The sequence below is a fragment of the Paenibacillus macquariensis genome, assembly GCF_900156375.1.
GTDB classification, from domain to species: domain Bacteria; phylum Bacillota; class Bacilli; order Paenibacillales; family Paenibacillaceae; genus Paenibacillus_AQ; species Paenibacillus_AQ macquariensis.
Window position 1 is genome coordinate 173,015 of the sequence record NZ_FTNK01000007.1, and the last position, 115,343, is coordinate 288,357.

At 41.4% G+C, this 115,343-nt stretch carries 96 protein-coding genes and 1 pseudogene (2 of these 97 running past the window's edge); 24 read left to right on the top strand and 73 right to left on the bottom strand.

Features of this window, described 5'->3' with window-relative positions; all coding sequences use genetic code 11:
- A protein-coding gene (gene gnd / locus BW961_RS14720; RefSeq protein ID WP_068587843.1) for a decarboxylating NADP(+)-dependent phosphogluconate dehydrogenase crosses the window boundary here: on the top strand, nt 1-890 show its 3' portion. Its footprint begins 514 nt before the window's first position; 890 of the gene's 1,404 nt are visible here — the last part of the coding sequence; the start codon falls outside the window, past its left edge; its stop codon occupies nt 888-890.
- 296 nt (nt 891-1,186) lie between these two features.
- Nucleotides 1,187-1,906 (top strand): DUF4386 domain-containing protein, encoded by a 720-nt coding sequence (locus BW961_RS14725; RefSeq protein ID WP_068587845.1) that lies wholly within the window; start codon nt 1,187-1,189, stop codon nt 1,904-1,906.
- A gap of 7 nt (nt 1,907-1,913) precedes the next feature.
- On the opposite strand, the gene BW961_RS14730 is transcribed toward BW961_RS14725, so the two are convergent.
- From BW961_RS14730 to BW961_RS14740, 3 genes are all read right to left on the bottom strand, one after another.
- Nucleotides 1,914-2,498: a Crp/Fnr family transcriptional regulator gene (locus BW961_RS14730; protein ID WP_068587847.1), complete on the bottom strand. Its 585-nt coding sequence runs from the start codon at nt 2,496-2,498 to the stop codon at nt 1,914-1,916.
- Nucleotides 2,499-2,545: 47 nt separating this feature from the next.
- Entirely contained in the window at nt 2,546-2,716 is a 171-nt protein-coding gene (locus BW961_RS14735; RefSeq protein WP_082867559.1) for a helix-turn-helix transcriptional regulator, read from the bottom strand.
- Between the two features lie 69 nt (nt 2,717-2,785).
- Nucleotides 2,786-3,220, bottom strand: coding sequence for an Lrp/AsnC family transcriptional regulator (locus BW961_RS14740; protein ID WP_068587850.1), 435 nt, complete (start codon nt 3,218-3,220; stop codon nt 2,786-2,788).
- 156 nt (nt 3,221-3,376) lie between these two features.
- Between BW961_RS14740 and BW961_RS14745 the strand changes: the two genes are divergently transcribed.
- A complete protein-coding gene (locus BW961_RS14745) occupies nt 3,377-3,835 on the top strand; it encodes a VOC family protein (RefSeq protein WP_068587852.1) in 459 nt (152 codons plus the stop codon).
- A gap of 105 nt (nt 3,836-3,940) precedes the next feature.
- Here the strand turns inward: BW961_RS14745 and BW961_RS14750 are convergent, their stop codons facing one another.
- Nucleotides 3,941-4,927 carry a cation diffusion facilitator family transporter gene (locus BW961_RS14750; RefSeq protein WP_068587854.1) on the bottom strand — a complete coding sequence of 329 codons (987 nt, stop codon included), beginning with the start codon at nt 4,925-4,927 and terminating at the stop codon, nt 3,941-3,943.
- A 354-nt stretch (nt 4,928-5,281) separates the two neighbouring features.
- Nucleotides 5,282-8,875, bottom strand: coding sequence for an S-layer homology domain-containing protein (locus BW961_RS29515; protein ID WP_083714058.1), 3,594 nt, complete (start codon nt 8,873-8,875; stop codon nt 5,282-5,284).
- Between the two features lie 350 nt (nt 8,876-9,225).
- Between BW961_RS29515 and BW961_RS30920 the strand changes: the two are divergent.
- Both BW961_RS30920 and BW961_RS31745 read left to right on the top strand, forming a co-directional pair.
- Nucleotides 9,226-9,952 (top strand): annotated as a pseudogene (locus tag BW961_RS30920) (ABC transporter ATP-binding protein); the annotation flags it as partial.
- 30 nt (nt 9,953-9,982) lie between these two features.
- Nucleotides 9,983-10,201, top strand: a complete 219-nt coding sequence (locus tag BW961_RS31745; RefSeq protein WP_342190411.1) for a hypothetical protein — start codon at nt 9,983-9,985, stop codon at nt 10,199-10,201.
- A 102-nt stretch (nt 10,202-10,303) separates the two neighbouring features.
- Here the strand turns inward: BW961_RS31745 and BW961_RS14790 are convergent, their stop codons facing one another.
- From BW961_RS14790 to BW961_RS14880, 19 genes are all read right to left on the bottom strand, one after another.
- Nucleotides 10,304-11,287 carry a potassium channel family protein gene (locus BW961_RS14790; RefSeq protein WP_326111528.1) on the bottom strand — a complete coding sequence of 328 codons (984 nt, stop codon included), beginning with the start codon at nt 11,285-11,287 and terminating at the stop codon, nt 10,304-10,306.
- A gap of 131 nt (nt 11,288-11,418) precedes the next feature.
- Nucleotides 11,419-11,808, bottom strand: a complete 390-nt coding sequence (locus BW961_RS14795; protein ID WP_394327631.1) for a DUF350 domain-containing protein — start codon at nt 11,806-11,808, stop codon at nt 11,419-11,421.
- A complete protein-coding gene (locus BW961_RS14800) occupies nt 11,808-12,473 on the bottom strand; it encodes a signal peptide protein (protein WP_394327633.1) in 666 nt (221 codons plus the stop codon). The genes BW961_RS14795 and BW961_RS14800 overlap by 1 nt, the downstream gene beginning before the upstream one ends.
- A gap of 6 nt (nt 12,474-12,479) precedes the next feature.
- Nucleotides 12,480-13,688, bottom strand: a complete 1,209-nt coding sequence (locus BW961_RS14805; protein WP_068587863.1) for a glutathionylspermidine synthase family protein — start codon at nt 13,686-13,688, stop codon at nt 12,480-12,482.
- Nucleotides 13,685-14,374 (bottom strand): hypothetical protein, encoded by a 690-nt coding sequence (locus BW961_RS14810; protein WP_068587865.1) that lies wholly within the window; start codon nt 14,372-14,374, stop codon nt 13,685-13,687. Before BW961_RS14810 ends, BW961_RS14805 begins: the two co-directional genes overlap by 4 nt.
- 27 nt (nt 14,375-14,401) lie before the next feature.
- A complete protein-coding gene (locus BW961_RS14815) occupies nt 14,402-14,617 on the bottom strand; it encodes a hypothetical protein (protein ID WP_068651504.1) in 216 nt (71 codons plus the stop codon).
- A gap of 391 nt (nt 14,618-15,008) precedes the next feature.
- Nucleotides 15,009-16,085, bottom strand: coding sequence for an FAD:protein FMN transferase (locus BW961_RS14820; protein WP_068587868.1), 1,077 nt, complete (start codon nt 16,083-16,085; stop codon nt 15,009-15,011).
- Between the two features lie 220 nt (nt 16,086-16,305).
- Nucleotides 16,306-17,628 carry a 6-phospho-beta-glucosidase gene (locus tag BW961_RS14825; protein ID WP_068587871.1) on the bottom strand — a complete coding sequence of 441 codons (1,323 nt, stop codon included), beginning with the start codon at nt 17,626-17,628 and terminating at the stop codon, nt 16,306-16,308.
- A 24-nt stretch (nt 17,629-17,652) separates the two neighbouring features.
- On the bottom strand, nt 17,653-18,630 hold the full coding sequence (locus BW961_RS14830) for an N-acetylglucosamine kinase (RefSeq protein WP_068587873.1): 978 nt from the start codon (nt 18,628-18,630) through the stop codon (nt 17,653-17,655).
- Nucleotides 18,631-18,683: 53 nt separating this feature from the next.
- Entirely contained in the window at nt 18,684-19,691 is a 1,008-nt protein-coding gene (locus tag BW961_RS14835; protein WP_068587876.1) for a LacI family DNA-binding transcriptional regulator, read from the bottom strand.
- 118 nt (nt 19,692-19,809) lie between these two features.
- Nucleotides 19,810-21,180, bottom strand: coding sequence for an ABC transporter substrate-binding protein (locus BW961_RS14840; RefSeq protein ID WP_068587879.1), 1,371 nt, complete (start codon nt 21,178-21,180; stop codon nt 19,810-19,812).
- Between the two features lie 55 nt (nt 21,181-21,235).
- A complete protein-coding gene (locus BW961_RS14845; protein WP_068587882.1) occupies nt 21,236-22,120 on the bottom strand; it encodes a carbohydrate ABC transporter permease in 885 nt (294 codons plus the stop codon).
- Nucleotides 22,117-23,010, bottom strand: a complete 894-nt coding sequence (locus BW961_RS14850) for a carbohydrate ABC transporter permease (RefSeq protein ID WP_068587884.1) — start codon at nt 23,008-23,010, stop codon at nt 22,117-22,119. Before BW961_RS14850 ends, BW961_RS14845 begins: the two co-directional genes overlap by 4 nt.
- A 312-nt stretch (nt 23,011-23,322) precedes the next feature.
- On the bottom strand, nt 23,323-23,751 hold the full coding sequence (locus BW961_RS14855; RefSeq protein WP_068587886.1) for a PaaI family thioesterase: 429 nt from the start codon (nt 23,749-23,751) through the stop codon (nt 23,323-23,325).
- Nucleotides 23,752-23,890: 139 nt separating this feature from the next.
- A complete protein-coding gene (locus BW961_RS14860; protein ID WP_068587888.1) occupies nt 23,891-25,561 on the bottom strand; it encodes an AMP-binding protein in 1,671 nt (556 codons plus the stop codon).
- A gap of 52 nt (nt 25,562-25,613) precedes the next feature.
- On the bottom strand, nt 25,614-27,383 hold the full coding sequence (locus BW961_RS14865) for an acyl-CoA dehydrogenase family protein (protein ID WP_068587890.1): 1,770 nt from the start codon (nt 27,381-27,383) through the stop codon (nt 25,614-25,616).
- 32 nt (nt 27,384-27,415) lie between these two features.
- The gene (locus BW961_RS14870; RefSeq protein ID WP_068587892.1) at nt 27,416-28,600 is read right to left on the bottom strand and encodes an acetyl-CoA C-acyltransferase; all 1,185 of its coding nucleotides are present in this window, start codon (nt 28,598-28,600) and stop codon (nt 27,416-27,418) included.
- 30 nt (nt 28,601-28,630) lie between these two features.
- Complete coding sequence (locus BW961_RS14875; protein WP_068587894.1) at nt 28,631-31,027, bottom strand: 3-hydroxyacyl-CoA dehydrogenase/enoyl-CoA hydratase family protein; 2,397 nt, start codon at nt 31,025-31,027, stop codon at nt 28,631-28,633.
- A gap of 33 nt (nt 31,028-31,060) precedes the next feature.
- Nucleotides 31,061-33,211, bottom strand: a complete 2,151-nt coding sequence (locus tag BW961_RS14880) for a heterodisulfide reductase-related iron-sulfur binding cluster (protein WP_068587896.1) — start codon at nt 33,209-33,211, stop codon at nt 31,061-31,063.
- Nucleotides 33,212-33,412: 201 nt separating this feature from the next.
- On the opposite strand from BW961_RS14880, the gene BW961_RS14885 reads away from it, so the two are divergent.
- From BW961_RS14885 to BW961_RS14900, 4 genes are all read left to right on the top strand, one after another.
- Complete coding sequence (locus tag BW961_RS14885) at nt 33,413-33,994, top strand: fatty acid metabolism transcriptional regulator FadR (RefSeq protein ID WP_068587899.1); 582 nt, start codon at nt 33,413-33,415, stop codon at nt 33,992-33,994.
- A 22-nt stretch (nt 33,995-34,016) separates the two neighbouring features.
- Nucleotides 34,017-34,790 (top strand): electron transfer flavoprotein subunit beta/FixA family protein, encoded by a 774-nt coding sequence (locus BW961_RS14890; RefSeq protein WP_068587901.1) that lies wholly within the window; start codon nt 34,017-34,019, stop codon nt 34,788-34,790.
- A gap of 22 nt (nt 34,791-34,812) precedes the next feature.
- Nucleotides 34,813-35,787: an electron transfer flavoprotein subunit alpha/FixB family protein gene (locus BW961_RS14895; RefSeq protein WP_068587903.1), complete on the top strand. Its 975-nt coding sequence runs from the start codon at nt 34,813-34,815 to the stop codon at nt 35,785-35,787.
- Nucleotides 35,788-35,917: 130 nt separating this feature from the next.
- A complete protein-coding gene (locus BW961_RS14900) occupies nt 35,918-36,607 on the top strand; it encodes a 3'-5' exonuclease (protein ID WP_280175209.1) in 690 nt (229 codons plus the stop codon).
- A 116-nt stretch (nt 36,608-36,723) separates the two neighbouring features.
- On the opposite strand, the gene BW961_RS14905 is transcribed toward BW961_RS14900, so the two are convergent.
- Nucleotides 36,724-37,932, bottom strand: coding sequence for an MFS transporter (locus BW961_RS14905; protein WP_068587907.1), 1,209 nt, complete (start codon nt 37,930-37,932; stop codon nt 36,724-36,726).
- Nucleotides 37,933-38,202: 270 nt separating this feature from the next.
- On the opposite strand from BW961_RS14905, the gene efeO reads away from it, so the two are divergent.
- Genes efeO through BW961_RS14920 form a run of 3 tightly spaced genes read left to right on the top strand, consistent with a single transcriptional unit; the run spans nt 38,203 to nt 42,231 of the window.
- On the top strand, nt 38,203-39,090 hold the full coding sequence (gene efeO, locus BW961_RS14910; protein WP_068587909.1) for an iron uptake system protein EfeO: 888 nt from the start codon (nt 38,203-38,205) through the stop codon (nt 39,088-39,090).
- 6 nt (nt 39,091-39,096) lie between these two features.
- A complete protein-coding gene (gene efeB, locus BW961_RS14915) occupies nt 39,097-40,398 on the top strand; it encodes an iron uptake transporter deferrochelatase/peroxidase subunit (RefSeq protein ID WP_068587911.1) in 1,302 nt (433 codons plus the stop codon).
- Nucleotides 40,399-40,449: 51 nt separating this feature from the next.
- Nucleotides 40,450-42,231 (top strand): FTR1 family iron permease, encoded by a 1,782-nt coding sequence (locus BW961_RS14920; RefSeq protein WP_068587913.1) that lies wholly within the window; start codon nt 40,450-40,452, stop codon nt 42,229-42,231.
- A 92-nt stretch (nt 42,232-42,323) separates the two neighbouring features.
- Here the strand turns inward: BW961_RS14920 and BW961_RS14925 are convergent, their stop codons facing one another.
- Complete coding sequence (locus BW961_RS14925) at nt 42,324-42,701, bottom strand: PH domain-containing protein (protein WP_068587915.1); 378 nt, start codon at nt 42,699-42,701, stop codon at nt 42,324-42,326.
- A gap of 58 nt (nt 42,702-42,759) precedes the next feature.
- Nucleotides 42,760-44,796, bottom strand: coding sequence for a Na+/H+ antiporter (locus BW961_RS14930; protein WP_068587917.1), 2,037 nt, complete (start codon nt 44,794-44,796; stop codon nt 42,760-42,762).
- Between the two features lie 121 nt (nt 44,797-44,917).
- Here BW961_RS14930 and trhO point away from each other — a divergent pair, with 121 nt between their 5' ends.
- The 4 genes from trhO to BW961_RS14950 all read left to right on the top strand — a co-directional run bounded on the left by trhO (nt 44,918) and on the right by BW961_RS14950 (nt 48,164).
- Nucleotides 44,918-45,832, top strand: a complete 915-nt coding sequence (trhO, locus tag BW961_RS14935) for an oxygen-dependent tRNA uridine(34) hydroxylase TrhO (RefSeq protein ID WP_068587919.1) — start codon at nt 44,918-44,920, stop codon at nt 45,830-45,832.
- A gap of 15 nt (nt 45,833-45,847) precedes the next feature.
- On the top strand, nt 45,848-46,483 hold the full coding sequence (locus BW961_RS14940) for a helix-turn-helix transcriptional regulator (RefSeq protein WP_068587922.1): 636 nt from the start codon (nt 45,848-45,850) through the stop codon (nt 46,481-46,483).
- 147 nt (nt 46,484-46,630) lie between these two features.
- Complete coding sequence (locus BW961_RS14945) at nt 46,631-46,972, top strand: PadR family transcriptional regulator (protein WP_068587924.1); 342 nt, start codon at nt 46,631-46,633, stop codon at nt 46,970-46,972.
- Nucleotides 46,953-48,164 carry a DUF2812 domain-containing protein gene (locus BW961_RS14950; protein WP_068587927.1) on the top strand — a complete coding sequence of 404 codons (1,212 nt, stop codon included), beginning with the start codon at nt 46,953-46,955 and terminating at the stop codon, nt 48,162-48,164. Before BW961_RS14945 ends, BW961_RS14950 begins: the two co-directional genes overlap by 20 nt.
- Before the next feature lie 98 nt (nt 48,165-48,262).
- Here BW961_RS14950 and BW961_RS14955 read toward each other — a convergent pair whose 3' ends face one another.
- The gene (locus BW961_RS14955; protein WP_068587929.1) at nt 48,263-49,237 is read right to left on the bottom strand and encodes a diaminopimelate dehydrogenase; all 975 of its coding nucleotides are present in this window, start codon (nt 49,235-49,237) and stop codon (nt 48,263-48,265) included.
- A 492-nt stretch (nt 49,238-49,729) separates the two neighbouring features.
- On the opposite strand from BW961_RS14955, the gene abc-f reads away from it, so the two are divergent.
- Nucleotides 49,730-51,688: a ribosomal protection-like ABC-F family protein gene (abc-f, locus tag BW961_RS14960; protein ID WP_068587931.1), complete on the top strand. Its 1,959-nt coding sequence runs from the start codon at nt 49,730-49,732 to the stop codon at nt 51,686-51,688.
- 131 nt (nt 51,689-51,819) lie between these two features.
- Here the strand turns inward: abc-f and BW961_RS14965 are convergent, their stop codons facing one another.
- Nucleotides 51,820-52,440 carry a 50S ribosomal protein L25 gene (locus BW961_RS14965; RefSeq protein ID WP_068587933.1) on the bottom strand — a complete coding sequence of 207 codons (621 nt, stop codon included), beginning with the start codon at nt 52,438-52,440 and terminating at the stop codon, nt 51,820-51,822.
- Nucleotides 52,441-52,676: 236 nt separating this feature from the next.
- On the opposite strand from BW961_RS14965, the gene BW961_RS14970 reads away from it, so the two are divergent.
- Nucleotides 52,677-53,294, top strand: a complete 618-nt coding sequence (locus BW961_RS14970) for an acetate uptake transporter (RefSeq protein WP_068587935.1) — start codon at nt 52,677-52,679, stop codon at nt 53,292-53,294.
- 106 nt (nt 53,295-53,400) lie between these two features.
- Here BW961_RS14970 and pulA read toward each other — a convergent pair whose 3' ends face one another.
- From pulA to BW961_RS15020, 10 genes are all read right to left on the bottom strand, one after another.
- Nucleotides 53,401-55,740, bottom strand: coding sequence for a type I pullulanase (gene pulA, locus BW961_RS14975; RefSeq protein ID WP_068587937.1), 2,340 nt, complete (start codon nt 55,738-55,740; stop codon nt 53,401-53,403).
- 403 nt (nt 55,741-56,143) lie between these two features.
- Nucleotides 56,144-57,859, bottom strand: coding sequence for a phosphoenolpyruvate--protein phosphotransferase (gene ptsP / locus BW961_RS14980; RefSeq protein WP_068587939.1), 1,716 nt, complete (start codon nt 57,857-57,859; stop codon nt 56,144-56,146).
- Nucleotides 57,852-58,127, bottom strand: coding sequence for an HPr family phosphocarrier protein (locus tag BW961_RS14985; protein WP_068587942.1), 276 nt, complete (start codon nt 58,125-58,127; stop codon nt 57,852-57,854). The genes ptsP and BW961_RS14985 overlap by 8 nt, the downstream gene beginning before the upstream one ends.
- 403 nt (nt 58,128-58,530) lie before the next feature.
- On the bottom strand, nt 58,531-59,397 hold the full coding sequence (gene glcT, locus BW961_RS14990; protein WP_068587944.1) for a glucose PTS transporter transcription antiterminator GlcT: 867 nt from the start codon (nt 59,395-59,397) through the stop codon (nt 58,531-58,533).
- A 151-nt stretch (nt 59,398-59,548) separates the two neighbouring features.
- Nucleotides 59,549-61,054, bottom strand: a complete 1,506-nt coding sequence (locus BW961_RS14995; RefSeq protein ID WP_170878570.1) for a flotillin lipid rafts scaffold protein FloT — start codon at nt 61,052-61,054, stop codon at nt 59,549-59,551.
- Nucleotides 61,054-61,590 carry an NfeD family membrane protein gene (locus BW961_RS15000; protein ID WP_068587946.1) on the bottom strand — a complete coding sequence of 179 codons (537 nt, stop codon included), beginning with the start codon at nt 61,588-61,590 and terminating at the stop codon, nt 61,054-61,056. Before BW961_RS15000 ends, BW961_RS14995 begins: the two co-directional genes overlap by 1 nt.
- 215 nt (nt 61,591-61,805) lie before the next feature.
- Nucleotides 61,806-62,969, bottom strand: coding sequence for an iron-containing alcohol dehydrogenase (locus BW961_RS15005; RefSeq protein WP_068587949.1), 1,164 nt, complete (start codon nt 62,967-62,969; stop codon nt 61,806-61,808).
- A 163-nt stretch (nt 62,970-63,132) separates the two neighbouring features.
- On the bottom strand, nt 63,133-64,722 hold the full coding sequence (locus BW961_RS15010; protein WP_068587951.1) for a UDP-glucose--hexose-1-phosphate uridylyltransferase: 1,590 nt from the start codon (nt 64,720-64,722) through the stop codon (nt 63,133-63,135).
- Nucleotides 64,723-64,733: 11 nt separating this feature from the next.
- On the bottom strand, nt 64,734-65,720 hold the full coding sequence (gene galE, locus BW961_RS15015; protein ID WP_068587954.1) for a UDP-glucose 4-epimerase GalE: 987 nt from the start codon (nt 65,718-65,720) through the stop codon (nt 64,734-64,736).
- Nucleotide 65,721: 1 nt separating this feature from the next.
- On the bottom strand, nt 65,722-66,906 hold the full coding sequence (locus BW961_RS15020) for a galactokinase (RefSeq protein WP_068587956.1): 1,185 nt from the start codon (nt 66,904-66,906) through the stop codon (nt 65,722-65,724).
- A gap of 176 nt (nt 66,907-67,082) precedes the next feature.
- Between BW961_RS15020 and BW961_RS15025 the strand changes: the two genes are divergently transcribed.
- A complete protein-coding gene (locus tag BW961_RS15025) occupies nt 67,083-67,961 on the top strand; it encodes an AraC family transcriptional regulator (RefSeq protein ID WP_068587958.1) in 879 nt (292 codons plus the stop codon).
- Between the two features lie 103 nt (nt 67,962-68,064).
- Here BW961_RS15025 and BW961_RS15030 read toward each other — a convergent pair whose 3' ends face one another.
- Together BW961_RS15030 and BW961_RS15035 are read right to left on the bottom strand one after the other, a co-directional pair.
- Entirely contained in the window at nt 68,065-68,802 is a 738-nt protein-coding gene (locus BW961_RS15030; protein ID WP_068587960.1) for an NAD-dependent protein deacylase, read from the bottom strand.
- Between the two features lie 56 nt (nt 68,803-68,858).
- Complete coding sequence (locus tag BW961_RS15035) at nt 68,859-69,626, bottom strand: HAD family hydrolase (protein WP_244555963.1); 768 nt, start codon at nt 69,624-69,626, stop codon at nt 68,859-68,861.
- 247 nt (nt 69,627-69,873) lie between these two features.
- Here BW961_RS15035 and BW961_RS15040 point away from each other — a divergent pair, with 247 nt between their 5' ends.
- The gene (locus BW961_RS15040) at nt 69,874-70,908 is read left to right on the top strand and encodes an acyltransferase family protein (RefSeq protein ID WP_068587964.1); all 1,035 of its coding nucleotides are present in this window, start codon (nt 69,874-69,876) and stop codon (nt 70,906-70,908) included.
- A 214-nt stretch (nt 70,909-71,122) separates the two neighbouring features.
- On the top strand, nt 71,123-72,808 hold the full coding sequence (gene ilvD / locus BW961_RS15045) for a dihydroxy-acid dehydratase (protein ID WP_068587966.1): 1,686 nt from the start codon (nt 71,123-71,125) through the stop codon (nt 72,806-72,808).
- A gap of 182 nt (nt 72,809-72,990) precedes the next feature.
- On the opposite strand, the gene BW961_RS15050 is transcribed toward ilvD, so the two are convergent.
- Nucleotides 72,991-74,346 (bottom strand): polysaccharide deacetylase family protein, encoded by a 1,356-nt coding sequence (locus tag BW961_RS15050; protein ID WP_068587968.1) that lies wholly within the window; start codon nt 74,344-74,346, stop codon nt 72,991-72,993.
- Nucleotides 74,347-74,526: 180 nt separating this feature from the next.
- Between BW961_RS15050 and BW961_RS15055 the strand changes: the two genes are divergently transcribed.
- Nucleotides 74,527-75,696 (top strand): AI-2E family transporter, encoded by a 1,170-nt coding sequence (locus BW961_RS15055; protein WP_068587970.1) that lies wholly within the window; start codon nt 74,527-74,529, stop codon nt 75,694-75,696.
- Here BW961_RS15055 and BW961_RS15060 read toward each other — a convergent pair.
- From BW961_RS15060 to cymR, 15 genes are all read right to left on the bottom strand, one after another.
- On the bottom strand, nt 75,633-77,444 hold the full coding sequence (locus BW961_RS15060; RefSeq protein WP_068587972.1) for a peptidoglycan D,D-transpeptidase FtsI family protein: 1,812 nt from the start codon (nt 77,442-77,444) through the stop codon (nt 75,633-75,635). The two genes, BW961_RS15055 and BW961_RS15060, sit on opposite strands and share 64 nt — an antisense overlap.
- A 120-nt stretch (nt 77,445-77,564) precedes the next feature.
- A complete protein-coding gene (locus BW961_RS15065) occupies nt 77,565-79,721 on the bottom strand; it encodes a methyl-accepting chemotaxis protein (RefSeq protein WP_068587974.1) in 2,157 nt (718 codons plus the stop codon).
- A 201-nt stretch (nt 79,722-79,922) separates the two neighbouring features.
- Entirely contained in the window at nt 79,923-81,221 is a 1,299-nt protein-coding gene (locus BW961_RS15070) for a peptidase U32 family protein (RefSeq protein WP_068587976.1), read from the bottom strand.
- Nucleotides 81,222-81,249: 28 nt separating this feature from the next.
- Nucleotides 81,250-82,182 (bottom strand): peptidase U32 family protein, encoded by a 933-nt coding sequence (locus BW961_RS15075; RefSeq protein ID WP_068587979.1) that lies wholly within the window; start codon nt 82,180-82,182, stop codon nt 81,250-81,252.
- A 13-nt stretch (nt 82,183-82,195) separates the two neighbouring features.
- Nucleotides 82,196-83,245: an endolytic transglycosylase MltG gene (gene mltG, locus BW961_RS15080; RefSeq protein ID WP_170878571.1), complete on the bottom strand. Its 1,050-nt coding sequence runs from the start codon at nt 83,243-83,245 to the stop codon at nt 82,196-82,198.
- 105 nt (nt 83,246-83,350) lie between these two features.
- Nucleotides 83,351-83,662: a DUF1292 domain-containing protein gene (locus tag BW961_RS15085; protein WP_068587981.1), complete on the bottom strand. Its 312-nt coding sequence runs from the start codon at nt 83,660-83,662 to the stop codon at nt 83,351-83,353.
- On the bottom strand, nt 83,655-83,969 hold the full coding sequence (locus tag BW961_RS15090) for a DUF1292 domain-containing protein (protein ID WP_068587983.1): 315 nt from the start codon (nt 83,967-83,969) through the stop codon (nt 83,655-83,657). The genes BW961_RS15085 and BW961_RS15090 overlap by 8 nt, the downstream gene beginning before the upstream one ends.
- 5 nt (nt 83,970-83,974) lie before the next feature.
- Complete coding sequence (gene ruvX / locus BW961_RS15095) at nt 83,975-84,397, bottom strand: Holliday junction resolvase RuvX (RefSeq protein WP_068587986.1); 423 nt, start codon at nt 84,395-84,397, stop codon at nt 83,975-83,977.
- Nucleotides 84,398-84,406: 9 nt separating this feature from the next.
- Complete coding sequence (locus BW961_RS15100) at nt 84,407-84,667, bottom strand: IreB family regulatory phosphoprotein (protein ID WP_068587989.1); 261 nt, start codon at nt 84,665-84,667, stop codon at nt 84,407-84,409.
- A gap of 144 nt (nt 84,668-84,811) precedes the next feature.
- Complete coding sequence (alaS, locus tag BW961_RS15105; protein ID WP_068587991.1) at nt 84,812-87,445, bottom strand: alanine--tRNA ligase; 2,634 nt, start codon at nt 87,443-87,445, stop codon at nt 84,812-84,814.
- 378 nt (nt 87,446-87,823) lie between these two features.
- Nucleotides 87,824-88,882, bottom strand: coding sequence for an AI-2E family transporter (locus BW961_RS15110; protein ID WP_394327634.1), 1,059 nt, complete (start codon nt 88,880-88,882; stop codon nt 87,824-87,826).
- Nucleotides 88,883-89,158: 276 nt separating this feature from the next.
- Entirely contained in the window at nt 89,159-89,368 is a 210-nt protein-coding gene (locus BW961_RS15115; RefSeq protein ID WP_068587995.1) for a hypothetical protein, read from the bottom strand.
- 6 nt (nt 89,369-89,374) lie between these two features.
- Nucleotides 89,375-89,899, bottom strand: a complete 525-nt coding sequence (locus BW961_RS15120; protein ID WP_068587997.1) for a PRC-barrel domain-containing protein — start codon at nt 89,897-89,899, stop codon at nt 89,375-89,377.
- A gap of 134 nt (nt 89,900-90,033) precedes the next feature.
- Entirely contained in the window at nt 90,034-91,191 is a 1,158-nt protein-coding gene (locus BW961_RS15125) for a cysteine desulfurase family protein (protein ID WP_068587999.1), read from the bottom strand.
- A 24-nt stretch (nt 91,192-91,215) separates the two neighbouring features.
- On the bottom strand, nt 91,216-91,635 hold the full coding sequence (cymR, locus tag BW961_RS15130) for a cysteine metabolism transcriptional regulator CymR (protein WP_068588001.1): 420 nt from the start codon (nt 91,633-91,635) through the stop codon (nt 91,216-91,218).
- A 289-nt stretch (nt 91,636-91,924) separates the two neighbouring features.
- On the opposite strand from cymR, the gene mnmA reads away from it, so the two are divergent.
- Nucleotides 91,925-93,061, top strand: a complete 1,137-nt coding sequence (gene mnmA / locus BW961_RS15135) for a tRNA 2-thiouridine(34) synthase MnmA (RefSeq protein ID WP_068588004.1) — start codon at nt 91,925-91,927, stop codon at nt 93,059-93,061.
- A 97-nt stretch (nt 93,062-93,158) separates the two neighbouring features.
- Here mnmA and BW961_RS15140 read toward each other — a convergent pair whose 3' ends face one another.
- The 10 genes from BW961_RS15140 to BW961_RS15185 form a co-directional block, all read right to left on the bottom strand.
- Nucleotides 93,159-94,466: a replication-associated recombination protein A gene (locus BW961_RS15140; protein WP_068588006.1), complete on the bottom strand. Its 1,308-nt coding sequence runs from the start codon at nt 94,464-94,466 to the stop codon at nt 93,159-93,161.
- 134 nt (nt 94,467-94,600) lie between these two features.
- Nucleotides 94,601-94,900: a CD3324 family protein gene (locus tag BW961_RS15145; RefSeq protein WP_068537984.1), complete on the bottom strand. Its 300-nt coding sequence runs from the start codon at nt 94,898-94,900 to the stop codon at nt 94,601-94,603.
- A gap of 357 nt (nt 94,901-95,257) precedes the next feature.
- The gene (locus tag BW961_RS15150) at nt 95,258-97,432 is read right to left on the bottom strand and encodes a HelD family protein (RefSeq protein WP_068588008.1); all 2,175 of its coding nucleotides are present in this window, start codon (nt 97,430-97,432) and stop codon (nt 95,258-95,260) included.
- Between the two features lie 254 nt (nt 97,433-97,686).
- The gene (locus tag BW961_RS15155; protein WP_068588145.1) at nt 97,687-98,985 is read right to left on the bottom strand and encodes an NCS2 family permease; all 1,299 of its coding nucleotides are present in this window, start codon (nt 98,983-98,985) and stop codon (nt 97,687-97,689) included.
- 118 nt (nt 98,986-99,103) lie between these two features.
- Complete coding sequence (locus BW961_RS15160) at nt 99,104-99,859, bottom strand: tRNA threonylcarbamoyladenosine dehydratase (protein ID WP_068588011.1); 756 nt, start codon at nt 99,857-99,859, stop codon at nt 99,104-99,106.
- A 15-nt stretch (nt 99,860-99,874) separates the two neighbouring features.
- Nucleotides 99,875-101,656 carry an aspartate--tRNA ligase gene (gene aspS / locus BW961_RS15165; RefSeq protein ID WP_068588013.1) on the bottom strand — a complete coding sequence of 594 codons (1,782 nt, stop codon included), beginning with the start codon at nt 101,654-101,656 and terminating at the stop codon, nt 99,875-99,877.
- 43 nt (nt 101,657-101,699) lie between these two features.
- Entirely contained in the window at nt 101,700-102,944 is a 1,245-nt protein-coding gene (gene hisS / locus BW961_RS15170; protein WP_068588015.1) for a histidine--tRNA ligase, read from the bottom strand.
- 570 nt (nt 102,945-103,514) lie between these two features.
- The gene (locus tag BW961_RS15175; RefSeq protein WP_068588017.1) at nt 103,515-103,958 is read right to left on the bottom strand and encodes a hypothetical protein; all 444 of its coding nucleotides are present in this window, start codon (nt 103,956-103,958) and stop codon (nt 103,515-103,517) included.
- Between the two features lie 423 nt (nt 103,959-104,381).
- On the bottom strand, nt 104,382-104,831 hold the full coding sequence (dtd, locus tag BW961_RS15180) for a D-aminoacyl-tRNA deacylase (RefSeq protein ID WP_068588020.1): 450 nt from the start codon (nt 104,829-104,831) through the stop codon (nt 104,382-104,384).
- Nucleotides 104,832-104,867: 36 nt separating this feature from the next.
- Nucleotides 104,868-107,048 carry a RelA/SpoT family protein gene (locus BW961_RS15185; RefSeq protein ID WP_068588023.1) on the bottom strand — a complete coding sequence of 727 codons (2,181 nt, stop codon included), beginning with the start codon at nt 107,046-107,048 and terminating at the stop codon, nt 104,868-104,870.
- Nucleotides 107,049-107,333: 285 nt separating this feature from the next.
- Here BW961_RS15185 and uraA point away from each other — a divergent pair, with 285 nt between their 5' ends.
- Nucleotides 107,334-108,638: a uracil permease gene (gene uraA, locus BW961_RS15190; RefSeq protein WP_068588026.1), complete on the top strand. Its 1,305-nt coding sequence runs from the start codon at nt 107,334-107,336 to the stop codon at nt 108,636-108,638.
- 99 nt (nt 108,639-108,737) lie between these two features.
- On the opposite strand, the gene BW961_RS15195 is transcribed toward uraA, so the two are convergent.
- The 6 genes from BW961_RS15195 to BW961_RS15220 form a co-directional block, all read right to left on the bottom strand.
- Entirely contained in the window at nt 108,738-109,256 is a 519-nt protein-coding gene (locus BW961_RS15195) for an adenine phosphoribosyltransferase (RefSeq protein WP_068588029.1), read from the bottom strand.
- Between the two features lie 102 nt (nt 109,257-109,358).
- Nucleotides 109,359-111,755 carry a single-stranded-DNA-specific exonuclease RecJ gene (gene recJ / locus BW961_RS15200; RefSeq protein ID WP_068588032.1) on the bottom strand — a complete coding sequence of 799 codons (2,397 nt, stop codon included), beginning with the start codon at nt 111,753-111,755 and terminating at the stop codon, nt 109,359-109,361.
- Between the two features lie 52 nt (nt 111,756-111,807).
- Complete coding sequence (locus BW961_RS15205) at nt 111,808-112,755, bottom strand: cation diffusion facilitator family transporter (protein WP_068588036.1); 948 nt, start codon at nt 112,753-112,755, stop codon at nt 111,808-111,810.
- A 176-nt stretch (nt 112,756-112,931) separates the two neighbouring features.
- The gene (secF, locus tag BW961_RS15210) at nt 112,932-113,828 is read right to left on the bottom strand and encodes a protein translocase subunit SecF (protein WP_068588039.1); all 897 of its coding nucleotides are present in this window, start codon (nt 113,826-113,828) and stop codon (nt 112,932-112,934) included.
- A complete protein-coding gene (gene secD / locus BW961_RS15215; RefSeq protein WP_068588041.1) occupies nt 113,818-115,071 on the bottom strand; it encodes a protein translocase subunit SecD in 1,254 nt (417 codons plus the stop codon). Before secD ends, secF begins: the two co-directional genes overlap by 11 nt.
- Nucleotides 115,072-115,218: 147 nt before the next feature.
- Nucleotides 115,219-115,343, bottom strand: the 3' portion of a protein-coding gene (locus BW961_RS15220; RefSeq protein WP_068588042.1) for a post-transcriptional regulator. The gene runs 133 nt beyond the window's last position; 125 of the gene's 258 nt are visible here — the last part of the coding sequence; its start codon lies beyond the right edge, outside the window; its stop codon occupies nt 115,219-115,221.

Here is a 115,343-nt window from a genome sequence, read left to right on the forward strand (position 1 = left end):
GTTCAAAAGGATCAGGTCACTTTGTGAAAATGGTCCATAACGGAATCGAGTATGCAGATATGCAATTAATTGCAGAAGCCTATACATTTTTAAGAAAAAGGTTAGATTTATCTGTTAACGAAATTGCTGACATCTTTGAATCATGGAATCAAGGTGAACTGAACAGTTATTTAATCCAAATCACCGCAGAGATTTTACGGAAAAAGGATGAAATAACAGGCTTACCGCTGATCGACGTGATTCTTGATAAAACAGGACAAAAAGGCACAGGTAAATGGACGAGCATTCAAGCAATAGAGACCGGGATCCCATCATCCATTATTACTGAGTCATTATTTGCCCGTTACATCTCTTCTTTAAAAGAGGAACGGGTTTATGCAGACAATATCCTATCCGGCCCAGAGATGGATCCTCAGGGTTTAGATAAGGATTTGTGGATTGAGTACATTCGACAAGCATTATATATGGGCAAAATTTGTGCCTACGCGCAAGGATTTACACAATATAAAATGACTTCTGAACTTTACGGATGGGATTTACCTTTAAAGGATATTGCCCTTATTTTCCGTGGTGGATGTATCATTCGTGCAGAATTTTTAAACGTCATAAGCGAAACCTATCAAGCACAGCCGAATCTCGCTAATCTATTAATCGCCCCTTATTTTGCTGAAAAGGTTAAAGAATATCAAATAGGATTGCGAAAAGTTGCCTGTGAGGGCATTAATTCTGGTATTTCGTTTCCATGTTTAAGTGCTTCACTTACGTATTACGATAGTTACCGGACAGGCATGTCAAATGCTAACCTTTTGCAAGCACAACGGGATTATTTTGGAGCTCATACTTATGAACGAAGTGATTTAGCAGGATTTTTCCACACAAACTGGCAGTGATCGATCGTGTTAGTAGAGGTTTCGTGATTTCGTGATTTGGCGTAATGCCCCGTAAATATCCAGAGCCCAAATGAAGTAGATCTTTCCCTTCATTTGGGCTTTCCTTTTGAATACATTTTCCCCACTCCTAAAAATACAGTACAAAAACCGCACCTATTTATGGTACGGTTCGGCGAATCTAATCTGTAAATAATGATGAACCCCAAAATGATTACGCACCATTGACTTAAGTCAATGAACGTCATAAACCTCCCTATTACAATGGAATCACGACTAATAATTAGGAGGAGTTATTGATGGTTACCTCAGGAAAAGTTCTATCGGATTTGCGAAAGTCTGCTCTGACTGCTGGCATATCACTTATTATCATGGCGCTTGCAGCATTTTTTTCGTATGGCTATGTCCATGAAAGCCTTCTGGTGCAAGGGGATGCCCGCGCTACACTTCAGAACATCATTTCACAAAATATGCTTTTCAAAGCTGAAATCTTTGGTTGGATCATTATCCTGATCTGTGACATTGTGGTCGCCTGGTCTTTCTATATATTCCTGAAGCCAATGAATAGAAATCTTTCATTGCTGGGTGCATGGCTCCGACTTACTTATGCGACTATATTGGGAATTGCGATAATGAATTTAATGTTTGTGTTGCTTCTCTCAAACAATACAGTCGATTTATCATTACTTACAACCGAACAACTTCAAGTACAAGTTATGTTGTATCTGAAAGCCTTTGATTCAATATGGTCCATTGGTTTAATTGTTTTTGGCGGGCATCTACTGATTGTAGGATGGGTGGCTCTCAAATCAGGCAGCGTACCTAAATTGATTAGCATCCTATTATTGATTGCTGCAACGGGTTATATTGTCATCCACCTGTGCAACACGATTCTTCCACAAGACCATTGGATCATTACGATACTTGAATTTGTATTTACTGTACCCATGATTGTAGGAGAATTAGGCTTTGGGTTATGGCTGCTGTTCAGAGGAGGGAAAGTCATTGCAAAGGCGTAACTTCTAGCTAATCTTTATCTTTATGAACTCTCTTCTTAATTCTGCTAAATGACTCTGGAGTCATACCGAGATAACTTGCCAATTGATGTTGGGGTACGCGATCGATTAAATAAGGGCGTTTCTTTAAAAATCCTTTGAAGCGGTCTTCTGGTGATGAAGCGATAAAAGCTGCGAATTCTTCTTGTACCTGACCAAAGTTCTCCTCGATTATCTTACGTGTCATAGACTCCAATTGAGCGTATTTGTTATACATGTCCTTTTCGATATCTAGTTTGCCAACGACCATCACAGAATCTTCAAGGCACGTAAAGGTGTATTCCGATGATTTATCTACTCTATGATGATTAAAAATTGAAATGGCTTGCTCTTCGGTGTAGAAATTCGATGTGACTTCTCTTCCCGCTTCATCTATCGAATACTGCCTTATGCATCCCTTCAAGACGAAATAACATTTCGTGGGAACATCTCCTTGTGTTAGAAGGGTGGTTCCCCTTTTATATTCTTCAATATGTAATTCATTAACGATTGCTTGTTGTTCTTCTTCGTTAAGGGATGTCAGTCCAGTCATATACTTAAATAATATGTCCTTCATTTTCGCTCTCCTTTCGTCTCATCTCACTCTCTATTGCGATTATAACTCTACATTAACAAATGGGTTCGAGAAAGAGGTATCCCCGCTTCACTCATTTTATCTATATCTCTATAAATTGTTCTCACGGATACCTCAAAGTGCTCAGCAAGCGCTTTACCCGTAAGCATGCCCTTACTTGAAAGAATAAGGAGAATAGAAAATAATCTGTCTGCCCTCATTGATCAACTGTCCTCTCAACTTCAATTTAACTACAATATTTTACACTCACTCATTCATAAATAAACCATTTAGAGCAAAACCCTGTTTTCCAATATATTTTTCAAACTGATATGAGACTTTGAAGGTCCGAATTTTATAATGGAATCTTGAAACTCTGCAAGTTCCTCAATAGATGCGGTTTGTACCTTAATGAGATAATTATATTCTCCACTAATGCGAAATAAATCAGTTACTTCCATAGCATGTTCACAAAAGTCAGTGAGCTCTTGGCAATGTTCTGTTTTTAATAGCATAAAAGTGGTCGTCCCACGATTTAGATCCCGTAAATTAAAAACGGTGTTATACCCAGAAATGATATTCTTTTCTTCCAACTTGATTATTCTTTCTTTAACGGATGGTTGCGACATCGAAACCTCTTTGCTAATTTGTGAAATGGACATTCGTGCATTGTACTGAAGTAATACCATGATCTTGCGATCAATGTCATCCAAAAGATGTTGCATATAAGCCCCCCTGACCCAATTTAATAAAATAAACCCATTCAACTAAAATACCTTAAATTCAATAACCATCTTAGTATAAAATACTTATCTTTTATATGTATCTCATATTTTAATGCAACTATAATAAATATATATTAAATATGGGAGCGATGATAGATGAGTGTAAAAGGCCTTTCACATGTAGCTATCCAAGCAAGAGATTATAAAGCAACGATTACATTTTATATTGAAGTTCTAGGATTCAAGTTAGGTCATCATTGGAGTCTACCATCTTTTCAAATTAAGGAAGCCTCCATGCTGATTTCACCTGACCAAAGAACCTGTATTGAGATCTTTGATAACGATGCAGTCATCCCCGCGCAAGGGAAGAAAGCATTATCTGAAGAAGATATAGCTCACGGAGCATTGTTGCATCTCGCATTCTATGTGGATAACGTAGATGAAATGTATCAAAAAGCCCTTACTCATGGAGCAAAGGCTTTTATAGAACCGGATTCCCTTTCTCTTGGCGAACCCGCTATCCTAGTAAGGAACGCTATCATTCACAGTCCTAATGGGGAAGTTATCGAATTTATAGAAGATGTTGATTTCGATATGTCTACCCACACGAAGTGATAATGGGTCACAATCAAAAAAAGGTGGTGTAGGAATGACTTCCTGCACCACTTCTTGTACATATTATGATATTTGTTTAAATCGCATCTACATTAAGTTGAAATGCTATTCGCTAACAATCCAACTTTGCTGATCATCATCCTCTATAATCCCGAACGTAACATCTACGATATCCGGATCTTGTAACACAAGATTTCGAATATCGAATTTAAAATCATCTGCCTCAGCAAGGGTAAGACCTTTTTCAAGCTCAATCAGGCCATCCACATGATAGTAACGGCCTTCTTGCATAATCCGCAAAGAATAAATATCTTTCACATGCGGTGCTTGAAGTATAATATTCGAAATTCTTGTTTCTATATCTTGTGGTGCTGCTACGCCAATCAGACCGACCATATTATCATAGCCCACTTTAAAAGCAACTCCGACCATTAGCACACCTATGAGAATTGTAGTTATTCCGTCCAAATAGGGCGAAGCTACAAACGAAGTGATAACGATGGTAATAAGTGCAAGAAGTGCTCCTGATACAGCTACAAGATCCTCATAGAATACCAGTCTCGTAGGGGGGGCTGAACGACTCACATTTTTAAATGCACCTGCTACTATCCCCATACCGTGTATCTCTACTCGAGCTTCATGGAGAATTTCTTTCATCGCTTTATACAGAATAGCCCCGTCAATCACAACGTTAATTACAAGTACAGCCACACTGAGCCAGAAGTATCCTCCGCTCTGCTGCGGATGCTGGATTAAATGTATCCCTTCGCGGATCGTTTCATATGCCATAACGGTAACAACGAGGACTGCAATCATACAAAAAATATTGATGACACGCCCGAAACCTGTTGGGAAACGTCGTGTAGCTTTTTTCTCCGAGAGTACACTTCCAACAAATACAAAACCTTGGTTAATCGCATCTGCAAGTGAATGCATAGCTGATGCAAACATTGTTCCACTACCGCTCAATGATGCAGCAACCGTCTTAATTCCAGCCAGTACTGCATTACCCGTCATAGCTATCGCAGACGATTTATTTCCTTTTTTTATTAACTGCCAAAGCGTTTCTTTGTCTGTGGATACAGGTCTCATTGTTCCTCCTAATGATTCGCAAGTGACGTTATTTAATTCTAGTCTTTCCTATTTTTTTGAAAATAGCAATGTTGACTCTTGATGTTCGTAACACAACCTATACCGCTGGCAATCGGCACTGAAAGCTCAAATGTATGTACGGAGTTTACCCTACTAAGTTTCACGATGCTTTCAAGAACGCTTGCTGTTTCCAATCCTGGACGACATGTGCGGCGTCCATGCGAATATAAGTTTATTTAAGTTACATCTCGCCTTCTATGCCCTCCTCTTCCCCCAAGTTCCAAATTAAGTCCACATACAAAAATACGGTAGGTACTGTTTAGCAGTACCTACCGTATGAGTGATAATTGTTTACTACTCTACATCTAGTGAATGACCAAGACTTGCATTCAACATCCGTAGAATCATAACTAATGACTCCGATCTCGTAGCATTCGCATTCGGTTTGAATGAACCATCCGCTGCACCCTTTACGATCCCCATGTCGGATAATGTAGCAATCTCAGCTTCTGCCCAGTTACCCGAAATATCATTGAACTTATCATTTTTCACTAATGTAGTGTTCATTACTTTTGCTAGCATAGCCACGATTTCCGCTCTTGTGATGGTCTGATTCGGCTTGAACGTTCCATCTACGTAGCCGTTGATAATACCACTAGCTTGTAACGTTGCAATTGTATCTGCCGCCCAATGACCCTTGGTGTCCTTAAAGCTAGAATCACCTTTAGACGTTAATCCAAGTGCTCTTACTAACATAGCCGCAAATTCTGCTCTACTTATCGTAGCATTACCCTGGAATGAGCCATTTGCATTTCCCTTAATGATCCCAAGCTTAGCTGCTAACTCGATGGCTTTAGCATTTGGAGCACTTGCAGGTACATCCTTAAATGTTACTGCTGGTGCGGTCTTTGCTTTTTCTACTAGCGCATTGATTACATCGATATTAACCTTATCGTTGTAGAATGGCTTCGGTGTTGTTGTTGTCGGTGGTGCTGTTGGTGGTGTTGATGGTGCTGTCGGTGGTGCTGTCGGTGGTGCTGTCGGTGGTGCTGTCGGTGGTGCTGTCGGTGGTGCTGTCGGTGGTGCTGTCGGTGGTGCTGTCGGTGTGGTTGGACCTTCTCCATTACGCGTCCACTTCGCATACAGCGTCTTATCCCCCGTGATCAGGAATGTCTCTGCAGCTGCAAAGCTTTTCCCTTGCCCGTTTGCTAACGTGTTCCAACCTGAGAAGGTGTAACCCTTCTTGATTAGATTGCCTGTATTACCTGAGACGCTAGCTGATTCACCCTTTGAATAAGCCATGCTGTCATCCGGCACGACTCCTTCGGTGTTGCCGTTGCCATCATAAGTTACATACATCTGTAGAGCCCTTAAATAAGGAAACCCATTATTCTTGAATGAATGAATTCCCCAAGTCGCTGTGAAGTTCCAATCAGCCTCGGGATAATTGCTTTGCAGCTTCATGTCTGCAGTGGAAAGACCGACACCTTTCCCTGTATCCGACTGCCCTGTTGTTTCGCTGTTATAGAAGCTGCTGGTGATGGTTCCATAATCATTGAATCTAGCTAAACCGCCTGTATCAGAGCTGCCATGCCCGCTTAATGTTGCGAAGCTTCTATCGTTGGTTCCATCGTCATTGAATCCGACTAAACCGCCTGTATTAGAATTTCCACTTACTTTTCCTGTTGCGTAGCTACTGGTGAGGGTTCCGTAGTTGTATCCTACCAAACCACCTATATAATAATCTCCACTTACACTTGCTGTTACATAGCTGTTGTTAATGGTTCCTTCATTGTATCCTACCAAACCGCCTATATAACCACTCTCTTCGTTATTTCCGCTTACCTTTCCTGTGACGTAGCTATTACTGATTGTTCCTTCATTAGTTCCTGCTAAACCGCCTACTTGATTCATACCACTAACATCAACATTCTCAAGTATGATGTTGGTCAATACTCCATCGGAATATATATCTCCGAATAATCCTGGTCCAGAATTGACCAACAAATTCTTGATTTTATATCCATTGCCGTCTAATGTTCCATTAAATTCACTGATAGGTGTCCACAATCCGTCGGAATAGGTACTCAAATCAATATTCGCTGCAAGTTTAAAATGTTTGTCATTCTCGTTATTATAATATCCAATCTTAGCAAACTGAGCAGCCGTTGCAATCTGATAAGGATCTTCTACCGTCCCTGAACCCACTTCAAAGACTTCAGAAGTTACAGGGAAAACCGCGGTAACGACTCCATCCCCAGCTAAATTCGTGGCTGCTGCACCCTCTACTTTAAAAAAGTTTGCTGGCAAATCTGTTAAGGTATAACCACTTTTCGGGGTGAGTGTAATCGTTGCTGTATACGCTACTCCTGCTTCGAATCCATCATTTGCAGGTGACCATACAACCGTACCTGTATATTCATCCGTTGAAGTAATCGAGTTTTCTGGATAATCGAATACAACGGGAGCAGTTACTCCTTCAATGGTCGATATGGAGACTGACCCTGTCTTGATATTGTTAGCATCCACACTCAAAATTTGAACAATAGACGCGGGTTGCGTAGCTGTTTTCTTCAATCGTACAGAGATCTGATCGCCTTGCGTAACGGCAATGTTATCTACGCTTGTACCCGTAATCGCAGCAAAGGGAGCTGAGTTGACTTTGTACTCCATTGCATCTGATACGTTAGTTAACTGAGTTGAGCCTATGACATCTGTTCCCACAACTAAAATGGCTGTCGGTGCAACTGCCGGCTTAAGGTTCGTGTCATTAACTCTTAATGTTATTGAGCTTGTTGAGTCTTCCGCTATTCGGACAGAGACCTCAGTCCCAAGACTCGCAGGAATATTATCCACATTAATATTATATACATCACCTGTAACCGAGAAATCACTTCCATTGTCAACCGTATATACCATACCCGGTGAAACATGATTCAATTTCGTAGTTCCGTTATCTGTTCCTGACGTCAAGGCTGTATGTCCCCATAACAAAGGATATTGTCCTGGGACGATATACCACTCCGAGTTGAAATCCCAATCACTAAATGTGGATTTATCCTTCATCTTTTCAGTTATTATTCCTTGACCTTTTCCTGTATCCGATTGATTTGTTGTTCCGATATCGTAGTAGCTATTATTGATTGTTCCACTGCTGTTTATTGCGACTAACCCCCCCACACTGGATTGCCCAGTTACTCTTCCTGTAGCATAACTATTGTTGATTGTTGGAGAGAAACCACTTCCGCCTTCAAGACCTACCAAACCACCCGCAACAGGTCCATTCACACTTCCTGTGGCGTAGCTGCTATTGATATCCCCTAGGTTATATCCCACTAAGCCGCCTGCCACGTTTGTAGTTGTATTTACACTTCCAGTCGAGAAACTATTGTTGATTGTGCCACTGCTAGACCCCACTAAGCCGCCCACAAAATTTTTTCCACTCATACTTCCTGAAGTTGAGCTATTGTGGATTCTCCCCTGATTAATACCGGTCAGGCCGCCCGTATAATGCCCACCAATAACATTTATATTTTCAAGACTAATATTACTTACCTCACCATTGGGATAAATGTATGCGAAGAGCCCTACCCCAGTATACTCAGATGCTGGTCGGTTAATCTTTAGATTCGTGATCTTATAACCATTGCCGTCCAAGCTTGCTGAAAAATCTGTTATAGGCATCCAGCCTTCACCACTTGCATAACTGCTTAAATCTATATCCGCAATCAGTTTATAATAAGTACTATATTTCTTATCTCTCACCTTATTCAGTTGATCAGCAGATGCAATCAGATAAGGATCACCTATAGATCCACTTCCACCTTCGAACTGTACAGAATCAGCGGCATACGCTTGTTTCCCTCCAACTAACACCCCATTGAATCCACCGAGCACCATCAACATCGCTAAGATGACGGTCATTGCTTTTTTTAACATGATACGCATTACATTTCCTCCTTAAAATCTATATATTACTCATATTCATGACTAGCATAACTCACTCCAATGACAGCAGAATGACAAACTACGACAATAGGCTTAAATAACATCAAAAAAAAGCCCTTCATGCAAAGGACTCTCCATCTTTTCCAACAGATATATATTGAATACTTGAATTATTTACTAGACCATCCACTCGCCAAATATATTATTTTTCGCTTTTGAAAATGATTTTAAATATAGGGTAGAATACGCAGAATGAAATCGTACCATTGATAGTCATTGTTTAAATATATCACTGTACTCATGTAACACTAACGTACATCTCAGTCCTACATAGAAAAGGAGGTAAGCATATGATTCAATTTCAAGGGATTAACAAGGTATATGAGAATGGTAATGTCGTGCTTAAGGATATTAATCTTACGATCAAAGAAGGCTAGATCACTGTATTAATCGGCCCCAGTGGCTGTGGCAAAACGACGACGATGAAAATGATAAATCGATTAATTAAACCCTCCAAAGGTCAATAACCCTCTATGGTGAGGATATTTCTACGATGGATCCCGTAACGCTTCGCAGGAAGATAGGTTATGTGATTCAAACTATTGGACTGTTTCCACATATGAATATTGCTAAAAACGTGGGTGTAGTTCCCCGCTTGCAGAAATGGGACAAGCAAAAAACAGATACAAAGGTAGACGAGCTTCTGAAGATGGTTAACTTAGATCCCGACTTATATCGAAATCGTTATCCCTCAGAATTAAGCGGAGGACAACAGCGGCGGATCGGTGTTATCCGTGCTCTACTGCGGATCCTAACGTTATCCTAATGGATGAGCCTTTCAGTGCGTTGGATCCCATTAGTCGCGAACAGTTACAGGAGGAGTTAATTCGTCTACAACAAGAGTTGCGAAAGACGATTGTCTTCGTCACCCATGATATGGATGAAGCTATCAAAATTGCCGACACCATCATATTAATGAAGGACGGTCAAGTTATCCAAACGGGACAACCTGAACATATATTGCGTCATCCGGCGAATGATTTTGTGAAGAACTTTTTTGGAACGAAAAGAATGCAAGTGCAACTTCCTCTAGCCCTACCGTTCTTAATGGCTGGACTTCGCATAGTGGCGGTTATTGCTATCGGTGTAGCCACACTCGCTCCACTCATTGGCGGTGAAGGATTAGGACGTGAAATTTATTCCGGCCTTAACCTTCATAATAATATCAAAATATATGTGGGTGCGATTCCCGCCTGTCTACTTGCTATTCTCGCTGATATTGTCCTCGGTATGCTTCAGAATAAGCTGAAGCGCCGTAATCAATAGCGAACCTGATTACATTAAGAAGAGGGAACGACTCCACATACGAGTCGTTCCCTCTTTGCGATGCTTATTATGAAGTTCTATCCCCAAAAGCCACTATAAACCCTATCCCTTAATACGCTTATAAGTCTCTTCATCCGATACAATATACAACCTGGCACCCTCAGGAATAAGTTGGTCAAGCTTACGATTAATGCTAAGATCGCTGCGGTCGGACAATAGCGTAGCTCCCTGACGGAGTAAGTCCTGAAACGCCTCTCCATACGTCTTCCAAGTACGATTAAGCGGTATTTCATATATATCGTCGCCATACTGACGACTCAACAATTGTGTAATAACCTCAGAGTTCCCCTCTTGCAAAGCTGATCGTACCGCTAATCTGGAGATCGCATCATGTGACAGCACGAATTCATTCACCTGAACATGCCGAAAGTTCTGAATGTTCTTCTCCTGCATAATTTCTACAGTCGTATGTACTTGTGGTGCAATCCGCTCAATACTAGAGGCAATCAGGAGCGATTTACCGTCGATCAATGACGCTTCATCAATACGTATGTCACCGAAGACGATCGCGGCCTTAGCCCCTGTAATATTAGCCTTGAGGAGAATCTCATCACTTGATGGATCACCGCTAATGAAGTGGACATGATCCATATGCTCCACCGGATGGTTGCCCGTCTCATCAATGATTACGATGTGGCATTTCGATGAATAACATAGAATTTCATCTACGGCTGCCTGTGCCTTCTTGCTCCAATTAATCAATATGACATGATCTCCGCCACGAAAGCTCAATGTACCAGCCCCTCTCCTTCTTTGCACCTCTGCGATAGAGTCAATCACCTTACCAATAACTAAGCTCAACAGCCCAATCCCAAAGATATATAGAAACATCGTAAAGACCTTACCGATGTCTGTTTTCGCAAAGTAATCACCATATCCGACTGTAGCCATCGTTGTCATCACCCAGTAAAATGCATTAAACCAGTTACCAAAGGTATCTGGCTCAAGTACAAACGCCATCGTTGCACTTATAACAATAAAGAGTAGGATAATCAACCCGATAGCCCTTTTTCTTAAGCGCATCATCTTTGTCGATATCCTGATAATAAAATGCACCTGTTCACCCCTTCTCGGTATCTAATAAGACAGCCTCTCAAGTGAATTCACTTGGGAGGCTATCCTTATCTTGTTTGAACATGCAATTTCTGAATTAATAATTAAATAATTAGACTACTCACGGCAAATGCCGTTCCGATAAACACCATACCTAACATCATACCTACCGCCACATTACCCTTCGCTAGATGCTCAGAAATCCTGAATCCAGGAGTTACTAATTCGAAGATCCAATAAGCGGCTATTAGACATACGTAACCTACAGCAAACCATAACATCATGAACCATATCGATGTATTCGTATAAGCAGCTACACCCAGAATAATTGCTGTCGACATGAACTTTCCACCCAAAGCCAGTGCTACAGCTACATTGCCCTTCTTCAACTCTTCCATGTCATTAAAAGGAGTCATCCAGATAAATATGGCCATACCTAACAATTGGAGAAAAATAATGACAAGAACACTTACTATCAAATTAACAACGATCATCAATTAGCCCACCCCCTAAATTTCGCATAGGCCGAATCATAATCGGCGAAATCGTGCACTTCCTCCAACACCACGGATACCGTCTTTTGTTTCTCCATGGCTGTAAACCGCTTATCGTCAATTGGCTGCTTAATTCGGTTACCAGAAGGTAGCTGAATTACAGCAAAGTTTCTCGTCTTATCTTTTAATTTGGTTTTGTATACACCTACAAGATCAACATCGGTTGTTATCGACACTTTGAGATTCGTCAGATCCGCTGCAGCCGTCTTCTGGTCTCCATAGGATTTGATAGCCTCCCACGAGGACAATCGGATGTCGTTACGCTTGTCGGCATCTGTTACCAACTCAGCATCCATGAACTGCAAGGTCCATATTTTATCACCTGTTGCATAGTTTCCATCATTGGGTAGAAGCTCGTTATCAGGCAAGACCGTCATATCACTGCCGATCAGATCCCCTACTGTGCCTTCTACAACCCTGTAATCCCATGGCACTCGCGATACGTTATCTGTGGTCTCTGCGGTAGAATCTGTATGGAATACACTATCCTGACTACCGGAGCATGCACTTAACAACAGCAGTGTTAAAAGTACACAACATACCGTTACGCTATTTCTAATGGTTCGCGCTACGCTATTGACTATCATTACTTGTTCCATCTTCATACGCAATTATCTCACTCCCAACGCAATAAATTGACTAGCATTGCCTGTAATCAATCCACCTGCCCGGCCGAGCAGACCACAAGGCTTCCCATTAATCATGAACATACCGGTCAACAGGTGAAATTCACCGTCTTTTGTAGTAATCTTCGCTAACTCCGCTCTTTTTTGATAGACAGAAGGAAATAACACACTGCTATCAAAGCCATCCTCATCCTGAAGTTCCAATGACCCGCCCTCATCAAAGATACGAACAGAACCACCTTCACGGCCAAATACTGATTTAGACACAAAGTTTCCGGAAAACACCGGTTTGTTATATGTAGGTAAGATGTAGCGTTCAATCGCTTTACGCTCTTCTTCATCAAAAAGTAGGCCAAGCTCATACATTCCCCACACTGCTGCCATAAGTCCCTTAGATTGCAATAGTATACTGTGTGGTGAATTAAATATCTCTAGTTTCCCTGTCTCAATTGCATAAGCCAACGCTTCGCCGCCTTCATCAATGGCCATCCATTCCTTAGGATACAGGGCAAACATCCGCTTAATAATACGCCCCTCACCATCTTTTACGATGCCATTATCAATCGATAAATCAAGGCAGTCCACACATTGAATTTCGAGGCCACTATGTCTTACAAGGGCTTCGATGGTACCCGAGTCCTCTTGATGAGATCCGTAAGAAACACAGGCCGCCGTATCCGGATGTTCTTCACCCCACGCTTGCGCAAGAAGATCCTTCATCACGATATTTGGGCTGTAAATCCCTTCCCCTGCTTGCTCACATATCCAAGGCGTCGCTATGGATGCTTCCACGTAACCCGTAGGTGTATCTGCATTCAATTCTAGCAACTTAATGGTACCGTCATCAGCCACGGCATAATCAAAGCGTGCGTAACGACTTATCAGCCCACGCTCTGGTAGAGGACATTGATCAATCATCTCCCACAAGATGGGAGGGATACCGATCAAATCATACAAATCATGCTTGAGATGAACGAAGCGAACGGCTTTGTCCAGTATATCCCAGATCTTACTTGAGGCCGCTTCTAGTTCCTTATAGGTCTCACTGTGCATAACTGCAATTGCATCTAGCCAGTATTCCTCACCCTCAAGGTCTGCCCATGTAAATCCAAGTTCATGTAACTGTTCTACCCGAGGTGCTCGCTCAAGAGCCGATTGATCCCGGAACTCGAATACACTCTGAGAATCGATCATCCGCCAAAACCACTCTTACCTGAGCTTGATTTCGAAGATGACACAGAACTAGAACTCGATTTAGAACTAGATGAGCTCAGACCACTGGATGTGCCCCCGATACCTCCGGCTTTGGAAGAAGTCGATCTTCTTGTAATAGAACCACTGGATGAAGTGGATGTTTTCGGTTTGACGACAGAGCCGGGAACATTCTTATTCTGGAACTTACCGCTGCTATAGGTGTTAGGCTTATAAGTATTCTTAGTCCCTGGATAATAGGTTGGACGGTCGTTGTACCATCCTCTTGAAGAGTAATTAGATCCACTGTTAAACAACATGTGATATAGTAACAAATCGTCCCAACCAAAGCCAGAATTATAACCGCTATAATTGTTCACTACAGTCGTCCCATTAGAGGTACTTACTCCCTGCTCCTGCTTCTCAACCTCTTTCGTATCCTCATCTGGATACGGGATATTCCAATCTACATTTTTGTCGAAATACGTCTTTACCTCTTCCGTAGACCAAGACACAAGTTGGGGATCATCTGCAGAAGTAGTACCACTCGCTCCTACAGCAGCCGGAACAAACAGCGCATTCGCCAAAAGGGCAATTCCAAGCGAGGTAGATAATACACGAATCGGCTTCCCTTCAGGGGTGAACAATTTCGAAATAGCTAGTTCTTTAGTATTCTCATCTTTAGTCACCACAACATCCTCCTTCCATGACATTATTTATTCGATACGCATCGGTACAAGCAGAAGCTCAAGCTTTCCTTCGTCCACATTCAAACGGCCTTCAACTGTCTCATATTCCTTCGTACCCACCACAAGATAATTGACATGCTCCAATGCTGCAATCATATTCATGCTCCACGTTCGCTCCTCAATGACACGTAGCTCACCTTCTGGCATTTTCTCAAACAAGATCACACTCATCCCATTATCCACAATTATCCACCCTTTCTCATAACTATTATATTTCTGATACGGCTTTCGAACGTATATGTTTCATTTCTTAACCCGTTGAAGAAATACAATAAGAATACTCCAACTCGATCTTAAATCTTAATGAATAACTTCTCTTACTACTAGATAATAGCTATTCTATTTAAAGTATCCGGAATAGATACTTTGGAAATAAAAGTATATACCACCATATTCATAATCTACCTTTATATTAGTTATTTAAATTTGTTTAAGATAGAGGTTTATTTTGTATGAATTTATCATTTATAGTCTTAATTTGTCGAATTATTGTTCACTTCGTCATATTACGTAATTTTCAATTAAAAAACCCAACATCTCTACCATTGAGAGAGTTGTTGGGTTCTTACACGAGCTATTCTACTAGGGTATACCTCGTATTCGTTAAATTAATCTTCCCTTTTAATCCAGAAGTCAAATAAATGCGATTATCCTCCGTGATAAACATCGCTTCCACATTCTGCTTCTGATTCATATACGCCATTCCTTCTTCTAAGTCCATAACGACTACGGCTGTCGAGAGGACATCCGCATCGGTTGCTGTCCCACCTACAATAGTTACACTTTTCAACCCATTTTGCGTAGGGAATCCCGTCTTCGGATCTAGAATATGATGATATCGTACACCATTCTCCATGAAGAAACGCTCATATACCCCCGATGAATCAATCGTCTCGTTATCGAGTTGAATAATTGCCAGTTGTTCCCCACGCTTACGATCTGGATCCTGAAGCCCAATTCGCCACTGCTCACCACTTGGCTTTCTACCGATGGCAATGATGCTACTGCCTCCAAGATCAATAATGGCGCTTTCGATCTGTTCTTTATGCAAATAGTCTGCTACCAAGTCAGCAGCGTATCCCTTTCCAATACCACCAAGATCAAGTGACATCCCTTCTTTGGCTAGCTTTATGGTCAGATTAGCTTCGTCCATTATGATATCCTGATAATTAACGAGCGACTTCGCTTGATCAATAAGCTTCGCGTCTGGGACATGCTCACCACCGTTTCCAATCTTCCAAAGACTAACGAGTGGTCCAATACTTGGATCAAATGCTCCTTGCGTATCTTTCGCATAATCAACGGATACTTTCATAAGATCAAATGTCTCTCGAGAAACTTTCACCGCTTGTTTTCCTGCTGCCTGATTAATGGCATGTATTTCACTATCTTTATTCGACATGTTTATCTGCTGATCAACATCATCTAGCATCTGCTCGATCTTCTTCAGATGTTTCGCACTCTCATCATCGCCGTATATTTTCAAATTGATTACCGTATCGAATTTGAAGAGTGTCTTTGTCGCCGGTTCATTTTCATTAGTAGGCGGATCACCCTTGCTTGAACTATTATGCCAATAGAATGCCCCAATCCCTGCAGCCATTAATAGAAGAATCACCAATCCCCAGATCTTAACTTTGCTACTTATCATCGTCTGTCCACCTGCCCATCAATAATCTTGATATCGTAATATTAAAATCAAGTATATTATCTCTGACCAGACCCACACCTGTATGTGATATCTATCACGCTTCTATTCAAATGATCATTGCGAAATCCGTTGCAACCGATAAACATACAACAAAGGTAGCCCCGAAGTCGTAACTTCCTGTTCGGGACTACCTTTGTTTATTTGGATATTAAAGTTTAGTTTATGACACTGAATTGGGAGCGAAGAAACGTGGTAAATATTCTTTGTTTGCTTCCAACATCTCATCCAACATTTTAATAGCGATTCCTACCGATGGTACTAGCGGATGATGAGCCATCGCTTGAATAGCTAAGCCTCGATCTCCTGTTACTGCAGCATCTATAGCAAGTTGCTCATAGGTCTTCACGGCATGAATAAGTCCTACAGCAGAAGGTGGGATCTTCGTTAACGGAAGCGGAAGCGGACCATTCTTCGTAACAACGCAGTTAACTTCGATGCTTGCGTTATCCGGCAGAAAGTCAAGAATACCATTGTTCGCCACATTGAGTGTTTGAATATCGTTCGTACCGTTATATAGCGATCTCATCAAGTTAACAGCTGCTTCAGAATAGAATGCTCCACCGCGTTGCTCCAATTGCTTAGGTTTATCCTGCAGATCAACATCACTGTAGAGCTCGAATAATTCTTCTTCAACTTTCTTCACAACTTCAGCACGATTGATACCCTTTTCATGTGATGCAAGCTGTTCTTTCAGCATTTCATCAGTCATGTAGAAATATTTCAGATAGTATGATGGCAAAGCTCTCAGGGACTGCAAGAATTCCGGATTCCACTCACATGCAGGAACATTCTTAGCGCTATATCCAGCCGTATCTGCCAGCATTTCGTCCAATTTGTCTTCCCCTTCAACATCAATACGGGTAATCCAGTGAAGATGGTTTAGACCTACAAATTCAGCATACACACGGTCAGGTGCAACCCCATACTTAGCTGAAGCTTGCTTAATCAAGCCGATTGGTGCGTTACATAATCCAATGCTTTTGACATTAGAATACTTAATAATAGCCTCAGTCACCATACCTGCTGGATTCGTGAAATTGAGTAACCATGCATTAGGAGCAAGCTCTTCGATATCTTTACACACGTCCAATAGAACTGGGATGGTACGTAGTGCCTTCATCATCCCACCAGGACCCGTTGTTTCTTGACCAATAACGCCATATTTTAATGGAATAGATTCATCCCGACCACGCGCAGCCAACATACCTACGCGCATCTGTGTACTAACAAAGTCAGCTCCAGCAATAGCCTCACGACGGTTTGTCGTCAAGTGAACCTCAATCGGAAGTCCTGATTTCTCGACCATACGTTTAGCTAAATTGCCTACAATGTTCAACTTACGTAATCCAGGTTCGATATCAACGAGCCACAACTCACGCACAGGAAGTTCATTATAATGAAGAATAAATCCCTCTACCAATTCTGGTGTATAAGAAGATCCCCCACCGATAACTGCTATTTTCAATCCTTGTTTTGTCTCCATTCTCGCCACATCCTATCGTCTAGTTTATTTTATAAGTTCAAAATCACTGTAAACCCGCATGTTCTCAAATATTTCTCGGCTAATTGTTAATCCATCTTCTTCCATGGCTAACCACAATGCACCCACAACTGGTTCAGTCGTTAATGTAACAACAGAAGCGTTAGGTGCAACCTTATGTAATGACTGTTCTATCGGGCCGCGAATCCATCCCTGATCGCCTCTAGTTAGCAAACTGCCTACAAGTACTACGTCAAATGTATCGTTAGCCATATTCAGTCTTTGCACGATAGCAGCTGCAGATTTACCTAAATCCACACCCTGACGATTTAATATTTCAATTGCTACTGCATCCTCTTCAGCTGCTGCTTTAAATAGCAATCTGGCAGCATCCACCGGTACATTTCTTCCGTTATCCTGAAAATCATTAAACATATCTTCAACAGTGTTGTAACCAAGAAGTACAAGTAGTAGCCCCGTCAGTAACGTTGGCTGCTCTCGGCCATCCCATGCACGAATGACAGAACGGAATACTTCAATATTCAAAGACCCTCCGCCGCCAAAATCGCCAAACATATAATTAAACCCACCACACTGATAATGTTCACCTTGTGGATTTCTCCCTGCAGAATTAGTTCCTGTACCGCAGATGAGAGAGATACCATAAGGTTGGTTCGTACCCGCCCGAAGTCCGATCATCGTGTCACAGTTAATGGTATAGTTCGTAAATCCAATGTTACGGATCAACGAATGTAGAATAGTGTAGTCCACTTCACGATCTGCTCCTGCAAGGCCCAAGTAAGCATGCCCGATATCTTCGAACTGAAGACCAGCCTCTGTGAGTGCATTTAGAGCTGCCTCTCGAATACTATTTTCTGCTATAGCAGCGTTAATCTGGTGGTTACCATTACCACTCTTGCCCTTACCGAGTACATTCCCACATTCGTCGGTCAGCAGGGCGTATGTCTTTGTTCCGCCCCCATCGATCCCCAAGTAGTAAGCCAATATTCGTCACTCCTATTATTGATGAAATATCAGAACCATTTTACTTTTTCAATCTATTCCTTTGAAGATGATTGACTCTTGATCGTGGATTCCCTAACAATCAGCTCCGGATCAATCTTTAGGCTTGAAGCCCGTTTCATCGTGCCGTCTATACGCTTGAGCAACATATCAGCCGCAGCGAGTCCAATCCGATCAGCCGGTTGGCGAACCGTTGTTAAGTGCGGACGAAGCTGTGATGCAATGTTTTGATCATCGAAACCAACGATCGCTACCTCATCCGGAATGCTGATTCTAGCCTCCATTAAGGCATTAATTACACCGAGCGCTATATTGTCATCCCCAGCGAACACGGCGGACGGGAGGTTACCATCTCTAATCCATTTCCAACAAGTCTCATAGCCGAATTCAATTTCGAAATCTCCGTGTACCGTCTCAAACGGCGTGAGACCTTTCTCTTGAAGGGCCCGTAGAAATCCATTTCGACGTTCACGCGTACTCCGAAACATTTCATTACCGCACAAATGGGCTATTGAGGTGTGACCTAGATCAAGCAGATGCTTGGTTGCTGCGTATCCGCCTTTGAAATTATCTATAGTCACCGAGAAGGCGTCGTTCTCAGGCTTCTGATTATCGATCAGAACATACGGAATATTCCGACGCTTTAATTCCATAATATAACTATCCTCTTCCAATGGCGAGAGCATAATAAGCCCATCGACCCGATCCTCCTGGATGAGATAGTGATTGCCATCCGAACCGCTACCTTCTGATATCGCGACCGCAAGGAAATAACCGTGGAGTGCGAGCACATCATTAAGTTCCTTGACGACTGCATCGAAGAATGCATCTTGCAAAGTTGTCACAATTAAGCCAATAATACCCGTTTTACCGCGGGCAAGGCTGCGAGCTGCCGCATTTGGTCGATAATCCAATTCTTTGATTGCATTGAGGACTTTTTGGCGGTTCTTTTCTCGTACCGATTCCGCACCATTTAACACACGAGAGACTGTCACAACAGACAATCCAGATCTTTTAGCTACATCAAAAATACTTACCTTCATTTTAAATTCTCCTTGCGACAGATTTTCCGTACATAGAAACATAATCTTAGTATACATGGACGGAAGACTGACCGCTAAACATTTGTACCGTCCCTTGCGGGACGGTATAGGAGCACTTTTAACGTTTGATAATTTCTGTTATTTTCTTTTGAATGATCGGCATAACTTCTTCAACCGTCTTGTGTCCAGTCTCGATTGGCTGCATTTCGTTAATGAACATGTCATTAATCTGCGAGTAATTCGTGACCAAGTGGTTATAGGATTCAAATCCGTATTTGACGCCACCTTCGTATACATTCTTAATATCTGCAGGATCGATACCATCAAAGTGCTTATAATATGTTTCTGCTGCCTTAGTACTTACTGGAGGTGTACCGCCACTCAGATCAATGGATTTCTCCTGTATGTCATTCTTTAACAGAAACTTAATCCATTCGAAAGCTTCCTTCGGATGTTTAGAACCTTTCAGGATCAATAGTGGATCAACGAACAGTGTACTACGCACTTTATTGTCACCATTCCAAGGCACGGCAGCTACACCGATTTTGAACGGAAAGTCATTAGCACCAGCAAGACTCCATGAACCTGTGACAGACATACCAATTTTACCTGCAACAAATGGATCTCCATTCTGTCCTGCTACACTCTTACTCCATTCTGTAGAAGGTGAAACCTTTTCAGTATTAATGAGTCCGAATAGTTTGTTGTACGCCGCTATCACTTCAGGTGAATCAAAGTGAGTAGCGGAAGGAACACCACCGTTCGTCCAAGTATCCTCGGAGTAAGGTTGAGCTCCAAAATACAGTGGTCGCATGTCACGCTCTGCCCATGTGAAGTCAACACCATACTGTGTCTTAGCCACATCATCAGATACAACGGTCATCTTCTTAGCAGCTTCAACCATCTTATCGAAAGTCCAACTCTTATCCTCGTAGTCACTAGGAGGGTAAGGAAGACCCGCTGCATCGAACATGTCTTTGTTATAAAGCATAAGTGTTACGTACATATTGACCGGTATGCCATAGGTATGATCTTTGACTGTGTAAATTTTCATTAAATCTTCAGATATACTATAATCCGCAGCCTTAAAGCCATCTTCTTTAATGATGTCTGTCAGATCAAGTAGCATGTCTTTGTTGTAGTACTCTGCGAATCCACCATATCCATAATGGCTTGTTACATCCGGTGATTTATCTCCTGCAATCAACGTTTGAAGTTTGCTGTCAAACTGCTCATAAGGTGCCTTTTCTATCTTTACCTTAATGTTTGGATGTTCTTTTTCAAAATCAGGGATAAGCTTTTCAATAAAAGTACGGTCTTCCGAATCGATGGTGTAGTGCGTGATCGTTACTTTCTCACCTTTGCCTGATCCACCATTACCTGTTTCGCCTGCTGATTTACCGCCGCTACATCCTGACAATGCAAGTACAATAAACATTACCGTAGCAAGCATAGGGACAAGTGTTTTTCTTTTCCTATTCTTATTCATGAGTCCATTCCTCCATTAGTTCAAGTGGTTTCTGCCGCCTGTTGCGGTAAGTAAGTTACTTGATGCCTGTGAGTACAATGCCCTCAACGAATCGCTTCTGTGCTATGGCGAATAATGTAACGATCGGAACCATAGCAAGCACCGATGCGACCATCAAGAGATGCCACGGCGGAATACGAAACCGCGATGATGTAAGAGAAGCCATACCGACTGGAAGCGTGAATTTCTCCGATGAACTTAAGTAAAGTACCGGAGTGAGTAGGTCATTCCAGCTGTAGATGAAAGCAAATATCGCTACAGTTGCAAGTGCTGGTCCGGAGAGTGGAAGGGCGATCTTAAGCCACATTCGGAACTCGCCACAACCATCAATGCGTCCCGCATCGAACAGTTCATCTGGCAGCGTAGTGAAAAACTGGCGGAGCAGAAAGATGTTATACGCTGAGCCGAAGAATGCAGGTACGATAAGCGGCAGGAACGTGTCGATCCAGTTCATTTTGGAAAAGAGAATGAACTGTGGAATCATGATAGCTGGATAAGGAAGCATCATCGTGCTGAGCAGAAGCATGAACCAGATATTCTTACCTTTCCCCCGGTATCTAGCAAATCCGTAGGCTGCAAGCGATGAAGAAATGAGTGTCCCTACTACGGTCAATCCCCCAATAAGTAAGCTATTACCGTATAAGGTGCCGAACTGTAACGTGTCGAAAATATCCTTATAGTTACTCCATTGCCACGTCTCTGGAAGAAACGTTGGGGGGAATTTGAGCATCTCTCGCTTTGATTTCAGCGAGGTTGAAACCATGAAGAACAGGGGTAACAACATAAGAAAGGTAATAATAACTAGTGAGATAAAACTCATGACTCTGACTGCATCGAATTTTCGTCTGCGTCTAACTTTGGAGGACGGAGAATGCGGCCCCGTAGACGGTATCGTACTCATTTGTTTCCGCCTCCTTCATAATGCACGTAACGGTTCGATAACTTCATAACTAGCGCTGTGAATAGCATGACGACGATCAGTAATACCCAGGCCAAGGCCGACGAGTAACCTGCACGATATTCTTTAAAGGCACTGGTATACAGGTTGTAGACATAAAACCAAGTAGAATAGTTCGGGCCACCTTGCGTCATAACAAAGGCTTGTGTGAACACTTGAAAAGAATCGATTGCCCCCATAATAAGTTGGAAGAGCAGTACGGGTGAAATCATAGGTAACGTTACGTTCAAGAAAGTTTTGAATCGTCCTGCCCCGTCCAATTCAGCAGCCTCAATTAAGCTTGCGGGAACTCCCTGAAGTCCTGCGAGAAAGAGGATCATTCCGGTACCAACCGTCCATAAGGACATAATGATCAGGGCATACAATGAAGTATCCGGATTCATGAGCCATGCAGGTCCTTTAATCCCGAACCAGGACAGCACGTAATTGAACAAACCAATCTGCGGATTGAATATCCAATACCACAGTAGCGACATCGCCACACCAGACACCATGCTCGGAAAATACATCGCCGTCCGGAAGAATCCGCGGAAGGGAATTTTCTGATGAAGCAGCAAAGCAAATCCAAGTCCAAGCACAAGCTGTATAGGTACACTGATAACGGTATACCTGAGTGTGACTATGACGGATTTCCAGAACAGTTCATTGTTGAACATCTCAGTGTAGTTCGCTAGTCCTACGAACACTGGCGGGTGGATAATGTCATAATCCGTGAAGCTTAGATACAATGATGATAAGATAGGATACAGAGCGAATACAAAGAAGCCGATGAGCCAAGGAGAGAGGAACAAGTACATGTAAAGCGTCTGTCGCCGGCCTTCACGGTGGGTCATTGAAACACCAACCTTTCTGCATTTGTAAAGTTAAAGCGCTTTAACTTTATTGAGTGATTGTCTCCATTAAATCTAGCGTACCAACCTTCTGTTTGTTTGAAAATTAAAGTGCTTTAATTTTCGATTCGTCCTGTTGACAATATCATAGAGTATGATTTACAAATAATCAATATTTTTTTATATCTTTTTTTAAAATAATGAATACGCTTACCCACAATAAATCATAAAGATGCACCAACTAGAATTTCTCTAGCTATTACCCACGGGTTGTCAAATATCCTCCTAGGCGGTGCACCTTATGATTGATTCACATTAGACTGGTTTATTAATCACACGGAAGGTTCCCGTTCCAAAAGCGCATAGATCCCCCTTCTCTGTCCGTGCAAAAGATTGTGTTGTAATCATTTTACGAGAACTGTGTATGAGTTCTGCTGTTACAATCACCCGTCCTGTTTCCGTTGGAGCCAAATAGTTTATCGATAGATTACTTGTAACTACATTGTCTTGAGGCCTCGCAATCATCGCTATTAAACCCATCGCTGAATCGATTAACGTCGCATGGACACCTCCATGAAGAATACCAATTAAATTAAGATGATGAGGCTTAATGTCAATGGAGACGACTACCTTCTTCTCGCTTAACGATTCAAGCTCACAGCCCAAGAATCCCCAGAACGTAGATTCAGCTATTTTCCCCCAATGTTCCATGTCAGGATGCGTACCATCTGAATCCGCTTTCATAATTTATCCCTCCTTACTTGTTGCACTTTCAATCTATCTATATAGATTGAACTAAAGTTTGCGCTCACAAGTTCAATCATTTCTAAAGTGAATCATGATTATGGGGGTTCGTCTTTAGCTCAATCTATCTATATGACCGTTACTTAGATATCTTGTCATTATCTTCATCAATCAGCTTTCGTCGAAGCACTTTACCAACCAACGTTTTTGGAAAAGTATCGCGGAACTCATATATTTTGGGAACTTTATATACAGCCAATTTCTCTTTACACCAACGATTGAAATCTTCCTCATTGGCTGTAGATCCCTCTTTTAGAATAATGTACGCTTTTACAGTCTCACCTCGATAAGAATCCACTACACCAGCTACAACCGCTTCTTCCACATCTGGATGCTCGAACAATACTTCTTCCACTTCTCGCGGATAAATATTATACCCTCCAGCGATAATCAAGTCTTTCCGGCGGTCCAGAATATAGAAAAAACCTTCGTCATCCATTCGTGCTAAGTCTCCCGTATATAGCCATCCATCACGGAGCGCCTTACCCGTTTCTTCAGGTTGTTGCCAATACCCCTTCATGACTTGCGGACCTCGGATTATCAATTCACCAATTTCACCTTGTGCCATGTCTTCTCCTGATTCTGGATGGACAATACGAGCGTCGGTATCTGGAAAAGGAATACCCACTGAACCAACTTTGCGTTTCTCCCAAAGATTGTTTGCATGGGTTACAGGTGAAGTCTCTGTCAAACCATAACCCTCGATCAATGTACCACCTGTGATACGCTCGAAACGTTCCTGCACCTCAACTGGTAAAGAAGCTGCACCACTAATGCATATTTTGACGGAGGACAGATCGAATTTGTGAACGTCAGGGTGATTGATCACTGCAATATACATGGTAGGTGCGCCAGGAAATACGGTTGGCTTCAACCTCCCCATCGTTTTCAGAATTTGATTAATATCAAATCGTGGCATTAATATCAACGTACCCGCCATATGAATGGATTGGTTAAGCAAGACCGTCATTCCAAAGACATGGAAAAAGGGCAGTGCTGCTAAATAACGTTCTTTCGCGATTTCAGCGCGGTAAAACCAGAGTTTTCCCTGAATCGTATTCGCGACCAGATTCATATGGGTAAGCATGACACCCTTAGCAAATCCCGTGGTCCCTCCCGTATATTGAATGAGTGCTAAATCTTCATCAGCTTCAACGGGAATTTGAATAGGCGTCCCTATCGACTGTTTTAGGAACGAACGGAACGATAAGACATTGTTATCATACGTGATGGGCGTCTCAGGTTTTTTAGTCTTCAAAGAATATAACCAATTCTTAGGGACCGGCAAGTAGTCCTTAATGCCAGTCACCAGAATATAATCTAACGGGTCTTTCTCTGTCGCTTTCTTCACCCGATCCACTAGGGCGTCAAGTGTTACAATCATTTGTACACTTGCATCCTTCAACTGGTACTCCAACTCACGTGGCATATACAGAGGGTTCGTCATCACTACGATACCGCCCATCAGTAACGTTCCATAATACGCAATCACGGCTTGTGGGCAATTCGGTAACATAACCGCCACTCGGTCTCCTTTACGAATACCCAGCTTAAGCAAAGCATTCGTGAAACGATAGACCGAGTCCATTAATGCTTTGTAAGACATTTTATACCCTAAGAAATCTAAGGCAATATGTTCTGGATATAACGCTGCCGACTCCACTAGAAACTGCGCCAAATTCTGCTTCGGATAAGTATATGTTATGGGTACTTCAACCGGATAATGTTCCAACCAAGGTTTATCTAACATGTTGGCCACCCCATTCTCAAGGATCCGTCATAGAGGTACTCTGAACTCTCAATTATAAAACATACTTTTCCGCTTCGATCACTTTGGCAGCAATTTTCCGTTTCAACCCTAACGTGTTCACCTGTGTTCTTCTGGTCATCTTTTTCAGTACTGAAAGCCCCGTACGAAGAGTGTCTCCCGATTCCATCGCTGCGAGTGTCTCTTTGGCCCAACATTCGATCCGATCGAATTCTTCGTGTATAAAGGCGACTGTCATATCAATCGCATTCGTGGCTTTCGCTTCTCCCACTTGATTGATCATCTTCAATGTACGGAGTAAAGCGCTCTCCATTGCGAACACGGTAATCATCATATCTGCTAGATGACTTAGTACTTCCTGTTCCTCTTCTAGCTTCAACTGGTACTTTTGCACAGCCTGCGCACCAACCATTAGGAATATTTTCTTTGTCATTGACAGCAAATGTGTCTCCTGCCCAAGCGTACCTTCGAATAACTGACCAGGAACTAGACTTAATAATTCGGATTGTAATGCTAATGCCTTTTGCATCAAAGGTAATTCACCCTTCATCGCTCGCTTGATCAACGTACCTGGGATGAGAAGGCGATTGATCTCATTCGTCCCTTCGAATATTCGATTTATGCGAGAATCCCGATAATTCCGTTCAACATGATATTCTTGAATGAATCCATATCCCCCATGAATCTGAACGCCTTCATCCACGATGAAATCGAGCGTTTCAGAACCGAACACTTTATTAATGGAACATTCTAACTGATACTCTGCAATAGCTTTGGCGGATTGATACCCGACATCGGGACTATCATAATCCACTTCAGCCAAACCGATATCAAATAGACCTGCCGTCCGGTACACCATACTTTCTAACACATATGTCCGCATGTTCATTTCCGCTAGTTTTTTACCAATGAGAGGAAATGAAGAGATTTTACGGCCAAATTGCGTACGTTCATTGGCATATTTCGCAGAATACTCTATAGAATCTTTCGAACCTCCAACACATCCAGCAGCTAATTTAAAGCGACCAATATTTAATATATTAAACGCAATCAAATGTCCTTTACCGACTTCCCACAATAGATTATCCACAGGAACTTTGACATCTTCCAGAATCAACGGGCGCGTTGAGGAACCTTTGATACCCATTTTCTTTTCCTCTGGACCGAAGCTAACTCCTTCCATTGTGCGTTCCACGATAAAGGTGCTGAAATCTTTTCCATTCACTTTGGCATATACGATGAAAATATCAGCAAAGCCTGCATTCGTAATGAATTGCTTACTTCCATTCAGAACGTAATGTTGACCATCGTCTGCCAATGTGGCCGTTGTTTTGGCACCGAGTGCATCCGATCCCGAAGAAGGTTCTGTCAGACAATAGGCGGCAATTTGTTCACCCGAAGCAAGCGCAGGCAAATACTTCTGCTTCTGCTCTTCTGTTCCGAAATAAACAATCGGCAGCGTACCAATCCCTACGTGTGCACCAAAGGATAACGCGAATGAGGAGGCTTTGGTCAGCTTCTCATTAATTAACGTTGAACTTACTTTATCCAGTCCTAGGCCTCCATAGTTCTCTGGAACTTCAGCACCTAGCAAGCCGATCTCACCGGCTTTTTGCAACAATTCTACTGTCAAACCATAGTTCAACTTCTCAATTTCTTCATCTCGAGGCGTAATCTCAGCGCTTACGAATTGTTCCGTTGTCTCCGCAATCATACGATGCTCTTCCGTAAAGTCCTCTGGCGTCACGATTTGCCAGAAATCGATATCCTCAATCATGAAACTTCCACCTAACACTTTGCTCATCGGTTCCCTCTCCTTTGCCCTTCTGAGTGAATTTATTGCGGATGAACTTCAAATACCCCAGCTGCGCCCATTCCACCTCCAATACACATGGAGACTACCCCATAACCACCACCACGTCTTCGCAGTTCCTGAATTAGTGTAGTGGTCAGTTTGGTACCCGTGCACCCTAGAGGATGCCCAAGTGCAATAGCCCCACCGTTCACGTTGACCTTATCCTCGTCGAGGCCAAGCTCGCGGATGACATGCACACATTGGGACGCAAAAGCTTCATTAATCTCAAATAGGCTCACATCATCAAGTGTAATTCCAGCCATCTGTAGCGCTTTGGGAATCGCCTTGACCGGCCCTACTCCCATCATTTCTGGTTCTACACCCGTTACTGCAAAAGACCGAAATGTCGCTAGCGGCGGCAAGCCGAGTTCGTCTGCCTTCTCTTTACTCATGATGACAATGGCAGCAGCACCATCACTCGTCTGGGATGTGTTACCTGCCGTAACCGTGCCTCCTAATTTAAATGCTGGTTTCAGCTTACTTAGTGTTTCAACGTTGGTATCTGCTCGAACGCCCTCATCCATATCGAAGATAAACGATTGTATCGATATTTGACCACTCTCATCTACACGTTTCAACTCCGCTTGTACCGGAGTAATCTCATCCCTAAATTTACCCTCAGCTATCGCCTGCGCTGCTTTCTCATGTGAGCGTGATGCGAATAGGTCCTGATCTTCACGAGAAATGTTGAATTTCTCTGCGACTCGCTCAGCCGTATGCCCCATTGCGATATATACTTCCGGCATTTCTTCAACAATCCTCAGATTAGGTGAAATCTTAAATCCCGTCATGGGTACCTGACTCATACTTTCTACTCCTCCAGCGATTAAGATATCCGCATGCCCTAACATGATCCGTTCGGCTGCGAAGGCGATGGACTGTAATCCTGAAGCACAGAAACGATTGATCGTCATCGCCGGTACGGTAACCGGAAACCCAGCATACAACGACATAATACGGGCAAAATTCAATCCCTGTGCACCTTCTGGCATGGCACATCCGATAATAATATCTTCTACGTCCCCTTTCGAAAGACCCGGTGTACGATCGATTACAGCTTCCAGAACGATTTTCCCTAACTCATCCGCACGTGTCTGCCCTAGACTCCCCTTCTTAGATTTGCCGATCGCGGTACGTGCCATGGATACGATTACAGCTTCTTTCATTGAATCCTCACACTCCCTTCCCCGGATAAGTTAATTGCGTAATGCCTTACCTTTCGTCAACATATGTTGCATCCGTTGTTGAGTCTTCAGCTCACCACACAAGCTAAGAAAGGCTTCTCGCTCCAAATCGAGCATGTACTGTTCACTCACAAGCGTCCCTGCTGGTATATTACCGCCAGCCAGTACATGAGCCAGTTTCTTCGCAATCAACAGATCGTGATCACTAATGTAACCACTTTCTCTCATCCCGATAGCCCCAAGTTGTAGTACTGCCTTCCCTTCTGAACCCGCTACCCTAATCTTCTCTTCAGGGATCGGTTCATAGCCTGCTTTGCTCATCCGAAGAACAGCCTGCTTGGCTTCATATATTAAATGATCCTGATTGGCAATAATACGATCTGTTGAACGTAGATAACCTAACTTTTGAGCATCATGACCACTGGTTGAGACTTTTGCCATCCCAACTGTTTCATAAATATGATTAATGTATGGCTGAATATCCGCTTCAGAATGCCCCACACGCTGACTTGCCCTCATAGCTAGTTCTTTACAGCCTCCACCCGCAGGAATGAGTCCTACGCCCACTTCAACTAAACCATAATATGTTTCAGCACCAGCAATAACTTGATCTGCAGGCATGCAAGCCTCTACGCCACCACCCAAGGTCATCCGATGAGGAGCGGCAACAACTGGCTTTTCAAACCTTTTCACTTTGTACATCGTGTTCTGGAATAAACGGATAATGCCATCAATTTCATCCCATTCTTCATCTTGTGCTTCCATCAACAACAACATAATATTGGCGCCTACGCAGAAATGCCGTCCCTGATTAGCGATGACCATTCCCTCAAAGTTATTTCGTACTTCCTCCATACTTTGCTGGATCATCATCAGAATATCAGCACCAATGGCATTGTTTGGTGAATGGAATTCAAGACATGCCACACCATCTCCAAGATCAATCAAGCTCGCACCGTCGTTTCCTTTCACAATCTTGTTCTGTTCCTTTAAGCTACTTAGTGTGATGATTTCTGGTGGCTGTTCTACCAGCTTGAAGTTCTGTTCAGATACATAATATAAGGTCCCTTCTTTCTTCTGGTAAAAGGATTGATTACCCGCTGCGATCCATTCCTTCACCCATGATGGAACATGCAACCCTTCCTTCTCCATACGCTCAACGGATCTGACCAGCCCCAACGCATCCCATGTCTCAAACGGACCCAACTCCCAGTTGAATCCCCATTTCATGGCTTCGTCGATTTCATGGATTGAATTCGCAATTTCACCGACTTTTTCAGCGGAATATAGGAGTACCTGCTTCAGAATGTTCCATGCCAATTCAGAATAGCGGTCCCCTGTAGCGATTAAAGCCTTTGTTTTCGCCCGAGCCCCTTTTGCCATTCTCGCCGCTTCAAGTGAACCCGAAGTTACCTTCTTCTGAGGATGATATTCCATGGATGATAGATCGAGCGACCATATTTCGCTACCGTTAGCCCCTTTTTTCTTCAAATAAAACCCCTGACCCGACTTCTCACCAAACCAACCTCTTGAGACCATGCTAGTCAGCGCGTCTGGAGCCGCAAACGCTGCTTTCTCCGTTTCAGATGTTATATTCGCGTACACATTGTCTGCCACATGGACGAATGTATCCAGTCCGACCATGTCTAGCGTCCGGAATGTAGCACTTTTGGGGCGTCCCATCGCAGGTCCAGTGACTGCATCTACTTCCTCTACAGAAAACCCACTGTTCAACATCTCTTGCAACGTTATAAGAAGTCCATACGTCCCGATTCGATTTGCGATGAAATTCGGAGTGTCCTTAGCTACAACGACTCCTTTGCCTAGTGTACTCTCGCAAAATGATTTCATTTGCTGGACAATCCCTGGATCCGTCTTTGTTCCCGGAATGATTTCTAACAACTTCATGTAGCGAGGTGGATTGAAGAAATGTGTTCCTAAGAAACTTTGTTGAAAGGGCTCACTACAATCAGCCACCATCTCTTGAATAGAGATCCCAGATGTATTCGAACTGACAATCGTTCCGGGCTTCCAATAACGTTCTACCTTGCTCAACAGCTCCTTCTTAACTTGAAGATTCTCGACAACTACCTCAATCACCCAGTCCACTTCCGATATTCGTTCAAGATGATCCGACAGATTCCCTGGGGTGATTCGTTTCGAGAATGTATTATCGTAAAGTGGCGATGGCGTGTTCTTGTGTAATTTCGCAATGGCTCCTGTAGCTAAGCGGTTTCTGACAGCAGGATGTTCGAGTGTATATCCTTTCTTGACCTCTTCTTCCGTTAAATCTTTCGGTACCATATCAAGCAATAAGCATGAGATTCCAACGTTAGCTAGATGAGCTGCAATGCCTGAACCCATAATTCCTGATCCGATAACAGCCGCTTTGCGAATGGATTTATTCATCTTCTAATTCCCTCCAATTCAGATCAGTTCTATTTAACGGATGGGATGATCCCCGAATACCGATTGTTCCAAGATCTCTGCGATGTCCTTTGCTTTGACAAGGTCCTCAACTTCCTTCATCTTCGTACCATCCTCCATCATTGTCAGACAGTAAGGGCAAGCACTACTAATGACCGTTGGATTCACTTCTAGCGCCTGCTCTGTTCGAGCTAGATTCACTCGCTTACCCGACGTCTCCTCTAACCACATCATGCCTCCACCAGCACCGCAACACATGCCATTCTCACGAGACCTCTTCATTTCAGCCATTTCCACCCCTGGTATCGCTTTCAGGATATTACGTGGTTCATCATAGACATTGTTGTAGCGACCAAGATAACAGGAATCGTGATACGTGATTCGTTCCTTCACTTCATGACGAGGATTTAATTTCCCTTCTTGAATGAGCTTATCGAGTAGTTGCGTGTGATGGGTTACTTCAACTCCCTGAAGTCCGAATTCAGGATACTCGTTCTTCAATGTGTTGAATGTATGTGGACAGGCGGTGACAATCTTCTGAACACCATATTTCTGAAAGATACCAATGTTATCCGTGCATAGTTGTTGAAACAGCATTTCATTTCCCATTCGTCGTGGTGTATCGCCTGAGTTCTTCTCCTCGTTCCCGAGAATGGCGAAGGAAATGCCAGATTCGTTCAATAAACGGGCAAAGGCTCTCGAAATCGATCGGCTTCGAAGATCATATGAGCCCATCGATCCTACAAAAAATAAGTACTCAAAATCTGGATTCTCCTTCACTGTAGGTACTTTAATCCCGCCGATATCTCCCGTCCAAGTGGCACGGTCATTGCGGTTTAATCCCCACGGATTACCTTGTCTCTCTATGTTCTGCATTGCACGTTGTCCCTCGTGAGGAACACTACCTTGCATCAACACCAAATGTCTGCGTAAATCTATAATTTTATCGACGTGTTCATTACTTACTGGACATTGATCTTCACAATTACGACAGGTCGTACAAGACCATATCTCGTCTTCCGTGATCACATCACCGATAAGCTCTAGGTCTACTAATTTCTTGTCCTGTTCGACCCATGTTGATTTATGCCAGTCGAGTGTTGGAACAATATTCGTAATTCCGCTTTCGTTCGCATTCCATGCCACATCAGACTTCTCTGTCACTAACGCATGAGTTCCACTAGAGGCAAACAGATAGTGGGGAACCCAAGGTGACTTTCCTGTTATCGCAGTTCCCTTCTCCACCATATGATCTCGTAGTTTCGTGATGAGGTGCATTGGCGATAACACCTTGCCGGTACTGCTCGCAGGACACACATCTGTACATCGTCCACATTCCACACAAGCATAGAAGTCGAGCATTTGTTTCTGTGAGAAATCCTCAATCTTGCCAACACCGAAGGTCTCCGCTTCTTCATCTTCCAAATCTAACTTTGTGAGACGACCTACTGGTGCGCTACGACGGAACCAAATGTTGATCGGGGCGGTTATGATATGAAAATGCTTCGACTGTGGAACATAGACCAGAAATGCCAAAAGAATCAGCAAATGCATCCACCAAAACACCATGAACCATCCATATGCCGTAGAACTTGAAATTCCGGTTAATGCTAATGCGATAAAGGAAGATATCGGAGAGTAGCCTGTAAACGATAGCTCCATCCATACCCGTTCGAAACTTAGAGTTAGCACGACAGAGACCATCAAGAAGAAGATGAACAAGATGACGAGGCTTGGCTTCCATCCCTTTTTCAAGCGGGTTAACTTCTCCCCATAACGACGATAAGCGGCGTATCCCATAGCAACTAAGATTAGAACGACCGTTACTTCCTGCATGAGCCCGAACACTTCATACCCTGGAATGGGCAAGTGTTTGCCACCTGTTAACCCTTTTACGATCAGATCTAACGCCCCGAACTGTAATATAATGAATCCGTAAAATATGATAATGTGCATCAATCCACTCTTAGGATCCTTCATTAACTTCTTCTGAGCGAAGACCTGTGATAGGAACTCCGCCCATCTTCCCTCGCCACGTTGTCTGAAATCTGCTGGACCTCCGAGCGTAAGATACAAATAACGATGATACACAGCTTTATAGAATAAATAGATGCCGTAGCCGGTTACCGCCAGGAACAACAAGAAGTTCGCAGTCTGCCAACCCATCTCAATCCATCCTTTCACTCCCCAATTTCACTTTATTACTTCTCTTTTTGCCTTTAGTTCAATCTATATAGATAGAATGAATTAAAGTTACTTTTGTCTTTAATTCAATCTATATAGATAATTCAGCGACTTCATGCATATGATCATAAAAAAATGAATGAGGATTCATTCATTTTCCAACCAAGAACACTGAGGTGCTCCATGATAAGTAAAAAACAAGAGAAATTTGAACTGATTTTGGAAGCCGCATTAAAAGTCATTGCTGAGAATGGATTTCATGGTTCTCAAGTATCCAAAATTGCGAAGGAGGCCGGTATAGCAGACGGTACAGTTTATCTTTATTTTAAAAACAAAGAAGATATTCTCATTTCCCTCTTGCAACAACGATTAGGTGATCTTGTCCTCATGTTTCACAGCAGTGTTCGTGAAACGACCTCGGCAGATGATGCCATACGTACAATTTGCCAGATCCATTTCACCGAATTAGAACAAAACGTAAACCTCGCCTATGTGACTCAGATTGAACTTCGCCAAAGTTCGCTTGAACTACGTAAAGCCATAGGTCATCTCTTAAAGCCCTATATCCAACTGATCGAAGTGGTTCTAGAACAAGGAATTCAGGAGAAATCATTCAGACCTGACCTAGATATAAAGTTAACGCGGTTGTTATTGTTTGGAGGAATGGACGAAGTCGTTACCTCATGGCTCATCTCGGAAAGAAAATATTCATTATCCGCCCAGGTAGACAAAACGGTTGAGTTTTTCCTAAGAGGCTTGAAATAATCGTTAAAAGGGAGATTATCACATGAATATCTATGTCATTCTCAAGCAAACGTTCGATACAGAGGAGAAAATTGTTATTCAGGATGGGGAGATTTCTGATGATGGTGTTAAATATGTCATTAATCCGTATGACGAATATGCCGTTGAGGAAGCGATACGCCAAAAGGAACAACATGGAGGTTCAATTACAGTCGTATCAATCGGGCCTATTCGCACAGCAGAAGCATTAAGAACCGCCCTTGCACTCGGAGCCGATGAAGCCGTACTCATCACAGATGATCGAATAGGCAGTGACGAATTCAGCATCTCCAAAGTACTTGCCGCGTATTTCGCCAACAATCAACCTTACGACCTCATTCTCGGGGGGAATTTCTCTATTGATAACGGAGGTGGTCAAGTGGCCATACGCCTCTCACAACTCCTCCAAATTCCTCATGTTTCTTCGATCATCAAGATTGATGTTTCTAGTGATCATGCCATCGTCCTTCGTGATTCCGAAGGGGATACCGAAACCGTAAAGGTTACTCTTCCTGCCCTTTTCACCGCCCAACAAGGGCTAAATGAGCCACGTTACCCCTCGTTACCCGGTATTATGAAAGCAAAGAAGAAACCCTTTCACCATTTGTCCCTCGACGATTTAGGTCTTACTTCATCTGAGATTATCGCCAAAACAGAACGTATCTCCCTTTTCCTACCGCCTTCACGCAATTCTGGCCAAATTTTACAAGGCAAACTGAACCAACAAGTATCCCAACTTGTTCATCTTCTTAAACAATCAGATGTGTTATCAATTTAATCCAAGTAAAGGGGATGACCTTATGAGTAAATCATACGTTGTCGTCGCAGAAGTACGCGATGGCAAGCTACGTCAGGTGACTTTGGAAGCACTCCAAGCTGTTTCTTTAGTTAAGGAAGATAGCGATTGCGTTACAGCCGTTATATTAGGCCATCAGATTACGGATATTGCCGAACAGTTATCCCAGTACCTGAACGGACAGGTCTATGTCTATGACCATATCGATTTGAAGACATACAACGCCGAGATTCACTTCACTATTATCAAGGATGTATTGAACACATTGAACCCTCACGCTATTTATCTAGGACATACCGCTGTGGGCCGCGAACTAGCCCCCATGATTGCTGCATATTTAGAGGCGGGTCAACTCTCTGACGTCATTTCTATCGAGAAGTCTGGTGCAGAGATTCTTTATACTCGCCCCCTTTATGCGGGTAAAGCTTTTGAGATCAAAAAATTCACAGACGCTCCCCAAGTTGTTACCATACGCCCCAACAATATCGCTGCCGCTGATACGGTCGAATTACATGCGCAAATCATTTCAATGGCATTCACGCAAGCTTCATCACTTCGCTCCGTTGTGCAAGATGTCATTCGCAAAACCTCAGGAAAAGTAGATTTAACCGAAGCCAAAATCGTCGTATCTGGTGGTAGAGGTGTTAAGAGCATCGATGGTTTCAAACCTCTTCAAGAACTAGCTGATGTATTAAATGGTGCGGTTGGTGCCTCACGGGGAGCTTGCGATGCTGGATATTGCGAATATGCCTTGCAGATCGGTCAGACCGGCAAAGTGGTTACTCCTGAAATTTATATCGCTTGTGGCATCAGCGGCGCAATCCAGCACTTAGCCGGTATGAGTCAATCCCGCATCATCATCGCCATTAATAAGGACCCAGAAGCACCTATATTTAAATTAGCCGATTATGGCATCGTCGGCGATTTATTCGTAGTCGTTCCACTCTTAACGGAAGAATTCAAGAAAGCATTAGCTTAACCATAGAACGACCCATGGCTACTCCATTGAGTGCTATGGGTCATTTTAAATATAGAGGTTGGAACGTTTTAGTAGATTGTAATTTCGAGTATGCCACGCTAGTATTAATAGAGTCACACACAATATAGCTATTCTTTTCTTACCTGATACGAATAATAAGGAGTTTTTACATATGGATTTTGTCGCCATTGACTTTGAAACAGCGAACGCGAACCGTTCAAGCGCCTGTTCTTTAGGACTTGTGGAAGTACGGGGAGGTATCATAACATCAGAACACGTCTGGTTAATTGATCCTGAGCAGCCTTTTGATTATCGAAATATACAGATTCACGGGATAACGCCAAGTATGGTTAGTGGGCAACCCACGTTTCATGAACTGTGGCCAACACTTGAACCACTCCTACAAGGACAACAAATTGTTGCCCATAATGCTTCATTTGATATGAGCGTTTTAAGATACTGTCTGGATAAGTCGTCAATAGATTACCCCTCATTTCAATATCACTGTACTTATTTGTTGAGCAAAGAGTTGTTGCAACACATGCCTGCTTTTAAATTAAATGTTATTGCTGACTATTATGGCATTCCACTCAACCATCATGAAGCATTGGATGATGCTCGTGCGTGTGCGAAGATCCTATTGAGATTACTAGAACAGGAACAGCAGTCTGATCCCATACAACTCTCCAAAGCGCACAGTTGCAAGATAGGGACCATGTTTGCTGGCGGGTATACTCCTTTCTCGGCTCCTTCGAAGAAAAATCCTAAGAAACCAGCTCCAAGAAGTTACCCGAGATTTAATACTAATGCTGGCATGTAAAAGGACAAGCGACTGAATTACCAGTTCGCTTGTCCTTCTTTTCTTTGCTTTTTATTAATAGACTTGTATCCACTAATTTAATCGAAAATATCCGATCACTACCCATATGATGATTCTCATTCAGAAGCTGCGCATCCCATATTCTTCTGGTACTTTCTCTCAAGCGTTCTACTCCAACCTGTAAGTATCACTGCTACAAAAACCATCAGGCCACCAATCCAAGGTGTGTGTATTAATCCGATGGAATCTGTGATGATACCACCTAGATACGCACCCAAAGCAATCCCAACATTGAACGCAGCAATATTGATCGCTGATGCCATTTCAATACCCCTTGGTACATAACGTTCGGCTAGAGTAACGACATAAAATTGTAGCCCTGGTACGTTCATGAAGGCAAATAGCCCCATCAACATAATCGTAATTAAACCAGCTATTTTAAATGGTGCCGTGAAGGTTAATATAATGAGTACAACAGACTGAATTAGAAACATATAAAATAATGCATTAATAGGGTTTCGATTCGCTAGCTTTCCACCTATTGTGTTCCCAATCGCAATTGAGATTCCATAGACGAGTAGAATAATTGCAACAGTCCCTGATTTAAACCCAGTGATCTGTTGAAGCAATGGAGATAAATACGTAAAGACTACAAATGTCCCACCATAACCTAGGGCTGTAATCACAAATACAAGTAATAGACGTCCGTTAGTAACTAGTTTAATTTGATCACGGAACAATGTACGCGTCCCTTTTCGTAAATCAGATGGAATAAGAATGCTATTAGCAATGAGGGCAACTACCCCAATAATCACGATAATAATAAAAGCAAATCTCCAACTCAATTGCTGACCTATAAAAGTACCAAAAGGGACACCCGTAACAGTCGCTACAGTGAGCCCTGTAAACATGATGGCTATAGCGCTAGCCTTACGGTCTGCAGGCACTAAATCAGCAGCTATCGTCGCACCAATGGCCATAAATACACCATGTGCTAATGCTGAAATGACACGAGCAACGAGTAATACCCCCATGCTTGTAGCACTAGCAGCAATACTATTTCCAATAATAAAAACAACCATAATCCATAAAAGTAACGATTTACGAGACATACTAGAAGTCATCGAAGTTAATACGGGCGCTCCGACTGTTACACCAATAGCATATAATGAGACGGTTAATCCTGCAGTCGTAATCGGTACATGTAGATCTTGAGATATGAGTGGTAATAACCCTACACTAATAAATTCTGTCGTTCCAATCGCAAATGCGCTCACTGCTAATGCCAATAGCGCCAATATACTTCGTTTGTTATCTATATTCATTAAAATACTCCTCATTTGTAATATCATTACCGGCCGGTGATTGCAATTATGAATCATATCATCCAAATAAAGAAGTACGCACTTTTAAGTTATATAGGCACCAAAAAGTACCCTTGATTACAGTCAAACGAAATCAAGTAATATAAGAGCCGATTCTTAAGAATTAGTAAAAAATGTATTGACATAGGAATAAACCCGTTCTATGATAATGATTGATTATACGATACTGATAATCATTATCATTTACAAAGAAAAAAAGGGGTGTTCTTTTTGAATTTACGTTATGTTGTACCCGCAAGTCTATTAATTTCCTCTATTCTATTTACAGGCTGTGCTAAGAATAATGCAGAGTCTGCCTTGAATACATCGAACACTTCCGAAGCTGTAGCAACGAATGCTACCAATACTGACCCATCCACATCCACCTCTTCGCCAGATTTACAAACGGCTATTGATCAATATCGTACATATGTCATTGAACAGTGTGATCTGTTCGTGAAAGAGACAGAGAAATTCACTACTGCTGTAAAAGCAGGCAATCTTGATGAAGCGAAAGCATTATACGCACCTACCCGGATGTACTACGAACGAATCGAACCGATTGCTGAAGCACTTGGGGATTTAGATCCTAATATCGATGCCCGAGATGGGGATGTCGATCCAAGCGAATGGCGTGGATTCCATCACATTGAGAAATCTCTTTGGGAAGTTGGAACAACAAAGGGTGAAGAAGCTGTCGCTGATCAATTGCTAAAAGACGCTCAACTCCTACGCGCTAAAGTAGAAACCGTAGATATCAATGCTAGCATGCTTGTTACTGGAGCCGTAGAGCTTCTAAATGAAGTATCCTCTTCCAAAGTAACGGGAGAAGAAGAGCGTTATTCTCATACGGATCTTTATGACTTCGCCGCCAATGTAGAGGGCGCCGCCAAAATATATGAATTATTAAAACCAGAATTAGAGAAGAAAGATGCTGACTTGGAGAAGGACATTGGTGAGCGATTCGCTTCCTTATTGAAGGAATTGGAACCTTTTAAAGTAAACGATGGTTACATTTCATATGAAAAACTTCAAGAAGATCAAATTCGCAAACTCAGCCAGACACTTGATGCTCTTGCAGAACCACTATCCAATATGGGAACCATTCTAGGAGTGTAAGCAACTATGAAAAAAGATAACAACGATAAAAATAATCTAATGCTGAATAAGAAATTAAGCCGCCGCGATATGCTGCGGCTTGCTGGTGTTGGAGGCGTCGGATTATTACTAGGCGGTGGTGCTATAGGTAGCCTTCTGGCCTCTGATAAAAAGACTACATCCAATGCATCAACGATCCTTAGTCAGGATCAAGATTCTATTCCCTTCTATGGAGCACATCAGGCTGGGATTATTACTCCTTCGCAAAATTTCATCTGTTTCGCGGCTTTTGATGTTATAACAGATAACGTAAGTGACATCCGTAAGATGTTCCAAAAATGGACCACTGCCTCAGCAACTATGGTATCTGGATCGCTCATTGGCAACGTGAATGATAATCCCAATCTTCCTCCCAGTGATACAGGTGAAGCTGCAGAGCTTTCCCCATCACGATGTACAATAACTTTTGGTGCCGGCCCCTCTCTATTCGATGCACGGTTTGGCTTACAGAATAAACGTCCACCCTCATTTCAAGAGCTTCCACCCTTCAAGGCTGATAGTCTAGAGCCAGAATGGTGCGGAGGTGATTTGTGTGTTCAGGTATGCGCAGACGACCTACAAGTCGCTTTTCATGCCATTCGTAACCTAGCTCGGATTGCTCGTGGAACAGCTGTGCTTCGTTGGACACAGGAAGGTTTCCAAAGAAGCACTCAGGCTGACCCCAAAGCTACAACACCTCGAAATCTACTTGGATTCAAAGACGGAACAGCTAATCCGAACGTAACAGACAGTAAACTTATGAATGAAGTCGTCTGGAGCCAGTCTGTTGATGGAACGGCTTGGATGACAGGCGGATCTTATATGGCTGTACGCCGAGTTCGCATGCGTATTGAAGTGTGGGATCGAAGCACCCTTAAGGATCAAGAGGATACTTTCGGACGTCATCGTCATTCTGGTGCTCCTCTTGGATCTAAGGATGAGTTCGATAGTATCAAGCTAGATGCACTTGATGCAACAACTGGCAAACCCGTTATTCCATCCAACTCCCATGTAGCCCTAGCTCATGGAGATGGCAGTATTCAGATGCTCCGTCGCTCCTACTCCTACTCAAGTGGACTGGACCTCAAAACAGGCCAACTCGACGCTGGACTGCTTTTTATCAGCTTCCAACGAGATTTACAAAAGCAATTTATCCCTATCCAACAGCGACTAGCCAATAATGATAAGTTAAACGAATACGCTGTTCATAAGGGTAGCGCCGTCTTTGCGTGCTTCCCTGGAACAACAGAAGGTGGATTTATTGGAGAAACCCTATTCGGTGGGATATAGAATAACATGTAACCCAATTACAATTGAATTATTAATGAGAGGATTGTAGACATGAGAAAAGATTTCATCATACGGATCATTACGATCATCATATTGTTCTTCACTTGTAACTGGGGTATTCCTGTGTCCTATGCCGCAGATGATTCCAAACAAGATCATTTAATGCCCGCTGTCGGTAGTATTCTCGTAGAAGCAGGACATGCGGATTGGAAGCAAGCCTCAAGTGATCTAGACGAACTTCAGTCCTTGTGGAATTCAGTAAAAGCAGAACTTCCTACATCAGGAAGTAACAGTGAACTGATAGCTAATGTGGATACGGCCTTAACTGAAGCCTCGCTTAAGTTAACCAACGGTGCTGGAGAACCTGCGAAGCAAGCATTAACAACCCTTGCCAAAGCCGTCGATGCCTATGTCTCATCCGTTCAGAATGATACTCAGACCATCGACCCTAATCAATTGACGGGTCCTAAAGCAGCTCAATTCCTGCTTCCAGCAGCTAAGAACTCATTAGATGCCATAATTCAAATGGACTGGCCTTTAGCGAAGCAGCACTATCGTCAATTCATTAACCATTGGCACGAAGTAGAGAACATCATACGTGCAGACAATAGTATATTATACAGCCAACTCGAAACTAAGATTACCCTTGCACGTGTATCCATTCAGGCTGAACCACCAAGAGAACAGCAGGCAAATGAAGAAATGCAGACTCTTATTCGTTTGCTGACAGATTATGCCCAAGGAAAGACCATGGACCAGGGTTCAAACAGCAGTAGTCGGACTTATTCACTCGATGAACTACTTAATATTCTTAAAGAAGCGCGTCAGCAAACCGAGAATGCGCAAAGCGCAGATGCTGTAATACAAATGGAGCAATTTATTACGATCTGGCCAACGGTAGAAGGTAAAGTGATGATCTCGTCCCCATCAACCTACGCTCGCATTGAGAATGAAACAGCGATGGTTACGGGTCAACTTTTATCCAATCCTCCACAGCTTAAAGAAGCCATACAGATCATGGACAATATGATTGCGGAACTTGAGCCATTTGCAGGAGAACAACATTATACCGCTTGGGATGCTTCTCTTATTCTATTACGCGAAGGGCTAGAAGCCATTCTAGTATTGGCAGCCTTGTTGTCTTATTTGAAACGAAGTGATAATCCGAAGGGGCGCAAATGGATCTGGTCTGGCGCTGCCATAGGATTAGTAGGTAGTGCAATAATTGCTATCGTGCTCATCTACACGATCTCTCAGGCCGCTTCAGGCAGTACTAGGGAGCTATTTGAAGGTATTACTGGTCTTGTGTCCGTTATAATGATGCTTACCATTGGCCATTGGCTTCATAGCAAATCAAATACCACTGCCTGGAATAACTACGTAGGTGCTCGTGTGGATAGCGCACTTGCAAGAGGCAGCTTATGGTCTCTCTTCTCTGTATCCGCCCTCGCCATTCTGCGAGAAGGTGCAGAAACGACCATATTTTATGTAGGAATGGCACCTTCCATTGATCCCTATCAACTTCTATTAGGTATTGGAATTGCCCTTGTTATCCTAACCATACTAGGCTATGCGATCATTGCATTAAGTGTACGATTACCGCTTCGCGCATTTTTCCTTACCGCAACACTGCTTATCTACTACCTTGTATTCCGCTTTCTTGGAGAGAGCATCCACTCCCTCCAGATTGCAGGAAAACTATCTGCGCATGCTGTGGAACAACTGCCCTCCATCGCTTGGCTTGGTATGTATCCCACATGGGAGACATTTGTACCACAGATAGCGGTATTGATATTTATCGTTTGGCAACTGCTAGGTACGAAGCGCAAATAAAGCCAGAAACTTTACCTAATTACAATAAATATTAAATAGCAAAAGAGCAGGAAACATATCGTTTCCTGCTCTTTTGCTATTAATGGCGACATCTATCTCAAGATATACTGCGAAAGAACGCTTTGTACCTCATAAATGTTTACCGTCTTATTGAATGTCTTTACGATAGGAACTGTACTACTGGATATATATATCTTGAGTTCCGCATCAAGATCGAAGTGCCCTGCTGTCTCTACCGAATAATGCGAAATACTCTTATAGGGAATCGAATGATACTCCATCTTCTTCCCTGTTATCCCCTGCTTATCGATCAGAATAAGTCGTTTATCTGTGAAGATAAACATGTCTCGTACCAATTTATATGCCCTCTCAATGCACTCATTTGGAGTCAAAATCAGAGCATATTCCTTCTGTACCGCAGGTAAATCCACTTGAGTAGCATTCCCCATAAGACCATCTAAGAAGCCCATATACGTCCCCCTCATTTTTTATTGCGTTGTCACAACACCCTCTTCATATTCCATCTTATTACAATTCTTCAACATCTAACATACCTGCTTCCAAATAATTAATAAATTGACGCAATTGGTTAGCTGCCGTGCGCGAAATTTCACCAGATTCGAACATATCTTGAACTTCATCTCTTTCAATCTGAATCGCTTTAAATTGGAGTTCAACCCTATGCTTCTTGAACTCTTCATCTTCCTTGAATTGTTTACATTCTCTACTACTTAATCTTTCAATCGTACGATGATATTGTGAAATAACAAGTAACGATGCGTCTCTATTGGTTTCATTCTTTCGATTATGAATGGCAGTGATTGCAGCTTTGGCCGTTAGAATACTCACTTCTTTTAACGACTCCGTAGGGTCTTGTGAATCCGTCACTTTTGCCTTCTCAGAATGCACCATATTCAGAATGAGTCGTCTAATTCTAAACATAGAGACTAATAGACGCATTTTTAATCGTTGAGATAATAGAACCTCCATCTGATCAATGATCTCTTGGAATCGGTCTGCGACCTCTTGCGCGACTTCTTTTTTGGATAACAATCTTTCCATCTCATCGCGTTCAGCTTGTATCCCAACCAGTCGAACATCGAAGAGCAATTGACGAGATTTGGAATCCGTATTCTGAAGAGCTTCCTGCCCCAACAGCTGTTCTATCTTTTTCTTATAGTCTGAAATAACAGATAACGCTGCCGCTTCATTCTCTTCGTTTATTTCTCCTCTAATGCCTTGTATAGCTGCCTTCAGAACTTTTATTTTGGAAGCCTGCTCTAGAGCATCTGGGTTTTCTTCCTCATCGCCCTTTTCGCTTTTTGATAGTAGTGGTAACGTGATACTTGCAATAATTAAGGTTAACAAAATCACGCCCGCGGCTATAAATATAATTAAATCTCGCTGTGGAAAAGGACTTCCATCCTGAAGTACAAGTGGCATAGAAAAAGCCCCTGCCAAGGTTACCGCACCACGCACTCCCGAAAGTGAAGTTAATACCGCCGCAAGAAGTGTAGGTTTCTCAAGCTCATCTTTTTTCCTAACCGCCCACGATCCTCTTGAGTACAAATAAACCCATACAAAACGCAGAAGAATTAAGGCCGCTGTTAAGAGGAGAATATAACCGATCACCAAAAAGTTGCTAATGGATCTATTCTCAAAAATAACACTTGTGACATCTGGAATTTGTAATCCCAGAATAACAAACACCAACCCATTCAAAATGTATAGAACGATAGACCATGTGCTCTCTGACACGATTCGCAGCTTCAGATTGGACGAGGATTCAGTACGATCTCTCTCAATGGCATGTACAACGCCCCCAGCCACTACGGCTAAGATTCCTGACAAACCAAACTCCTCTGCAATTAAATAAATTACGAATGGTGTTAACAGCTGGATTAGCATATGCATCGTGATGTCTTCCATGCCGTGACGACGCAGAAATACTCTTAACCAAATAATGAACAGTGACACAACAGCCCCAACAACGAGTCCGCCTACAGCAATGACGAAAAAACTAAATGTAGCATTTCCTAGGGAAAATACACCTGTCACCATAGCTGCCACTGCAAATTTAAAAGCAACCAAACCCGATGCATCGTTTATCAAAGCTTCGCCTTCGAGTAAATGCATTATTTTCTTAGGAAGATTGGCTCGGCCCGCCATAGCTCCAACTGCTACAGCATCTGTCGGTGAGAGAATGGCTGCTAGAGCAAACGCCGCTGGTAAGGGGATAGAGGGAATCATCCAGTGAATCAAATAACCAACTACGAGAACCGTAGCAAATACGAGCCCTAGAGCAAGCATCAAAATAGGTGCTCGTAAATTCCACAACTCATGCCTTGGTGTTCTTTTTCCATCATTAAATAATAGAGGTGCTATGAACAAAACAAGAAACAACTCGGAGTTTAAAGTCATGTGAATGCCTGGGGGTATTACGACTACTGCCATTCCCAAGGCGATTTGAAATAACGGAACAGGAATAAACGGAACGAAACGATTCAATATATTAGATATGCCAATAATGGCAAGTAACACTAAAATAACTAGAAAAATTTCCATGGTGTTCATCACTCCTCGATGTTTGTGTATTTATTACCTTTATATACTTCTATATTGACTAAGTAGGTGAAGGTCATCTACAATTAATAGGACAAAAATTTATTAGGCAAGGTGATTAGAAATGACTCAAGATCAACCACAGTACAATATACTATTGTTCTATAAATTTGTAAAAATTAATGATCCACAACAGTTTACAGAAGAACATTTACAATACTGCAAGGACCTCGGTGTCAAAGGACGTATTATCATCGCTGAGGAAGGTATTAACGGTACCGTTTCAGGGACATTGGAACAAACCGAGCAATACATGAAGGATTTCCATGCGAACCCATTGTTTGCTGACATGATCTTCAAGATTGATCCCTCTCATGAACATGCATTTAAGAAAATGTTCGTTCGACACAAGCAGGAGTTGGTCACTTTCCGATATGAGAAAGAACTAGATCCCAACATCATCACAGGGAAAAGATTGTCACCTGTCGAATTCCATGAACAACTTCAACAAGAGGATGTAGTCGTGATTGATGGTAGAAATGATTATGAATTTAAAATCGGTCATTTCCGCAATGCAATTCGTCCCGACGTAGAATCCTTTCGAGAATTCCCTGAATGGATCAGAGAGAACTTAAGCCAATATAAAGATAAAAAGGTACTAACTTATTGTACAGGAGGAATCCGTTGCGAGAAACTAACCGGATTCTTAATGAATGAAGGATTCAGTGACGTTGCTCAATTGGATGGTGGGATCGTTACCTATGGTAAAGACCCTGAAGTACAAGGAAAACTTTTTGATGGAAAATGTTATGTGTTCGATGAACGCATTTCGGTGCCTATTAACCATACCGATGAAGACATTATTGTTGCTACATGCCATCATTGTGGTAAGCCAGAAGACCGGTATATTAATTGTGCTTATACGCTATGTCATGCCAAACATGTTTGTTGTGAAGAATGTGAAGAGATCCACAATGGCTTCTGTTCAACAGATTGTGAAGAGAATTTTGCGAATATGCCAGCAAAACAACAATCTTAACCTTGGAGGGCTCGTATGAACAGACCAGTTGAACTCTCCACCCGGGAACACATTGTCCACATGCTAAAGACAAAAGCACCTCTTACAGCCAAGGACATTACGAACGAATTACAGATTACTGAAATGGCCGTACGTCGCCATCTAAGCACACTGGAGAGAGATGGATATATTGAATCCGAAATAATTCGCCAAACGATGGGCAGACCAACTGCCGTCTATCGGCTGAGTGAGTTAGCTTCAGGTTTCTTCCCTGCAACCTATCATACGTTAACCCTTGATTTACTTGGTGAACTTGAACAAGAATCTGGTGAAGAGATGATCAACCATCTCTTTGAACTACGTAAGAGTAAATTAGAGAAGAAATATGCGACCAACATGACTGGACTCCCTTTATCTGAAAAGGTCCTACTTCTTACGAAGATACAGAACGAGAACGGATATATGGCTGAATGTGAAGAAAGTGACGATGGGAATTTTGTCATTAAAGAACATAATTGCCCGATCTCTCACATAGCCAATCAATATAAACATGCTTGCCACTGTGAACTAGAATTATTCAAATCACTTCTGCAAGTTGACGTGAATCGTACAGAGTGCTTATCCACAGGTGGCACCAAATGTTCCTACGTTATTTCTCAATCTAAAGGTTGATCCACTAGAAGTGTTTCATCGGTCTAATATGACCGATGGAACACTTTTTTTATGATGAATTTCGTATCATTGACCGTTATATCACGTCGTGATATAGTCATGACGTGACATAGTTGATTCAATAGCAGAAAGGTGAGCTTCTAAGACATGATCGATAAAGTGTTAACAAAATATATTCCCATGACAGAAACGGCATTTTATATCCTCTTGTCCTTAACTGAACCGCGTCACGGGTATGGCATTGTTAAACATGTAGAGGAAATTACACTCTCACGAATACGTTTGGGATCGGGTACGGTTTACGGAACACTAACAAAGATGCAGAAGGATGGCATTATAACTGTATTTGCTGATGAGGAAAGAAGAACCGTTTATGAAATCACTGAGCTCGGAAAAAGATTAATCACTGTTGAGATCAATAGACTTAAAGAACTTCACCAGAATGCATTAAAATATGAGGGGGATTTCGATGATTACGAAAGTATTTAGGCCATTCTGGAGCTATGATGTGCACAAAACGGAAGATTGGCTCTCATCTATGGCCGAAAAAGGTTATTACTTAGTGAAACTGAATCGAGGAACACGTTACTTTTTCTTTATTAAAGGCGATCCTAAAACAATAACGTATCGTTTCGTATACGATAAAATACAACCTGACTCCTTGCCTAAAGCTTTATTAGATGAGGGTTGGACGAAGATTTCGCAGAGCCGTCACTGGTATGTAATCGTCAATGAGAAACCTCTTGAATTAATAAAGACTTCCCCCGTTCGTGAGGGAATCATCAAACATAATCGATTGATTATGTATATCTTCGGTAGTATTTCTATATATTTGACAACGATGACCATCCTTTTTGTCGGTATATTTAGCTTAGTTGCATTTTCCCAAGATACACCATCTAAAGTGATTGAAAGCCCTTATTGGATTTTAACATACATTTATTTTAGTGCTGTATTTACTCTATGGGTTCTTTCTATCTATTCTGTTATCAAAATTAATAAGACGAACAAGGAATTAATCCGCGAAAATATACCTCTTCATAACCTTCACGTTGTAGATCAAGCTGAAATAAGACGAAGTAAGAGTGAAGAAAAGCAATTGAAACGTTCAGGCCAAATGGTTGTTAAAAGAAAGTTTGGGTGGATGTATGCTCCGGATAAACTTGAACACTGGCTCGAATCCATGGAAGAACAAGGTTATCATCTTTATCGTATGAGTAAAGAAGGAACCACTTTTTATTTTATAATAGGTAGCCCGCGGAAGGTAAGTTATTGTGCTGATTTTCAGAATATTACCGATGAAAGTTACAATAACATACACAGAGAATCTGGCTGGAAGAGTGTCTTTATTTCCAATTCGCCTCTTCTAAAATGGACTCTATGGAGCCGTAGATATTCAGAGGGTGAAGAACGACCACAGATCTACAGTGAGAAGTCACATCATTTAAAATATGCAAAACGGATAGCGCTCACCTATTCATGTCTATTTCTTCCTTCGTTTCTCATTTATATTTTAAATATTAAGATAAATATGGCATCTACGTTTGATAACAACTTAGATACACTACAAATAATCAGCATGATTTCACTTACGTTCGCTGTCCTCACCTTTGGTTCAATCTTGGCCAGAACATGGCTGTCTTACATGCGACTTAAAAAGCGATATGCCAACCATACATAAGCATCACAAAATAGAGGGATGTCCCAGTAACCATTGTAATGGCTACTAGGACACCCCTCTTTACGTTTCCAACCACTAAAGAAAGAATATAATTACTTCTATAACAATTCTTTACGAAGTTGTTCAGCTGATTTTGGTGATAACAGACCAAATGGAATATCGAAAACTGTCTTAGCTCCCGATTGGCTTAGCTTAGCTAGCTTGTATGCTGCACGAGCATAAGCTACAAGCACACTTGCAGTGAATTCCGGATTGCTATCAAGCTTCAATCCAAATTCAATAATCTGTGTGCTGTTCTCTCCTGTACGTCCACTGCGAAGTACTGTACCACCGTGAGGCATAGTGGAATGCTTGTCCTTCAATTCTTCTTCAGAAATGAAATTCACAGTAGTGTCATAATCGGAGAAATAGTTAGGCATTTGTACGATCTCTTGCTCAATACGAGCTAGATCTGCGCCTTCCTCAGCTACAACGTAACAATCACGTAGATGTTTATCACGAGTCGTTAACTGTGGATTTTCCCCAGCACGCACTTTAGCTACAGCATCTTCTACAGGAATTGTATACTGAACGCCATTCTTTACTCCTTCAACACGGCGAATTGCATCTGAGTGTCCTTGACTTACACCACGGCCCCAGAATGTATATTCTTTGCCTTCAGGCAGAATAGCTTCAGCTAACATACGGTTTAGGGAGAACAAACCTGGATCCCACCCCGTTGAAATAACACTAACATGTCCATTTTCTGTCGCTACAGCATCTACACTCGCGAAATAATTTGGAATCAATGCATGCGTATCATAACTATCTACGGTATTGAACATTTTAGCGAAGAAAGGACCTTGTTCAGGTAAATCCGTTGCGGATCCCCCACACAAAATCATTACATCAATCGTATCCTTATACTTCTCAGCTTCTGAAATATGAAGAACTGGAACACTTGCAGTTACACCTTGTGGTTCACGACGGGTAAATACAGCAGCTAGTGTGAAATCCGGATTTTGTCGAATCGCTTTCTCTACACCTCTACCTAAATTACCATATCCTACAATACCAACTGTTATTTGTGACATATGTACCTCCTAATAGTAGTTGTTAATTAAATATAACATCCCTAGACTGTTACTAATTATATACAGGATTAAGATGCAAATCCATTCTATTTTCAAAATATTTATAAGCACTACCTTGATTTTAATAAGCTTTGACTATAGAATAGATCTATTCGATTGAAAGGGAGGTGAGGTAAGAGTGAAACGCAATTTTTCAAATGAGAAGATTAACCAATTGTCGACGGGAATGTTCGGCATTTTTTATAAAATGACAACTGAAGCTACCCGTCTGTCTATTTATAAGGTCTCTCATTCAAATCAAAATTGCGAAATGCCACTCCTACCTTGACTTCAACGGAAGAGAAGCGAATATTCAGTCTTTTGACAGTATCCGCTTTTACGAATAATATAAGGCTCTGTTCTTATATTTGAAATAAACGTTGTTTGATCTAGCCACAGGAACATTTCCCTGTGGCTTTTTGTTGTTCGGTGGCATCTATGGAGGAATATATCATGATGATTCAATGTAAAAATGTTCAGAAATACCACGGTGCTCAGCTTGTACTAAATAATATCACGATGGATATACGAGCAGGTGAGAAAGTCGGATTAATCGGCCGGAACGGTTGCGGAAAGACCACGCTGCTTCATTTACTAAGAGAACATGATCGTCCAGATCAAGGGCACATTTCCATACGTAAAGGAGCTAGAATTGGATTTCTAGATCAGATCCCTGTAGAAACAGTAGATAGTACCACATATGAACAATTATTACTCAGCTTTGCGGAACCTCTGAAGTGGCAAGCTCGAATGAACGAACTGGAGCAGTCGCTATCTGACCCACAACGTGCACATCATGAGAAGATATATGAAGAATGGCTTCAGGAGTATGGACGTCTACAGGAGCAATTTGAGCAGGCTGGCGGCTATGAGATGGAGGCTTCTATTGATCGTATTGCGAACGGACTAGGTATCACTCCCGATCAATATCATAGAACCTTCTCTTCCCTCTCTGGTGGTGAGAAGACGAAAGTGGGTCTTGCCTCTCTCCTCTTGAAACAGCCAGATATCTTACTTCTCGACGAGCCTACCAACCATTTGGATATGTCTGCTATTGAATGGCTCGAACAGTTCATTACAGACTACCCTGGTAGTGTCATTGCCATTTCCCATGACCGATATTTTCTTGATAGAATCGTAACCAAAGTCATAGAGATAGAAGATGGCGAAGCCTTTACCTACCATACTAATTACAGTGGCTATATGAAGGAAAAGGAAACCCGCCTCCTGTTACAATTCGCTGATTATCAAGAACAACAGAAACAGATCAAAAAGATGCAAGAATCAATCAAACAATTAATAGAATGGGGCAACCGCTCGAATCCACCTAATCCAGGGTTTCATCGTCGTGCTGCATCAATGCAGAAGGCATTAGATCGTATGCAAAAGTTAAAACGACCTATCTTGGAGCGTAAATCTATGGATCTCCAATTGTCTCAAGAGGATCGTTCTGGGAAACAAGTTCTTGTGATGAAAGAGCTAAGTAAATCATACGACAGCCGTACTCTTTTTGAACATGTCCATGAAGTATTGCATTATGGTGAGTCCGCAATGCTATTAGGTGATAACGGTAGTGGCAAGAGTACCCTACTGAAAATAATACTTGGAATGGAGACACCTTCAGGCGGTGAAGTCACGCTTGGATCACGCGTTAGCATTGGCTATTTAGCCCAAGAAGAGACACCTCAGAACTGGAAACAGAACATTCTACAGTATTTCCGTGAACAAGTCGGAATGGAAGAAGGCGAAGCACGTGGTGAACTAGCACGCTTTCTGTTCTATGGCCCTGACGTGTTCAAGGATGTTCGTAGCCTATCCGGTGGTGAATGGACACGATTAAGGTTCGCTATTCTTATGTACCAGAAACCTAACTTACTTATTCTCGATGAACCTACGAATCATTTGGATATTGATTCAAGAGAAGCACTTGAGGATGCCTTGGAGGAATTCCCAGGTACGCTACTCGCTGTGTCTCATGATCGTTATTTCATCAATCGGATGGGACGTAAAATATGGGTTCTAAAACAAGGCGCGCTTGATGTCATTCACGGGAACTTCGACGACTATAAAGCAATTCAAGCTAGGCAAGTTGTTAACAGTTCCGAACAACTGAGCAATCATGTCAACCCTGATATCCGTTCTTCAAAAGCTAAACAGACTCCCGATACATTTGTTACCAAAACATCCAGAACCAAACGAAACGCATCAATCAAATCTTCTCACGCTTCCCTTGAACTCCAAATTGCAGAACTTGAGAGACAGATTGAACTACTTGATATTCAAATGTTGAGCCCAGACATCTGTCGAGATGCCACTCAACTCTTTTCGCTACAGCAAGAACGTGAAGATATTCAGAAACAATTAGATTCACTGTTCGAACAGTGGATGGAAACAATGCAAATTAACAACTAGAACATTACTGAAACAAGACATCTTATCGTTGGTTGATAGCCCACATTAAATTAACTTCAACAGACATGTAGAACCCCAGCCATGATGGCCGGGGTTCTACGTATTTAGATTCACCAATCCTAGTACCTAGCTTATTCTTTTGTTGCTGCTGTAATACTCGGAGTAACTTCTTCCGTCGTTTCAGCGCCTTCTTCAATTACTGCGCGTGGAGCAGTTACCGCAACAAGCAAATGATCTTCTCCACTTGATGCCAACGTGACACCCCTAGGTAATTTCACTTCAGAAGCCATTAGCTTGTCCCCCATTTCAAGATGAGACACATCTACTTCAATCGTAGATGGAAGTGCGGAAGGAAGACCTTCAACTTCTAGATCGGTTAACAAGTGTTGTACAACACCACCTGATTTACTTCCAATTGCGATACCTTGGAAATCAATAGGTATACTTACACGAAGAGGTTGGGATTCTGATATTTGTAGGAAGTCCACATGACTCCATTGGCCATCTTTTTTCTGGAAATCCTTAATAATAACAGATAGATCATCCATACCTTCGACATGTAATTTAAACATCTCCGAACGACCTGTCCGAGCTAATTTCATCATTTCTTTATGATCAACATGTACCGATAGGCTGTTCGCATTTAAGCCATATATGACTGCTGGAATCCGCCCACTTGTTCTCAAGTCTTTTAGTGAAGATGAAGATTGTTTCTCTGTTCTCTTTTCAGCTGTAATTGAATGAGATGTCATAGTAAATTCCTCCTGTTTTAAATCAGTCTCTTACGCTAATGAATCACGCATATCTACTATTACCCAATTCAGAATGAATTCAAACATTTCATTTGAAATTGTACATAAATTTCCCTTTTTTTCAAGTCATTATTTCTCACAAATTAAACATGCTTTATGGTATGATGTCCAAGGCTGTTTGGAAGCATGTAATGATGCTCCATTCAGTCCCATAATTAATTTACTTGGAGGCTTCTATGTCATCACAAACTAATCAAAAAGTACAAATCGTGACTGCAGATCCGAGCGGGATTGGCTTATTTGGACTGGCCATCGTTACGCTGGTAGCATCCTCACAAAAGCTTGAGCTCACTTCAGGGTTCAGCTACATTATTCCTTGGGCTATTTTTCTAGGTGCTTTTGCCCAATTATTCGCTTCTGTTCAAGACGCCAAACACAATAACACATTCGGAATGACAGCTTTTGGGGCCTACGGTCTATTCTGGCTTGGTGTAGCCAGCAGTTGGCTGATGAAACTTGGCGTATTCGGTCCGGAACTCATGGGAGATATAGACGGTAAGCAATTGGGGTTTGCATTCATTGGTTACTTGGTGTTCACATTATTTATGACCATCGGTGCTATGGAGACCCATAAAGTACTGTTTACCATTTTTGTATTGATTGATTTACTATTCTTAGGCTTATCTTTCGATGCTTTTGGCATTGCGCCACATATCTTTCATACGCTTGCAGCTTACGCTGAAATGGGAATTGCTATCGTCTCACTATATGGCTGTGGAGCATCTGTCCTTAATGCTCATTTCGGTCGTGTTTTTCTACCTCTGGGTAAACCATTTGGTATTTTCAAAAAATAAGATAGATTTATCCCTCATATGACAATAAAGAAATAAATAAAAGACCAACCATTCCCACAGCTAGAAAGGCTAGCGTTAGGATGGTTGGTCTTTTACTTACATCGATTCAACTCGTTCTTCTCCACTGATTCACGTCACTCTTCACAATGATTTGCAAATCACCTTTACCTGTACCTAGATTAATATAACGATCCCGTTCCACATCTTTCTTCTCCCAATCATTTAAGCGGATAATATATCCGATTTGACTTGCACCTGGTAATGCTGAAATCACCGCTACAGCTCTACCATTCTTGATCCCCTCAAAATTCACCTGATGCTCTCGCATCCCTTTTCCCCAAACCCATAGATTCCATCCTTCATAGTCACCCTTAGGTCTTTCATAGTGAATTTGGATATTACGCGTTGGGTAGGGTTTAGCATTCTTTTCTTCGTACAGTATCATCATGGAGAGTCTTGGAATCGTAACCATATCACCATACACCATTTCTAGCGATTCTATCCCCGCAACATGATCGTTAACTGCAACGTTCCATCCTGTTAATGACAAGGGAACTTCCGCTTCAACTGCTTCTGTATTCCCATTATAGATAACGATGATATTACGCCAAGTGTCATCATTCGCATGATTCTTGAGCATATAGGACACCACGTTCCCACGACATTGTAATACCTCCACATGCGCTTCCACTTGCTCTCTAGTGTGCAATCGAAAGGCAGGGTGACTCTTACGAAGCGCAATTAATCCTTTGTAATAATCAAACAATGGCCGGAACCTATGCTTATTATCCCAGCGAATTGCGTTAATAAGATCACCACTGCGATAGCTATTATGATCACCAAATTTGGATCGTAACATCTCGTCACCCGCTTGAAACAAAGGAATACCTTGGGAAGTTAATACGATACCGTTTGCAAGAACGGTCCGACGTACCGTATCGCTCGCGAATATATTTCTTTTATTAACACTTTTATACGGATCTACTGTCTTCATTCCCTCATAATCCAGTTGGTTTCCGAGTGACCCTCCCCTACTATTAAGCAGTCCTGCTTCCTGAGCTAATCCTTCTGTCGTCAACACTTTATCCCATAAATTCAGGTTGTCATGCACAGTCACATAGTTAATCGTCTCTGATGGACAATAGGTGAAGTCATGAATAGATCCGCTTACCCCCATCATGATCTCTAATTCTTTACCACGCTCACCCGTAGCAAATCCTCGTCCCCAACCATCACTATCGCCTTTAATCGCATTACGAAAATGATCATTAAACAATGCGAATTGTTCACCCTTTTGTGTTCCTTTCAAGGTCTGCTGTGTAAGTGGTGTTGCCCCTCCTGTCCAAGGTTCACCATAAAATATTAATGTCTGATCTACTTCTTCAATCAGTTCTTTCGTGATTTCCTTGACTGTCTGTGTATCCGTAAGACCAATTAGGTCGAATCTGAACCCGTCGATGTGATATTCTTCTGCCCAATAACGAACAGAATCCTTAATATATTTACGAACCATTGGACGTTCAGACGCAATCTCATTGCCAACGCCAGATCCATTCGATATTCTTCCCGCTTCATCCGTCCGATAGAAATAATGGGGTACAACCGATTCGAAGGGGCCGTCCTCCACCGTAAACGTATGATTATACACGACATCCATAATGACACGAATCCCTTTTTGGTGAAAAGCTTGGATCATTTCCTTAAATTCAACAATTCGTATTATGGGATCATTAGCATTGCTTGCATAAGAACCCTCCGGAACATTAAAGTTCTGAGGATCATACCCCCAATTGTACAAAGATACAGATGTGTCATGACCATCTACTTGCAGCTCATTTACCGTCTTATAATCAAAAACGGGTAGTAAATGTACATGTGTAATTCCTAGTTCAACCAAATGATCAATCCCCAAAGCATTTCCATAGGCATCCTTTAGCCCTATTTCGGTGAAAGCCTTATATTTGCCTTTATAACACATCCCAGAATCATCATGAGCAGAGAAATCCCGTACATGCAGTTCATAGATGATACTATCTGTTGGATGGCATAGAGGAGGCTTAGCGTCTTCATACCAGCCTACTGGATTTGTTGATTTCAGATCAACAATCGCTGTTCTAGCACCGTTCGCGGTAACGGCCTTTGCATAAGGATCTACCGCATATCGAAGCGCCCCATCCATGAACTCTGTTTTGTACATATAGAATAACCCGTTCAAATCCCCGCTAAAGTAACTCGACCATACTCCGCTGTCGTCCTTCTCCATCACAATCTCATAACCGTTACTATGATCTGTAACGAGTCCTTGCGAATTATACTGACCTGCTTCCTTATATAGAACCAGCGACACTAGACTTGCTGTCGGCGCCCACACCTTAAATAAACTTCCTTGTGGGGCATAACTGCAACCCAAATCTCGACCTTCATAATAACTTGTTATATCGATCATCGAATATCACCACCATCATATCCCTAATATAGGTAACCTAACGACAGATCACATACCACGTTCACCATATTATATGTAATATGGTTTCCTTTAGTAAGGGCTATATCCTATAATATCGCTTTTGCATTAACCGAATTATAAGACCATACACGCCATTCGTTATTTACATAATCATACAATAAGTAATAATGAATGTTGGAAATCAACTTTATTTATCTAATTTACAGGATTATACGCTTCTCAACTCCATTTAAGAATAGCAAAGAATGGAGATAAAAATATTCTATTGTAGGGAGCCCTCTTATTCACAGAACTTATCATGTATAGGCATTTATAACACAACAAAAAGGAGCAGCCCCATGTGTGGGCCACTCCTATTTATTCATACATATATAAATGATTATTACTTACTCACAGTAGCCTTTACCAATTCCACAACTTCTTCTGCGGTACCTTGTTCAAGTGCCTTCTCTGCCAGTTGTAACATATCTGACGCAGATAACTTAGAGATAAGACTTCTTGCAGGAAGAATAGATGAGGCACTCATACTAAATTCATCAAGACCCAATCCAATCAAAAGCGGTATAGCCGTCTCATCACCAGCCATTTCTCCACACATACCAACCCATTTTCCTTGTTTGTGTGCAGCTTTAATGACCATATCAATTAAACGTAATATAGATGGGTTATATGGTTGATATAGATAAGATACGCGTTCATTCATTCGATCTGCAGCCATTGTATACTGAATAAGGTCATTGGTTCCAATGCTGAAGAAGTCCACTTCTTTAGCAAACTGATCTGCTAGCACAGCAGTACTTGGAATCTCCACCATAATCCCGAGTTGAATATTGTCAGACACTGCAACACCTTCAGAAGTCAATTTCTCCTTCTCTTCCAGTAGCACTGCCTTAGCCGCTCTGAATTCACCGAGTGTGGCAATCATCGGGAACATAATACGCAGGTTACCATACACGCTTGCACGTAGCAGAGCACGCAGTTGAACACGGAAGATATCCTGACGATCTAGACACAATCGAATAGCACGGAATCCTAAGAATGGATTCATTTCTTTGGGCATTTCCAAGTAAGGTAATTCCTTGTCCCCACCGATGTCCAACGTACGAACAACCACCGGCTTACCGTTCATTTTTTCCAAAACGGTCTTATACGCGTTATATTGAACGTTCTCAGATGGAAGCTTATCCCGACCCATGTATAGAAATTCCGTTCGGTATAACCCAACGGCCTCTCCACCATTATCAAGAACACCTTCCACATCCGCAGGTGTACCAATGTTAGCAGCTAATTCAACTTGTACATTATCTTTCGTTAGCGTTGGTAGGTCACGAAGCTTTTTCCACTCTGCAATTTGTTGATCGTACGCTTGCTGTTTGATACGGTACTCAGCAACGACTTCTTCTGAAGGGTTAATCAGCACCTCACCAGCTAATCCATCTACAATCACCAGATCACCACTTGTCACTTGAGACAACACATTTTGTGTTCCAACAACAGCAGGAATTTCAAGGGACCGCGCCATAATAGCCGAATGAGAAGTTCTACCCCCAATGTTCGTAGTAAAACCTTTAACATACTTACGATTTAATTGCGCTGTGTCTGACGGTGTTAAATCTTCAGCAATAACGATCGTCTCTTCGGCGATTTCAGCAGGACTTATTTGGCTAATGCCAAGTAAGTGTTTAAGAATCCGCTTCGACACATCTCGCATATCCGCTGCACGTTCTTGTAAGTATGCACTCTTCATATTTTCGAACATTGCAATAAATTGGTTCGCAATCTCATTAAGTGCATAGCTTGCATTAATAGATTCAGTAGTGATAAGACTCTTCACAGGATCAATGAATTCGGGATCATTCAAAATAAGTAGATGAGATGCAAAAATCTCCGCCTTCTTCTCACCTAATTCTTGAAGGGTACGTTCTTTAATTGCCTCAAGTTCAACACTTGATTGTTGTAGCGCGTCGTCCAACTTATCCAATTCTGCCTGGGTATCATTCACTTGCGTCTTCTGTACAGAATAATCCGGATGTTCCAAGATGAACGCTCGGGCAATGGCAATTCCCGCAGAAGCTGCGATGCCCGATATTTTATTCATGAAGTTCGCCTAACCCTTCTTTGATCATTACTTCTTGAAGTTGGTCTAAGGCTGCTACTTCTTCCTCACCTTCTGTAATAAGAACCAAAGTATCTCCCATTTCCAATCCTAATGAAAGCACACCTAAAATCGATTTCAACGTTACTTTCTTACCGTTAGATTCTGCATAAGCTTCTGTTGTTTTGAATTTTGTTGCAGCATTTACCAATGCTGTTGCTGGGCGTGCATGAATTCCGTCTTCGTCCACAATTTTGAATGTTTTTTGCATAATATTCATCCTACTCTCATTTTTAGTTTATTGTTCTATAGCTTATCCATTCTCTTAAGTTAACCACTTAATATCTTCAACCACAATTGCGGTAACCGCTTCTCATCAAAGATGGTCTAAGCGTTGTTGCCTACTTCTAGTACGCCTGCAGCGCCAAGTTGTTTCAGAAGATTCACTTATTAGATTCCTAAAAGTACATAAAAACAAAAAGGCACGAGTTTTTTACAGCACATTGCTTGTTCTTCTAACCTAAGGTTAGATTACCCAATAACGGGGAGAACAATCAGTATACTTTAAATTAACTCATGCCTGAAATAATCAGTTACACGTAAGTACAATATTAAGTTTGTAGAACTACGAATATATTTTAACATCTTTATTACTCTTTTTCAACTTTATTTCTCTACACAAAATTTTTATCACCTGTACCATTTTTTCTCTCAGAAAGCCGTTGTAAATGTACTGTTAAATAGCTTACTTCTGACGGATACACAGGTTTACGTAATTTTTCTTCCATAATTTTAGTCATCTTCCAAGCCAATGAATATAATTCAGGATATTCCTGGTAAAGTAATTTATCAAGTGATCCAATCTCTTGTTCAACCTTGCCACTACGTACGCGCTCTAAGGCAAACCGTAAATGCGTAATAAATCTTGAGTAATCCAATGAGTCACGTGGAATATGGTAATCCATGCTTTGTTCCACAACCTCAACCAAATAAGCAACAAGTTCGGATTGTTTCTTAACTTCACTAACGTGCTGATCCGTAAGCGCACTATGGATATGAAGTGCTACGAAACCAATTTCATCTTCTTCCAAATCCACTTTAAATCCCTTACGAATTAACTTAACTACATGTTCTGCCATTCGATATTCTTCAGGATACATTTCTTTCGTCTCGAATAGAAACGGATTATGCAGTACAATACCCTGATCATAACGTTTAATTGCAAAAGAAATGTGATCTGTTAATGCAATGTGTATATGCTCATTCAGAGGGACCTTACTGTGCTCTTTAATGTATAAAATACCTTCATTGACAATTTCTATCAGATGTTCAGCTACTTGCGGAATTAATTGTTTATACTGCTCTTGTTCTTGTTCATTGGTTAAAATAAACATTTTCTCAACGGACGATAGTGGTAGATCGTCACCAACTTTGCAGTTAAAACCTATTCCTTTACCAATAACTACAACTTCCTGAAATTGCGGATGGTTTGCAATAATGACGTTGTTATTTAGCACCTTAAATACTTGTATATTGCCCATATTTAGCACCTCATTAATATACCCTCAAGCATGAGATATTAACAAAGATCTACTCATTCGTCAACCTCAGAAAGAAGATAATGACTATCTATAAATCAAGCTCTAGTAACATTATCCATTACTAGAGCTTGGGCCTTCACTTATAAGTCAATTATTCTTGTGACGGTAGATCAGAAGGCACTGATGTTACTGTTTGTAACTCAGGCTTCTTTTGAGTAAAACCTTTAATTAGACTTTCAAGGTCGAGCCCCGAAACATTCTTTAGCATTGCCGGTGCAGTGGCCATTAATTCTGTTACGTAATTACTTACTCGAGCAGCACCTTCGCCTTTGCCAGTGTCGACTACAGTCAGATTATCAATAGAAGCCAGTGGCTGTGCAATTTTGCCAGCGAGTTCAGGCAGCATCTTCACGACAATATCGAGTATTGCAGCTTCTCCGTACTTTTGGAATGCTGCAGCCAACTTCTCCTTCGCTTCTGCTTCAGCGAGCCCTCGCAAACGAATGACGTCTGCATCTGCAGTACCTCTTGCCCGTTCCGAATCAGCCATCGCCTGACCATCTAATCGTTTCTGTGATGCCGAAGCTTTCGCTTGTGTCTCGATAGAATATTGCAGCGCATCTGCCTCAAGCATTCTACGTGCTTTATCTGCTTCTGCTCCAATCTCAACAGAATATCGATCCGCATCTGCCTTCTTCTTCACTTCAGCATCATATTGCAATTGGCGAACTAAGATCTCTTTTTCTTGTAAGTCTACTTCACGGTTTTTGCGAACAATTTCTACTTGCATCTGCTCTTCTACTACAATTTGTTTCGCACGGGCTTCTTGTATGTGATAGGCTTGGTCTGCCTCAGCCCTAGCAGTGTCCTGCTCTTTTTTAAACGAAGCGACTTTCAACTCTTTTTCCTTCGATGCTTCAGCAATATTCGTGTCTCTTAGCAGTTCGGCTTTCTGTCCCTGCTCTTCTGCATTGGCCTTCTGAATTCGTGCATCACGTACAGCATCTGCCTCGGCGATTTCTGCATCACGTTTAACCGTCGCAATACGAGGTTTCCCTAGCGCTTCTAAGTATCCATGCTTATCTCGTAAATCTTTGATTGTAAATGAAACAATTTGTAACCCCATTTTCTTCAGATCCCTTGCAGCCACACCCTGTACTTCTTGCGCGAACTTATCACGATTCTTGTAGACTTCTTCTACGGTCATCATTCCTAATATCGCACGAAGGTGCCCTTCCAACACTTCTTGTGCTTCACCTCTGAGTGAATCAACAGGTTTGCCTATAAATTGCTCAGAAGCTGTTACTACGTCTTCAATGGATCCTCCTACTTTAATAATCGCTACACCATCAGCCATAACGGGCACGCCTTGCTCGGTGTATACTTCCGGGGTTGAGACATCTAGCTTATGAGAAAGAAGTGAAATGAATTGCGACTGCTGGAAAATTGGAAGAATGAATGCTCCACCTCCACGAACAATCTTTATTCTACGACCATCTTCATCTGAAATATTACGATTACCCAAGAAAGAACCTGTAACAATCATCGCTTCATCTGGTCCTACTGTCTTATAACGTGCCCAGAATGCCAAACCAAGTACAATAATGACAGCAATTACGATAGCTGGAATAATCAAATAATCTGGTATTGATTCCATTAGACATCATCTCCTCTTTTATCATCAAATTCTGTAACAAATAACACACCATCTACTTCATCAACAATAACAACACGAGTTCCAGCGATCATGACACGTTGTTCTAGACTGGAAGCAATATGTAAGACATTTCCCGCCCCAATCTTAACCATTACTTCTCCATACCCTATGCCAGGAAGAGGAATCGTAATTTCTCCAATCTTACCGACCAGATCATGGATGGAGTAACCCGTAGAATTCTCACTGTTTTCCATCGGTTTGACATAGAGATAATACACAAGAAGAGAAATGAAAATGGCGATTAGGATGGAAAATAACAAATTCGGTATGATACTCAAGTTGGAATGTCGAGTTATCAAAACGCCCGCTCCCCCAAATACCGTAATTGCACTTGCTACCACCATTGGCTTCAGAATATCTACAGATAAGAAATCAAGAATCCCATCCAACGCGTTACTTAGTACGTCCCCGAATACCACACTTACTATGGCAAACAGTACGCCTCCTGCCAAACAACTTAAATAAAGCGCCTCCATTATTTCCGTCCTCCTGTCGCATTTTCTATGTCTATATTAACTTATACGCTTTAACTACCCTATTGTTTCAAATATTTCCTGTATTGTAAATAACCATGGAAATTATTTCGAAGTCCGTTATAAGATGACATCATAAAAGGGACTCCTCCCAAAGGTCATTATTAAGACCTTTGGGAGGAGTCCCTCATTGATATCGCAATTCACATCGTATTATTTTAAAGTGACATGTTGTAGATCTCAACCACGTCTTCTTTATTCAACTTATTAAAGTTACCGAAAGGACCAAAACGTAGCGCCTTATCCGCCATAACCTCAATCTGACTTGCATCAATATCATAATCGCTTAAGCGACTTGGCGCACCGATGGAATTCCAGAATGTACGTAATGCTTCAATTCCTTCAACTCCAACCTGCTCATCACTTTTCCCTGATGGATCAATACCAAATACCTGAATAGCTAATCGTTTGAAGCGTGCAATATCAACGTTCTGGTTATGTTTCATCCAATTCGGGAACAGAATAGCTAATCCGCCGCCATGTGGAATATCATATACAGCCGATACCGCATGCTCTATGTTATGAGTAGCCCAATCGCCCGTCATTCCCATATTCAGTACACCATTCAATGCCATTGTACCGCAATACATAATCGTCGAACGTAATTCAAAATTCTCTAGATCTTCAATAAGCTTAGGCGCTGTCTCGATAACTGTACGTAGAATCGTCTCACAGAATCCATCCTGTACAGGTGTATTACTCTCCGAATGAAAGTAATGTTCTAATACATGAGACATGATATCCACCATACCATACACCGTCTGATCCTTAGGCAAGGAGAATGTATGTGCTGGATCTAGAATAGAGAATGCCGGATAGGCATATGGACTACCCCAGCCCATTTTCTCTTGTGTCACTTCATTAGTGATAACAGATCCACCGTTCATTTCAGATCCCGTTGCAGCCATTGTTAATACGGTTCCTAAAGGAAGGGCAGCTTGAGGAGCAGCTTTACGTTCTAAGAAATCCCACATATCTCCATCATACTTCGCACCAACAGCAATAGCCTTAGCACAGTCAAGTACGCTTCCGCCACCTACAGCCAGAATAAGTTCAATTCCGTTCGATTTACATAGTTCTACGCCTTTGTGTACGGTAGATAGTCGTGGATTAGGTTCTACGCCACCTTGCTCAGTAACTTCAGCTCCAATCTCATTCAACAGGGTCATGACATTGTCATAAAGACCACTACGTTTAATGCTGCCGCCACCATATAGAAACAATACTTTATTTCCGTATTTAGGTACTTCACTTTTAAGTGCATCAAGTGTCCCTCTTCCGAAGATCAACTTGGTAGGATTATTAAATTCAAATGCTATCATTAATTATTTCGCCTCCGATGATAAAAATCATTTCATTCCTGACAAATTATCAATTCACTTCGAAAGATAATTCATCATTTCTATAGTATAAACCTTTCGTGATAGATGAACAAACCGCCCTCCCTCAATGAGGAAGAACGGCTTATTTACGGATTATATTTGATTAGGATTGCTCATATCCCAAATGTTGTAGGAATAATTTAAATGCCTGCTGTCCTGCCTCTGTCCTCTTATATACACCTGCATGCCCCAGAATATCTACGAACTTACACCCAACCTTATGTTGGATCAATTGTACAGCCTCATCTTTGTGATGTTGATTGCCATGTTCATTGACAAGTGACTTGATCCATTCCAAATGCTGAACCAACATAGGCACTTCTCCCGCCATAGCCGAAGTGTAGAGCTCTTCATCACCACTTAAAATATTCGCAACGAGATCGAGCTCTTCCTTCAGTCTTCCAGGCAATATGGCCAGACCCATGACTTCGATTAAGCCAATATTCTCTTTCTTGATGTGGTGCATCTCTGGATGCGGATGGAAGATTCCATCCGGATACTGTTCGTCGGTACGATTATTGCGCAATACGAGATCCATCTCGTAAGATCCATCAACGCTGCGGTGCACGATCGGTGTTACCGTGTTATGTGGAACATCTTCACCGGCGTCATTCTTAGTAAAGGCCAGAATATCCGCATTTGGATCACTATATTGCTTCCATGACTCGTAAATGTTATTAGCACATTCGAGTAGAACCTGACTATCCTGTGAACTAATACGTAATACAGACATCGGCCACTTCACGATACTTACAGATACTTCGGGATATTCATCATGCGTGAATAAGGCTTCTTTAGGAGCATTCTGAATCGGGAATGTATGACGCCCACCTTGGAAATGATCATGCGTCAGAATAGAACCACCGACGATAGGCAAATCTGCATTGGATCCAATAAAATAATGCGGAACAATATCTACGAAAGACAACAGTCTTTTCAATGTATCTTTGGTCAATTTCATTGGCACATGGTCGCGATGAAATATAATGCAGTGCTCATTATAGTACACGTAAGGTGAGTATTGGAACAACCAAGGTTCATCATTCATTACCAATGGGATCACACGTAGATTCTGACGTGATGGATGATTAATTCGTCCAGCATAACCTACATTTTCTCGACATAATTGACACTTAGGATAGATTGGGGGTGGAAGTAATTTCGCCATTGCAATCTCTTTGGAATTCTTCTCTGGTTTAGACAAGTTAATGGTCATTTCGATGTCGCCATAAGCCGTTGCCTGCTTCCAATAGACGTTCTTGGACACCCGGTCCATTCGAATGTAATTAGAATCAATGTTCATTTTGTAGAAATGTTCTGTGGCCGCTTCTATCCCTTGATTCTTAGATATATCTTCAAACTCTGCAATCACTTCCGATGGGCGTGCCATCAGGAGTCCCATAATCTTAGAATCCAATAGATCTCGATACGTATCCGTATTCTCAGGAATAAGTCCAATCTGGTATCCGTATTGAATCAATGTATCAATCATAATCTGCGGACTATCTTGCATAGTATGATCTACTTCGTAAGCGAACGGTTCACTGAAATGGAAGAGATCCATTAATAGGTTACGACTGTAATCAACATCCTCTTCTTTAATTAAATGGTGATCAAAGGCAAACTGAACCAAACGTTCAATCGCATGCAAAGCTTCATCTTGTTCTGGCGTTGTTGTACTTGCGATATCCATATTGATCCCCCTTATTCTCCATATCCCTGTGGATGAGACTGATGCCAACTCCAAGCACTTTGAATGATATTGTCTAGATTGTCGTGGGTTGGATTCCAACCAAGGACGCTACGCGCTTTGTCCGAAGAAGCAACCAATGTGGCAGGATCTCCTGCACGGCGTTCTTGCATCACAACGGGAATATCAAGACCTGTGACTTTCTTTGCAGTTTCAATCACTTCTTTGACAGAGAATCCTTGGCCATTCCCTAGATTAAATACGTTACTGTCATTGCCACTTCTCAAGTAAGTTACCGCACGATAATGTGCATCAGCGAGATCACTCACATGGATGTAATCACGAACACATGTTCCATCTGGTGTAGGATAATCTTCCCCGAATACAGCGATGTTCTCTCTTTGTTTCAATGCAGCTTGCAATACCAATGGAATGAGATGACTCTCTGGTCGATGATCTTCACCAATTCTGCCACTAGCATGTGCACCTGCTGCGTTGAAATAACGCAATGCCACATATTTAATGCCCAGTACTTTATCGAACCATGACATCATACGCTCCATCATTAACTTGGTCTCTCCATACACATTCGTAGGCTCTGTACGATCACCTTCGACAATAGGTACCTTCTCAGGTTCGCCATAAGTAGCTGCCGTGGAGGAGAATACAATTTTACGAACATTAGCTGCATCCATCGCTTCAAGTAAACACAACGTACCAAATACATTGTTATCGTAATACTTAACCGGATTCTGCATACTTTCTCCTACAAGAGAATTCGCTGCAAAATGAATAACCGCATCAATGTCATTCTCACTGAACAACTTTGCAAGTAACTCTTTATCTCGTAAATCTCCTTCATAAAGCTTACCTCCAAGAAGAGCTTCGGGATGTCCTGTCTGTAAATTATCAATTACAACAACTTCTTCCCCAAGATCAAGTAATGCTGCCACGGTATGTGAACCAATATACCCTGCTCCGCCAGTTACTAAGATAGCCATATTATATCTCCTCCTTGATTTCTTTTACGCCATCGCCTACACCACATACATAGAAGTTACCTTCGAATCCAGTTCTTGCTCTATAATGATCGCCAACCTGTTGAACGAATTGTTCTACGGATTCTTCATGGACTAAAGACACGGTACAACCACCAAATCCCGCTCCTGTCATCCTTGCACCAAGTGTGCCTGGAATGCGACGTGCCTCTTCGACCATGACATCTAATTCCACACAACTTACTTCATATAGATCACGCAATGAATCATGCGATGCATTCATTAATTGACCGAATTTCTCTAGATCATGATTCGTCAAAGCTTCCACAGAATCTAGTACACGTTGATTCTCCTCAACGACATGCTGCGCTCTGCGTCTAACCGTCTCATCTTGGATATGAACCTGTAGCGATTCTAATTGGTCTGGTTGTAATTGTGCTAAGTAATTCAGCGTTGGAATTTCTTTCTTCAAAAGCTCCAGTGCGATCTCACATTGTTGACGACGTTCATTATAAGCAGAATCTACGAGTCCTCGACGTTTATTTGTATTACCGATCACTAACTTGTATGAACCTGTACGGAATGGTACATGTTTATACTCCAACGTATCGCACATCAACAGAATAGCATGATCCTGCTTACCATTCGCTACCGCAAATTGATCCATGATTCCTGAATTCACTCCAACATACTGATTCTCAGCTCGTTGTGATAGGCAGGCTATCTCAACAGTATCGGTCTCCTTACCTTCCAACGTTAGTAATGCATACGCCGTCACGACTTCCATAGAAGCAGAGGATGATAATCCAGCGCCATTTGGAATCTCTCCATGGAAGAATAAATCGTAACCTTTCGTCAATTCACAGCCAATTTTTCGTAGTTCTACCATGACTCCGATCGGGTAATCAATCCACTCCCCCGTCTTTTCTTTCCCAATTTCTTGAACATCCATCGTCATCTCAAATGGAATATTAGTAGAAGCGAAGTGAATCTTGTTATCATCTCTTTCACGAATGACTAACGTTGTTCCAAATTCAAGCGCCGCAGGTAGAACGTACCCACCATTATAATCGATATGCTCTCCAATCAGATTAACTCGACCAGGTGCATTAAACACATATTGTTTATGTTTTGTCTCTCCGAATTTGCTTATAAAAGTTTTTTTCAACATTGCTGCTTGTGTACTCATATGCTTTCACCAGCCCTCTTTAGTATCATTCTTCCTTAGTTATAGTATAAATGAAACCGCTAACTATGATAATGCAACCATGTGTGTTTAATATGGATAAATGTGACCTTTCGAAGTATAATGAAATACAATACTACTCTCAAATAATATTATAATAAGATAGGAAGCGCACACTCATGACCTTTAATTCAACCTATTCTGTAGCTGCTAACCCCGTCCATCATGACGGTAATTCTCTGCACGTCCTTTTTGCTGGAGAGAGCCAGACAAGCCCTTTACATGCGTTAGGCCCCAAAATTTATGATTATTATTTGTTACATTTCATTGAAAAAGGAACCGGCACATTTCGTACTGAACATCATATCTATGAACTCGGTGAAGGCTCTTGTTTCCTTATTCATCCTGGACAATTAGTTAGTTATGTTTCTGATGCTGAACATCCTTGGTGCTACCGTTGGGTAGCTTTTATCGGCCATGATGCAAAGGATAAAGTTGCGGAAGCTGGATTTGTAGCCAACCATTCTGTCTTTACGTCCATAAAGGAACATCCACATATCCCTTCAGCCATTTCCCGAATGCAAGAAGTCTTTTATACCAAAAAGGAAAGTGCTTATATGGCTTCGCTAGGTTACCTTTATCTTATTCTAGCAGAAGCACAGGATGTCCTTTCGAGTGAGTCAAGACTTACAGGAACAGAATCACAGGTACAACGAACGGTTAAGCAAATGATCCTTTATATGTCCACACAGTTCGCCCATCCTGTATCCATCGAACAAATGTGTGACAGCTTAGGTTACAATAGGGCATACCTTTCCCGCATTTTCAAGAAAGAAACGGGGCTCTCTCCAATTACTTATTTATTAAAGCTTCGAATTGATAAATCGCGTCAGCTATTACGTGAACGTCCCGAACTGTCCATTGAACAAATCGCCTCTTCCGTAGGAATTACAGACGCCCTATACTTCTCACGACAATTCAGACGATTCTGTAACTTGTCTCCTAGTGCATATCGTAACCGAATAGGGAGAAAACCAGGGGGATCTAGTCAGCCATAATATGAATACGTAGGGATCACATTATCATCAGAAAAAGCCTGCCTTTTCTCAAATGGAGAGAATCAGCAGGCTTGCGTTATAAAATATAGTTCGTTCATACTGGCTACAACAACTTATTCACTTTGTCCATAACTTCCCCTATACGATCTGAAATAAGCAAATCAGCTTGATCATCGTAAGGTGTTGGCTCTGCATTTAGGAGTACAGTTCGGCTTCCTTGGAAATAGGATACTAATTGCGCTGCCGGTTGTACAGTTAGTGAGGTTCCACCAATAATTAATAAATCTGCGGACGAAATGGCATCCATCGAACCATATAAGATTTGAGAATCCAAAGATTCTTCATACAACACAACATCCGGCTTGATGACATTACCACAGGAAAGACAACGCGGGACAATATCTTCACTTGTAATAATGGCTTCCAATCCATAGTAAAGTGAACAACCCATACAATAGTTACGATGAATAGAACCATGTAATTCTAGAACGTTAGAACTTCCTGCTTTTTGATGAAGTCCATCAATATTCTGCGTAATAATGGCCTGTAATTTCCCCTGTTTCTCGAGATTTGCCAGTACATTATGGCAGGCATTAGGCTTGGCATGTTCATGAATCATCTTGCTACGGTAGAAATCATAAAACACTTCAGGATGCTCAACAAAGAAATGATGACTTAGCATCACCTCTGGTGGATAGGGTGAGTCCTGCTCGCTTTGATATAACCCTGCCGCCGAACGAAAATCAGGAATTCCACTCTCAGTTGACGTTCCAGCTCCTCCAAAAAAAACAATTCTACTACTCTCTTGAATCCAAGAGGCCAACGTTTCTATTCTTTCCATACTCGTAGCACCTCCAAATGATTCATATATTGGATTCAACTATTATGAATAGTTATTTACGCTTTCAGTTGTAAATCCCGATAATCTGTAATCATCACATCTGCATCAAGCAAACATTCCGTAGATTCACTTAAAGTAGATATTCCAATTGTTAGCTTCACACCTGCTTCTTTCCCCATTTGCATATCTACATTCGTATCGCCAATAACGACGATGTTCTGTGATTCAATACCAAGCGCATGGGATGCCTTTTCTACCATTTCTGGATGTGGCTTTCCTTGACTGACCTGATCCCGACCAATAATGACTTCGAAATAATGACTTATCCCTGCCCAATGTAATTGTTCAACAGTAGATGATGTTTCGTCTGATGTGACAACACCTAATCTAATAGATGCCGCTTCGCATTCCTGCAAGAAATGCAATAGTCCATTCATAAGAACGATTGGCTTGTTCTGTCGTAGATCGAGCATCGCATCTTTACAAATCTGAATGGCTTGAACAAGTGCCTCATTCCACGGAACCCCTGCCGCATATAGCTGCCAAGCTAAGATTCCATGCGTTTCTTCTATTGTAGCCATCGCAAGGGGGCCATGTAGATCATACCCACATACCTGACCCAACTGATCATGTCGCGTGCCAAGGACTCCGGCTATAGAGCCCGTGAAATCCTTTCCCAAGAACGTAAGCCTTTTCTCCATACCCGTAAGTACAGACTCAGCCCAATTACCCCAAAGCATCATAAATTGAAACAACGTGCCATCTTTATCGAATAGAATCGCTTCGCAGGGTACATTAAATTGACCTGCTTGCAGTGTAGCCAATGTAGCGCCTCCCATTAGAAACCTTCATATTTATTATATTCTTATTTTCGAACGTTGATAAAGAGTTGTCAATACTTGTAACTATTTTTAATTCAATACTTCGACGCAATTGTATGAAGTGATAGCGTTTTCTAACGTGATATTAATCACAAAGTTAACAGACCAGAAATAGTAATTTTAAACTATAGAGAAATAGAAGCACCATTAGATCGTCACAATCCCTTGGATAGAGAGATGGAGGAGACCCATGAAGACACAGTCACTGAAGCAAGGAGAGACTTATTTTCTTAATTTGCGATTCCTACTGATTGTTACAGTATTTGTTGCTAATGCCATTGAACCTCTTATTCAGGAAATGGGTGGCCTCCATCAGATATTCTTATGGATACTTACATTTCATATGCCGTTATTCGTTCTTGTCACAGGTTACTTTGCCAAATCAGGATTGATGGGTGATATCGGTCGAAGAACGTTAACACAAATCGGCTTACAATATATTATTTTTCAAAGTATCTATTCTGTTCTGGATTATACGGTATTTCAGGTGAACGGCATTCATCATTCTTTATTTGCTCCCTATTTATTACTTTGGTTTCTAGCCAGTCATATCTGTTGGCGCCTGTTAACGATCAGTATGCATAAGTTATCTCCATTCCAACAAATCGTTATCTCACTTTTACTGGGTGTGCTAGTAGGATACCTACAACTTGACGGCGTATGGCTCAGCATCAGTAGGACCTTTGTTTATCTTCCTTTTTTCATGATCGGTTATCATATTAATTTCTCAGCATTCCTAAATAACATCACACGCTGGAAAAGAACTGGTGCGGCTCTCGTTTCTACAGGTATCTTCGTCATCATTGGGTTATGGGGTATGAATTTGCCTGTTGGTTGGCTGTTTGGAAATATGACCTTTATGCAGCTTGGTCACCATGAATGGTATGCGGGGTTATTTCGTCTTGCTTTGTATGTTCTTCAGTTCATCTCTGCAGCAGCCTTCCTAGCTTTTGTTCCCATGGTCGAAAGTGTCATAACTGACTTAGGGCGTCGCACGCTCTACGTGTTCCTATTACATGGATTCATTATTAGACTAGCTAATACCACGGGGTTATACACTCACATTCAAGGTACTACCGATGCCATTCTACTCATTCTTGGTTCTATAGCCCTTACCATTCTTCTTGCGCAACCCTTTGTTCGCCGTGCAGCACATCCTTTAGTCGAACCTTCCGTCCACTGGGTCGTCTCATTGGAGAATAAAGCATTCCGTCGTTCTTTGTAATATTTCTACACTTCCGCCTTATTATTGATATTGTTTATCCCTAAAGACACCCCTTCGCTAAAATAGAAGGTGGTGTCTTGTTTTTCACTCCACGATTGGTAGAAAAAACTAACCATTTGTGATAGACTCATTAAAAACCAGCTACATGTTAACTCTGTTGAACAACCGTGTTAAAGCGTTGCTACTATAAATTATTTGGGGGGAACTAGACATCATGAAACCAAAGAAAATGCGTTCAGATATGATTAAGAAAGGCTTCGACCGTGCTCCTCACCGCAGTCTATTGCGGGCAGCAGGCGTAAAGGAAGAAGATTTCGGCAAACCATTTATAGCAGTATGTAACTCTTATCTTGACATCGTTCCAGGACACATCCACCTTCAAGAATTCGGCAAGATTGTTAAAGAAGCTATCCGTGAAGCCGGAGGGGTTCCGTTTGAATTCAACACCATTGGTGTTGATGATGGTATCGCTATGGGACATATCGGTATGCGCTACTCTCTACCGAGCCGTGATATTATCGCCGACTCCGTAGAAACGGTTGTTGCTGCACACTGGTTCGATGGTATGGTCTGTATCCCGAACTGTGACAAAATCACACCAGGTATGATGATGGGTGCGCTTCGCGTGAATATCCCAACCATTTTCGTTAGTGGTGGGCCTATGAAAGCTGGTAAAGACAGTACTGGTCGCTCGATTTCCCTTACCTCTGTTTTTGAAGGGGTTGGTGCTCATCAAGCTGGTACTTTATCTGATGAAGGTTTGCTAGAACTAGAACAATTTGGTTGTCCTACCTGTGGATCATGTTCCGGTATGTTCACAGCCAACTCCATGAACTGTCTTGCTGAAGGGCTTGGACTTGCTCTACCAGGTAATGGAACCATTCTTGCCGTTGCTGAAGAACGGAAGGATTTCGTTAGACAATCTGCTACACAATTGATGGAATTAATCAAACTTGATATTAAGCCTAGAGATATCGTAACTATGGACGCCCTTGATAATGCATTCGCACTAGATATGGCAATGGGTGGTTCTTCAAATACCGTACTACACACGCTAGCACTAGCACACGAAGCTGGTATTGATTACCCAATTGAACGTATTAATGAAGTAGCCAACCGCGTGCCTCACTTAGCTAAACTTGCTCCTGCTTCAGATTGGCACATCGAAGACCTTCATAATGCAGGTGGCGTAAGTGCTATTATTCATGAACTTCTGAAGAAGCCAGGTGCAATTAACGGAGACTGTATTACGGTATCTTCTAAAACACTACGTGAAAATGTTGAGGGCTGTGAAATCATTGATCAGAATGTTATCCATACTTTAGACAATCCACACTCCGAGCGCGGAGGACTTGCTGTCCTATTCGGAAATATAGCTCCAGGCGGATCTATCATTAAAGTAGGTGCCGTTGATCCTTCAGTAGGTGGCTATCACAAAGGACCAGCTATCTGCTTCGATTCCCAGGATGAAGCACTACACGGTATTACCAATGGTAAAGTAAAAGAAGGACATGTCGTTGTCATTCGCTATGAAGGACCTAAGGGTGGTCCAGGAATGCCAGAAATGCTTGCTCCAACTTCTCAGATTGTCGGTATGGGACTTGGTGCCAAAGTAGGTCTTATCACAGATGGTCGCTTCTCAGGAGCATCTCGTGGAATAAGCATTGGACATATCTCTCCTGAAGCTGCTGAAGGTGGACCTATTGCTTTCATTGAAGACGGAGATATCATTGAATTAGATCTTAACAATCGTACCATTCAACTAGAAATTGATGATGAAGAATTTGAACGCCGTCGTGCGAACTGGAAAGGCTTCGAACCTAAAGTGAAAACAGGACTTCTTGCTCGTTACTCTAAATTGGTAACCAATGCAAGTTCCGGTGCTGTACTTAAGATCTAATTCTCAACAATGCACTTTTACTTACATTTAACGGATGATACAACTTGCTCTACTAGATTTATCATCCGTCATTTTTCAACAAAAGGGTGTTCCCCATTGGAGAACACCCTTTAACTTATTAAACACTTCTCATATGGCAATTGATATTTCTCTCTAGCCATAATACATAGATTCTCGTGTTCTTATATTTTTAAATTCCTATTGTCCACGGATACGACCTGTTGAAATTTTGTCGGATTCGAACAGCGATGAGAACCACTCACTGCATGATGTTCATATAGATGTTCGAGCGGCATAATAATCATTTTCGGTACCAGTTTACTTGGAGATTCCTTTAGTCGATCCTGTCCTGCAGGGTGAATAATTCTCATTAGAATTTTCAAATATACTTGTGTCGATTTCGCAAACCAACCCTCCGGCAAATCCCGAATACTAAATCCGAATTTTTCCGGCCCTCGATTGATCATACTCACACCATAGAGTGCTTTAGCATCTCTTAATTCATCATTTTCCATTAACTGTTGAGCTAAGATGGGTAGTTCTTTCTCCATCGAGCGAATCATTTGAATAGCTAAGTGTACGGTCGAACGTGACTTCACACCTAATTTAAATAATTTCTGATTGTCAAAATGCAATTCGATAATCGCATCTCCCTTTTCTAGCCTTGATCCATTATCCAACGTGAGTGCTTCCCCTTTATAGGCACGAACCCGGTAATGAAGAAATGGATCTGCTGGGGTAACTGTCTTGAGCTGGAATATGAAATGAAATACCACTTCCCACATTAACCAAAGCTTAACTACAGCAAGCTTCCAACGCGATAGTTTAATTTCTGGAGCACTGGCTTGTATCATCTCGTCAATACGAATACTTTGTAAATTACGACGTTGTGCTTCCTCCAGCACTTGTTCGAGTGCAATTAGCATATGCTTAGGGGCATCAAGATTTGCACCAACGGTTGAACCACAATCATGCAGAAGCATGATTTCACCAGGTTTTAGCTTATTTAACATGCGTTTTGCTAATTTGTCGGATCCCATCTTCTCGCGCCAATCACCGAACATAGCTGACCATAATATAATTTTAAATTGATTGTGTTTGGAGAAGTCAAATAAGTTCACAATCCCCCACGGTGGACGATAGTAGGATGTTCTTTCCCCCGTTATCGCATAAATGATTTCATCTGTTTTCTGGATTTGGTTGCGTACCGTTGCTGGACGCATGATCCAATTAGACTTGTGTATGTAGTTATGAATCCCGATAAGATGTCCTTCATCGTACATACGTTGTATTAACTCTGGATGTTGTTCAGCATTTTTACCTACTACAAAGAAGGTCCCCTTGGCGTTATATCGTTTAAGTATATCAAGTAATTGGGGCGTATAATGTGGATCAGGCCCATCATCAAAGGTTAGTGCAAACGCGTGTTCACTCTTGCCCTTTCGAAACACTCGAAATCCAAAAATGCGGGTGATCATGCCTGGAATAAATGCATAAAAAGAAGAAATATAGAACAACCAAAGCAGCAAAGTCTGCATACCATCCCCCCCACTTTTCTCTGATTGACTTTGTTATGCTTTACATAGCGATAGATTTAATCAAAAATCACCATCTATTATTTTATCATATCCTTTGATTATATAGGCGATTTTTTTGATATCATGTACAATGAAATACAGTATGACCTAGATTATGGATGAAGGAGATGTTTTTAGACTATGCTTCCACTTTATAAAAAGTATTGGCGAACATTTTTTGATATTGGATTAATAGCATTAACTGTTTTTTTGACCATGTTTATATTCAGTAAACTTTATCAGTTAGCAACGCCCGTCTTCTTATCCTTTATCATCTTCTTATTGATCGAACCATTTGCTAAGTTTCTTCACAAAAGAGGATTAAATAAAGCAATCTCTTCTGCAATTTCTATTTTGTTATTTGTTCTTATCATTCTAGGAGGCATATTAGCAGGTGGCATCATCGTCATTTCTCAAATCTCACATATGCATGACCAATTACCCTACTATACTAGAGTATTTCAATGGCAATTCACGCAGTCTTTAAATTTCTTACATACGAAAGCAGACTTACTCCCCCCTAACCTCACTGAAAAAATGAATGAATATTTCACACTTATAACAAATTCCGCTTCAGATATATTAATTAATTTCCTGAAATATTTATTTTCTGCCTTCACTTCATTCTCATCTTTCCTCGGTAACTTTGCTATTGCGATCATTCTAGCTTTCTTCTTAAGCACAGAAATTGAAACATGGCGACGCATTGCTAGTGATAAATCGCCTCAGACGATTAAGAACGCCTATGCATTCCTTAAAAATAGTGTATTCAAGTCCATTGGTTCCTACATCAAGGCGCAGATGATATTGGTTCTTATTTGTTTCGTAATTTTATATATCGGACTCTTGATATTAGGTACAGGAAATGAGTTAACACTCGCTCTACTCGGCGCTCTACTCGATATTATTCCACTCGTCGGAGTCTCTTTCATAATGATTCCATGGATTATCTATCTAGTGATTGTAGGTAATATAGGTCTTGCCATCGGTCTAGGTGTCTTATTTATTGTTATCCTAATCACACGTCAATTGCTTGAACCCAAGATTGCAGGTAATTCTATCGGTGTGACATCCGCTTTCTTAATGCTCTCATTTATGATCATTTCATTATCTCTGTTTGGAGTTGCAGGGTTAATTCTTTCACCTATACTACTTATCTTAATCAAAGAGCTACTCATGCAAGGGTACCTTAAACGTTGGATTAGACTGCCACATGAAGAATTCGAGGTTTCTCCCTTTGATATGGATCAACGAGCCGAATCAGACATTGAACCTATCGTAGAAGTAGAAGATAACAAACCCATAATCTGACCAAACAATGCTGTTGCTTTGTTCTTTGAATCTGGAGATTCATGTTGAAACAGCACTGCAACAGCATATTTTGGATGATTCACGGGACCATAACCAATAAACCATTGGTTATTCTTGGGGTCTCCCTTTAAAAATGTTTGAGCTGTTCCAGATTTACCAGCTAACGGCCAATCAGAACTAGACAAGGATTGACCTGTTCCTTCAGTAACCACCTTTCTCATCCATAAGGTTAAGAGCTCAGCTGTCTTTGGTTGTATATTACTCAGTGTCCGCGGATAAGTATGAGGAATCAGCTTCTTCATCACTTGTCCATTATGATACGAGATACGTTCTAATATTCGAGGTGCTTGAACTTGACCTTTATGGAGAAGGGTAACCACTAAATTAGCCGCTTGTAATGGCGTCACCGTCACATTCCGTTGTCCTATGCCCGTCTGAGCTCTAACGCCACCATCATATGGAAATGAAGACGGAGCAAACACCACTCCGGCATCCTCATGATCCAAAGGTTTCATTAAAGACACCCCCAGAATATCGTGATCCTCCCAGCCTACTCTTCTTCCCAACCCTAACGCTTCAGCTGTTGTCTGAATCTGTCCTGATGTAAGCCTCTCTGCTAATGTGGCAAACACAACATTACAGGATTGGGCATATGCTTGTTCAAGCGTTATCGTACCATGCCCTCCTTCTTTCCAACAGGATAATCCATACTTCCCATAATGTCCGGTACAATGAAATTTCTCACGGGTTGATGTTACCCCCGCATCTAAAGCTGCCGCGGCAATAACTGTTTTAAAGATAGAACCCGGCGTCACTGCCTGTAATGCTTTGTTATTCCATTCACCTTGCTCTGGATGGATTTCTTGGGGATTGTAGAAAGGAGCAGACACCATAGCTACGACATCTGCATTGTCAGTATCAAGTACAACTACAGAGCCTTGTTTCATACCAGATTGTTTTGTTAGCTTTTCTATTTGCTGTTGAATAGGCCTATCAATTGTAGTTACGAACCGTAACGGGTAATAGGGATTATCTGGAGCCTTTACTCTTATCCCAGTGCCTGAAATAGGTTTGTTCTTTCCATCTACTGTATAATAAGCAATCGTTGGTCCTATCCCCTTTAGAAGCGGTTCTAAGGTCTTTTCTAGACCTCCACCTCCCTGTTTCATTTGCACTCCACTGTTTGTATGATTTAACTCTTCAGGCAGCTGTGTCAAATAACCTAACCATTGATTTCCTGCGAGATTGTCATTGTATCTTTTATTGTAAGGCAATACTTTTATTCCACTCACATCCAAGCTTGTAATGAGCTTAGCCTGAGTATCATTTAAAGATAAGGGATCTCCTCCTTTATGGATATGCCAGACCAAAGGCTCACGCAGATTACCCCATATTTTATAAAAATAGTCCGGGCTGACGCCTAAAACTTCTGCAATCTTGTCTATATTGGAATCCATCATCCCACTCTGAGGCGTCCTTCTATCCATTGGAAATAATACAACAGCTGGAATCGTCTCATCGGTTAACGACGCACCATATCGGTCATAGAATCTTCCTCTCCCTGAATCGAGCATGATTGCCCGTTCCCTTTGTAGCATCGACATCGCTTGGAGCGTATGCCTACTTTCAGGCAATAACGTAACTCTCATCAGAAATTGGATGTATGCTAATCGAATGAATAGGATAAACATGACTCCCGTTAAAAACATTAAACAATAAAAAATACGTTTTTTTTGCTTCAGTATCATATATTATTCCTCTTCTAACTTTTTTACCTAGTATGTCCTCTTTAGCACTTATACAGCCAAAAAAGAAGGATTCTCACAGCCATTTGCATGGCATTCGAGAATCCTTCATCAAATCATTTATCACACGGTGAATCGAGATAATGCAGCTTTCAATTCGGTAGATACATTCTCCAGTTTTCCAGATAATTGTACCAATTGATTACCAATGCTTTGTTGTTCATTACTGAGGGAAGCGACTTCTTCCGATGTTGCAGAAGACTCTTCAGCTACAGCACTAACGTTTGCCATCGCTTCTGACAAAGTCGATTGTGACTGATTCAACCCTTCAATTGACGATGTTACCGAATCTAAGCGCTGAATATATTCACCCATTTGTCCTTGAACTGAGACGAAAATATCGTTTGTTTCCTTCACAGCTGTCATTTGATGCTGGAACAGTGGATAGGCTTCAGTAAGAGCACTTACCGTCTCATTCATTTCACTCATGATTCGTTCAGTGATTTCGCCTACCATCTCTATGGACTGTCTAGATTGATCGGCCAATTGTCGGATTTCATCTGCTATCACCATAAATCCTTTACCAGCCGCACCTGCACGAGCTGCCTCAATGGTTGCATTCAATGATAAGATATTAGTCTGCTTCGTAATATTCTGCAACACTTCAAGTACTTTTCCAACAGACATCGTCGTTTCTTTCAGACCATCTACTTTGGTCATTAAGGCACGCGTCATATCCTCTGTCTGATGGGTTTTATCTAATAAATCACTCAATTTATGTGTGCCTAACTCACTGGAATTCTCAACTTCTCGAGCTGCTTTTCCCATCTCAACATTACTACTTATGACCACTTGCATTTGTAGTGCAATATGATCTGTAAGTTCATTACCTTTCTCTGCTTCTGTCGCAAGACTACTTGCTCCATTCGCGATTTCTTCCGTTGCAACAGCGATTTCGCGAGCTGATAAAGCCGTTTTATTCGATGCATCTGATAATTCACTAGCCGTATCAAGTACTTCTTGCGCTGTATTGTTGGTCTGGTTCACTAATAGTGTAATTTGCTCCATCATCGTATTAAAGCTTCCTGATAGTTGTCCGATTTCATCTCTGGAACGATGTTGAGATCGAACTTTAAGATTCCCCTTCGAGCCTTCAATCAAGAGATTTCTTAAATTGATAAGTGGACGAGCAATCATACGAACCATCAATATTCCAATCAGAATCGCGATGACTGCAACGGCGATTGCAGACCATATCGTAAAGCTCAGAATACCTTGAGCACTCCTCACCAATTCTGAGGTTGGGATAGTTCCTACCAGTTTCCAACCTGCTGTTTTAAGCGTGCTATACACCGCTAGAACATCTTTACCACTCTCATCTTTAGTTCTCAGATCACCTGAATCTTCTTTCTCATCGAATTTAAATGTTAATTTTGTCTTAGCGCCAGCCTTCTCATCCGCACTAGAAGCAACAATCTGACCTTCATTCGTATGGAGCTCTAACTTGCTACCGCTCCCCAAGTCAATGCCCTTCAGCTGATCTCTCAGTAATTCGGGTTTCAATTCAATGATGATCACAAATGGCTTGCTCGCACCAGACATGGTTTTGAGAGAACGTACCACTTTAAACGTTTCCTCGCTATTATTTCCAGACTCTATTGGAAGCCATGTGGATTTGTTCTTATCCTTTAATGATTCAAACCAAGGTTCAGAACGAACTGTATCTACATTTGTTGCTATCGTCCCTCTTGTCATTGGCTTCATATTTGAATCCGGCGGAATAATGACTATTCCTCTAATTGTTTCGTTAGCATTGATTTGAGCACTCAATTTTTCGGTAATTTTCTTATTTGTCATAAACAGATCATATTCTGTTAGTCCCTGTTGAGTTAATTGCGACATACTACTCTGCATATCCGTATCAAAGAATAATTGAAGCACAATGTCTTCATATTGTCCCAAAATAATGTCTAGTTTCTCGGATGTTTGAATGATCGTCTGCCGGTTGGCATTTGCTGCCGTGTCCTCAATCGTACTCTTGGCCTTTTTGTATGACATAACTCCAACTAGCAACACGAATGCCACAATGGCTATGAAAAAGATTAAAAATAACTTAACCCCTACAGAATGTGCTGGATTAAATTTTCTCCAAGTTAATTCTTTAGGGGAATTTGATTCTGTTGAACTTTTATCTTTCCCTTTAACAAAACTCCCAAATTGTTTAATCTTAGTTTTCGCTTGCTGTTCTTGGCCTTTTTTGTTATTGCGATCTGTTCCCATAAATATTCACCTGCCAGTATGTAGTGCATGACGTATCCTGAAAGCGATTACGTTATGTTACATGTTAATATTCGACAATTTAACTTAATAATCCTTTTAAATAATAAAAAAATTTACGTTAATTGTACAAAAAAATAGTAGAGTCTTTCGTCCATTTGGACAAAGAGGCTCTACTATCGATTTATTAAGTGAGTTACATACTTATTTTCTCTTACAACGCATCATATCAAAATAACGTACAGGTTGATCAACCTTAATAACAACGCGTTGCATCGCATGCCGAGCTGCATCCAACACGTTACCCTTCTCATCCCAAATCGTTTCTACACGTTGCTTGAAAAAAGTTCCTCCCGGTCCAAAGAACTCTATCTCTTGTCCAGGTTTAAAGTGATTACGCTGTTGAATGAGTGCTTTACCATCTTCTGCATTGTATTCTAATACTAATCCTGCAAAATCGTACGGCGTGGCTTTTTCTTCAGGTTCGTAGATGTGATCTTCATGATCAGGTGTATCATAGAAAAACCCAGTATTTACAGGTCGATTTGCTGCTTTATTTATCTCCTCAACCCATTCAGGCTTCAGTACATAATTGTCTGGATCTGCCATATAGGAATCGATCGCTTGACGATAAGCATTAACGACCGTAGCTACATAATGCAGTGATTTCATACGTCCTTCAATCTTGAAGCTGTCAATTCCCACTTCAATAAGTTCAGGAATACTTTCTAACATACATAAATCTTTCGATCCCATGGTGAATGCATTATCTTCTGGTTGAAACAATGCATGCGGTGTATTCTGCGCCTCTTCTTCGGAGACCCATACGTCATTGGAAGGTGCCTCTTCAAATAGATCATAACTCCATCGACAAGATTGGCAGCAGCCTCCGCGATTAGAATCTCGGTCTGTGAAATGATTAGAAAGTACACAACGACCGGAATACGAGGAACACATCGCACCATGAACAAATGCTTCGATCTCGATATCCACATGTTTCTTAATTTCAGCTATTTCTTGAAAGCTAACTTCGCGTCCTAATACCACACGTGGCAAACCCTCTTCTTTCCAAAATTTCACCGATTGCCAATTCATCGTGGATTGCTGCGTACTTAAATGTACTTCTATCTCAGGAACAGCCCGCTGTGCGATTTCAATAATCGCAGGATCTGCTGTAATAATAGCTGCAATACCAACTTCATGAAGATTACGCAAATAGGCTTCAATACCCTCTAAATCTTCATTATGTGCATAAATATTAGTTGCGACAAACACCTTAGCTCCATACTTCTGCGCAAACTCAACGCCTTCACGCATCTCTTCAAAGCTGAAATTGTCCGCGTTAGAACGAAGACCATACACCTGTCCACCAATATAGACTGCATCAGCACCATAATGTATCGCGAATTTCAATTTCTCTAAGTTACCTGCTGGAGCCAGAAGTTCGGGTTTGTCTAGACGATATCGCTTACCCGTATACTTAGGTTGAGACATGACTTCCATTTTTCGTTCCACCTCACCATATCTATAATTAATAAACCTGTTCTTTATAAAAGAATCCAAAAGTTAATTCTCGTTCCGGGTCTTGAATCTTCCGAATATTATCCATGAACTGCTCCTGATAGCTATAGTTCGCTGGATCAGCCATATAAGTATCAATTACCTGTCTGTATGTTCTTACAACGGTCTCATTGTAAGACAAGGGCTTTAACAACCCTTCCACCTTGAGACTATTCACACCTGCTTCTAAAAGAAAATGTAAATCCTCTAAGATACAAATATCATCTGAACTCATGATATGAGTACCATTGATATCTTCGTATATAGGATATTTCTCACCTGGTCGCTCACCCTCAAGTAGGAATAACCCCCGCTCTTTGCCAAGACTACCCCCATCTAAAGGTCTGCCTTGGTGTAACATGTAGCTTCCAACTAGACTTCGCTTAGAATGATAGATATTCGTCATACCATGAACTTGAACCTGCGATTCAATTTCAAGGTGACCTTTCATTCCTGTAATCTCATCCATATTAAGTTCTCTGGCAAATACGACACGCTTAGCACCTCGGCGACCCCAATAGTTCGCTGTTGCATAATTTGTAGTCGTCATCTCTGCGTTCCAATGCAGCTTCATCTGAGGAGCATACGTTTTGACAGCCATTAATACCGATGGATCATTAAATTCGACGCCATCCACGCCAGCATTCCCCAATGCCTTTACATAATCAGGAAGAGAATCTAATAGATCATTAGACATCAGGTTCTGAAGACTAACATATACATGTACTTGACGAGCATGTGCTTGTTGTACAGCTTCTTGAATTTCCTCAATCGAGAAACTTCCCGCTAATCTCATCCCAAATCGATCATTTCCAATCAACAGGGCATCTGCCCCAGCGTCTATTAAAGTTGAGATCTCATTCAAAGATCCAGCCGTTACCAGAAGCTCTGGTTTGTTCACCATGTAGCACCTCTTTCTACTTTGACATACTTTTACTTTTTTCAATATTGACCAAATGTTCCTTATACGTCTTCGCAAATAAATGGGTTTGAGTCCCATCTTTTTTAGTCACATAAAAGAAATAATCTGAAGGTTGTGGATCAAGTGCTGCCTTAATCGAAGCAAGACTTGGGTTACATATAGGACCCGGTGGAAGACCTTTTTTCAAATACGTATTATAAGGACTTTCAACCTCTAAATCTTTATAGAAAAGACGTTCCTTGGGTTTATCAAGCGAATATTGCACTGTCGCATCAATTTCAAGTTTTTGTCCTTTGTTCAATCGATTATAAATAATACCTGCGACTAGTCGTCGCTCCGTATCCACAACAACTTCACGCTCCACCAAAGATGAAATGGTCAACAATTCATGTAGCGTAAGCCCACGTTGCTTCATCTTTTCTTCCCAATTATCAATACTATTCAACTTTTGCTCTAGTTGAGAAGTCATCGTCTTAATAATTTCTGCTTCCGTAATTCCCTTTTTCAATTCATAGGTTTCCGGAAAGAGATAGCCCTCTAGAGCATGCTTAATTTCAGCATTCTTAGGTATGACCCCTAATAAAGTCTCATTCGCTTGTGACGATTGGTTAGCTAATTTCAGAAAAGTTGCCCCATCTACGAATCCCTCTTTATCCAGCTTGTCTGCTATTTGCACAACCGTATATCCTTCAGGAATCGTGAAGCGGATCATTTCCTCTTTTACGACATCACCATTATTTAGCATTGCAATTATTTCATCGTTTGACTTTCCAGGTGTAGTTGCATAGTTCCCAGCTTGAAAACGACTTCCTTGATCTTTCCATTTCAAATAACCAATGAATATCAGTTCGTTCTTTATCAATGCTTTCTCATGTAATAGCGAGGCAATTTGAGTCGTACCCATGCCTTGCTCAATTGTAAACTGTACAACCTCATCGGACTTCTTAACGGGTTGCAAGCCACTCCATATATACCACGCCACGCCACCTACAGCCAATACTATGAATAATAGTATAATACCAAATATTTTCATTACCGTTTTCATGGAGATTTCCGTCCCTTCACAGCCAAAAAGGGCGGAATAATCCACCCTTCCAGCATTTCCTATTGGAATGAGTTGTGCACTATGATAATAGTAGCGTAGAACGCACTAAATATCGTTGTCTTGTGGGAACGTTAATTCATCGTATAGTTCAGCGATGTTCTCCCATTCCTCATCGTCATCAATGGTGACAAGCTCTAAGTTTCCTTCCGGAGAAGTGATAATTTTGAGGATATCATATTCGTCGCTATCATCATCTACTCTTAGTAGAACAGCATAACTTTGATCTCCAACTACAAATTCAGCTGTTAGATCATAAACAGATGTTGTTCCATCTTCATCTTCCAATTCCACTGTGGGACCGAAAGCTTCCTTTAGACGATTACTCCATTCAACCTGACTACTTGAAATCTCAGTCATCTAATTCCCCTCCATCGAGTTCAGCTACAAGCGTATTGAAAGTTTCTTCAACGATTGCCCATTCCTCATCACTTTCGATCATGTATAGCTTGATATCGTCCCCAACTTCATCTTCCTCATAACGGAATGCATAGACTTCATCTGTCTCTTCATCCTCTGAATCCATGGGTACTACCATCATATATTTCGCATCAGAATCATCTACTTCGAACTTCATAATGACTTCAAACTCTTCTTCATTACCTTCATCATCGGGAATATATATAATTTCCGGTTCTTCTTCTCTACCCTTATTGTCATTAGCCATTTATATCACCCTCGCTTTATACTCTTAGAATCTAAATAGTTTTGCAAAATCAAACTGGCTGCCATCTTGTCTATGACCTGTTTACGTTTCTTTCGGCTGACGTTGCCCTCAATTAGTGTTCGTTCTGCAGATACTGTTGTTAACCTCTCATCCCATAAGTGGACGGGTACGTCCAGAATTTCCTTTAGCTTATCTGCGAATTCGATGCAAATATCTCCTCGGAAACCTACCGAACCATCCATATTCTTGGGTAAGCCAACCACGATCTCAGCAATGTCATACTCACGGACCAGAGCCGTAATTCGTTCGAACTCAATCCCTTCGCGACGACGTTCAATAACTTCAAGCCCTTGACCAGTCCAGCCAAACATATCGCTAACTGCCACTCCAATTCTGCGATCCCCATAATCCAACCCCATGATTCTCATCAAGTTCTCCTAACGGTGATTGGCTAAATAAAATCTTACCAACTCTTCAATCAATTCATCTCGTTCTTTCTTTCTCACGAGACTTCTAGCATTTTTATGGCGCGGTATATAAGCAGGATCTCCGGATAAAAGATAGCCGACAATCTGGTTGATCGGATGATATTCCTTCTCTGCCAAAGCATCGTATACCGTCAGAAGAATCTCCTTCGAAGAAACCTCTAACTCATCGCCATTAACATTAAATTTGACTGTCTTATCCATGGAATCCATTCACGACACCTCGCTTCTTTAAAACATATTAAACATGTTTTAGCGAATACAATCTGAAATATTTATTACCTGCCACTATCATAACATATTCATTGCGCTGTAAGGAAATCCCCATGTGAAAAATAACCGAAATTTCTCCTAATTTTAAACCTTTAGGCCTTGAGCCACGAGTTCATTTGCTAATTTCAATGCTTCATCTAGCTTACTTCCATCTTTACCTCCAGCTTGGGCCATATCAGGACGACCGCCACCGCCACCACCACATACAGTAGCAATCTCTTTTACCAGCTTCCCGGCATGGAGACCTGACTTCACTAAAGCTTGAGGTACAGCTACGACAAAGTTCACTTTATCTTCCATCGTTGCTCCTAGAACTAAGACCGCATTCGGAAGTTTCTCTTTAAGTTCGTCTGCAAGTGAACGAAGACCATCCATACTTCCGGCATTCACACGAACTGCTAGTAGTTCCACACCATTTACAGTTAGGACTTGGTCACTGAGTTTACCTGCTTCAATAATACTTAACTTACTTTGCAGTGACTCATTCTCGCGACTTACATCTTTAAGCTGTACATGTAATGCATCAATACGTTTAGGTACATCATGTAGATTGGATTTAAGCATTTCTGCAGATTGTTTCAGAATATCTAGTTGTCCATCCATGTACAGATATGCTAAACGTCCAGTTACAGCCTCAATACGTCTTACGCCTGATCCAATACCACTCTCACTAACTAATTTGAAAATACCAATCTGTGAAGTGTTACTCACATGACATCCACCACATAACTCCAAGCTGTACTCTCCGACTTGCACAACTCTTACGATATCACCATACTTCTCACCAAATAACGCCATAGCACCTGAAGATTTCGCTTCATCAATTGATTTAAGTTCGATATTGACATCAAGGCCATTCCAAATTTGTTCATTTACACGGCGCTCAATATCCGTAAGCTCTTCTTGCGTAATACTACCGAAATGTGAGAAGTCAAAACGTAATCGTTGCGTATCTACTAAAGACCCGGCTTGGTTAACGTGATCTCCTAACACTTCTTTAAGCGCTTTATGAAGTAAATGCGTTGCCGTATGGTTCTTCACAATATCAGAACGTTTCTCACGACTAACTTCAGCTTTAAGTGTTTCGCCGACTTTTAGAATTCCCTCTTCTACAACCACTCGATGTACAGGTTGACCTAATGGTGCTTTAAATAATCCTTCTACCTTAGCTGTTACTTGGCCTCCTCGTAACAGTCCCTGATCACTGACCTGCCCTCCACTTTCCGCATAGAACGGCGTAATGTCGAGAATAACCTGACATGTTTGTCCGGCTGATACACTATCTACTAAGGCATCATTTACAATGATCGCGATAACTTTCGACTCGGTTACGCAGTCATTATATCCAACAAATTCACTTTTAATCGTTAGATCAGAAAGAATCCCGCCTTGAACTTGCATACTGCCACCATCTTGTCTTGCGGCACGCGCACGTGTACGTTGTTCTTGCATCGCGTTATCGAAACCTTCTCTATCCACCGAAAGTCCATGTTCTGTTGCATAATCTTCCGTTAAGTCAAACGGGAAGCCATACGTATCATAAAGTTTGAAAGCATCACTGCCACTAATGGTAGTCTGCCCTTGTTCCTTAGCTTGATTACTGATTTCCTCTAGAATGGATAATCCATCAGACAAAGTCTCGTGGAATCGTTCTTCTTCTGTTTTGATCACTTTTTCAATAAATTCACGTTTGTCGACAACTTCTGGGTAATAAACACCCATAACATTTCCCACAGTTTCCGTTAACGTATATAGGAATGGACGATCCAGACCCAACACTTTTCCGTAACGAACTGCACGACGAAGCAAACGACGAATAACATATCCGCGACCTTCATTTGAAGGTAATACGCCATCAGCGATAGCAAATGCAACAGTACGAACATGGTCTGCGATCACTTTGAAAGCAACATCCTGCTCTACACTATCGTTGTACTTCACTTTCGTTAATGATGCCGTTTGTTGAATAATAGGTTGGAACAAATCTGTATCGAAGTTAGAATCTACATCCTGTAGAATCGATGCGAGGCGTTCTAGACCTGCACCCGTATCGATATTTTTATTAGGCAATGGCGTATAACTGCCATCTTTATTGTGATTGAATTGTGTGAAGACCAAATTCCACACTTCTAAGTAACGTTCATTCTCTCCACCTGGGAACATCTCAGGATCTGACATGTCACTTCCATAAACTTCTCCACGGTCATAGAATATTTCAGTACAAGGACCACAAGGACCTTCCCCAATATCCCAGAAGTTATCTTCGAGCTTCACGATGTGATTCTCAGCGAGTCCAATCTTCTTATGCCAGAAATTATAAGCTTCCTCATCTTCAGGATATACCGTCACAGATAAACGTTCTGGATCGAAACCAATCCATTTCTTATCCGTTAGAAATTCCCACGCCCACGTAATAACTTCTTCCTTGAAATAGTCACCAATAGAGAAGTTACCTAACATTTCAAAAAAAGTATGGTGACGGCGTGTCTTACCTACATTCTCGATATCATTAGTTCGAATACATTTCTGTGAATTCGCAATCCGTGGATTATCCGGCTTCTCCCGTCCATCAAAATAAGACTTCAGTGGTGCCATACCTGCATTGATCCATAATAGAGAAGGATCATTATGTGGAACTAGAGGAGCACTGGGCTCAATTTTATGTCCCTTTTCCGCGAAAAATTCTAACCATTTAGAACGAATTTCACTTGCTTTCATATCAAACGCCTCCATTATATAGGTCTAGTATATTCATGCTTCTAAACACAAAAAACGCCCCTGAATATTCAGGGACGATTATCATCGCGGTACCACCCTGGTTATCGCCTAGGTTCAAGTTATTCACTCGTCCATTATGGCGATCGCCTTTGTTACGGCTGTTAACGAGGTCCACCCGGTGAATTTAGCTCACACTCCGAAATTAGCTTTCTGACGGCTTCACTTTCAGACTCTCTCAGCCTTCATGACTATACACCATAAAGGAGTCTGTTCTCTGGTTAAGGAACACGGTCGTACTTCATTTCATCGTCGATTTGTCATTTATTGCTCATTATCAGTACAAGTATATAGAGGTCCCTTGCTTCTGTCAATCCAGCATTACACTGTCTTTCGCTTGATATAATAAGCAAAGAGATGCTGAATAACGACTTTAATAACAGCCAATAGTGGAACAGCAAGAATCAGTCCTACGATCCCTGCAATTTCTCCTCCGACTAATAACGCAAATATGATTAGTACAGGATGTAAATGTAACTTCCTTCCGACCACTTGAGGAGAAATAACATTACTCTCCATCACTTGACAGACGGTATTAACTACAACCACTAGCAATACCATTTTGATAGATACCGTAGAAGCCATAACGACCGCCGGTGCGGCACCCAGGAACGGTCCCAAATAAGGAACAACATTAAATACAGCGACGACACTGGCGAGCAATAGTGCATAGGGCATACCGATGATCATGTATCCGATATAAGCAAGCACACCTATGATTAGACAGACCATGAATTGACCACGGACATAACTTCCTAGCGCACTATCGATTTCTTTTAACACAACAACAATAGTCTTTCGCCCAGAACGGGGTAAGTATGATACAACCGTCCGTTCAAACACATCGAAATCCTTTAAAATATAAAAAATCAGAAAAGGTACAATGAATATGTTGAGTACCACATTAATCGTACTTCCAATATTATTCATAAAGGAAGATATTCCTTGTGCAAGTCGATCTTCCCACTGAAAGAACCAATCCATCACACCTGCTCTGACCCCCGTCGGAAGAAGATTAGAATCTAAATTCGTCACGAAACTTTGAGCATGCATGGTCATCTCTGGTAAATGCTCATTGAGTTCTTCCAACTGCTCGATAAACATAGGAATCATATTCATGATAATAACCACGAGGCATGATATGAACACCGCATAAATGAGAAGTACAGCCATAATTCGTGGTACTTTTCGATTCTGAAGCATACTTACAATTGGATTAAGGACATATGAAATGATCATAGCTACCATGAATGGAGCAAGAATAATTTTCAAAAAATGATAGATGTTCATGAATAACGGGCGTAATAACCATATGAAATACATACTAATCAGACCCAGTAGTACCCAAATCATAACCCGAAACCACTTGTTGTGTGACATGGATTCCAACCGATTAACCTCCTTCCGGACTAGCCTTCTACAAGTAGTATATGTACAGAACTTGCAGAATAATCTATGGAAGGACATCTAAACTGAAATTAACAAAAAACGTATTAAGCAAAAACACCTCCTTGCATAACCTAAAATACTGGCCATGATTCGGAGGTGTTTGAGGGTATGTAAGAAATACATAATCACAGATATATATAATGTACTAAAGTTCGCGCTCTGATTAGGGTCGTCTTTAGTTCAATCTATATAGCTAACCCTATACATTTAAGAAGAGACATGTATATGTGGAAAGTCCTGAGCCATTTCTTCACCAAAAAATAAATCATCTAGAGAGCTCAATGTTCCATCTTCCTCTACTTGGTAGACAGACATTTTCTCTCCGTTCACAGACAGTTCGATAAAACAACCCCAGCAATAGAACTGGTGAGATCCAATCTTCCCGATATCTTTCGAACTACAATTAGGACATTTCATTATTTATCACCTATCCGCTTCCAGAATGAGTGGCTTTACTAAACGTTCTTCGCTCATTGGAGGGACGACAACAGCATCTTCTCCAACAACCATATCGGACGTACAAGGTAACCACTTTCGTCCTTCAATTAAATCCATGACAAAACCATCACATATTTCCAGACTTACTATTGTATTGCCCATTTCCTGGTCAATATAAACATCCGATATCCTGCCAAGCATGAGACCGTCCTCCGTTAAGACAGGTAAATCCTTCAGTTTGTTCTTCCCAAGAGAATAGGTAAACTGTATGTTGTCGGCTTTCGTCATACGAATAGCCTGTTGATTACGAATCATTACGGCATCTTCACCGTAAGCAACAATTTCACTCCAATCAATGGTTTTAACCATACTGGAGAATAATGCTTTACGTTCAAGTACAAACCCTACAATTGTCCAATGAGAATCTAATATGAAATCGCAGACTTTGCCAATCTCCTTACCTTCTTCCACATCAAACACGGAAATCCCTATCATTTCTTGTAGCTTCAAGGAAAGATCCTCCTCACCATCATCAAATTGAAACCATAGCAGCCTAATCAAAGCAATAATCGCTATACATGAACTGACACATGATTTCTAGGATGAAATGGAAAACCATCATACCCCCTTATCCATCGTCGGAACTACCTATGATCTCTTTTACGTATACGCTGAAGAATGGTTCCAATTATTCGGGCAGTACATTCCATTTCTTCAGTAGTATTACCCAAACCATAGCTAAATCGAACCGCTGATTTCAAAATTTGCTCAGGGAGATTCATAGCTTTAAGAACATGCGATAATTCTAATGAACCAGAAGTACATGCCGAACCACTAGATGCAGCAATTCCTTCCATATCCATACTCATGAGAAGCGTCTCTGAATCGATTTCTGGAAAACTAATATTGAGAATGTGAGGCAGAAATTCCGTAGAATGACCGTTCACAATAAAGAAATCACGACCTACTTCCCGTGCTAATGCATCAAGCAATGTACTTCTAAGAAGTACATAATAGTCGGTTCTTTCTTTTAATTGGTCATACATAATCTCGATTGCTTTTGCAAATCCCACAACACCAGCAATATTCTCTGTTCCTGCACGACGTTTCTTCTCCTGAAGCCCTCCATATAACCGAGCATTCAATTGTAGACCACGACGAACATAAAGAGCACCTACGCCTTGAGGACCATTAACCTTATGTGCTGAGAAGCTCATAAGATCAACAGCCAACTCCTTACATGAAATCGGAACAGCTCCTAATGCCTGTACCGCATCTACATGAAACAGAATACCTCGACTACGTGCTAGTTCCCCTATCTCTTTAATAGGCTGTATTGTACCTACTTCATTGTTACCATACATAATACTGATTAGTATGGTTTCCTCCGTGATGGCATCCTCTAAATCACTTAAGCTAATCTGACCCGTTGCATCTACAGGAAGATACGTAATCTGGAAACCCTCGCGTTCCAGTTGATCACATGTATGCAAGATTGCATGATGCTCAATGGAAGAAGTAATAATATGTTTGCCTTTATGGCTTAATAATGAAGATACCCCAAACAAAGCTAAATTATCACTTTCTGTTCCTCCACCTGTAAATACAAGTTCGTCTGGATAACAATCAAGCAATGCACACACTTGATCTCGTGCTCCGTTCAACATACGTTTTGCACTTCGTCCAAACGTATGTACACTTGATGCATTACCATATTGTTCAGTCATAATCTTCATCATGACACTAGCTACCTCTGGATGAATAGGTGTAGAAGCCGCATGGTCCAAATAAATTGAATTCATTATATAGCCACCGCCTATTTGAAATTAAATATAGAACATGTAATTGTCAGCAGCACTTTTCTCTTCAAAAGAGATAAGATCTTGCAATGTTGTAGAATCTAGTGCACTAGCGATACCATCTCGAATTCTTAGCCATAAATCCCGCTTCGCTGGATCATCTTCTTCTGTAAAGTCGACTGGGGAAATAGGTCCTTCCAGAACGCGAATAACATCACCTGCTGTAATGGTTGACGGATCCCGAAATAAAATATAACCACCGTAAGCCCCACGAACACTTTTTACCAACCCTGCATTACGAAGTGGTGCAATCAATTGTTCAAGATAATGCTCTGATAATTGATTTTTCTCAGCAATACTTTTCAGTGAAGTTGGTCCCTCACCAAACTTAGAAGATAGTTCCATCATAATGGTTAAGCCGTAACGTCCTTTTGTTGATATTTTCATATCTAGCACCTCTTTCTATTCATATAAAAATCTTGTATGATTGTTTGCTGTTCATTTCATCTGTATGGTTAGCATAATCGGTACGTTTGGGTGATCATTCACACTATTCCAACCTATTCCGATCATTACCCTTTGCTTATGGTAACATATTCAGTTCCTATATGGAAAACAAACCGTTACAAATAGAAGAAATGTTCGTCCCGAGTGGACATAACTCAGTATGTGATCTCATGTTGATTATGTTAAAATACAATATGGGCACAATTTTAATATAAAGATGGTGATTCTGATGTCAATAGATAATAGCAACACACGTGTCGTTGTCGGCATGTCTGGAGGTGTCGATTCCTCTGTTACCGCGCTGCTTCTGAAACAGCAAGGTTATGATGTGATCGGGATCTTTATGAAGAATTGGGATGACACCGATCAATTCGGTAATTGTACGGCTGAAGATGATGCGGAAGATGTACGCCGTGTCTGTGAGCAGATCGATATTCCCTACTATACGGTCAATTTCGAGAAGGAATACTTTGATAAAGTATTCTCCTACTTCCTTGATGAATATAAGTCTGGTAGAACGCCCAATCCTGATGTGATGTGCAACCGTGAGATCAAATTCGGGGAATTCTTGAATAAAGCTCTCAATTTAGGTGCGGATTATGTTGCTACAGGGCATTATGCCAGAGTAGTGGAAGAGAATGGCGTTTATAAACTATTACGTGGTATTGATAGTAATAAAGATCAGACCTACTTCCTAAACGCCTTAAATCAGGAACAATTCTCGAAAGCCATGTTCCCGATCGGACATCTTCCTAAGCCGGAAGTACGACGCATTGCAGAAGAAGCAGGTCTATATACTGCGAAGAAGAAAGATAGCACAGGCGTCTGTTTCATCGGTGAACGTAACTTCAAAGAGTTCCTTAGCCAATACTTACCTGCTCAGTCTGGTAAAATGGTTGATGTTGCAACCGGTGAAGTTAAAGGCGATCACGATGGATTGATGTATTATACCCTCGGTCAGCGTCAAGGTCTTGGCATTGGTGGATCAGGTAATGGTGAGCCTTGGTTTGTAGCGGATAAGAATCTAGAGCATAACATTCTATATGTCGTGCAAGGTGATAGTCATCCTAGTCTCTATTCTAATGGGCTTATAGCAACGGGTGTGAATTGGATTGCAGGGGAAGGATCTTTGCCCAAAGGACCTTTTACTTGCACAGCCAAATTCCGTTACCGGCAGCCTGATCAAGCTGTGACGCTGAACTGGCTTGCCGATGGATCGGTTAACGTCGTTTTTGATAAACAACAAAAGGCCATTACGCCAGGACAAGCTGTCGTCTTCTTCCAAGGTGAAGAATGCCTCGGTGGCGGCACTATCGATAAAGTTGATAAAATACCTTACACTATCCCTCCAATACGAACAAAATAAACAAATGCCCTTCTCGTTATGAACGAGAAGGGCGTTTTGTATTTATACAATTTGTTGTGAGTAGCACGCTTCATCCAATCCCCTGCAAAAGTGAAAGCTACAATTCACGCCGACGTTCTTGATTCAACCTAATCTTAGACTCATTTCCTTGCTCCGTTGCTTGATAAAATACCCGACGTGAGATCTCCTTAGGTAAATAATCTTGCTTTACATAATGATTAGGAAAATTATGTGGATATTTATATCCTTCATGTCCAAGCTTCACAGCGCCTTTATAGTGAGTATCTCTTAAGTGTAGAGGTACCTCTGCTGATCTGATATCGTCCATAGCCGTCATTGCTTTGGAAATAGCAAGATATACGGCATTGGATTTAGGACTTTCAACCGCAAAAAGAATCGCTTGTGAGATATTCAGTTTCCCCTCAGCCCATCCATTATTCCGATATGCATCAAGTGCAGTTACCGCCTGCACTAGCGCCTGCGGATTAGCAAGACCTATATCTTCACTACTAGCTGCAATTAAGCGTCGGATGAACACCATGGGATCCATCCCAAGCTTCTCCACCCCATACAGAAACCAGAATAGAGCAGCATCGCTTGAACCTCGAATACTCTTATGAAATGCCGAAATGATATCATACTGAGTGGATTCATCCGCCTTGACGATGGGTCTACGGATAGATTCTTCCGCGACTTCAATCGAAACGTGAATCGTACCATCATTCTCTGGAGCTGTCGTCAACACCGCTAACTCTAATGCATTAAGCGCTCTACGAATATCCCCGTTTGCCATCGTTGCGATATGCTCTAATGCATCTTCATCCACATCGAGATTCATGTACCCAAGCCCTTTTTCCGAATCTATGAGTGCACGTTTCATGGCGATTAAGGAATGTTCCTTCGTGAGCGGGTTTAATTGAAATAACGTTGATCGACTCATTAAAGCGCCGTTGACGTAATGAAATGGGTTTTCCGTTGTCGCTCCAATAAACACAATGGTGCCTTTCTCAACAGCAGGTAACAATGCATCTTGCCGAGAACTGTTAAAGCGGTGTACCTCATCTAAGAAAAGAATCGTCTTAGTTCCGTATAAAGACTTGCTGGTGTGAGCCTGATCGATCACCTCTCGCACGTCTTTCACAGAAGCTTCTACCGCATTTAGTCGTACAAATGTAGCCTTGGTATGATGAGAAATAATATGCGCTAACGTCGTTTTACCAGATCCAGGTGGCCCATATAAAAGAATCGATGAGACTTGATCTGCTTCAATCGCACGTCGCAATAACTTTCCTTGTCCAACAATATGTTCTTGTCCAATATATTCATCCAGATTCACCGGGCGCATTCGATCCGCAAGTAGCCGCGAGACGGGATCCGATTCCTGCTGAAAAGAAAATAAATCCATTATAAATTCACGTCCTAACTATCCATCATGATTAGAAATGTCTTAGTCCATCATATCACAATCGTAGTGAACACAAGAAGAACCGTCTGGCTTCATTCGCCTGACGGTTCTCTAGAACACTCTATGCTAACTCTTCATTGAAGATTTGCAGATTGCTTAAGCTCCATTCGCATTTTGACAATCACTTTGCGGATACTGTCTTCAGACAAATGATAGGCTTGCTGCAAATACTCAACAGAGCGACCTTCTGAATATAAACCAAAAATCTCTTCATTCCTACGAGTGATCAACTTCCGTGTTCCACTAAGTTCTCCCCAGCCTACACGCTGTTTGTTCTTCTTCGGGATGTATATCAATTCACCATGAATATACTGTTGAAGCTCTTTCAACAAATTAGGTGGAAGCACATCCTTGCCATTTTTGTAATTCGCGATAACCAACGTCCTCCTTAAACCATTGTCCAACTACTGCTACGTTTAAGACTTTTTTATTCAATACCATTGATTCCGCCTCCTTTCGATTATGTATTTTTTTCCAACTGAATTTATTATACCTCATCCAATGCCCTCGTGGTTATAAAAAATAATAAGGGAGACCGCTTGCCGCGGTCCCCCTTATTCAACAGGTTTTCCGCTTACGCGGAAACCACCTCGTATGCTTTGATCAATTCAATCAGCCTCCTTTCACGGCATAATGGTCGGTTCCGACATCCTTATTAACTCATAACATCAGGTATGCGAACAAGTGAAAGAATAAGTATAACTATTTTTTACCACAACCACTTAATTTCATTATGATTCAGGCCAACCTTGCACGGCTATATCTTCGTCCTGATTTCCCAAATAATCTGGAACACCTTCACCATGCATAATCCATAACTCATGCAATGCACGGGTACATCCCACATACATCAGTTTGGCATCCCATGGTTTGGGACCGTAATGATCTAGATCGGCATCGGCTACAATGACAGCATCGAACTCCAACCCTTTAGAAAGATACACTGGAAGTATGGATAATCCACCTTGGTAAGCTTGTTTGCTTCCATCGATTAAATGTAAATCCGGTGTCACTTTTACTAATTGATGATGCAGTTCTCTAGCTTCACTTAGAGTTCGCGTCAGAATAGCTACCGTCCGATATTCTTTCGAAGATAATCGATTTAATGCCGTTTGTAAATCGTCTATTCTCGCTCCTTCATCCTTACCATAAGGGATTAACCGAACAGTATCTCCACTACGGAATACGGGAATAGCCATCAGATCACTTTGGACACCCTTTTCCAAAATCCCGTTCGCAAATTCGATAATCTCCATCGTTGAGCGATAACTCCGAGTTAATGCGAAGTAGGCTGTATGTTCTGGTTCGAATAACGAACTCATCTCTTCCCATTGATGAACTCCCCGGTAAGCATGAATTCCTTGTGAGAGATCGCCTAGAATGGTGAAGGAATGTCCTCGGACAAAGAAATCCAATATGGCTACCTGGAATGGTGAGAAATCCTGTGCCTCATCAATGACAATATGGTCAAATCGCTGTTCACTGGTTATATCATTTAATAAATAATGAATATACAAAAGTGGCGATAGATCTTCTTCCCGGATAATATCCTTCTTAAGATCCAATTGTGTTGATTTCAGCACGCTGGTCGGAATTCCTTGTAGGGCTTCATCTGACCAACCTATTGGTGCTTTTAAGACACGAAACATTTGTTTATATAATGTCAAAGGCTCATATTTAGGCCACTTGGTAGCGTAACTCTTCTCACGTTGTGTTGCCTTCTTCTTACGGTCTTTAAACACGGCTTCGGATGGGGATTTCTTGAGTTCCATTTCCACCCAGCGATGAATTCTCGTCATGACCCGTTCTTTTCTTTTGGCAAGAGGATACGGCTTGTATTCTTCATTATACCAATAGAGGATCTTGTCCCGAGACAGCACCTTGCCATCCCATGGGCTGAAATCACCTTCTGGTACAGAAGAAGTCTCCAATGATTCAATTACACTTGAGATCATTTTCATGAGTGTCAAAGAACCTTTAAATCTACCTGGAACCTCATCATTTATCTCTCGAGTTCCACCCGTATGTTCGAACCAATAATCAAGTGTCTCTGCCGCATCTGTAAGAGGCATATTCAGCTCAAGCACTTCCAACGCCCAATCCGCAAATGTACTCTGTTGAATATCTCCTACACCTAGTTCAGGGAGTACATCAGAAATATAATCTAAGAACATATGGTTGGGAGCAAAAATAATCATTTTTTCTGCCGTAACTTGCTCTTTATACTGATAAAGTAAGTAGGCCAGACGATGTAGCGCGACCGTTGTCTTTCCGCTCCCCGCTACGCCTTGAATAATAAGAGCTGTATTCTTGGCAGCACGAATAATTTGGTCCTGCTCAGCTTGAATCGTTGATACGATGTCACGTAGCTTATTATCTTTGTTCTCTCCAAGCCTATAGACTAGAAATTCATCTGATACCGCTGGTTGCTCATTTTCTTTGTTATAGGTATCTGAGACTCTTTCTAAGATTTGCTTGCGAATAACGACATTTCGTTTCAAGAATACGAGTCCCTCAATCAATCCTTCAGGCGCTTCATAGGATGTTGCCTCATCACCTCCGGTGAATGAGTAAAAAAGACTTGCTACAGGCGCACGCCAATCAATAACAAGTGGCTGATCTGTTACGACTTCCCGATCGACACCTAACTTACCAATATAAAGTGGCTTTCTATCTTTATCCTTTGTACCCTGGAAATCCAAGCGTCCAAAATAGGGCTCCTGTACGCTTTTGGCTAGTGTTATACGTTTCTCTTTGCGCGCCTCTTCGAGGACCTGCTCTGTGAAATCATGCCCAGTATAGACATCAACACTTTGTAACCATTGCAGTTGACGATCAATTTCTGTGATCGCATCATTCAGCCTTTTCTCTTCCTCTTGATAGGCACTTTGAAAGTTGTCCTCCATTTTCAGTTACCTCCTAAAAGTTTTTTGGAGCTTTCGCATCCTAGTGTTACTTCGTAAAAAAACTTGCTTCGTAAGCATTAACTTAGTTTTTGTGACGCGTTACTTCCTGTTATTACTCCAAAAAAACTCGCTTCGTAAGCATAAACTTAGTTTTGTGGAGCTTTCGCTTCCTATTGATACTTCGCTTCAAAATATTACCTTACAGCAAAGGAAATTAAGTATATCATAACGGTATTAGAGAAACCACGAGTCTTTTACAACAATGAATTAAGAACGAAGTTAGCAATAAATAAAGCGGCAATGCCGTAAAGTACGGGAGGAACTTCTTTCCCTCTATTCTGTGCTAGCTTCACAACCGGGTACGCAATGAAGCCAAAAGCCATGCCATCTACAATACTATAGGTGAACGGAATCATGACCATAACCAAGAAGGCCGGAAATGCTTCAGTCAGATCTGAGAAATCCATTTCTTGTACATTTTGAACCATTAGCCCACCAATAATGATCAACATAGGTGCAATTGCACTATCGGGAATCCAAGTTAATAGTGGGATAAATAAAAACGTAGCAGCAAACAAAACAGCGGAGACTAATGAAGTTAGCCCAGTACGTCCACCAGCTGCAATTCCAGCATTAGACTCAGCAGCTGCCACCACCGGACTTGAACCGAATATACCTGCGAATATATTCGTTATTGACAATGCACGGAGACTTCCTTTAAAGTTCTCCGGGCGACCGCTCATGGCCGTCTGAGAAGCCACTAATCCAATATTCTCAAAAACAACAATCAATAACAGAAGAAATACAGCAATCCAGAACACAATGTTACCCATATTGGACCATGATAACCCACCAAATACTTCACCATAGCTTTGAAAGGTAGGACCCGCCTCGGCTTTAGGAGCAGTCGGACCCGCACCCAGAAGATAAGCAAGTCCTGTTCCTGTCAACATCGTTATGAGCATTCCTCCTGGCACTCCCCGTACAAATAGAACCAATCCTAGGAGCAACGTCACACAAGAAACGATGACTGATGGATCTGAGAAATGGCCAATGGCGACAAATGTCGTTTGATGGGCAACCACGATACTACTTTTCTGCAAACCGATAAATGTCAGAAATAATCCGATCCCTACCGTAATGCCGTGTTGAAGATTTATTGGTATCGCTTCACTAATGATTCGATAAAGCGAAGTAAAGGCTACGATGGAGAACAAAATGCCCGTTACGGTTACAACCGCAAGAGCCTCCTGCCAGCTCAGCTTCATGGAATGAACAAGTGTATATGTAAAAAATGCGTTGATTCCCATACCCGGGACTACAATAATAGGTGACTTCCCACCAAATGCCATAAGCAGACATCCCGTAATGGATGTCAGTAGTGTACCCACCATAGCGGCTTTTAATGGCATACCTGCATCATGAAGAATCGTCGCGTTAACCATAACAATATAAACGACTGCAAAGTAGGATACCATTCCTGCAATCATTTCTTTCTTCCAATCATCTTGCGGCGTAAGACCCAGACTTCGGTGCCAAAATCCTGATTTCATTAACTTGTTCCCCATTCTGTGTTCTCTTTTTTATATCCATTATGTAGCATATCCCATAATGATAAAAAAAGGGCGCGGACACCGAAAATTCGGAAACCACGCACCCCTATTTTAAAATTCATGTAGTAATTCCTTTGTTAGCAAGTAACTCACGAACCGCAACACTAGCCATAATCAACCCTACCACTGGCGGTACAAAAGCATTGCTCGCAGGAGGTTGCTTAGCTTTACGTCTATCTGGTGCATTCTCAGGTACAATCTTTTGCGTGATGTCCTCACGGGGTTTCATCGGCGTCTCTGTCGAGAATACCACCTTCACACCCTTCTTAATACCTTCTTTGCGAAGCCTTGTACGAATGACCCTTGCAATAGGATCCATCGTTGTCTTCGATATATCCGCGACTTGAAACCGTGTTGGATCCATCTTGTTCGCAGCACCCATACTTGATATCATCGGAATCTTTCTTTTGAGACATTCTTTAATAATATGGATTTTGTAAATGATCGTGTCCGATGCATCCAGTACATAATCCAAGTCATATTTAAATAATTCCTCATACGTTTCATCCGTGTAAAACATATTGAGCGCGATAGCCTCGCAGTCAGGGTTAATTAGCTTCACTCGATCGACCATCAATTCCGTCTTTTCCTGACCAACTGTCGTAGTTAAAGCGTGAATTTGTCGATTAATGTTCGTGATATCCACGACATCCTTATCAATCAGAATGATTCGTCCAACACCTGTACGGGCGAGGGCCTCCACCGCAATGGAGCCCACTCCCCCGATACCCAAGACGGCTACCGTACTATTCTTCATGATCTCAAGGCCTTCTGATCCTATTGCGAGTTCTGTACGCGAAAATTGATGCAACATGTACAGATGCCTCCTTTAAGCTTTCTTTTCTTCACCTGGTTTTTTCGACAATTTAATATGAAGTTGTTCAAGCTGTACATTTTCTACTGGTGAAGGAGCATCCATCAACAGATCCGTTGCGCTAGCTGTTTTCGGGAATGCAATCGTCTCACGAAGGTTCGTACGACCAGCCAGTAACATAATCAGTCTGTCCAATCCAAAGGCAATACCGCCATGAGGTGGAGTCCCATATTCAAATGCATCAAGTAAGTATCCGAACTTATCATACGCATCTTCAGGTGACAAACCGAGCGCATTGAACATTTTTTCCTGAATCTCACGTTTAAAGATACGCATCGAACCGCCACCGACTTCATAGCCATTTAATACGATATCATAAGCTTCAGCACGCATCTTCAAAGGATCTGTATCGAATAATTCCAAATCCTCATCCTTCGGACGTGTGAACGGGTGGTGTTCTGCGATATAACGTTTTTGATCATCATCATAGCTAAGTAACGGGAAGTCCAATACCCAGACAAATTTGAATTCTTTATCGTTAATTAATCCTAATTGACGACCAATCTTAAGACGTAATGCACCTAGAACATCTGCAACAATCTTACTGGTGTCCGCGGAGAACAATAGAAGGTCGCCTTCTTCTGCTCCCGTGCGTTCTTTGATTGCTTCAATTTCTTCTTCAGACAGGAATTTAACGATTGGACCTTTAAATTCGCCATCTTTCACTTGGACCCAAGCTAGTCCTTTCGCGCCATAACGACTTGCATAAGTTCCAAGTTCATCGATGTCTTTACGACTCCATGTTCCGCAACCTTTAGCGTTAAGACACTTCACTTGACCGCCATTTCCAATAACGGATGCAAATACCTTAGCTCCACTATTAGCTACGATATCACTCAATTCTACGAGTTCTAATCCAAAACGTAGATCCGGTTTATCAGAACCATACTTGCTCATCGCGTCAGCATGACTAATACGTTGGAATGGTGTCGGCAATTCCGCACCCACGGTTTCCTTGAATAGACGAACCATCAATTGCTCCATCATATTTAAAAGGGTATCGCGATCTATGAAAGAAGTCTCAATATCGACTTGTGTAAATTCAGGTTGACGGTCTGAACGAAGATCTTCATCGCGGAAACAACGAGCGATTTGATAGTAACGTTCAATTCCACCTACCATTAATAATTGTTTGTAAATTTGTGGTGATTGCGGTAGTGCGAAGAACTCACCAGCATGCACACGACTTGGAACCAAGTAATCACGTGCACCTTCTGGAGAACTCTTAGTCAAGATTGGCGTCTCCACGTCGATGAAACCTTCATCATCTAAGAAATCACGGAAAATCTTAGTTGCTTTTGAGCGCAACATAAGTGTCTTCTGCATTTCAGGTCTACGCAAATCTAAGTAACGATATTTCAAACGAAGTGATTCATCGACTTCAACACCATCTTCAATAAAGAATGGAGGTGTCTTAGCTGCATTTAACACTTCAATCTCTGTAATACGTACTTCAATTTCTCCTGTAGGGAGATTAGCATTAACGGTCTCTTTATCGCGTAGTACAACCTCACCTGTTACAGTCAGTACATATTCACTACGAACCTTATCCGCAATAGCAAGTGCATCACCGGAGAAGCTTGGGTTAAATACGATCTGTACGATCCCGCTACGATCGCGGAAATCTATAAACATAACGCCTCCCAAATCGCGACGCGTCTGTACCCAACCGTTCAGAGTAACTGTCTCTCCGATATGTGCTGTCGTAAGTTTTCCACATTGATGTGTTCTACTCATACTATATCAATCCCCTTTTTCTATAGTTAGCCTAATCGGCATTTTAAACAATTTTCAGATGGATCTCATCCAACTTCACAGTAAGCTGTTCACCCGTTTCCATCGATTTCAGGGCTATTTCACCACGTTCGAGCTCATCATTACCAAGAATCGCAGTATAACGAGCCTTCAAGCGATCTGAGGACTTCATCTGAGCTTTCATCTTACGTCCCAAATAATCACGTTCTACTGAGAATCCAAGTTGACGAAGTTTAAATACTTGTTTGGTAATTTCCATGTCTGCTTGTTCGCCTAAAGCGACGAAGTATACATCCAGAGGTTTCTGTGCATTGAGTTCGATCTGTTGTTTCTCAAGAATAAGTACAATACGTTCCAAACCAATACCTACGCCAATACCCGGTTGGTCTGGTCCGCCAATACCACTCACAAGACCGTTATAACGCCCTCCACCACCAATGGTATCAATAGCGCCAATACCTTCTGCTTTGAATTCAAAAGCGGTATGCGTATAATAATCCAGTCCACGAACGAGTCTTGGATTGACAACATAGTCCACTTCCATAACATCCAAATGCTGCTTTACCTTCTCAAAAAGAGTGCTACATTCTTCATCTAAACTTTCCAAAATAGAAGGAGCATCATGGAATTTATCTTGATCCACTTTACAATCCAGTACACGCATAGGATTGCGATCCATTCGAGAATTACAATCTTTGCAAAGACTGTCCTTCATTGGTGTTAGATAAGCAAGTAATTTCTCTCGATATGCTGTACGAGTCTCAGGTGTACCTACAGAGTTAATTTCTACTTTCACACCCTGCATTCCTAACTCTTTACAAAATTGATAACCAAGTGATATTACTTCCGCATCAATTGCAGGATCTACCGCTCCAAAAGCTTCTACCCCGAACTGATGGAATTGACGATATCGTCCTGCTTGAGGGCGTTCATACCGAAACATAGGTCCGATATAATACAGCTTGCTAACATCAGGTTCGCCGTATAACTTATTCTCCACGTACGCTCTGACTACGCCTGCTGTTCCTTCCGGACGTAAGGTCATGCTGCGGTCACCTTTATCATTGAACGTATACATTTCCTTCTCAACGATATCGGTTGTATCCCCTACACCACGTACAAATAAATCCGTCTGTTCAAAAAGTGGCGTACGTATCTCACGATAATTAAAACGTCTGCACAGATCTCTTGCTTTTTGTTCAACATACTGCCATTTTTCTACCATACCCGGCAATAAATCTTGCGTTCCTGTCGGTTTTTGAAAGGCCATTACAACTACCTCCTTTTACATATATAACCATTTTTTTGAATCAAAAAAATCTCCCGCCCTGTTCAAAAAGAACCGGGACGAGAGATTATCATTAAAGTAATCACCCGTGGTACCACCCACATTTCGAATAACTCACTGTCCATTAAGACTGTGATAGCCATCCGCTTATACGATTAACGCCCGTTCAGCGCAGTACGGCTACTACAACATACGATTTCTCAAATGAGAGTCGATTGTTTCGCCAACTGTTCTCGAGGAAGTCATTCATCCGGTCATCAAGAGAATCCTTACAGCCAAGGGACTCTTCTCTGATCTTGTGGGGCCTAGATTACTTTATCCTGTCATTGAATCGATTTTCAACTATTTTTAGATTGTAATGAACTAGCGTACTAAAGTCAATAGCGGACATTCATTTTACGACAAAAAAAAGACCCACAATCGATATTGTAGGTCAAAAGTTATATTAAAAAAGGGGGTCATGGGTTTATTATAGTCAGACTATGTTAAGAGAACATTGATTCTATATTACATTTATATTACATTTTGGAAAGCGCTTTATTTATAACGTTTTTAGTCCAACTTTTCAACATAGGCATGATGTTCTCGAAGCATTTGAACAATTTCATTATAATGCTCAGCCTGAACTTTAGCTACAAGAACATAATTAAGATGATCGATATTATCAGAGGTAACTTCAGCAGCGTTCCCCAACTTGCCTTCATCATTTACATGTGATTCGACACGTTTATCGGTCTCAACATCATTGTTGTCCAGGGTAGGAACAATGTTGATCCCTGCGATGCCGCCCGCTCCCATAATTCCTACTGCTCCTGAAGTATTGATATTGCCAGATGTATTGATTCCGACTAAAGGAAATAAAAGATGATTATCGCGATCAATCGCTTCTGCTAACTTACTAACTTCTAAATGCTCCGTTTTATACGTAAGAAGGGTCGTTTTTGCACCTTCTGCTTGGTCCTCTGTCTGGAAATACGCTTGGATTTGCTTAGACATTGTAAATCCTCCTCTTTCTTTGTTCATTAGAATGTAATTGTTATTACCCTAACCAGCGTATTTTATAACATACTAAATCTAGTGAAATATGGAGGCTCACCTCTCTTTGAATGACCATCCAATATATATAAAAAGACAACCCTCAAAGGTTGTCCATGTTCACAATACTATTATCAAATTCATTGTTCTACAATCTAGGTATATCGTCTCGATGGTTACCCTTGGGGCATACCGCCCACATTGGATATGACACACACTTTGAAGCACGATCACTTTGGAGAATTTCATTAAAATGACCTACGGTTATCATCGGTAACACTTGCGATGAGCATTGTTTGGATGATTGACGCATAACACAGCGCTCCTTTGGTTAGACAAGAATATCTTGCGCTCTATTCTCATCATTCCCTCTAAGCCCACCTTCTATGCGTCTACACGACTATCGATAATCAAGGTTACCGGTCCCCAATTTGTAAACGAAACATCCATCATTTCACCGAATTGACCTGTTTCAACATGTATCCCTTTAGCTATCAATTCAGCGTTGAAGAATTCATAAAGGTCTTTTGCTATATCAGGTTTCGCTGCTGCCATGAAGTTCGGTCGTCTACCTTTACGGCAATCCCCATATAACGTGAATTGAGATACGGATAATATAGCTCCACCCATATCGACAACACTATGGTTCATTTTACCAAGATCATCTTCAAAGATACGCAAGCCCGCTACCTTCTCAACCAAGTATTTAACGTCCTTCTCTGTGTCTTCATGAGTGACCCCTACGAGCACCATTAAACCTTGATCTATCTTACCAACGATATCCCCATCAACGGTAACACAAGCCTCTTTACAGCGTTGTACAACCACTTTCATATGAACGTTCTCGCTCCTTTTATCACTTATCCCTGATTACTGGATAATTCGATGTACCGTGTACACATCTTTCACTCGCTTAATTCGCTCAACAACAGAATGAAGGTGATCCGTATTACGAATTAGAATGGTCATGTGCATCTGTGCCATTTTATTCTTATCAGAACGTCCCGTGACCGCAGATATATTCGTCTTCATCTCGGATACCGCCTGTAACACCTCATTTAAGAGTCCGTTACGATCATGACCGGTAATCTCAATGTCGACACTATAATTCGCTTCAAGCTGTCCTTCCCATTCCACTTCGATAACCCGTGCTGCTTCCTCCCCATCCCCTTCTGAAGGAATGTTCGGACAGTCCATACGATGAATAGACACGCCTCTTCCACGCGTAACATAACCGATAATTTCGTCACCAGGTACTGGATTACAGCACCGCGCAAATCGTATCAATAAATTATCTATCCCTTTAACGCGAACACCGTTCGTAGGGCGATTTTTCTTTTCTACGGTAGGTGCTTTGATTTCCTTGATTTCCGAGGTCAATTCAATCATGTTCGCTTCTTCTTGCTCTTTGCGCAGCTTCTCCGTCAGACGTGTAACAATTTGAGATGCGGTAATACCACTGAATCCTACAGCCGAGAGCATATCTTCAGGGTCATTGAAAGCAAACTTCTTAGCTACTTCCATTAACTTATCATCTGTCATCCATTCTGAAGGTTCCAATCCAAGGCGCTTGAGTTCTCGTTCAATGGAATCATGTCCTTTTTCAACATTCTCTTCCCGTCGTTCCTTCTTGAACCATTGTTTAATTTTACTTTTGGCGTGAGAAGATTGAGCGATCTTAAGCCAATCCTGACTGGGTCCGTAAGAATGTTTGGAGGTCATGATTTCGACAATATCTCCGGTCTTCAGCCTATGATCCAACGGTACGATACGACCATTGACTTTAGAACCAATTGTGCGATTCCCAACTTCCGTATGGATTCTGTATGCATAATCTAACGGTACTGAGCCTGATGGAAGTTCAACTACTTCTCCTTTTGGCGTAAATACAAAGACCAGATCAGAGAAAAAGTCCATCTTAAGTGATTCCACAAATTCAGAAGCATCTTTAGCTTCATGTTGAAGTTCAAGAATCTCTCTGAAAAATGTCATCTTATTCTCAAAGGTACCCACAGCGGATGTGCCTTCCTTATACGCCCAATGTGCGGCAATACCAAATTCTGCAGTACGGTGCATATCGAGCGTACGAATTTGAACTTCTGTAGGCTCCCCATTAGGACCAACCACGGTCGTATGAAGGGATTGATACATATTTGCTTTTGGCATAGCTATATAATCCTTAAAGCGTCCAGGCATCGGTTTCCACAAGGTATGGATAATCCCTAATGTGGCATAACAATCTTTGATATTGTCTACAATGATACGAATAGCAAGCAAATCATATATTTCATTGAATTGTTTGTTCTTAGTCGTCATTTTGTTGAACACACTATAAATATGTTTAGGACGCCCAGAAAGGTCACCTTCGATGCCCATTTCGTCCAATTTTTCTTTAATTCTCAAAATAACACTGTCGACAAATTCTTCACGTTCTGCACGTTTTTTGTGAATCAGATTCGCAATACGGTAATACTGTTGTGGATTTAAGTATCTTAGAGAAAGGTCTTCCATTTCTCCTTTGATAGCGGAAATACCTAACCGATCTGCAATAGGACAAAAAATCTCCAACGTTTCATATGCAATTCGACGCTGACTTTCTTCCGATTGAAACTTCAATGTGCGCATATTATGAAGGCGATCTGCTAATTTAATTACAATGACACGAATATCCTGTGCCATCGCAATAAACATTTTTCTATAGTTCTCATTTTGTTGTTCTTCTTTGGAGCGGAACTTAATGCGTTCAAGCTTAGTAAGTCCATCTACAAGCATCGCACAGGTATCTCCGAATTGGTTACGAATATCAACTAAAGAGACTGTCGTATCTTCAACGACATCATGTAAGAGAGCTGCTATAACAGACAAGGAGTCCATCTGCATGCCAACGACAATATCTGCAACCGCTAGCGGATGCAGAATATAAGGTTCGCCTGATTTCCGAACCTGTCCGTGATGAGCTTGTTCCGCGAAGTCGTATGCTTCTTGGATGCGGATAAGATCATTTTCTTTTATATAGGCTTCAGCCTTTTCAAGTAATCGCTCTATGCCCATCTAGTTTATGCCGTTTCCCTTCTATATAAAATGGAACCCGCTTTCCCATAAATCTGTGCAGGTTCCCTCCGTGTGATTTTTTATTAATTATGACGCTTGTGACGTAATACGTCAACACTTCCGCTAATCCAATACAAGGGTTGACAATGAAGTGCCCTTTTCAACATTAAAGTGACATATAAGTGATTATTTCGAAAATGTTATTGTAATATTCACCAAATCTAATTAATCTATATAAGATCATTTTTTAGAGTCGTAATAATATATCATTAGGAGTGAAAAGCGTTGCAACGAGAAATTCAAGTAAATGAGAGACTGCCCCTTGGTCCTGGCTTTATACTTAGCCTACAACACTTATTCGCCATGTTTGGCAGTACCGTGTTAGTACCAAATCTGTTCCATGTCGATCCTGGTATGATTCTATTAATGAATGGTATCGGTACGTTATTCTACATTCTAATTTGTAAAGGAAAGATCCCAGCATACTTAGGGTCAAGCTTTGCATTTATATCACCGGTTAGTTTACTAATACTTAAGGATCCTGATCAAGGTTATTCATTCGCGTTGGGCGCATTTATTGTTACAGGAGTTATCTTTTGTATCGTGGCCTTGATTGTCAAACTTGTAGGTACAGCATGGATTGATGTCGTATTCCCTCCAGCTGTGATGGGGGCTATTGTGGCGACGATTGGACTCGAACTTGTACCGGTAGCCGCACGGATGGCTGGTCTAATTGCGCCAGAGAATGTAGCAACTGCCAGTTGGACTCCCAACATGCCTACTATCATTATATCCATGACTACTCTGGGTGTTACCATTATTGGTGCCCTCGTATTTCGAGGATTCCCTAAGATCATACATATCTTAATTGGTATTGTAACAGGGTATGGATTAGCATACTTCATGGGTGAAGTTAATACTTCTGCGATAGCTGGCGCTAATTTCTTCGCCACCCCACACATTACAACACCAAGTTGGAATTTCTCTGTCATCCTGACGATCATTCCAGTGTCTCTAGTGGTCATTGTCGAACATATAGGTCACTTACTTGTGACAAGTAGTATTGTCGGTAAAGATCTCAATAAAGATCCTGGTCTTCACCGCTCACTACTCGGAAATGGGATCTCAACCATTGTCTCCGGCTTTGTTGGTTCAACGCCTAATACGACCTATGGCGAGAATATAGGCGTTATGGCTCTAACGAAAGTCTACTCTGTATTTGTCATCGGTGGAGCCGCTGTTATTGCCATTTTTCTATCTTTCTCAGGAACCTTCTCATCCGTTATCTCCAATATCCCCCATGCTGTCATGGGAGGCGTGTCACTTCTGTTGTTCGGTGTTATTGCAGCTTCTGGTCTTCGTATATTCGTAGAACAGAAAGTCGATTTCTCTAAAGCATCAAATATGATTCTAGCTACTCTTGTCTTGGTTATTGGTCTAAGTGGAGCCACTCTTCATATTGGCACCGTCGAACTTAAAGGAATGGCCCTAGCAACCATAGTCGGAATTGTACTTAGTTTATTCATCAAATTATTAGAAGTAATTGGATTATCTAACGAGAAAGAAGATGCTTCGAACGTTGATAAATAAATCCAACATTAGCATTGGAATCACAAAAACCCTCTTCCCTATAATAAAGGAAGAGGGTTTTTATTGTATTATACCGACGATAAAGCTAGAGCGTTAACTCTATTCTTCATAGGATAGAAGTGAGAACACTTCAACATCCGTTAATTTGTCGCGGCCTTTTAATTGATCTAACTCAATTAGGAAAGCAGCCCCTACAACAACGCCACCTAGTTGACGAACTAAGTTTACTGAAGTTGAGATCGTTCCACCCGTAGCAAGAAGATCATCAGCAATTAATACTTTTTGACCTTTCTCAATAGCATCCGTGTGCATCGCTAGACTGTCATTACCATATTCCAAGTTATATCCCAATTCGATCGTCTCATAAGGAAGTTTACCGCTTTTACGAATCGGAACAAAACCAACGCCCAATGCGTAAGCAAGAGGTGCTCCCACGACAAAACCACGAGCCTCTGGACCAGCAATAAGATCTATTTCGAGATGCTTAATAAGCTCTTTAAGTTCATCGATTGCTTTCTTGTACATAGCACCATCGTTAAGTAGCGTTGTTATATCTTTAAAGCTAATTCCCTGTTCTGGAAAATCAGGAATGACACGAATATAATCTTTTAAATTCAAGTTAATTTCCTCCTAAAATGTTTTGAGCGATACTTCTTGGGTTTACTTCGAAAAACATACTTCGAAAGCATAACCTAATGTTTTGAGCGATACTTCTTGGTATTATGAGATAGCCTTCAACAGGGTTATCATCCAATTTGTCAATTGTATTGTGTTACTATGGAACAAATTCTGCTCCATCTCTGCAAGATTTCCTAGCTCACGAAAGTGTATTGAATCATCCAGGTCCTTCTTGGGAGGTTTAAGCACAAGCGTAATAAAACCTTGACTTCGTTCAATAAAGGACAACTCTTCGAATACATCCATCATCATGGAGAGCATCCTCACAGATGTTGATGATTGACGACTGATTTGGGACAATACATCCCTTTCAGATACAGGAACAGATCCAATACGAGACAACAATATATACAACTTTTTAAACAGTTCCCGATCAGGAACTTGAAGTTTCTCTGGGACATCCATGGCATGTAGTAAGACGATATTACGTAATGACTTATATGTTGTCATCATATCATCTAACTGCCTAGGAGACTGTGGTGCATCCAAAACAAACAAAGTCGTTATATCATCCTTTCCTTGTTCTGCAACTGAATTAGAGCTTATCATTCCACCGTTCTTATCATATACCCAAAGGGATAGTTCGTTCAAATGATTTCTTACATCCGTTAGTCGCTTTTCTTCGAATAGTACACCAACTTGTGCAGATTGACCACGCAAGCGAGGACCCATCAATTGTAGATAACGATTTATCTCCACTTGAGGTTCTTTCACGCCACGTAAATCATACACTTGTGGTTCAGATATCGCTAAATCATGAAGCATAAGTTGTAGCTTGCGCGAACCATTCCACTCATTAATTGTCAATTCTCCGATAACATCCAAGGAAGTCCCTGAGGTCAGTAGGTCAGATAGATTTCCTTGACCGAAAGCAACAGCTTCTAGTCTACTATTTCCTTGTTGCATCGTAAGTCGAAGGTGATTATGATCGCGTCCCATGGTGCGACTTTCTTGCAACACGATATCCCTGATAATGAAGCGCGGAACAGGATTAGCCATCCCAAATGGTTGCAATAGCTCTAACTCTTCAATAACTGAGATCGGTAAATCTGATACCTTCCATTCCCCATCTGCATCAACTACAGGCATGAGATCCTCGGTTACTAGAATAGTCTTCGCATATTGATTCAGAGCACTTTCAAATTCACTTAATTGTTCTATGTGCAAGCTCATCCCTGCAGCTGCTGGATGACCACCATAATGATCCATTAAATGTTTGCAAGAAGTTAGAGCCGCATACATATCAAGTTCAGAAATTGAACGAGCAGACCCTTTACACGTTCCTGTCTCTTCATCTATGCCTAATATGAGGACTGGACGATAGTAACGTTCTAATATTTTGGATGCCACAATACCAACTACTCCGACATTCCAACCTTTCCCTGCCAACACAATGACAGACGGTAGACCACCATTCTGTATCTTCGTCTCCAGTTGTGCTAGTGCTTCTTGAAGGATATCCTCAACAACCTGTTGCCTTTGTTTATTCAAGTTATCTAACTCGTGGGCAAGACCTAGCGCAACAGATGAATCCTCAGTAGTCAATAAAGATACGGCTCTTCCTGCATGATCTAATCTTCCACTTGCATTAATTCTAGGAGCCATACCAAACGCAATGTTGGTGGACGTTACTGTCTCCTTAACAATGCCACTTACTTCAAGTAATGCTTGAATCCCTTGAAAAGACGATTTGCGCATGGATGTAATCCCGGTCTGAACTAAGATACGATTCTCACCTGTCAGTGGCATTAAATCAGCTACAGTTCCAATAGCTACAAGTTCCGTCCATTCGATAGGCGGATTACCTAATAAGGCCTGACATAGCTTGTAGGCCACCCCAACGCCAGCTAAGCCTTTATAAGGATAGGAACAATCCGATAGCTTAGGATTAATGAGGGCATAAGCATTAGGCAAAATCTCAGGAGGCTCATGGTGATCGGTAATAATAACATCTATTCCTAATGAATTAGCGTAAGCTACCTGCTCCACCGCACTTATTCCCGTGTCAACCGTTATCATTAGAGAGACGCCTTGTTGATGTGCCCAATCTATTGCATGATTATGAAGTCCATACCCCTCGTTAGAACGATGTGGTATGTAAATATCATATGATGCTCCCATATGGCGCATGAGATGAATCATCAACGATGTACTAGATACGCCATCTGCGTCATAATCCCCATATACTAAAATATGTTCCTCACTATCAACAGCTTGGAGAATTCTCGGAACTGCTTCTGTCATTCCGTGTAACAGGAACGGATCATGTAAATCATCCATATTTCCTTTTATAAACATGTTAGCCTCTTCAACGGTGCAAATTCCTCTTGAGATAAGAAGGGAAGCAAGCAACGGAGAAATAGACAATACCTCAGCAAATTGTTGACTTGCATTAGCGTCGTATGCCTGTGGCTGCCACTTATACTTCGAATGGAGCACGTGTATTCACCTTTCTTTCCCTACCTTATTCATATGTCATTCAACATTGTGACTATTGGAGTAATGTCGGCGTATCCCGACTTGTTAATTCATGATTAGACTTGTAAGGATAACCAGGATCGTAAGGAACCACTTGAATATTCACATCACTAACATGTAGAAAGCGGTTCATCAATAGCTTTTTCGCACGCTCAGCAATATCTTGCGCTTCCAAAACCGTAATTCGCGGATTAACACTCACTTTCACATAAATCACAATATAATGCCCATGTTCTTGTGATTTCAGATCATCTACTGTTATGATTCCGTGTACACGCTGGACCGTATCAATAAAATTAGCTGAATTTTCTTCTTCTATTTCCTGATGAGCAATCCTCCCATATACAGAATTCACGATAAGAAGATACCCTTTTCTAAGTACAAGAACCGATACAATTAACGCTGCAATAGAGTCCATGTATAGTAATCCCGGCCATCCATACATATCTCCTGCGAACGAAAGAATGACACCAATTAATACGATAAAAGATGAATATAATCCTAAACGATGATTCGCAGCATATACCGTGTGTTTACCTTCATTTCTTTTTTTCGATACACGGTATTGAAATTGAAAGATAGCTTCTCTTACAGCCAGTGAGACAAAGATAGCCATCACTGAGAATAGTCCCGGTGATTTCAGGTCATCTTTCGAAAGATTCATAATCGCACTCGTAGCAATTTGTAATCCTCCCATAAGAACTAAGATCGAAAAAAGAATGGCTATTATAGGTGATGTTTTTGCAGATTTACGATTACCTCTAAGAAATATCGGCCGTTTCCAAGGAATTTTATCTGCTAATAAAGTAGAAGCTTCCGTCGCTGAATACAATGCATCACTTAGCAAAGCTTTGCTATCTGAGAAATATCCAACAATCCCTTTAAATAAAGCAAGTCCAAATTCACAAATAATCCCTGTCCAAGTTACGGTTTCTGTTGGCACTAAACGTTGTATAGTCACATGAGCCCCCCTCTAGCAACTTCAATTCCGATAACTCTAATCTCTCTATATCCGTGGTCATCCCATGTCACACTAACTATGACTTCTACTGGTACTCCCTAACATGATCTAATCAATATGAAAGCCGCGTCATCATAGACCGCGGCTTTCTTTGTTTTATTCCAATTCCCTTAAGCTTATGATGTTTTTCCAACTTTTTTATTCTTTTCTTTACTCTTAAGGAAAAACCAGAATGGGCTTGCAATAAAGATCGAAGAATAGGCTCCGAATACAAGTCCAATAACCATAGCGAAGGAGAACATTTTAATCGATTGTCCTCCAAATAGGTATAGGAAGAGCGCTGCGATAAAGACCGTCAGTGCCGTATAAATCGACCGCTTAAGCATTTGATTCACACTCTTATTCACCAAGTGAACAAGATCCTCGTTCGTCTTGAGCTTAGCGAAACGTAAATTCTCACGTATCCGGTCGAATATAACGATCGTATCATTAATCGAATACCCAATGATTGTCAATACAGCGGTGATGAAGATCAAATCCACTTCCAAACGGAATATGGAGAACACTGTGATAACCAAGAAAGCATCATGAATGAGCGACAATATCGCTGCTAACGCAAAACGCCATTCAAAGCGGATACTCACATAAATAATAATACCGATGCAAGACAGAAGTACTGCATAAATAGCATTTCTTCCAAGTTCTTTAGCCATCTCTGTATCTACTGTATTGATCTCAAAAGATGCAGTACTGTCCAACTTTTGAATCTCAGCTTTAAGCTGATTATCGTGCTCTTCGTTTAACACTTCGGTGAAGCGAATATTCATTCTTTTATCACCTGGGGTAATACTTGTTCCCTCATCGATTCCAATCTTCTTGAGAATGGGTTGAACTTCGCTCTGTGTTAGCGATTTGGAGAGTGAGATATCCACATTGGAACCTGCACGAAAATCAACTCCAAAATTCAAACCAAAGATAGAAAGACAGATGATCCCTACGATCGTTAAAATGATGGAGATCGTATAGTAATACTTACTAATATGAACAAAATCAATTTCTTTCTTAAAGTTCACGAATTTCACTCTCCTTCACACCAAATTGCTTCGGTTCTTTAAGTAGGCCTGACTTAACCAAGAGGCTAAGCAACCAGTGGGAGAAGTAAACGTTCGTGGCAATACTCAATACAATTTCAACAATGAGTACTAATGCGAATCCTTTTACAGCACCTGTTCCGTATGCAAACATAACGCCTGCAACTATGATTGTCGTAACATTGGAATCGATTATCGTACGGAAAGAAGATTTATTTCCTAATTTAACGGAAGACATAACGCTTCTTCCATTACGCATTTCTTCTCTAATACGTTCATTGGTTATGATATTAGCATCAACAGCCATCCCTATCCCGAGTATAAATGCTGCTATACCAGGCAAAGTTAATGTGAAATCAGCTAGAACGAATACTAAAATAAGTAACCATGTGTGTAAAATCAGAGCAAAACTTGCTAATAATCCTGGTAAACGATATATCCCAATCATGAAAAGAAGAATAAAGGCCGATGCGATTAGACCCGCAACAATCGTCTGATCCAATGATTGTTTACCAAGTGTAGCTCCTACGCTTTGAGAATACTTTTCCGTCAAGCTAAGTGGCAACGCACCTAAGTTAATCGTATCCCGAAGATTCTTAGCTTCATCATTCGTGTAGTTACCACTAATGGAAGCTTTGCCATCGCTTAATTCCGCTCTTACAACAGGAGCAGACAGCATCGTTTCATCTAAGAAAATACCTAATTCTTTGTTGATAAGACGTTTTGTAATTTCTGTGAATTTAGCTTTATCCTTCACTTGGATGCTAATTTCAGGTTGGTTTAGAGAGTCATAACCCACTTCTGCACCATTCTCTTTAAAATCACTTCCTAAAAGCTCGATTTTAGTGAAATCAGCCGCTTCTTTGCCACCAGTTGGCGAACTACGAAACGTAAGATTCGCAGGTTCTTTCATTTTCTTTCTCACTTCAGCCTCATTGGTTACGCCAGCGATCTTCAGACGAATGCGGTTAGTTCCTTCTGTAGTCACCTCTGGCTCACTTGTTCCTAAGACGTTTGCCCGCTTCTCTAAACTCTGAGCAGTGCGGTTCAAAGATTCTTTAGTAACGGCTTGTCCTTCTTCTAATGGCTTAGCCTCATAGAGAATTTCAAATCCTCCCTTAAGGTCAAGGCCCAATCGGACCTTATCGAGTAATCCTGGAGTTGTTACTGCCATTACACCAGCTAACACGATCACTGTAACGAAAAAACTAATAATTCTTTTCATGCCGATCTTAGTTCCCCTTTCGTTCTCAATATTCCTATTATAGCCATGCGTTAAAATGCAGTCAATTTATCAAATTTGTAAAATTCGTGTCACCGCAAAATTTGACACTACCATTCCCTTTCCTTTCCAAGACAAAAAGGACCTCTTCTATTCAAAAGTAGATCCCCTATAGGCCGACATTGTCATAAAATTCATAAACCCCGTTACTTTTAGAGATAAAATATCGTTGACTAATTTATAGATTGGAGGAAAGCCTTCCTTTTCGTATTTTG

Bases quoted from the DNA above. Each gene is read 5' to 3' on its own strand.
- BW961_RS14725 (WP_068587845.1), top strand. From the start codon at position 1,187: ATGGTTACCTCAGGAAAAGTTCTATCGGATTTGCGAAAGTCTGCTCTG.
- BW961_RS14730 (WP_068587847.1), bottom strand. From the start codon at position 2,498: ATGAAGGACATATTATTTAAGTATATGACTGGACTGACATCCCTTAAC.
- BW961_RS14735 (WP_082867559.1), bottom strand. From the start codon at position 2,716: ATGAGGGCAGACAGATTATTTTCTATTCTCCTTATTCTTTCAAGTAAG.
- BW961_RS14740 (WP_068587850.1), bottom strand. From the start codon at position 3,220: ATGCAACATCTTTTGGATGACATTGATCGCAAGATCATGGTATTACTT.
- BW961_RS14745 (WP_068587852.1), top strand. From the start codon at position 3,377: ATGAGTGTAAAAGGCCTTTCACATGTAGCTATCCAAGCAAGAGATTAT.
- BW961_RS14750 (WP_068587854.1), bottom strand. From the start codon at position 4,927: ATGAGACCTGTATCCACAGACAAAGAAACGCTTTGGCAGTTAATAAAA.
- BW961_RS29515 (WP_083714058.1), bottom strand. From the start codon at position 8,875: ATGCGTATCATGTTAAAAAAAGCAATGACCGTCATCTTAGCGATGTTG.
- BW961_RS31745 (WP_342190411.1), top strand. From the start codon at position 9,983: ATGGCTGGACTTCGCATAGTGGCGGTTATTGCTATCGGTGTAGCCACA.
- BW961_RS14790 (WP_326111528.1), bottom strand. From the start codon at position 11,287: ATGATGCGCTTAAGAAAAAGGGCTATCGGGTTGATTATCCTACTCTTT.
- BW961_RS14795 (WP_394327631.1), bottom strand. From the start codon at position 11,808: ATGATCGTTGTTAATTTGATAGTAAGTGTTCTTGTCATTATTTTTCTC.
- BW961_RS14800 (WP_394327633.1), bottom strand. From the start codon at position 12,473: ATGAAGATGGAACAAGTAATGATAGTCAATAGCGTAGCGCGAACCATT.
- BW961_RS14805 (WP_068587863.1), bottom strand. From the start codon at position 13,688: ATGATCGATTCTCAGAGTGTATTCGAGTTCCGGGATCAATCGGCTCTT.
- BW961_RS14820 (WP_068587868.1), bottom strand. From the start codon at position 16,085: ATGATAAGTAGCAAAGTTAAGATCTGGGGATTGGTGATTCTTCTATTA.
- BW961_RS14825 (WP_068587871.1), bottom strand. From the start codon at position 17,628: ATGGAGACAAAACAAGGATTGAAAATAGCAGTTATCGGTGGGGGATCT.
- BW961_RS14835 (WP_068587876.1), bottom strand. From the start codon at position 19,691: ATGAAGGTAAGTATTTTTGATGTAGCTAAAAGATCTGGATTGTCTGTT.
- BW961_RS14840 (WP_068587879.1), bottom strand. From the start codon at position 21,180: ATGAATAAGAATAGGAAAAGAAAAACACTTGTCCCTATGCTTGCTACG.
- BW961_RS14845 (WP_068587882.1), bottom strand. From the start codon at position 22,120: ATGAGTACGATACCGTCTACGGGGCCGCATTCTCCGTCCTCCAAAGTT.
- BW961_RS14850 (WP_068587884.1), bottom strand. From the start codon at position 23,010: ATGACCCACCGTGAAGGCCGGCGACAGACGCTTTACATGTACTTGTTC.
- BW961_RS14855 (WP_068587886.1), bottom strand. From the start codon at position 23,751: ATGAAAGCGGATTCAGATGGTACGCATCCTGACATGGAACATTGGGGG.
- BW961_RS14860 (WP_068587888.1), bottom strand. From the start codon at position 25,561: ATGTTAGATAAACCTTGGTTGGAACATTATCCGGTTGAAGTACCCATA.
- BW961_RS14865 (WP_068587890.1), bottom strand. From the start codon at position 27,383: ATGAGCAAAGTGTTAGGTGGAAGTTTCATGATTGAGGATATCGATTTC.
- BW961_RS14870 (WP_068587892.1), bottom strand. From the start codon at position 28,600: ATGAAAGAAGCTGTAATCGTATCCATGGCACGTACCGCGATCGGCAAA.
- BW961_RS14875 (WP_068587894.1), bottom strand. From the start codon at position 31,027: ATGAATAAATCCATTCGCAAAGCGGCTGTTATCGGATCAGGAATTATG.
- BW961_RS14880 (WP_068587896.1), bottom strand. From the start codon at position 33,211: ATGGGTTGGCAGACTGCGAACTTCTTGTTGTTCCTGGCGGTAACCGGC.
- BW961_RS14885 (WP_068587899.1), top strand. From the start codon at position 33,413: ATGATAAGTAAAAAACAAGAGAAATTTGAACTGATTTTGGAAGCCGCA.
- BW961_RS14890 (WP_068587901.1), top strand. From the start codon at position 34,017: ATGAATATCTATGTCATTCTCAAGCAAACGTTCGATACAGAGGAGAAA.
- BW961_RS14895 (WP_068587903.1), top strand. From the start codon at position 34,813: ATGAGTAAATCATACGTTGTCGTCGCAGAAGTACGCGATGGCAAGCTA.
- BW961_RS14905 (WP_068587907.1), bottom strand. From the start codon at position 37,932: ATGAATATAGATAACAAACGAAGTATATTGGCGCTATTGGCATTAGCA.
- efeB (WP_068587911.1), top strand. From the start codon at position 39,097: ATGAAAAAAGATAACAACGATAAAAATAATCTAATGCTGAATAAGAAA.
- BW961_RS14920 (WP_068587913.1), top strand. From the start codon at position 40,450: ATGAGAAAAGATTTCATCATACGGATCATTACGATCATCATATTGTTC.
- BW961_RS14925 (WP_068587915.1), bottom strand. From the start codon at position 42,701: ATGGGCTTCTTAGATGGTCTTATGGGGAATGCTACTCAAGTGGATTTA.
- BW961_RS14930 (WP_068587917.1), bottom strand. From the start codon at position 44,796: ATGGAAATTTTTCTAGTTATTTTAGTGTTACTTGCCATTATTGGCATA.
- trhO (WP_068587919.1), top strand. From the start codon at position 44,918: ATGACTCAAGATCAACCACAGTACAATATACTATTGTTCTATAAATTT.
- BW961_RS14940 (WP_068587922.1), top strand. From the start codon at position 45,848: ATGAACAGACCAGTTGAACTCTCCACCCGGGAACACATTGTCCACATG.
- BW961_RS14945 (WP_068587924.1), top strand. From the start codon at position 46,631: ATGATCGATAAAGTGTTAACAAAATATATTCCCATGACAGAAACGGCA.
- BW961_RS14950 (WP_068587927.1), top strand. From the start codon at position 46,953: ATGATTACGAAAGTATTTAGGCCATTCTGGAGCTATGATGTGCACAAA.
- BW961_RS14955 (WP_068587929.1), bottom strand. From the start codon at position 49,237: ATGTCACAAATAACAGTTGGTATTGTAGGATATGGTAATTTAGGTAGA.
- abc-f (WP_068587931.1), top strand. From the start codon at position 49,730: ATGATGATTCAATGTAAAAATGTTCAGAAATACCACGGTGCTCAGCTT.
- BW961_RS14965 (WP_068587933.1), bottom strand. From the start codon at position 52,440: ATGACATCTCATTCAATTACAGCTGAAAAGAGAACAGAGAAACAATCT.
- BW961_RS14970 (WP_068587935.1), top strand. From the start codon at position 52,677: ATGTCATCACAAACTAATCAAAAAGTACAAATCGTGACTGCAGATCCG.
- pulA (WP_068587937.1), bottom strand. From the start codon at position 55,740: ATGATCGATATAACAAGTTATTATGAAGGTCGAGATTTGGGTTGCAGT.
- ptsP (WP_068587939.1), bottom strand. From the start codon at position 57,859: ATGAATAAAATATCGGGCATCGCAGCTTCTGCGGGAATTGCCATTGCC.
- BW961_RS14985 (WP_068587942.1), bottom strand. From the start codon at position 58,127: ATGCAAAAAACATTCAAAATTGTGGACGAAGACGGAATTCATGCACGC.
- glcT (WP_068587944.1), bottom strand. From the start codon at position 59,397: ATGGGCAATATACAAGTATTTAAGGTGCTAAATAACAACGTCATTATT.
- BW961_RS14995 (WP_170878570.1), bottom strand. From the start codon at position 61,054: ATGGAATCAATACCAGATTATTTGATTATTCCAGCTATCGTAATTGCT.
- BW961_RS15000 (WP_068587946.1), bottom strand. From the start codon at position 61,590: ATGGAGGCGCTTTATTTAAGTTGTTTGGCAGGAGGCGTACTGTTTGCC.
- BW961_RS15005 (WP_068587949.1), bottom strand. From the start codon at position 62,969: ATGATAGCATTTGAATTTAATAATCCTACCAAGTTGATCTTCGGAAGA.
- BW961_RS15010 (WP_068587951.1), bottom strand. From the start codon at position 64,722: ATGGATATCGCAAGTACAACAACGCCAGAACAAGATGAAGCTTTGCAT.
- galE (WP_068587954.1), bottom strand. From the start codon at position 65,720: ATGGCTATCTTAGTAACTGGCGGAGCAGGGTATATTGGTTCACATACC.
- BW961_RS15020 (WP_068587956.1), bottom strand. From the start codon at position 66,906: ATGAGTACACAAGCAGCAATGTTGAAAAAAACTTTTATAAGCAAATTC.
- BW961_RS15025 (WP_068587958.1), top strand. From the start codon at position 67,083: ATGACCTTTAATTCAACCTATTCTGTAGCTGCTAACCCCGTCCATCAT.
- BW961_RS15030 (WP_068587960.1), bottom strand. From the start codon at position 68,802: ATGGAAAGAATAGAAACGTTGGCCTCTTGGATTCAAGAGAGTAGTAGA.
- BW961_RS15040 (WP_068587964.1), top strand. From the start codon at position 69,874: ATGAAGACACAGTCACTGAAGCAAGGAGAGACTTATTTTCTTAATTTG.
- ilvD (WP_068587966.1), top strand. From the start codon at position 71,123: ATGAAACCAAAGAAAATGCGTTCAGATATGATTAAGAAAGGCTTCGAC.
- BW961_RS15050 (WP_068587968.1), bottom strand. From the start codon at position 74,346: ATGCAGACTTTGCTGCTTTGGTTGTTCTATATTTCTTCTTTTTATGCA.
- BW961_RS15055 (WP_068587970.1), top strand. From the start codon at position 74,527: ATGCTTCCACTTTATAAAAAGTATTGGCGAACATTTTTTGATATTGGA.
- BW961_RS15060 (WP_068587972.1), bottom strand. From the start codon at position 77,444: ATGATACTGAAGCAAAAAAAACGTATTTTTTATTGTTTAATGTTTTTA.
- BW961_RS15065 (WP_068587974.1), bottom strand. From the start codon at position 79,721: ATGGGAACAGATCGCAATAACAAAAAAGGCCAAGAACAGCAAGCGAAA.
- BW961_RS15070 (WP_068587976.1), bottom strand. From the start codon at position 81,221: ATGGAAGTCATGTCTCAACCTAAGTATACGGGTAAGCGATATCGTCTA.
- BW961_RS15075 (WP_068587979.1), bottom strand. From the start codon at position 82,182: ATGGTGAACAAACCAGAGCTTCTGGTAACGGCTGGATCTTTGAATGAG.
- mltG (WP_170878571.1), bottom strand. From the start codon at position 83,245: ATGAAAACGGTAATGAAAATATTTGGTATTATACTATTATTCATAGTA.
- BW961_RS15085 (WP_068587981.1), bottom strand. From the start codon at position 83,662: ATGACTGAGATTTCAAGTAGTCAGGTTGAATGGAGTAATCGTCTAAAG.
- BW961_RS15090 (WP_068587983.1), bottom strand. From the start codon at position 83,969: ATGGCTAATGACAATAAGGGTAGAGAAGAAGAACCGGAAATTATATAT.
- ruvX (WP_068587986.1), bottom strand. From the start codon at position 84,397: ATGAGAATCATGGGGTTGGATTATGGGGATCGCAGAATTGGAGTGGCA.
- BW961_RS15100 (WP_068587989.1), bottom strand. From the start codon at position 84,667: ATGGATTCCATGGATAAGACAGTCAAATTTAATGTTAATGGCGATGAG.
- alaS (WP_068587991.1), bottom strand. From the start codon at position 87,445: ATGAAAGCAAGTGAAATTCGTTCTAAATGGTTAGAATTTTTCGCGGAA.
- BW961_RS15110 (WP_394327634.1), bottom strand. From the start codon at position 88,882: ATGTCACACAACAAGTGGTTTCGGGTTATGATTTGGGTACTACTGGGT.
- BW961_RS15115 (WP_068587995.1), bottom strand. From the start codon at position 89,368: ATGAAATGTCCTAATTGTAGTTCGAAAGATATCGGGAAGATTGGATCT.
- BW961_RS15125 (WP_068587999.1), bottom strand. From the start codon at position 91,191: ATGAATTCAATTTATTTGGACCATGCGGCTTCTACACCTATTCATCCA.
- cymR (WP_068588001.1), bottom strand. From the start codon at position 91,635: ATGAAAATATCAACAAAAGGACGTTACGGCTTAACCATTATGATGGAA.
- mnmA (WP_068588004.1), top strand. From the start codon at position 91,925: ATGTCAATAGATAATAGCAACACACGTGTCGTTGTCGGCATGTCTGGA.
- BW961_RS15140 (WP_068588006.1), bottom strand. From the start codon at position 94,466: ATGGATTTATTTTCTTTTCAGCAGGAATCGGATCCCGTCTCGCGGCTA.
- BW961_RS15150 (WP_068588008.1), bottom strand. From the start codon at position 97,432: ATGGAGGACAACTTTCAAAGTGCCTATCAAGAGGAAGAGAAAAGGCTG.
- BW961_RS15155 (WP_068588145.1), bottom strand. From the start codon at position 98,985: ATGAAATCAGGATTTTGGCACCGAAGTCTGGGTCTTACGCCGCAAGAT.
- BW961_RS15160 (WP_068588011.1), bottom strand. From the start codon at position 99,859: ATGTTGCATCAATTTTCGCGTACAGAACTCGCAATAGGATCAGAAGGC.
- aspS (WP_068588013.1), bottom strand. From the start codon at position 101,656: ATGAGTAGAACACATCAATGTGGAAAACTTACGACAGCACATATCGGA.
- hisS (WP_068588015.1), bottom strand. From the start codon at position 102,944: ATGGCCTTTCAAAAACCGACAGGAACGCAAGATTTATTGCCGGGTATG.
- BW961_RS15175 (WP_068588017.1), bottom strand. From the start codon at position 103,958: ATGTCTAAGCAAATCCAAGCGTATTTCCAGACAGAGGACCAAGCAGAA.
- dtd (WP_068588020.1), bottom strand. From the start codon at position 104,831: ATGAAAGTGGTTGTACAACGCTGTAAAGAGGCTTGTGTTACCGTTGAT.
- BW961_RS15185 (WP_068588023.1), bottom strand. From the start codon at position 107,048: ATGGGCATAGAGCGATTACTTGAAAAGGCTGAAGCCTATATAAAAGAA.
- secD (WP_068588041.1), bottom strand. From the start codon at position 115,071: ATGAAAAGAATTATTAGTTTTTTCGTTACAGTGATCGTGTTAGCTGGT.